Raw genomic sequence first — 113,435 nt, 5'->3', positions numbered from 1 at the left:
TGTACATATTTTATTATACAATTTTTTTAATGACACAGTTCACGGGACACCCTCATTTAAATCAAATTAGGATTAATTCTTTAATCCTAATCCTTTTATAACTTGCTTTATAATTGACGACTTCTTTTGCCTTTTAACTTTAGTGATTTCTTCATTCATATTGACCACTTTGTTTTCATCACAAGAATATTCTTCATCCCCTAGATCTTCGAATTCAAAAGTAGGTATAGAAGAGCTCGTAACAAATATTTCGTCTTCTACCTTATCTTCTTTTAACCCAAAACGCATACATCTTTCCTGAGGTTCTATATCCCACAAATATTCACCTATTATATCCTCTATTAGATGATATATTAGTTCTATTTTACTTTCTTCTACCTCTTCATATTCCAATGGTTCACCTAGACTTTCTACAACCTCTCCTTCTACTTCTAGCACTGTTCTAATCAAAAAACCATTCTCTGTATAATGAAGGTTAAACGACATCATCTCCTCATCTATAACGAAAGACATCACCTTCTGCTTAGAAGCTTTATACACTAGCGAAGCCATACCTATCGATACCAAAACTAAAGTAGCATCCTCTAAAAAACAAATATCTAATATATCTGATTCCTTATCACTAACAGTAGCCTTCTTAAAAGTAACTTCTTCTTCATGTACTAACTTACTTTTTAGTATTACTTCTAACCCTTCCAAATCAGATTGATAATTTTTATCTATTACTATACCTCCTATCTGTAGTCCCATATATTGTTTAACTCTCTATTTACAGCTTGAAAGATACTATTTTCTTATCTAAATACACTTGCCTAATTGTGAAACAGCTGTTAATTATAATAAGTTCCATTTTATTTAAAAACTATTTATTCTTTCATTTACTTATAATAGTATTTAAAGAATTAAAATCATATAATTGTCCTTCATAAATAATTTTTTGGAGATCAAAATCAACAGTCAAGGTGTAGGACACATTTCCTTCTGGATATATCCTAAAAATCAAAATCAACTGATTGTTTTCTTCTCTATAGTTTTCTAAATCCCAAGTATTTGATCCAGTATCTAATACAGCTTCATGAGTTATTGCATCTCTAATAACAAAAGTATTTACCCAATGTGACATTCTCATTTCTACTAAAGCAGTCCAAATTTGATACCGACCATGACAGACAGTCTGTACATCAATCAATCTATCCATTTATTATAAATTATCAAATCTTAAATTTACTACTAAAGTATGCCATACTACAAAATCCCCAAAGATATACGTCAATATTCTACCTTAATAGCTATGTATTTTATTATAAGTGATTCTAACAAATTTAGCATTTGAGTAGAATGGCTCTTTGTCATATTCATTTATACTTCTTTCCAATACTAATATTTCATCTGTCAACACACGAATATCATAATCCTGATAATCATCTGTATTCACCTCTTTTCCTACTCCTAAATACAATTTATCCTCTATCATAAACCACTGAAAAGGAGAGCGCTCATCACATATGATATCAGTGTCTTCACTTTCTTTGTAAAAATCAGTTTGAATCATAATTTCATGTCTATGAAACTCTAGTGTCTGTGGAGGACAACAAGTACTATCTACTTCTCCTGCAATGGCGCCTCCCCATCTATCATAATATTTTTTACTTTCTAATTTCCACTTACCTATTAATAGTGCTTTATTTTTACCTTGATGGCTAATCTGCACATCATCACTAGAACAAGAAATAAAATTAAAACACAATGTGATTGAAATAAATAATAAAAGTAATTTTTGTTGCATAATCGTTTGCTTTGTAAATTTTGGCAAATTTATAAGGTCAACACATTCAAAAAGCAAGACAAAAGTCCCTACAATAAATCGAATATATAATTAACAATGAATTGTAACAATTTATTAAGAAGAATAAAAAATAATAAACCAAAAAAAGTAAACCTTGAGAAGGTTTAGCCTCCTTTAGGCTAAAAAAATAACATAGATTTACGCAAAAAACAAAATATTTTACTAAATAAAGAAAAAATAAAAATAGTTATTACAAATTTCTATTTTAAAAAACACAGTATTTATTTACTTCTTAAATTAAGATAAAACAACATATTTAGTTTAGATATATCACATCTATCAACAGTAATAAATAAAATAGACATATACCTTTAAAGTATATATACAGTATTTAAAAATCACTTATTCTATAGCCTCAAAACGTTCTTTTTTTCTTTCTTCTTCTTGTATAACCTAAAAAACAAAAAAAAACAGCTATCTCCACTCTTGTTTTGACAACTGTTTTTTAAAGTTATATTACTTATTATTTACAGAATCTTTTTACTACCCACATTATAATAATTACGGTAAGGTGCTAATGCTTAAGAGTAATAAAAGACTAGTTTACTTTTTTATAGATAATTTTAATACTGCTTACATTAGAAGTATAACGATTACCATCTTTTACATCTATCTTTCGTTCAATAATTAATCGATCCTGACTTAATACTCGAATATCATAAATCTGTTCAGCATTTTGCTCTAATGATTTACTGATACCTAAGTACAATTTGTTTCCGCTTAACATCCATTGTCTAGGAGACCTTTCATTGTAATAATTCCCTTGACTATCTTTTTGATTTGAATAATCTGTTTGAATAGTAATGCCTCCTTTATAATAATCTACTGTCTGAGCAGGTACATTTAAATCACTTGCCAAAGTCTCCTTTACTATTCTACCATCTACATCTAACTCTGCTTTTTCTACAAGTTCCCATTTACCAAACATTTTAGAATTATTTTGTGCTTCTTCAGTAATTTGTATATCATCACTAGAAGAACAAGCAGTAAGGCTAACTGCAGACATTCCTAAAAATAGGAGACTAAATAGAGTTTGTTTTTTCATTTCGACTATTAATACATTTATATTTTTGACAAATATATATCGACATCTGTGAATTATCCAAAATAAAAACTCAAAATAAATTCACAATACGTGAATAAACAGGTTTTATAACTAACATTTAACAATTTCAATTTCGTGTATTTGTTAAAAAATCACACATTGTAATTTTTACACCAAATAAACTTACTTTAATAACGAATTATTAGAATATAAAAACAGTCAATCTACAATTCGTATAATAAAACAGACAATATAGAAATAAACACAACTTACCTCAACGCAAACAAAGTACTAGTAAGACATAAAAAAAGACTCTAGTACATACTAAAGTCTTTTATAATCGAATAGTAAGCTATCCACTTACCATTTTCTATTCATTCCTTTTTTCCAATCATAAGGCATAAGAGAACCTAAAGTTACATAGTGATCATCTTCTACTTCTACGATCGCGTTTTCATTTTCTTGTGCTAATTGAGTCATAAACTCTCTACATCTTCCGCAAGGAGGCACAGCTTCTCCCTTCTCAGTTATAGCTACTACCCGTCTTATTCTATTTTCTCCATGCTTTAGCATATCTGCTATAGCCCCATGCTCTGCACAGAACCCCATAGAACAAGCAGTATCAATACTAATACCTGTATATACATTTCCGTCTATAGTCTCAATAGCAGCGGCAACACTTCCATACGCAACAAAATCATTTAATTCAACTGATTTTGCATATTTATGGGCTATTTGCTTTAATTCCTTTGCTTCCATTTAATTCATTTTGTTAGGCATATCCATACCATATTATTTCCTCACTATACTCATTATATCTATTCAATTCCCAATCACCAAATACTTCTGCTATTCCTAGTCCAGCATCAGCTACTAATAGTCCTATCTCATTAAAACTAGGAAAAGCAATAGTAGATTGTGAACTAAAATTCTCTTGTGTATTATCAATACTATAATAAGTCGTATAAGTCAATGCTCTTGCATCTCCTTCATACGTATTCCACGCGGTGACTTGCCCATGCAAAGGATGTTTAAATTGACGTATAGACTCCTCTTTTGTCCACGTTAACCAATCTTTCACTAACGGATTCCGACTATCAAAGATATATCTACCTCCTTCATTTAAGTGTACTTTGATTGTTTCTAGAACAGCCAAACGATCCTCTTTCGTCAAGAAAACCTGAAATACATGACCTGATAAAATAATCAAATCAAACTTCTGCTCTAAGCGAATAGTTCTTGCATCTCCTTGAACCCATTTTACTTCTGAACTTCTTTTCTTTGCCTTTTCTAGCATCGCTTGAGCATACTCCACTCCTACTACATCTTTTCCTCTTTCTGATAAGACAGTAGCTAATCGCCCTGTTCCACATCCTAGATCTAAAACTGTTTTAGCTTTATCTGCTAGTTGTACATATCTCTCTTCATTCTCCCATAAGTTATCATAGTCGTAAAACTGAACCAAATCTACATTTTGATATAATTGATCTTCCATAATTATAGTTTAATCGTTAGTAAATCTCTATTTAAGAAAGGAACTAACTTATTAATTATATCTGTTGTATACAATTTCAAATAATGAGTAGTAGTTCCATCACTACAACCATAAAAAGGCTGATCCAAAACATCTTGATCAAATACTAATTGAATATCGCTAGCTGATTCTCTTAATAATCCAAATATAGATGCTGCTCCTACCTTGGTCTCCATCTTTTCGTATAGCATCTCTGCTGGTGCAAACGAAACCCTAGAGATGCTTAAAGCTTCACTAAACTCTTTACTACAAAAAGGTTTGTCTCCTAATGTAACGAATAGGTAAAACACTGTTCTCTGTCTATTGCACAAAAAAAGTGTTTTGACCATATTCATATCTAGCCTCTCATTAATCAACAAACAATCTTCCATTGTAATTGCCTCCTCTGTTTCAACTCTTTGCCAATCCATAGAAAGCTTAGACAATGTATCATAAGTCTGTTCTTGTAATTTAGAAAGATATCGCGATGGCCGTTCTAATGATACTTCACTGATATAAAACATATTTTATCTATCTATTACCGCACTCTCTAGAATAGAGAAACGCTTATTAATACTATCTATCTCTGCTACACATCCATATGGCAAAGTGAACGTTGGGCACGTATGACCAAAGTCCATCTGTGTTATCACAGGGAGAGTACTTAGACCTTCTTCATCAAGTATTTTAAGCAATATTTGCTCATATTCTTCAGCGTACATATTGTCATAAGGTCTTCCTAATATAATTCCATTTACTAAATGTAAAATACCCATTGCTGCATACCCTCTTAACCAACGCTCTATATAAAGAGGAGCTGTCTTTTCTTCAGAAGTTTCTAAAAACAATATACTTCCCTTCCACACATCTAATTCTGGCCAAAGCTCCGTTCCTTTTATTATTTCTAATACTTCCATGCATCCTCCAATTAAAGTACCCTGTACGCTTTTTTCTCCTCTCACATAGCGCCACCCTTCACATGGATTCAGCTTGCGTTTAGTGTTTTGTATGCTCACATCAAACCAATCTAAATACTCTGTAGTCCAACCTTCTGTATTTGGAGACACTGGTTCTACTGGTTCTATCTCAAACAATGTTCGTTTGATATCTTGTATCTGATAATCATGCATTTCCCCATTCTCTGCAAATCCCACTAATAACGAAGTACCATAGAAAGAGCTCAACCCTGCTTTTAGGCACATAAAATGCGTTACTGTACTATCTGAAAATCCTAGAAATATCTTTGGATTATTTCTAATTACATCATAGTCAATATACTTTAATAATCGAATACTCTCGTCTCCCCCTATATTGGTAATAATAGCTTTTACTTTCGGGTTTTTAAATGCATCCATTAGATCCTTAGCTCTTGCCTCTGGATGATTATAAATCCACTCTGCTGATTCTAAAGCATGTGACGTCTCTATAACTTTAAGTCCAAATATGTTTTCCAGTCGAGCTTTTCCTACTTGATAACGATGTGGTAACTCACCTGCCCCACCCCATGACAAAGAAATTGTCGCAACTGTATCTCCTTTTTTTAATCTCTTTGGCTTTATTAATCTTGTCCTCATATACTTATAATATTAACACCTATAGTTTCATGATCATCTCATGTTGAGTAATATAGTGCTCTAAGCCTATTCTCTTTAAAAACGAGATGAAATCCACTCCTTTATCATCCACATTAGTAATCAGAATAGGGGTTTCCAAAATATTAACCACATCATTCACGAGAATTTTTGCTATTCCTTTATTTCGGTAAGCTTTATCTACCGCTAGTTGATATATTTTACCACTGCTTTTATGATAGGCTACATATCCTACGATATTACCTCTCACTTTAGCTACTTTATACCGAATGTCTTCCTTAGCTTTTTCTAATACAGCTATTGAATTTTGCCAACTTGGTTGGATATCCCAAAAAGGAAGAACTGTTTTCCAACATACTTGCTCTACATCTTCTATTACAATATTAGCTGTCTTATAGTGCACCTCACGTGGTTGTCCTTTGAAGCACAATAAATCTCTACTTATATTATATCCTTGAGCTTTATAAGCACGAATAGCTTTATCGTTTCCTTTTATTACCTCAAGGGATAGATTTACACTACTACCCGTTTCTTTCCAAATAGGAATAGCATAACTATACATCTGAGCGACTAAACGCTGTCCCCTATATGTAGGTCTCACTCCTGTACCAGCATTATAATAATAGACTTGCTCAGCTTCTTTCTTCACTCCTGTTAGCATAAAAGCAACTAACTCCCCCTTATCAAATGCTCCGATAGAATAATCTAAGTCAACCAATTCACTATTTAGTTTAAATGCCAAGCTATCTTCTGTCAAATGAAAGGGAAGTATATAATCTGAAAATGAATCATTAAATACTTCTGTAAGCTCGCGTACACTTACTTCTCTAAGACTTCTAATTTTCATATCTCCTTTTTACTTTAATTTATTATATTCACCTCGTAACAAACTAAAAACAACAGAGTCTTCTATCTGTTCTCCTTTTACATAATGACTTCTCAATTGTCCTTCTCTAGTAAATCCAAACTTCTTCACTGTATTTAAGGAAGCCATATTATCTGGGCTAATGAAGGCCTCTACTCGTCTCAATTGCATAGTTTCAAATCCATAATGTAAGACCGTATTTAAGACTTCACTCATCACACCTCTTCCTTTCGAGTTATCATGATACAGTCCATATCCTACCTCAGCTCTATCGTGTTCTAAATACCAAGTATGATATCCACAGTACCCTAATATATCCTCTGTTTCTTTATCAATGATTAAAAACATCAAATATGATTTATTATAAGTACGGAAGCCATAGGCTGCTTTTACTTTTTCTTTTTCTACTTCCTCTTCAGGAATACCTATATAATGCAAAAGTTCTTCTGCAGTAGCTAATCTTAAAAAGTTTTGATAAGCTTCAGCTTCTAGTATTCGTAATTTAAAACGGGAAGTTTCAATATGGTCAAATATAAATTCTCTCATTCTGTGTCATTCTAAGTGAACTAAATATAATATTGAGTATATTTAGGTTCCTGCAAATTAAAAAAAAGTCAGCATATAAGATAAACAAACAAGTGTGAATCAACATTTTTATATACTGAAAAGACAAAAGAAGGGCTATCCTTTACTTTCATTCTGAGTAAATTTACCATCTTTCTCTATTATCTCTATTATGATAGTATAATGACTCCGTTATTTTCTATCAAATAACGGAGTGAGTACGGACTCATAACGGACTCACTACGGACTCATTCAAAACTAAAGCTATCTCAAACTACTATAAGTGTACACTTATCATAAACAGTCAACCTTACTTAACTAGATTATATAAATTAGTAAATATTTGAATATGTAAATAATTATCAAATAAAAATAAATACCTTTGTAGGAGAGTACACAATTAATTATCAACACCTTAACACATACGCTATGATAAACTATCACGTCATAATACCAAATGATAAAAAAGCAGTATTTCAAGAGTTTCTTGAGATAATTGGTGCTGATTATAGTGAACAGATTAATGACCTTAACCTAACTCTAGAACAACAAGGCATCTTAGAACAAAGGCTTGCAGAACCTAGCGAGAGTTATATTTCTCTTGATAAGGCACTTAATGAACTATACAAAAAATATGACTTATAATATAGTTATACTCCCAAGTGCTATACATGACTTAGATGCTATATTTGAGTATTATTTTTTGATATCTAAACGTATTCTAAATTCCTTTAAAAAAGAATTTGATAAAACATTGAAAGTATTAAAGAATAATCCTTTCTTTCAGATAAGATACAATGACATACGAGCTATTTCTATTAAGAAATTTCCGTATGTCATTTTTTTTAGAGTAGATCCTTATAAACAAATGATACATATAGTAGCTGTTTTTAATACTGCTCAGAACAGTGATAAATATCCTGTATAAAAAAAGGGTATCACGAATGACACCCCTTTCTCCTCTAATCAATAATAATCTTAACAGATTAATTCAACCTTTCCGCTTACTACATCATAATAAGCTCCTACTACACCTATTTTTTCTTCAGCAATCAATTTAGTCAATGAAGGACTCACTTCTTGCAACTGTGCTACTATCGTTCTTACGTTCTCCATCGTCACTAACTCTACTAACTCTGATGCTGACAAATCTTCATTACTGTGTTTTTGGCGAACTTTATCTACTACTGGATGGATGCGTTCTAATATAGTGTCTAGTTTACCTAAAGTCGTATGGTTACACGCTCCTGTCACAGCACCACATCTACTGTGTCCTAATACCATGATTAATTTACTACCAACCACATTACAGGCATATTCCATACTTCCGATTACTTCATCTGTCAATACATTACCTGCTATTCTTAAACTAAAGATATCTCCTATCCCTTGATCTAATACATGCTCTAGTGGAGCACGACTATCCATACAACTCAAAATAACGGCATGTGGATGTTGACCATCTTTAGTCTCTTGTAGTTGGTGTAAGAAGTTTCGGTTAAACTTCAAGTTATTTACAAAGCGGTTATTTCCTTCTAATAATAATTCTAAGCTTTGTGCTGGCGTTGTATTTGCTAATATTTCTTTTGTAAATGAATTCATAATTAAATGGTTTTTCTGTGTGATAAAATAATGTTTTGTTGGTCTCCTGATACTTTCACTTCTTTGTGAAAACCTGTTGTAGTAATCAGTATGTTTTTTTCTTTTGCCTTTTCATTTATAAACGTCTCTATAAGCTCTAAGACATCCACATGGATATACCCCATACGCTTTGCGTCTATAGCCAAGTGACAATTATCTGGCAATTGATAAAGCCTGTTTTTAATCGCTGTCTTGTTCAAGAACGATACTTCCTCTGCTAAAGTCAAGGTATATACTACTTGCTCTTGCTTTATCTGACGATGCATAGAGAATGCTTTTCTTACATTTCCGATTAGTAAGAATAATACACTCACTCCCATACCTACAAGGACACCAACGAGTAAATCTGTTACTACTACCATAATAAATGTGATGATAAAAGGAATAAACTGTGTGTATCCTTTATGCCAAAAGTGCATAAGAATAGCTGGACGAGCTAGGTTATACCCTACTAAGATTAATACTGCTGCTAAGGATGCTAAAGGAATCATATTTAATACTAAAGGCAAGGAGATAACTGCTATTAATAAGAAAATACCATGAATGACTGCAGATGCTTTATACAATCCTCCTGCATTCACATTAGCAGAAGAACGTACTACTACAGAAGTCATCGGAAGTCCTCCTATCAAAGAGCTTAGAATATTCCCTATTCCTTGTACTTTTAATTCTCTATTAGTATCTGTATGTCTCTTCAATGGATCTAAGCGATCTGTCGCCTCAATACACAATAAAGTTTCAATAGAAGCTACAATAGCAATAGTCCCTCCAATCATCCATACAGCAGGATTAGCAAATCCTGTCCAATCTGGAAATACAAATATGGAACTGATATCTGATAAACTATCAAACATAGGGATCGACACTAATCTCGATGGTTCGATAGCTAAAGAGCTACCTGTAGCAATCCAAAACTGGTTAATCAAAATACCGACTACCACTACAATTAAAGCTGCTGGTAAAAAAGAGACTTTCTTAGTCCACTTCATCTTATTCCACAGTAATAATATGGCTAATGAAATAACAGTAATAATCACCGTACCCAACTGGACAGATGCAAAAGAGGTGATATCACCTAAAGCATCTACTCCAAAAACCAATGGCAATTGCTTAATTAAAATCACTAATCCAATACCTGCTAACATTCCCTCTATTACACTTGATGGAAAGTAGTTGGCAATAGTACCTGATCTTAACAATCCTAATATCACTTGCAAAACTCCTGCAATAATACCTGCTGTAAGTAATAATTCAAATGATCCTAGCTCCGTTATAGCTCCTAATATAATAGCCGCTAAACCTGCTGCTGGACCACTTACACTAATATTTGAATTACTCAGTAATCCAACTATTACTCCTCCTACCACACCTGAAATAATACCTGCAATAGGGGGTGCACCAGAAGCTAACGCAATTCCTAAACACAGTGGAAGTGCGACTAAAAAGACCACAAGGCCTGGAGCAACACTCTTCTTAAGTGCTGCGATACTCATATTTTTTGTCATTGTTATTTTACGTTTAGTTTTTTCTTTTTTAGCCACAGATAAAGGCAATAGAAGATCTGTCGATTCATTGTTGTCCAAAAAATCAAGAAGGTAAATATTGACTTATTCAATACTTAAAAGCTAAAAAAGAAATGATTAACGAACTAAAGGCTTCTTCATTGCTGACAATTAACCATTTTGCAAAAGAAGACTTTCGTTACAACAAAAGACATCATAGGTAATTAAACCCACATTCCGCATTAGCCAAATACTGCAAAGCAATTCTACTTCATATCTCTTTCATTAGCTCTAAAACCATACTATAGTATGCTTGTATCACTAATTGAGAGTTATTTTGTATAATTACTTTTCGTTTATATGTCTATCGTGGAATATGGGTTAAATGAAACATAATACATGCTCTACAGTACATAAACCTAGAGACAGTATTAGCTAAATACTACAAAAAGATTCTAAGCCATAACTCTTTCTATAGCGCTATCATTATACTATCGTATGATTATAATACTAATTCCGATTTGCATTGCGTAATTACTGTTCATTGATCTATCTATTGCTAGTTCTAGAATGAACTATCTAATCATCCATCTCTATGAAAATAGATAGGCAAATAACCTATAAAATGTCTTTTGCTAAATCCTCTACTAGTGTTTACTAATAGAAGTCATATTAAACTAAACGTTCAGGAGGGGGTAATAAGATATCGAACTCTTGTGATTCATACACAAGTTTCAAATGAGAAAAGTTTAATTCCAATCCTTCTCCAGCATCTACTAGATTAAGATGATTAGAAGCAGATAAATCCCACAAATGTCCTTTGTGCTCTTCTTCTGCATTAGTGATTGGCTTTTTATTTTCTTCAGAAATGGTCACAGAAGGTATCTCTAATTCAATGCCAGCTAGCACCGCAATAGTCGGCGTAGCAATAAAGTTTACAAAGAATAATAATACAATTAGTGATACATATTTCATATCACAAAAATATTTTTTTTCTGAAATATGACAATATTAGACTTGTTAATTTTACTATAAAAAGTAGTTTTTATAGTAAACAACATCACATTTCAACAAGGTTTTAATGTAAAAACCACACTTAATGTAGCTTATTTCCTTCTATACTTTCTTTTGCTTTTCTTCCTATTCATCTGATATGCAAATACTAAACCCACTAACGCTCCTACTAAATGCCCTTGCCAAGAAACACCTTCTGCGACATAGCTAGGTAATACTCCATAAACTAACCCTCCATATAGTATCCCAATGATAATAGATACTAAGATTAAAACTAACTTGCGAATAAATATTCCACTAAAGAATAGAAAGAAAAAGAGCATATAAATTAATCCACTTGCTCCTATATGACAACTCATCATACTTGTCTGAAAGTAACCAAAATCAGGTAATAGCCACAAGGCTAAACCTGAGGTAATCCACCCCATAATAAGTACTGTATATGCTTGCTTTTTATAAAACAAAAACAATACTACACTAAGTATAAATAAAGGTAAAGTATTACTAATGATATGGTCTATCCCACCATGAAACAGAGGACTTAAGAAAATTCCTTTAATGCCTTCTATACGCCAAGGAATCACTCCATAACAATCGTGGAATATACCCAATTGTTGTAGACCAAATATAAACCACATCACTCCTACCAACAATAATGGTGGATAGAAATCTTCTTTCTTTAATCTAAGTTCCTCGTTTCTCACTGTACTCTATTTTATGTTAAAAGTACGATTATAATCAACATATCACCCATAATCAAACAACTTTCATAAAACTTCACACAACTAAATAATATTCATAACAAACAACATTAATATATACCTAAAAAAAATGGCTACTCCATTACAGAGTAGCCACTTCCTAATTATAATAGATGAGCTTTGATTTTATAATTGTACTTTACTCACAGTATCACCATTCGTATCTACTGCAGCCTCTTGCCCTTCTACTTTAGGCATTCTCTTTGTTTTATTTGTAACATAAGCTACTCCTGTATTTTTATTTACTGCTACAGTATTAGGGTGACTTCCCGTCTCTAATTCTGTAACTACCTCATAGGTTTTACCATCAACAATAACAGTTTTACCACTTTCTCTATTTGCTAAAACAATTTTATCTTGTTTTGGTAAATAGTTTACTCCTAATGACCCTCCTTTAAACTTTACTACTTTTAGTAACTCTCCACTGTCAGCATTTAATACTGTTAACCCAGTAGAAGAATTTGTCACAAACAATCTTCTTCTTGATTCATCAATAGAAACATTAATTGGGCTTTCTCCACCTGAAGCAAACTTCTTAATCACTTTTTTAGTCGTTGGATCAATAATAGCTACTTCATTTGTACCCATATTAGCAGCGTATAACTTCTTCGTTTTAGTATCAAAAGTAAGTCCTGCTGTAAAAATACCAGTATTGTCTATATATCCTTTTAATACATCTTTATCTCCATCAATGATCCACACTTTCCCATCTTGTTGTGTGTCTGATGCATAAATAGTATTTGTTTTCTCATCAATAGCAATCTCTCTATTGTGACCGCTTTCATTCGTTCCTGGAATTACTTTAGTAGCTCCTGTTTTTAGATCGATTACAGTCACTGCATTAGTAGTTGTATTCGTTCCATAAATCTTTTGAGTCTTTTCATTTACTGCAATACCAAATACAGGATTCCCGTTCACACTGTACTCTTTTTCAACAGATAAGTCATTGCCATTTAATTTATAAACAACTCCTTCTTTAGTTTTAAAATCGATTACAGAAGCAACATATACTCCATTGTCCACACTATTGTAAGCAACTTCATATAGTCCTTTTCCTACTTGTTTATTTTGATCTATTGATTGTGCTGTAGCAGTTGTTCCCATTGCTGCTAATACTGTAGCACTCAAAAACGTTAATGATTTAATGTATTTCATATTGTTATTATTAAAAATTAGTACTTTCTACTTTAGATAAGCTACCTATCATCCAATTAAAAGCTTGTTGCCAATACCACGCGCCATGCTTTCCTTTTGGATTAATATTCAACTCATAATTCAGGTTTAATACCTTGTTATTTGTTTCTAAAAAACGAAGAATATCTTCATCCATTCTAACCACATTCCCATCTCCTTTCTTGCGATTCTCACGTCCTCCTCCATAGATAAAATAAGTTTGTTGTCTTATTTTATCTATTTGACTAGTAGATAAGACATTGACATAAGTATCTAGGTTGTGATCATCTTGCCAAATAGAAGGAGAAAACACGCCAATCTTTCCAAATGTATCTGGATAAGTCAACCCTGCATATAAAGAAATCAATCCTCCTAAAGAACCTCCAGCGATACCAGTATGATGAACATCTGACAGGGTTCTATAAGTCGAGTCTATATAAGGCTTTAATGTTTTAACTATAAAAGAAATATAAGCTTGTCCTTCTACGACAGGGTTCTTCTGTGTAGGAAAAAAAGAATATTCTTTTTCTCTTAGATTCTTTTGATAATCATGATCTATCCCTACGATAATATATTGATCTCCATATTTGGCTATAGTCTCATCTACTTCCCATTCTACTGGGCCTAGTCTACCTTCTGAAGTAGCCTCGTCAAACAAATCTTGTCCATCGTGCATATACCACACAGGATACGATTCTTGACTATGGTCATAATCTTTAGGTAAATAAATTCTAATATCTCTTACTCTATTTAACTCAGGGATATAGAAGTTCTTCAGTATCACTAGATGATCTGGAGCTGTAGACGTTTCAAACTGGTCTCTCCATGCAGAAATAGTATTCTTTAATACCATATCTTCTTTAACTTCTACATCGTGTAAATTAATCAATCTACCTTTCTTAGATGACTCTAAAGTCTGCCAAGTACCTCGTGTGAATTTATATTCTAGAACTCCTACTGGGATGTCTGCCACCTCTACTAGATATTGATTAGATGTCCCTGAGACATTACGCATGAGGTAACGTTCATCTTTAGGATTCCATTGATTAAAATTACCTGTCAAATAAATAGGTTCTTCTGTGTGAGCAAAGTCTTCCACTGTGACTTCTACTCTAACTTTAAAACTGTTCTGTGCTTGCAAATTCATAACTACCATTAAAACAATAAACACATACTTTTTCATTAATTACTTTTATAACTTGTTTACTTTAAACAATCCTTGAGGCTTTCCTCCTTTTTGAATCTCAATAGAAGGCGTTGCTTTTAGCATATCTTCTGATAATTCATAGTATCCCGATTTTGTATCATTTACCACACGAATAAATTTCTTATTATCTATTTTAGATACTCCTAATGAAGCGGCTGGTGTTTCGACTAATGTTACTCCCTCTATCTGAATAGGTGTTACTGCCTTACTCTTAATATCAATCACTACATACTTCCAAATAGGAGTCAAATTAATTGTTTGTGGATTTGCTAATGGTACATCATTTACCAACGTTACTATTTTTCCTTTCTCTACATAGATTGTTGAGAATTTACCAGGTGTTACACTGTTAAACATCGTATTGAAATCTAATTCCCATGATTGGTCTACTTCATTTGATCCATTCTTAATACGTGCTATTTTAGATTGATCTCCTAAACCTCCTGTTTTAATACCTTGACACACGAAATACAAATCTTTATTCTCGTCAAAATAATACAACGGGTTCTCATCAACGAAAGCAATATTACCTGTATTCTTTACCTGAGTATCTCCTATCCATTTTCCATTAGTCAAATCAATAACAGCAAGATGTACATCAGTTGATACACCATCAAACATACCTCCCTGTGCCCCTTGGTTCTTTCCAAAAGTGATATCAGCATATAGTTTATTGCCATTAATTGCTAATAAATGTTGACCTATTGCTTTAAAGTTTACTCCTTGTAGATTTAACTTTTTCTCTAACGCATTAATCTGTTCGGCATAATCTCCTAACATTCCTTTTTTTGCCATTCCTACTGGATCAAACATCTGTATTTGTGTAGGTTGACCTCCTTCAAAATAATATCCTGTTGTATGATCATTCGTTAATGTAAAGTTCCCTGAACCTGCTATTTTTGGTTCTAAAGCAATACTTTTAGTAGTGTAAAAGCCTTTATCATCAAAAATGAATTGACCTAATGCACGAGAATTATTGTCATCAAACATTCTATACACTCTATTACCATATTGACGATAACCTCCCATTCCTCCTGTGGTTGTCGTATTACCTGTAGCATTGTCTATTGCTCCTTTTGGTAAAGAAGAATAGGCTTTTAAGAAACCGTTTTTAACAGGTCCTTTCCCCTCTGATAAAGTCATCAAAAAATATTGACTCTGTTTTACTTCTGGGTCTACTGGTGTTACAGGATTATTGTCATCTGAAGAAGAGCATGATGCTAGTGTTAATGCAAAAGCAAATGACATTGATAATAATGGTTTTATAAGTCTCATGTTAATTAAGTTTATAGTTAAGTTTTAAGTAGATACTCCTACCTGCTTTTTGTATTTTAAAATAATCGTATAAATCTTGATTTAGTAAATTGCGTATCTCAACTCCGATAGACACTCCTTTATCATTTAACTCATATAAAGTACCTAGAGTAAGAGAAGTCTGATCTGGAACAATGTTTTTCACATCTCCTTTACTCTTTCCAAACAATCCTAAGAATCCATTTGGTTCCATAGATTTATCAATAGGTTGAATGTAAAACTCACGAACGAAATTAAGATTAGCATAAGCTGTTAATCGATCTTGCTTCTTGAAAACATCAGTAAACTTAGCTTCTGCTCCAATGTTGGCAAAAAAGAATGGAATATTTGGTACTCTATTACCTTTTAACCATTTATCTGCGGCTTGTTTAAACTCTCCATAACGAATACTTTGCCAAGTAAAGTTCCCATAAAACTTATAGTTCTTTTTTACTTTCAGGCTTAGATCTCCTTCAAAACCGTATCCATTAGCCTTTTCTTTATTGACAAAAACAGAGAGAGGTGGATTACCTGACACAAGTACAATGATATCTTTTGTGTGTCTGTAAAAACTATTAAAACTATATTGGAAGTTACCCACCTCCTTCTCTATTCCTAAATTTAAATTGATACTCTGTTCTGGCTTTAAATTAAAGTTCGATGCTATAAAAATATAGTCACCAAATAACTCTGTATATCCTGGTAATCTTCTTGCATCTTCTACAGAAAAGCGAAGATTAGTTTGTTCTGTTAATCTATATTTAGCTCCTAAAGCCCAACCAACTGCATTATCTGATACATCATGAATATCTCTAGCGGATAAGTCTACATTACTAGCAGTATTAAGCCCTCTACTTGAATAATTATACAACTTCACAATTGCATTTGTTTCCAATTTCTTATCCCACCACTGACTCGTCAATCCTATAGCTAACACATTCTTTTTATAACGAGTAGGAAGTTCTATCACTGTTTGGTTCAAATCCTGAATTACTCTTCCATAAGGATCTTTACCCTCTCTTTTAGTATAATTGTAAGTATTGTTTAACCAGATTTGTTGTGAAGGATTAATCGCATAGCCTATCAATGTTCTTGAAGTAAAGAATGTCATATCTATATCAGCATCCATAGGCATATCTCCTTCCCCTCTATACCCACGTGGGGTGAACTCTCCTAGCCAGTTATACCTTCCTTTTAAAGTATCAATAGCTTGTGACTTCACTACATTATAAGATAGAAATTGATCTATAGATAATTTATCATTGAATACGGCTTTTTTATACCTTAATGTTGGAATAACACTGTGTTGCTTATCTTCAATTCCTCCATAAGGTACAACCATTGAAGTAGGACTATTTTGAAGTTGTTTATCGATATTATAATAACTTATACCTAGTTCAATTTTATCTGCCCAAGAAAGATTATGAGCTCCTAAATAAGCATTAGCAAAGAAGTGCTTATATCGATTGTGAAACAACTTTACCTTAGAATGAGTTTGAGCTAATTCAAGATCAGGAGTATTAATCTTATAATCATTATCAGAGTAATTATAAAACACCTCTCCTCCTGCATATAGATTGTCATTTAAGTTATAATGCCCTCTTACAGCAGAGCGAATTGTATTAAATGAACCATATTCTACAGAAGCTCTTAATTGATTACTTTGTATAGAAGAAGAAACTAAATTAACTGCTCCTCCTAAAGCATCACTTGCTAAGTGCACAGGGATAATTCCTTTATATACCTCCACTTTATCCAATACATCTAATGGCACATTAGAAATATTATACCCTTGTCCCAAATAGTTTAAAGGAATACCATCCTTAAAAAAACGTATTGCATTACCTTGAAAACCATTCAGATTAATATTAGCCTCTGAACCTAAGCCTCCTCCTTGTCGGATACGCACTCCAGTAGTCTTGTTCATTAAATCATTTAAAGAGGTAGGACGAAGAATCTCACTTTTAGTATCCATAGTGACTGCTCTAATAATATCTCGATTACTATTTTGCTGTTCATCTTTAGTTTGAACAATAATATCTGATAAGATGGTGTGGTCTTCTTCTAAAACAAATGAATTGCGAATCAAATCCACAGTATCGAATGTTTGATTCACACTTTGATAGTGTTCAGCAAATACTTGAATAACATAAGACGATGCAGGTTTTAGGTCAAACTGAACCTTACCCTCCCCATCTGTTATCAGTTGTTGATTATTTACTATTACGACAGCATTCTTTACCAACTGATTACTGTTATTGGTAATAACGATACTCTTCTTTATTTGCCCCAAAGCTAATGAGGTACTGGCTAGAGCCATCAATAAGGTTACTTTACTAAGCCTGCTCACTTGTTATTTATAATTATTTTAAATAATGACAAATGTAGACTTATTTACCTCACTAACAAGAATAATTCTAAATAATCATTTAAAATAAGCTTAAACTAAATATAAAAAACGCACAATAAAGAACAATTAAAAATAAAAACTATAGATTTATAAATTATATAATTCAAAACATCCTTTGATATACTAAATAAAAAATAGAATAGTTAAAGTTATAATACTCACTTTAGGTTACATAAAAAAACCTTCTAATCTTATTATGATCAGAAGGTTTTTTATAATTTATTCCTCTTTATTCCATTTAACAAAGTACTTAGCTATTCTACCAAAATTGGTTATCATTAAGAATCCTAACACTAAATTAGCAAAAGCTCTAAAAGCCCATATTCATCAAAGGTAGGCATATTTTCATTTCTGATAGCTACAGTAAATCGTTGTATAATCCATGTAATCATATAAGGGAGATTATTCACAATGAGTATTCCTCCAATAATAAATATCCCTACCTTAACAATATCAACAGCAGTCAGATTATCGACTACTATTTTATCAGTGTCATAACCATTACTTAAGCGGAAAAGGCTAACTATCTTATCTCCATATAACATTAACAGAGTAAATACTACCAACAAAAAGATATATTGACTTATATCTAACAGTAAATCACCAAAGGTATTTTCCTTTACAGTAATCAAATAGTACAAACTACTTAATAGAGACAAAAAATAGGTAAGAAATAAGTAAAACCCTAATAACTTCACTAATGCCGTAAACAAATCTCTTTTACTCATAGATACTCATATTAAAGATTGAGAGTATCTAATATACAACTAATTAGTGTGTCTTTTTTAGTTTATTCACAACAATACACTGCTTGTTCCATATCGTGATAGAACAGTACTGTCCAATGCTCTTCCTCAGCCTGTATCTTCCATTCTGTACGCCACTTCATCGCTAGTTTACCGTCATAATCACTTTTAAACGCCATATTAAATTCTAGATAGCTATGCTTTGGTAGATTATCTGCACCATAAAAGATGGTTTGTTCTTTGTCTTTAATCCAAAATACCTGCATATACGGCGTATGCCCTCCCACCACTTGATAAGTAATCTGATCATCTATACTACCTTGATCATCATTCATCCATATGATATTAGGTAATACCAAGGCCTCTTCCAATATATCGTAATCAAATGAAATATCATCCATAGACAACTCTGCAAAAGCAACTTCTCTGCGTTGAATGTATATTTGAGCATTAGGATAGCGTCCTATATATCCTTCTTCTGTTTCTTCAACCAAACCGTTGATATGATCTTTGTGCAAATGCGACATCAACACTCTATCTATATCCAAAGGAGTTAATCCTTCTTTCGCCAATAATTCATCTATTTTGTAAACACCATTCTCTTGATATCCTAAACCTACATCTAATAATGTTTTATGATTATCTGTTATGATCAAAAAAGGTTGTACTGCTAATTGTATTTCTGTGGTCAATACCTTATCTCCTATAGGTAAAAAATTCTTTACCTCATCTTCATAAAAATCACCTTCTTTTAAGGGTACTACTTTAATCATTGTTTTGTGAGTTTTGAATTACAAAGATAAATAGAAATAAAGAAAAAGGATTGTTCTAATCACAATCAGAACAATCCTTCCTATTATTTTAAAAGTTCTTCTTTCAAATCCTCATAAGAAGTGAGAACAGTACTTTTCTTTTCTCCTTTCATAATCTCTTCCAATCTATCAGGTATAGGAATCTCTATTTCTAATAATTGTTCTATACACTCTGGAAACTTAACTGGATGTGCTGTTCCTAAGAATACCCCTGTAAAATCATGATGTGCCTTAGCGTACTCCTTGATCCCTAGATATCCCACTGAAGCGTGAGGATCTAGTAGATAGCCACTCTTCTCATATTGTTCTTCTATTAATGCTAATGTAGCCTTATCTGTAAAAGAATAGGCTGACAGATCTTTGCTCAACTCCTTCGCATCTTTAGCAAACAATTCTAATATACGCACGAAATTGCTCGGGTCACTTACATCCATCGCATTAGAAATTGTCTCTACTGTTTGTTTCGGCGTATAGGCTTTAGAAGAAAAGAATCTTGGTATTGTATCATTTGCATTAGTAGCTGCAATAAAATGAGCAATAGGCAATCCCATCTTTTGAGCTAGCATCCCTGCACATATATTTCCAAAGTTTCCACTAGGTACAGATACAACCAATGGTTTGTTTAAATGTTGTAATTCTTTATACATCAAGAAATAATAGAACATCTGAGGTAACCAACGAGCTACATTAATTGAATTCGCTGATGTCAAACGACAAGATTTCAACTCTTCATCTAAAAAAGCCCTCTTTACCATCGCCTGACAATCATCAAAACTTCCTTCTACTTCTATTGCTCTAATATTCTTACCTAGCGCAGTTAATTGCTTCTCCTGGATGCTACTCACTTTCCCTTTGGGATATAAGATAACAACTTCTATTCCTTCCACATCATAGAATCCGTGAGCTACAGCACCTCCTGTATCTCCTGAAGTTGCCACTAGAATAGTAATTTTCTCTTTTTCCCCTTTGACAAAGCTTCTCAAACATCTAGACATAAATCCCGCTCCTACATCTTTAAAAGCTAATGTAGGTCCATGAAATAACTCTAATGTATAAACATCTTGATCAATCGACACTACAGGAAAATCAAATGCTAACGTTTCTCTTACAATCGTTCTTAGCTCTTCTTCTGCTATCTCTTTCCCTACAAAAGGAGCGATAACCTGGTATGCTATCTCTTCCTTACTCATCGCTTGAATACCTTCAAAAAACGAAAGAGCTAACTGAGGTATTTCTTGTGGAAAATACAATCCTTTATCCTCGGCAATACCTTGTATTGCAGCTTCTTTAAATGAGGCTACACGCTGAGGGTTATTTAAACTATAATACTTCATTACAATACTTTTATACCTTGTGAATTAATAGGCGATACATGAATATCAAACTCATACCCTGCATCCTTTACTACTTGACGCATTGCTTCTGCTACGCGCTCTGCATTCTCCTTGCCTTTGCTCAATGCAAACACAGAAGGTCCTGCTCCTGATATTCCTCCTCCTAATGCTCCATGCTCACAAGCTGCTTGTTTTAACTCTGCATAGTTTGGTATCAATAGTGAACGTTTAGGCTCTACAAATTCATCGTGTAATGAATTACCAATCAAATCGTAATCAGAAGTATAAAGTCCACATATCAATCCGCCAAGATTACCACATTGTTTAATCGCTTGTTTTAAAGTAACTGTTTGCTTTAAAACCGAACGAGCATCCTTTGTTTTCAATTCTATCTGAGGGTGAATAACAGTAGCGTATAGCTCTTTTGGAGAATCTATATGAACTATATTAAGCGGTTCATAACTATGAATAAATGCAAACCCTCCTAATAACGCTGGAGCTACATTATCCGCATGAGGTGCCCCACTCGCTAAAGCTTCTCCTTGCATAGCATAATAGATCAACTCTTTATTGGTCAGTGGGTATCCACATAACGCATTGATACCATAAACTACTCCTGCACTACTAGCAGCACTACTACCAATACCACTACCCGCCTTGATATTCTTGTGAATCACAATCTCGAAGCCAAAGTCAGGTTGTAGTTTTTCTATTAGAGCTAAAGCGGCAACACCTGCTACATTCTTCTCTACTTCAAGTGGTAAATCAGCACCAATAATCTCTTTGATACGCACTCCTTTTTCTGCTGTTTGAGTGATAATCATTTCATCACCTACATTATCTAAACACACACCCAAAACATCAAATCCACATGATAGATTAGCGATTGTAGCTGGGCAAAATATCTTTATTTCTTTCATCTTATAACAATTTACTTCCTATTCTTATTACATCTGCAAATATTCCTGATGCTGTCACTTCTGCTCCTGCACCCGCTCCTTTTATTAATAACGGTTGTTCTTGATAGCGATTTGTATAGAACATTACAATATTATCTTTCCCTTCTAAGTGATAGAATGGGTGATTAGACATTATCTCTTGCAGACCTACACTAGCCTTACCGTCATTAAGCGTTGCCACTACTTTTAGACAAGCTCCTTTAGCTTTTGCCCCTTCATATAGAGCTTTAAAATGAGCTTCTTCCTTAGCTAAAGCTGTAATAAACGCATCAGCATCCTCAGCCTCCATACAAGACATAGGTAAGAAACTATCCACCTGTACATCTTCCTCTTCTACCCAATAGTTACACTCTCTCATCAGAATCATCAGTTTTCTCTTCACATCTACACCACTCAAATCTATCAATGGATGAGGCTCTGTATACCCTTCTTTCTTAGCTAGAGCTACTATCTCTGCAAAAGGTTTAGAACCGTCATATTGATTAAAAATAAAGTTCAAACTACCACTTAATACTGCTTGTATCTCTTTTACTTGATCTCCTGAGGCAACAAGGTTCTTAATTGTATCAATAATAGGTAAACCTGCACCTACGTTTGTTTCGTATAAGAAAGGAGCATTGTACTTCTTAGATAGGCCTTTTAACTCTTTATAATATTCCATTGTAGAAGAACATGCTATCTTATTACAAGTCACCACAGCAATACTATTCTTTAAATATGATGCATAAGTCATGGCCACATCAGCAGTAGCGGTATTATCTACGAATATGCTATTGCGCAAATTCAGTTCTTTGATCTTATCTAAGAATCCCTTTTGAGTCATAGGAACTCCACAATTAGACAAATCTTTTACTTCAGCCAAATCAAAGCCTTCTACATTAAAACACATCAATTTAGAATTAGCTATTCCTACCACTCTAACATTTACTTTCAGATGTTCTCTTAAATAATTGTGTTGTTGCACGATTTGCTCTAAGAACTTCCCTCCTACATTTCCTATTCCCATAACAAATAAGTTCAACTGAACCACCACTTCTTCAAAGAAAGCTTCATGTAGCACATTCAATGCTTTCTTGACATCTTTCTCTAAAATTACAGCTGAGATATTTCGCTCTGATGCCCCCTGAGCGATAGCACAGATATTAATATTGTTACGACCTAAGGCACTAAACATTTTACCACTGACTCCTTGATGCCCTTTGATATAATCTCCTACAGCTGCAATAATAGACATCCCTAATTCTACACGAACCGGTTTTACTTTTTTGTTTTGTATTTCAAACTCAAAAGCTTTGTTAATCACTTGTTCTGCTCTTACGGCATCTGGAGCAATAATAGCAAAACAGATAGAGTGCTCTGAAGAAGCTTGAGTAATGAATATCACATTGATATCCTCTAAAGACAATACTTCAAACAGTCGTTTAGAAATACCTGCCACACCTACCATCCCAGGACCTTCTAGTGTCAGCAGTGCTAGATTGTCAATATTTGTAATTCCTCGTACAGGATTAGGGTCTGTACTTCCTACAGTACTGACTAAACTTCCCTCTGCTTCTGGTTCAAAAGTATTTTTAACAATCAATGAGATTCCTTTAGGTAAAATAGGCGCCAAAGCAGATGGATACAATACTTTCGCCCCGAAGTGAGAAAGCTCCATTGCTTCTTGGAAGTTGATGTGTTTCACTATTTTTGCCTGTTTTACTACTCTTGGGTTAGCCGTATATATACCACTTACATCTGTCCAAATCTCTAGTTCTTTTAAATTAAGAGCAGCTGCGATAATAGCTGCAGTATAGTCAGATCCACCACGTCCTAATGTTGTCACTTCATTTGCTTCTGACTCTGCTATAAATCCTGGTACAATAGTTACTGCACATTTATGTTTCTCAAAGTAATCAACGATTAACTGATCAGTTACTTCAAAGTTTACAGCTGCTTTACCAAACTTGTCATTTGTCTTGATAAAATTTCCACTATATCCGTGACGACAGTCTTGCCCCTGTGCCTTCATAACCTCAGCGATAACATAAGAAGAAAGGCGTTCACCATAAGACATAATCAAATCCTTAATGCGAGGAGATAACTCTCTTAGTAAGAAACACCCTTGTAACAATACTTCTAATTCATTCAGCTCTCTAATTACACTGCTCAATATTCCTGCTTGATCATTCACAGGGATTAATGCCCTAACAACTTCTAAATGACGATGACTAATATCTTTAAATTGGTCTATATATTCTTCATTATGTGCCGCCGCTTGTACTGCTGCAAGCTGTAGTAGATCAGTCACTCCACTCAGCGCAGATACCACTACGATAACAGGCTCTTCTATCTTATTGATGATATCTATACATCTCTTTATATTCACGGCATTAGCCACTGATGACCCGCCAAACTTTATTACTTTCATAAAATTTCATTGATTTGGTTTTCTCCCAAAGCAAGTAACTAATTGATATTAATCGCTTTGGACAATATAAAATACAGCCGTTAATAAATAAACGACCACAGACGATGGTTATATGTAATAAATTCCCCCTTTACAGGGTTGAGATAGATGACGATGACGAAGATGTCAACGTAATAGTAGTTACTGTAGAAGTAGTAACGTTAGAAACACGAGAAGTTGCACCACTTAAGATAGTAGTGTTTAAAACAGGGTTATATGTTCTAAAATTCGCGTTCATTGATATGGCTAAGATACCAAAACCATTTTGAAACAAACCAATAAAAAGTTAAAGAAATTCAAATATTTATTTCAAACGACTTCATTAAAGCACTCTTAATCCCAACAAATACAAGGGATAAACAACATTAAAAATATTTTAAAAAACACTCCTATTTACACAAAAAACAAAGAACTCCATCACTAAAAGTAATGGAGTTCTTTGTTTTTTAAACTCTGTAAACTTATTTTATACCGTCTTCATCAGCCAAATAAGCATATTTCTTTTGTCTATTTTGCCATCTTTCTTCTGCATATTGTCTCAAGTCCACGATCTTATCTTTCTCATCAATAATTTCAAAGCCAAGTAGAGTCTCGATAATGTCTTCCATAGTGACTAGACCATCTACTTCACCATACTCATTCACCACAATAGCGATATGCTCATGCTTCTCCTTCATCTTATTCCAAGTCGTAATCACATTCAGTTTTTCAGACACAAATAGAATATCTCTCTTTATCTCCTTTAACTGAATATCAAATCTATCTTCTGCTAAATACTCGAACGCAACTTCTCTTAGCACATAACCTGTAATATTGTCTTTCGTATCACTATACACAGGGATTCTAGAGAAATGTAGAAATTCTTTATTCTTCAGAAACTCTCTTAAAGTCATTTCTTCATCTGCACTAACCAACATAATACGTGGCGTGTGAATTTCGTCTATACGTACTTCATTTAACTTGAATACGTTTTGAATAATCTTGTTCTCTTTAACACCTAAGATACCTTCTTGCTCTCCAATGCTTGCTAAAGTTGCAATCTCTTCTCTACTAGTAGAAGACTCTGCATGCTTTTTACTCAACCTCTTTGTCAAGAAAGATGACATAATCACTAATGGATAACTTACAACTACCATAGCAGAAATAACACTTGCCATAGATCCATAGATATCCTTAGCATAATTTGCTCCTAAAGTCTTTGGTATAATCTCCGTTAAAACTAAGATTAACAAAGTCAACACAGCAGATACCACTCCGAAATAAGCTTCACCAAAAACTACCGTTGCTTGTGCCCCTACTCCTGCAGCTCCTACTGTATGCGCAACTGTATTAAGAGACAAAATAGCTGATAAAGGCCTGTCAATATCCTCTTTTAGGTTTATCATTTTTAAGGCTTTCTTATCTCCAGCTTCTGCCTTTGACTTTAAAAAAGAAGGGGATAAAGAAAGTAAGCTTGCTTCTGCGATAGAACAGATAAAAGATACAGCTAAAGCTAGAAACAAATAAACTAATAATAATGTCATGTATTTTTAAATATATACACAAGATTACCTATAAAAAACACTTAGTAAGAATAATAATTAATCAAAACATACAAATTAGCTTCTGAAACGTCAATATGAGTTACTGATATTTAGGTATGTTGCATAATGTATCCACTTACTCTAGTCTTATCACACCAGAAGATATAACACAGTCCTCCACTACCGTAATACACTTCACCTCCTTGTACATCTGGAACTTCTGAGTCTAACTGCATAATAAACTGCATCTTCTCTCCGCTAATAGGACACGTCAAAACCTCTCCACTCTGTATCCAAGAAGGTTCTCCTCCTATTCTAAACAAATTCTCTCTACTATTAGCGCTTGCCCATGACTGAAACGACCAACGAGAATCCGTAGGTACGATACTTACTTCTGTAGGAACCATCGCATGCTCTTCTACCCATTCTATTGTCATGGGCTCTCCTATCTTATGAGGAATTCCTTGTTCATCGTGTTGATAAAAGACAACACCATTTTCATTTAATTCACGTAAATGACATCCCAACACTAGTTGAGATAAACGTATTGGCAATCCTTCAGGAATAGGATTTAATGTAATGATATGCATAAAAGGGTTATTCTCGTCTTCTGTTAGATACCCACCTACTTTATACTTATCTGCTAATGGTACACCATTCCACGTTGGATGATCTGTACGGTTTAAATGTACTGCACTTGGCTTGTTTAAGTACTTTGGTTCAAATAAAATATGATACGTTTGATCTGAACAATATCTTTTTACCTTTCCATGTTCTCTACACAATCCCACACCTTCTAAATACCCATCAATATAATCTGCTGAACTCACATAAGTGCTCAATTCTAATTCTAACGCATGTGGAATAAGGCTTTCTATAGTAGTGATATCTCTAGATTCGACTAAACAATTAAACAACTTAATCTTAGTTTCTAAATCGGTACTTGATGCTAAGAATTGAGCTAAATAAGGTTGTAATTGAGCAGAAGTACAATTTCTCCAATGATAGTCTGCAAAATAGCTATCCCCATTAGGATTTAAGACTAATAAATCATCGAGATAAGGATGTAATATATGAGGTAACTGAATACCTGCATACTCTATAACACTCTCTGCTACGGCACTCTCTTTTTCTTTTAAAATATCAATTGCTATTTTAACTAATTGGCTAAAGTCTTTCTCATTAACATAACTTAGTGCACTGTGAAAAAGCGTTGAATCCTTCTCTATATTCATCAGAAACTCTAGGCAGAAAGCATATATTTCTACTTCATCCTTCATTAATCCTCTTAATTGATTATAAACATCAGGTGTCTTCCATTCTGTCTGTTTATAATCTATTGCTAATTGTTGTCCTTTACTACTCATTCTTTTCTATCTCTATCCTATTTATTCTAGTTTGCCTTATTGAGAGGTACTTTATACCTTTTGTACAAAGTCTAATCGCTGTATTCCTTGCACTTTGGCGCACATTGCTTGCACTTTCCTAGGACTTTCCTTGCCCAGAGCACCTTTTTGTCGAAGAATAGTGCAAGAATACCTCAAGGAATCTGCTAGCATCATACAGCAAAACTAATCTTGAATTATGGCATACTTAAATCCCAACTCTATTTTACTAAAGCCTCAATTCTCTTCAAAGCTTCCTCTGTCGAAATTCCATCATAAAAGTCTTTTATAAATACTGAATCTCCTTTTTTATGAGGTAAAATAGTTGGAATCCCTTTACTATTATCAACCTCAACATTGGTAGGTAAAGCAAAAGAAGTATTAGGAGGATAATTAGGTAAATTAGTCACTAGCCAACCAAAATAAGTAGTCTTGTACTCTTTATCCTCATAGTGCTCATAATAGTCTTTCATACTCGCCTCACTAAGACTAACCCAAACCCCGTAATCCAAGTATTGGCAGGCATCATAGACATACTGAGTCAACACTCCTCTCAGATACCAATGTGTCTCATCTCCTTCATCTATACTACATATTTCGCTCGTTAAGTCTGCGTGTTCTCTTTCTTCCTCAGACAGTGCTAAGTAAGGATCAGGAGCTCTAAATACTAATGCAGGCCAATCCTCGTGTTCTTGCCCACAATCTGCACATATATATATCATTAGAATGTTCCGTTATCTATTATAAATTGTTGATGTTCTGTTATTGCTCCTTCTAAAGATTCTATTTCTCTATAAATCAACTCCTCTAGGCAGAAAGCAATTACTGTTCTACTCCAAGACTCATTTTGTAATTCTATAATTTGTCCATACGTTCCTGTATCACTTGGATCAGTATCTATCAGTAGATAATCTCCATTCTTCCCTTCTGCAAAAGGAATCCACTTAGGGTTAGCATATCCTGTACACTTAAGTCGGGTATCATAATCAGTTATTGTATCTTCATCTACCTCATCATCATCGAACAACTCATTGATACCTTCCCACTCATCTGCTATCTTCTCAAAAGGCAATAAGTCATAATCCCATCCGTTGGCATGCAAACTTAGTGCTGAAGTAACAGCATTCCACTTCACATTCGCTATCTTATAAAAATTAACTAAAATGGCAGGTAATTCTACTTCGTCTAATTGCTCTACAACAATATCTAATTGTTCTTGAGTAATACCATGTGTCGGATTATAGTACTTATTATCAGCACCAACTCTATGTTCTATTGTTTTTTTCCATTCATACCATACCGCCTCTAAATATTCAAAGTTTTCATCAATAGGTAATAATGCTACTTCTTCTTCTTCAACCTCTTCATAAGCTTGTAAAGAAAGAGAATACAACTCTTCCCTTCTGATATTATACCACACCGTCACATCATTAAATCTAAAAGCACCAGTATCATCTGTATCCCAAAGTTTTATACGCTCTTGCTTATGTTCGTTATAATACTTCATTACATCTGATTCCCCATTTAGTTTTAATTGACCTATAAATGCAGATTTCACAGCTGTAGCGTAATCTTCTACTCTATAAGTTACTTCTATGGTATTAATATTTATCCTATCCTTAGCGAAAGCTCGTAATCCTACTGTATGCCAAATATAAACATCATTATGCTCTCCTGAGAATACCTCTGGCTCTCCAAATAGTGTAAACAGTTCTTCTTTTGCTATCGGAAAGCTATACAGTTGCCCATTTATCTCAAATCCTTTTGATGTAAAATCAAAGTCTATCATCTTTTTTATTTTGGGCTAAAATACTATTAATTTCAAACAATAAATTCACTGAATACATGGAAGTATTTACTATTTTTATAAAAACAACTCTTATGAAAACAATAGAATTAACCACAGAACGCCTTCTTCTAAATCAACCTAATCTACAGGATATTCCTCGCCTATTAGAGATTATGAAAAACCCTGTATACAGTCAGAACACAACCAATATCCCTTATCCTTATACAGAGGCAAGTGCTACTTTTTGGGTAAACTTAGCTTTAGAAGGATTAGAGATTGGAGATAAATACATCTTTGCTATTCGATTAAAAAGTAGCTCTACGATCATCGGTGGAGTCGGCTTAGGAATAGACAAGGCAAACAATAAAGCTGAGATGGGCTATTGGTTAGATGATCAGTACTGGAATAAAGGATATATTACTGAAGCAGCACAAGCTCTAGTTCATTTTGGCTTTGAGACATTGCATCTAAAAAGAATATTTGCTTCTCACTTTACGCATAATGAAGCATCAGGAAAAATCATGCAAAAGATAGGAATGCAACAAGAAGGGGTATTGAAAGCCTATACATTAAAGGATGGTGAATACCTTGACCATGTGTTGTATGCGATAGTAAATAAATAAGGGTTAGAAGTTTTAGCTTCTAACCCTTATTTATGTATCGTATCAATTATGATTACTTTTTCTTCACTTTTACATTTTGAGAAGTTGTATTAACCATCGTGATATTAACTCCTTCATCTGATTCTATATTAACCGTAACATCTAACTTACCATCTATAGATTCAAAGTATTTCTTCTCCATATCATAAATAACTTCTTTAGTACCTCCTCCTTTCATCTCTGCAAACTTAGTAGAAGTACTCTTAGAGGTGATCGTTGTCTCAATAACTAAATAGGCTTTATTATTAGCTATTTTGGCTATTTTATTTACTTCTTTGGTTGTTACCTCCACTTCACTTTCATCAGATAATCTCATCTTTTGAGTATTAGTAGACTCAAATTCTTGATTCACTTTTATAGGATCACTACTAAGTCCATTTCCATTAAATAAGTCATCTAACATCACAAGCAAATCTCCTTCTAAAGTCTTGTGTTTTTCACCTAATGATTTAGACAATTTTAACCCTTTTTTGGCATCTACACTACCTCTACTATATCCTTTTATAGGCCCTTCAGTCTCAGTATTTACAACTGATTTTCCTTCAAAAACTCTAGCAACTCTCTTCTCTAGGTCCAAATCAAAGTTCAGAGAATTCTTCTTTTTAGTTGTCCAATGTAGTGTATAACTTGCATTAGATTCTTCGGTCTCATAAGTAGGATAAGAATTCTGCCCCTCTTTATTAATCATCTCAATGATTTCTTTATTTCCTACAAGGTTAGTAATCGTACTAAACTTATCATTCGAAATTATCTCATAAGAGCTACCCGGTTGTAAGTCAAGTGATAAAACAACAGATTCTTGTGCTTGTACCTGAGCAGAAAGTGCTACACAAGAAATAAAAAACAGTATCTTTTTCATCTTTTTTAATTAAAATCACCACAAGGTAATTACTTTTTAACAATTAAACTATTCAAATATTAAAAGCTTTTAACTGTTAGATTTCTTATTTCAATAAACTCACATTGTAAATTAAGCTTCTAAGATCTTGTTGGATTGTTTTTACTGTTGCTTGAAGCTCATTATTCATATCTGACATTAAATGAATTCCCTCTGATTTAAAAAATCCACCTTTGCCAAAATAGAGTTCCTCATCCTTTTTACTAATCTCCTCATTAAAAGCAAAAAACAGCCATCTATTCTTTAATGTCTGTATTAGAGATAATTTACCTTCATTACTAAAAGATTTTTCATTCATCACTCTCCATACTGCAGGAGGAAATGCAAGATTATCATTCTGTTCAAACCAAATATTACTAAGTAAACTTCGATTCGTTTTTAGTTCTACTTTTTTGCCTTTCGGATTTAATAACAAAAATCCTAGTCCTGTACCTACTACCCCACCAGCAATATTTAAACCTTTATTCGTATTATCATTTGTAATCAATGCTGTCGATAATGTAACTGCTGCACCGATCGCGATAGAAGCAACTGTTAGTTGAGTATTGGTAGTTCCGTTTTTAGCATCCAATACCCTTGCTAGTTGATCATATCGCTCCCCATTACAATCTAGTTCTGCTGCCAAAGCATCTATCTCTGTCTGAAACAATTGAACTCTAATAATAATCTGTTGCTTCGCTTCTAATCTCTCTATAGGATCTGTACTATTTATAAACTTAGCCAACTGAGACACTAATCCTAGATGAGACGCTAGTCTATAATCATGAGGAGACAACTTCTGTTTAACACCTAAATCTTCAAACGCCCTTTGCTCTTCAGTAGTATCATCTGTATACACAATGGTAGGCGCACAATAGTTCTCTTGCAAAACAGTCACTCGTGAACTTTTGATAACTGATGAACAAGATGCTAAGAAAGTACAACCTATAAGAGCTGTCATTAGTTTAATCCATTTCATTTTACTTATTTTTAATTCAAAAATAGTTAATAAGAGTTAAAACAATTATCTTTAATTAATATTTTTACATTAAAAACAAAAGAGGCAAGCATTATACTTACCTCTTATTCTTTTACTTAAATAATCTTCTCAACCAATTCTCCTTCCTTTTTGTATAAGGAGGATATTTCATATTAGACTCAAACCAGAATGGCTTGTGTAGTATACTTTTAAAATGAGTAAACGCTTCGAAACCATATCGTCCATGATAACTCCCCATTCCGCTAGCACCCACACCTCCAAAAGGCAAGGTACTTGTAGTCAAATGCATTAAACTATCATTGACTGCACCTCCCCCAAAAGAGACTTCTCTTAAAATCTTCTTTATAAGGCTCTGATCCTTGGAATAAATATAACATGAAAGAGGTTTAGGTTTTTCTTTTACTTTCTCAATTATCTCATCTAATGACTCAAAAGCTATAATAGGCAATATAGGGCCAAATATCTCTTCTTGCATAACACTATCTTCCCAAACCACATTATCAAGGATTGTAGGGCTTATAAATCGTTTTTCTCTATCTATATAGCCACCAAAACATACCTTCTCAAGATTAATTAAACTAACCAATCGATCAAAGTGGTGTGTATTAATAATCTGTAAATAGTGAGAAGGTAATTCTTTACTATCCAATGGGTAATTACTCATTTCTTTCTGAAGTTGCTTAATCAACTTCTCTTTGATTTCTCTTTCTACTAATAGATAATCAGGAGCTACACAAGTCTGTCCCGCATTCAATAACTTCGCCCAAACAAGACGTTTAGCCGTTATCTCTAAGTCACAATCTTTTAAAATAAACACAGGACTCTTTCCTCCCAATTCTAGTGTAACAGGAACTAAATTCTTCGCTGCTGCCTGATATACTATCTTTCCAACAACAGTACTTCCTGTGAAAAATATCTTGTCAAACTGTAGGCTTAATAACTGTGTAGTTTCTTCTACTCCCCCCTCTACCACATATAAAAGCTCTTTAGGAAAAATACTATTGAGCAACTCTGCTAATACATTGGATGTATTCATTGGTAATTCACTAGGCTTAATCATTACTGTATTTCCTGCTGCTATAGCTGTCAAAGCAGGCAAAAGAGATAATTGATAAGGATAATTCCACGCACCAATGACTAAACACAATCCTAATGGTTCTGGCATTATATACCCCCTCCCAGGAAAATTGATAACACCTGTAGAAACTCGTTTAGGCTTACTAAGTTTCTTAATATTCTTGATAAAGTAATCAATCTCTAGATAAACAATAGACAACTCTGTCATATAGGTCTCAAAAGAAGACTTCCCAAAATCTAGATATATCGCTTCAGCCAATCTGTCTTCATTGGCTTTAAGCAATTGTTTTAGTTTCTTTAATTGTGTAATACGAAAGCTAATATCCTTCGTTTGATTGCTATTAAAGAAGTCCTTTTGAGCATTGAATATTGAGAGTATAGTGTCCATAGCGTAATAGTTATCCTATCAAAGATATTCATTTTACAGATATGATAAAGTAATACAAAAAGCGAGACTATAAGTCTCGTTGGTTATTACGGTATTTTATGAATAACTCCATAGTTATAATAAGTCAAAGTTCCTTTCTCTGTTAGGTAAATCACTTTATTCTTCGCTAATACTTTTAGACGTATTACCATCTCATTTTCTTGTTTAGAAGATTTAGGTAATAGTACTTGCCAATTCTCTATTTTACTAAGATCAACACTTAATTGTCCTTTTAAGAGATTTTTACCAGCGAAAAGATAGATAACCTCCTCTGCACCACAATAATCTCCTGCACCTAATAATTCAATATCATCTCCATTGTCCTCGAAAACAGACTTACTATATACTTCTAAGATTTCTTTTGCAGTATAATCTTTAAACTGAATAAGGCTTCCACTGTACATCAGATGCTCTAGTCCTGAAGTGAAATATACCTGTTCTCTATCTTCAAAGAAATTCACTACTGGTAATAGCTCCACTTTAACCTCATTCATATTTAAATCAATAAAACTCTTATTTTCTGTATCAAAAGCAATAATATCTCCACCCCATTCTCCATAATTAAAACCTCCCCAAATAACATTACTCCTATCTATAAAATAAGTTGAAGGAACAGACATTCCTTCTTTAATTCTTATTTGAGTATTCATAGTTTTTTGTTGATTGTATATCTTAGATGTAGACACATCTTCTATTCCTTTATCAGTGAATAAATAGCCATCACCTTTACTAGTATACTGTACTCCATTCACCTTATTAAGACTACTGTAGATAATCTTCCACTCCTTATTTTGGTAAAAGAGAAGATTCTTATTATTAGCAACTACAATTAACTCATCCCCTTTCAGACTAATATTATTTAATTGTGTATCTCCTTCTGTCTGAATTTCCTCTACTAATTTTAAAGTAACTTTATTATACACTGATATTTTATTCTGTCCCTTTAAAACATAGACAAGTGAATCAGAAACAACAAAGTCTCTGATTTTCTGACCAAAAACAGTACTCATAAAAACAAGATTTACTAAACTTAAAATGATAAACTTTTTCATATTCTTTCTCTCAAAGACTTTAAAACGACTCTTTATAACCTTCTCTATCAATAAGGCTCTTAGGAATGACAAGAACGCTTACTAATATACATTATCTCCTCTTAGTACAACTATTTATTAAACAAAAAAAGGGACTCATCTCTGAGCCCCTTCCTTATTAAAATCTTATATTTTAGTCGATTACCAAACGAACATTGGTCTTTCTTCCATCATTTCATTTACTTCGTCTGCTACTTCTTCTAGAACAGCCTCATCAGTATGATTCATCAATACTCTATCAATAAGTTCTACGATAGTTTCCATATCAGCTTCTACTAAACCTCTTGTAGTAATAGCTGGAGTACCAATACGGATACCTGAAGTTACAAATGGAGATTTGTCATCAAATGGAACCATATTTTTGTTCACAGTGATTTCAGCTTTCACTAATGCTTGTTCAGCTTCTTTACCAGAGATATTCTTATTTTTAAGATCGATAAGCATCATGTGGTTATCAGTTCCTCCAGAGATAATGTTATAACCTCTCTTCACGAAAGCAGCAGCCATAGCTTTAGCATTCTTCTGCACTTGCATCATATATTGGAAGTACTCATCAGTTAATGCTTCACCAAAAGCAACAGCTTTAGCAGCGATAATGTGCATTAAAGGTCCTCCTTGGTTTCCAGGGAATACAGCACTGTCTAATAAAGCAGACATCATACGTACTTCACCTTTAGGAGTAGTTAATCCGAATGGATTAGGGAAGTCTTTACCCATCATAATCATACCTCCACGTGGTCCTCTCAATGTCTTGTGAGTAGTCGTAGTGATAATATGACAATGAGGTACAGGGTCATTCATTAATCCTTTAGCGATTAAACCTGCAGGGTGTGAAATATCAGCCATTAAAATAGCCCCAACGCTATCTGCAATCTCTCTGAAACGTTTAAAGTCCATATCACGAGAATAAGCAGATGCTCCAGCGATGATTAATTTAGGTTGCTCTTTAGTAGCTACCTCTTGTATTTTATCATAATTTAATAATCCTGTCTCTTGATCTACTCCGTAGAATACAGGATTGTATAACTTTCCTGAGAAGTTAACTGGTGATCCATGAGTTAAGTGTCCTCCATGAGATAAGTCAAAACCTAAGATTTTGTCACCTGGTTTAAGACATGCAAAGAATACAGCTGTATTAGCTTGTGATCCAGAGTGAGGCTGTACGTTAACATACTCAGCACCGAATAAAGCTTTAGCACGGTCTATCGCGATTTGCTCTACTACGTCTACTACTTCACATCCGCCGTAGTAACGTTTATTAGGGTATCCCTCAGCATACTTGTTAGTCAAACAAGAACCTGCTGCTTCCATAGTTTCTTCACTTACAAAGTTTTCAGAAGCAATTAATTCAATACCATGAATTTGTCTATCTTGCTCTTCTACGATCAGGTCGAAAATTTCTGAATCTCTTCTCATTTAGTTTGTGTGTTTCGTTAATTTGCTTCCAAATGTACAAAAAACGTTTGTTATATTCAGTCTTAATTATATATTTGAATATACTATTAACTTAAACAAAAAAACAATTATGATGATTAGTGCAAATGATCCGATGAGGAAAACATGGTTACCAGTAGAGAGTGATTCTGACTTTCCAATTCAGAATATTCCTTTCGGTGTTTTTATCACCAAAGATGATATTATAACTATAGGAACTCGTATCGGAAATTATGCCATTGATTTGAGTGCCTTACAAATGCTTGGGTATTTTAAAGGTATAGAGCTGACAGATGATGTTTTTTTACAAGACACACTTAATGACTTTATCTCTAACGGCAAAAAAACATGGCGAGCGGTAAGAAATAGAATCGCTGAGATATTTGACCAAAACAACGATGAATTAAAAAACAATACTAAACATAGAGATGTTGTCATCTTCAAAATAGAAGATGTAGAAATGCAATTACCTGTGTATATAGGAGACTATACTGACTTCTACTCAAGTAAAGAGCACGCTACCAATGTTGGGACCATGTTTAGAGATCCTGATAATGCTTTATTCCCTAACTGGCTTCATATCCCGATAGGGTACCATGGTAGAAGTTCTACTATTGTTCCTTCAGGAGTAAATGTAAAACGTCCTGTAGGACAGACTCTTCCTAAAGGGGCTACCACGCCTATCTTTGGAGCATCACAACGTGTAGACTTTGAACTAGAAACTGCTTTTATTACTACAGATGCTAATCTAATGGGAGATAGTGTACCTGTAGATGATGCTGAAGAGCACATCTTCGGTATGGTTCTTCTAAATGACTGGAGTGCACGAGACGTTCAGACTTGGGAATATGTACCGCTAGGACCATTCTTAGCTAAGAACTTTGCTTCTTCTATTTCTCCTTGGATCATCACTTTAGATGCTCTTGAGCCTTTTAGAGTAGCAAGCCCAAAACAAGACCCTACTCCTCTTCCTTATCTACAACAAACTGGAGATAAAGCTTTTGATATCAAATTAGAAGTTTATATACAACCAGAGAATAGTGAAGATAAACTAGTCGCTGAATCTAACTTTAAATATATGTACTGGACAATGAGTCAGCAATTAGCTCATCACACTGTAAATGGATGTAAAGTAAACTCAGGAGACTTAATGGGCTCTGGTACTATATCTGGTCCTACACCTGACAGTTATGGTTCTATGTTAGAGTTAACTTGGGCTGGTACTAAACCTATCACCATGCCTGATGGTAGTACTAGAACATTCTTACACGACTATGATACTGTAACCATGAAAGGATACTGTAAAAATGATGAAGTAAGAATTGGTTTTGGAGAAGTAAGAAGTACTTTACTTCCTGCTACAATCAAGTTTTAAAAACACTATACTGATCAAGTATAAATGACATACAAAAGCGTGAAGTAACTCTGTTATTTCACGCTTTCTTTTTGAGTAAACCCATACTCTTTTCTAATTATTAAGTACATTTGAACCTTCAATACTATGACTATGTACACAGAACAAATCAAACGCATCAAAGAAAAAATAAGTCAACTTGACAAATTAGACCAAGACTTGGAAGTATTCGGTGCTGATACACATGAATATATATTAAACCCTGTATTAAGCGAGAAAGAAGTAACACAATTTGAAAAAGAGCATCAAATCAGTTTACCAAAAGACTACGTAGCTTTTATTACACAAGTAGGAAATGGTGGTGTAGGTCCATTTTATGGATTACAAACACTAGCGGAAGCTAGTGTAAACGAAGAAGTAATGATGATCACAGGAGAAGACACTTCTTCTCTTTTACAAAAAGCTTTCCCGCATACTCAACCTTGGAACCCTATTGAGGCACTGGGTGAAATAGATAATAAGATAGAAAAAGCTGCTGAAGAAGGAAACGAAGAATTAGAAGAAGAACTATACGAAGAGAGATTAGAAATAATCGGTGGCGAAGAGCACGATTATGGAAGACTTAACTTATGTGACTATGGATGTGGTATCACATTATTCTTAGTAATTACGGGAGAACAAAAAGGAATTATGTGGACTGATGATAGAGTTAATGACGGCGGATTATACCCAAGTATTGAGCTAGAGAACGAAGCTAGTCTGTCTTTTTTAGACTGGTATGAGCTTTGGTTAGATAATACTATTGCTGAATTTGAATAAAACTCAGTATAGATAATTGAAATAAAGAAGCGTGAAACGCCCCGTGCGTATCACGCTTTTTTTAATAGGCTAATAGTCTTTTTAGCCATAGTCTGTACATGGTAAGTTAACGTCTTATTCCTTTTTCTTTTTCAACGATTTGATTAAAGTGTACAGCATACTTCTAATCTCTGTAATAGTAGAATCGTATTGAGCTATATTCTCTAAATAATTCAGATCATGTGCTATCACTAATTGAGTTTCTAACTCTGCTAAATTTCCTAGAGCTATGTATAGAAACTGTTTATACTCCTTATTCCCTTTTCTAGCACTCCCCTCAGCTATATTAGAAGGAATAGCTACAGCACTCTGTCTTAGCTGACTGCTCAGTCCATATATTTCCTCTTTTGGGAAGTCTTTTGTAATATCATAAACAGTAGAAACAAACTCTACACTGTACTTCCAAACCTCTAAATCGCGATGTGTATTCATAATTAAATTTTAGTCGAAACTACTTATAATAATGTTGGTATAGGCTATCATAAATATTACGAAATAATTAAGTTATCGTAAAGTAGAGATTATACACTCGTCTATCTTTCCCTTCCTAACCTGAGTTCGATTACTATTAGTTCTTTACAATTACATAAAACGTAAAAACAAAACAACACTATAAGCAACTACACAACAACGCATTTTATCACCATACTTAAAGATAAGTGCGTGGAATCTATTTTATATAATAAGTTTTATACTTTTTTATTTCATACTAAGCCTAAAAAGGCTGTCAAAACAAAGAGACTTATTTTATCTTTTAATCTTTTTTAAGGTTTTCTAAGAAATGCAATAGCTTAATGTAGTTAAAGCCCGTAAGGACTATCAAAACTCTTGCGTATATTGCAAAACTACCTGTACAAAAGAAACTGATTAGCACTAACATTAAACAAGGTTTTCTTCGGGCGTTGATTAGAGAGTCTTTTGGAGTTCTTCGGAAAACTAGTCTTCCTTCCGAAGAAACACTGAATTATTCCGAAGAGGTTCCGAAGAAACGCATAGTGATAATATTATTTATATCTGTAAATCAGCTAATTATAATATCTATATAGGAATAAAGTGGAACTTTTGGGAAATAAAGAGAAGTTTTTGGAAGAGAATGGAAGAAAGTGGAAGCTATTCTAAAAACTTGTTTTTTCGATTGTAGTTTTGCCATGTAATCAGGAAGAGAAATATAATCTAATTGGTATCCTATGATTTTCCGTGATAAACCTGCAAGCTAACTTCTTTTTAAATATTTTTATCGAACAACCATGATTTTATCTCAGTCTTTATTTACAAGTTAAGGATAGTTTTATTTTGACCTACTAGGAGATTGCTTGAGGTTTTCTTGCACCTTTCTTGCACCTTTCTTCGACAAAACTACCTTCTAGGCTAGAAAACCCCTAGAAATCTCCTAGCAATCCCCTAAGAAGTGCAAGCCAAGTGTTCTTGTTCTAATCCTAAATATGAGTGTCATTCTATATTAATACCATTACACACTAATGGATAAAACCTCTTTAGTCCAATTGAGGTTCCTACATAAAAAGCCCCTTAGTATAATCACTAAGAGGCTTTTAAAAAAAGTACATTATTTACTCTAAAAGTAAATCGTAATTAACATCCTATACTTTCGTGCGCCGCTACGGGCTGTATAGAAACATTATTATTGGTTGTATCTGACAGATACAATGTCGGTCTAGAGATATTGTACTCCGTAGAAGTATTAATCAATATATCTATTATATTATCACCATTAAGATCTCCACTAAAAATCACTTTAGGCACCTGTCCTTCTTCAAAGTACTTCTGAGATAATAGCATCATTTCGCTGACTTGTTCTCCGTCTTTTATCTCCATACGCAAAGTATAATTCTTCACATAATACTTAGGCATTTCATAGCCTTGCTCTACAGAGTTTAAGAAGTCTTCTTCGCTTACTCCATTAAGTTTTCTTGTACCCGTAGCATATAAAGTATACTCCCTACCTTTAAATGAAATTTGTACTTTCTCGCCAGGATAGATATATGAAGGAATATTTGCCGTCTCTACAACAGCCTCTTTCAGACTACTATTTTTCTTCTCTATAAACATTAGACAAGCTTGTTTTCCACTATTAGAAATAGCTACTCCACTCACTTCGTCTTCCTCTTCACTAGTATTTGCAAGAATCTTAGATACCAGAGGCGCCATAGCCACTAACTTATACGTATTAGTACTATCAGATATTAATCCTAACCATTCTTTTGACTCTATTCTTTCAGGAACTTCATCTGCATGAAATGCCCCAGGTGTAAGAAGCGTATTGTCAAATGAAAAATGTTTTGGATAATCCTTAATATTTTCGGTTCCAGACACTATACTATAGTGTTCAAAACCATCGTCATCTGTTCCTATGTTGCTGATGACTATTTCTTCAGGTTTTAGGTTAGCGTAACCAATATTCCGCTCACCCTCAGTAGATACTTCTTCTACTTCTTTGTTTTTACAACTGTTCATAGCTAGCCCAATTGTCAAAACTATCACTGCAATTAGTGATTTTCTTTTCATCGTTATTTCGTATTTTTAAGGTGGTGCAAAAGTATATGTTCTTCTGATATCCCAACTATAAAAACCCTATTTTAACACTATACATAATCAGCTAAATAACAATCACTTACGCACTAAAACAACAATACCTCATTGCTATTTAATGTCAAAACACTTAAAAAGCTTCCCAATGAGTTTACTATACCTCTTCTTTTTGTAAATTGCTGATTCTTAAAAACAAGATGAACAGTAAAAATAATCTTCATCTTTTACACCACATAAATGCAATACATCATGAATGCAAAAACATACTTAATATTTGGAGTAAGCAAAGGCTTAGGAAAAGCCATCACGCAATATATTCCTAATGAACAAGATATCGTCTACGGTATCTCTCGTACTAAACCTGATTATTTAGATAAACACGATCAGAACAAGCATTGGATAACAGGAGATTTATCTCATCCAAGTCAAGCTACTAATGACTTAAAACAAGCAATAGGTAACCAAAAAATAGATTATTTAATCTATAATGTAGGGATATGGGAACACAATGCTTTCTCAGATACTTATAGCTTCCATGATAATACGCAAGAAGAAATCATCAATATGATTAACACCAACATCTCTTCTTGTATTCTAATGATTCAAGCCTTTATAGAAAACCTAAAGTTATCAGAGAATGCTAAGATTATCTTAATAGGATCTACTTGGGGATTAGATAATCACAATGGAAAAGAAGTTGCCTTCTCAGCAACCAAGTTTGCATTAAGAGGAGTTATTCACTCTTTAAGAGAAAACCTAAGAGAAGATAATATAGGAGTATCTATTCTTAACTTAGGATATCTAGCTACAGAATATGGATGTGAAGAAACTGTAAAGTCTATTATCGAGAAATCTAATGGGGAACTTATCCCATTACAAGATGTATTACAAGCCATCCGTTTTATCATCTCAACATCTAATGCAACGTGTGTAAAAGAAATCAATATGCCTGCGATGAAGGATTTAAATATGTAGTAAAAACAAATATCAACAAAGCCATAACACACTGAATATCTTAAAAATATAAAATAAAAAAATCTAAAACCTGTATTTTATTTATACCTTTGTAAAAGATATTAAAATCACAATACTTATGAAAACTCAACACAAAGAAAATCAAAACAAAAACAGATCTTGTGTTACTCTCTGCAATAACAATATTAGCACAGAAATCATAAGTAATACTATATCACAAGAACATAAAAATTTTATAGATTCTAGATTAGAACACTATCATAACAATCCAGATGACTTAATGGACTTTGAAGAATTATTAAATAAATTTGAAAAAGAGCTATAGTGTATATATTGGTAAACAATTCTTTAGTTGAACAAGATATTAGATTTGCCTTTGATTACTACAAAAGTATATCACACAAACTTGCAAAAGAATTTATACAACAATTACAAAAAGCAAAAGAGAACATAATATTATACCCTTTCAGTAATTATATAGTCTATAATAATGTACGTTTACATAAGTTAAAACAATTCCCTTATCACATACATTATATTGTAGAGGAAGATAAAATGAAAATTATCATTCTCGCTATTGTACATACTAAAAGAGAATATTCTAAATACAAATAAGAGAGGCTGTCCATGGACAGCCTCTCTTATTTGTATTGGTTGTTTACTAACATCCTAAATTCACTAAAGCCGCAACAGGTTTTACTGTTACTGCTCCCGATTTACCTTCTGATAGATACAAGGTATATCTACTCATATTATAATTATAAGTAGTATTGATTAGAAAGTCAATATTTCCATCTCCATTTAAATCTCCTACAAAGTCGATTGTTGGAGTAGCTTCTTCTAAACTTGATAAATCTAATAAAGTGATTACCTTATCTTGCCCCTTAACTTTTAAGAATAAACTGTATTTTTTAATCTCATACCCTTGTACCTCTTCTCCTTCTTCATTTTGGTAAGTATAGGCTGCTCCTTTTTCTCCTTTAGCAAAGAGAGTATAGGTTTTTCCCTTAAATATAAAATCTTTGCTCTCGCCTGGATAAATAGTCTTAGGCAAATTGACTGTTTCTAGGTTACTACCTTGAGTTAATACCCCTTCATTCGTCATGAACACCACTTCACCCACACTCTTAGCAGAGACTTTTACCCCTGTCATTTCTCCTGCCTCATCTAATACTACATCATGTATTAATTTGGTAGTAGGATTTACTTTATGTACGCTATATGTACCATCTGTTTCCTTTACTAATCCTACCCAAGACTTACTACTTACGTTATCTACTATTTCTCCTTCATGATACTCACCTGTCATAATTAAATCATGTTTAAACTTAAAAGAAGCTGGGTAAACTGTAGGGTCATAATAATCTTCCTCTCCTTCTACTACAGCCTCATCTACTATAGCTGCAGGTTCCTCTTCTCCTTCATTAACAGAAGTTGTTGTTTCCTCTATAGGAGTTTCTGTTGTAGAAGATTCTTCTTGTTTGTCTTTACAAGCTGTAGTTAAACTAACTATAGCCGTAAATACGAATATAGACATCAGTCTTTTCTTCATAATTTGCGAGTTTTAAAACCTTGCTAAAATAAAAATATTCTTGCTTCCTACAACTCCTAACTCACAGACAATAAATAATTACAAATCAAAAAGTTATATCTAAAATCACATTTATCTCCAAGTACAAGAGTCATTTTTACATCCAAAATTAAAGAAAGCTTGTAAAAACAAATACAAAACTGGAATCATCAAAATCCACAATTCTGCATCTAAAGCTTGAAATAAAAGTAATACTCCTAGACCTAGACGAATCCACCTCATCACTGTCCATTTCTTAAAATATGCAATAATCATCTTATATCATTTAGTACTTCAAAGATAGGTAACGATAATCTTACCTATTGTTACATAAGTTACAGACTCTCTATTTTAAGATGACGACACTAACTTCTTCAGGAATTTGTGTCCAATATATGGGGAGCTCTTACTGGAAAGCCTCATTAATATGAATACTACATGAATTGACAAAGAAGAAAGAATAACTTTTTCATTATTTAATCGTTGTGTAACAATTGTTACTTCATCTGTCTACACTATCTGCTACTTTCGCTGATATATAAACCATAATATAGTAAACAATGAGAAAATTAGTTTTAGCCATCGCTTTATGTTCTATCGTAAGTGCTCAAGCAGTAGCCTACAATACAGTAAACAATGAAACATCTATTGTTGCTTATGAACAAGATACTAAAGGAGATAAATATGCTATTCTAGTACAATCTATAAAAAACCTACGCTCTTCTATAATGACAGGAAGTGAAATCAAACAAGCTAATCCTAAAGCTGATTTCCAAATCGTAATCATGGGGCAAATGGTACAAGAGTTAAACAATAAAGAACTACGTGCTGAGTTAGATGCTGCAAATAAAGCAGGTATTAAATTAGTAGTATGTGAATTTGCATTAAACGTTTACGGTGTAACATTGAAAGACTTGCCTTTGTACTTTATCGGAACACCTAATGCGCATAAATACATGTTTCAGTTAAATGAAAACAACTACAATACACTTTCTATTTAATTAAGAAAGTCCCCCCTGTATTTATGACAAAAGAGGCCGAAAGCCTCTTTTTTATTTTACCTCATCTGTATTCCATTGATCCCAATATTCAGGTCCATATATAATATCTATATACTCTCCATCTTTACTGTCCATATCTCCCAAATACATCTGCATATGTTCAGGGATACGTTCATAAGCTATTTTTAATGCTTCTTTTAATTCATCTGTAGGATTCTCTTGATAAGCTTCTAAAGCCTCTCTACACAACTGAAGTAAAGATTTCTCTCCATTTAACTGTCTATAGTCATCTTCTAATTCTACGAATATCTCTTCAATCTCATTACTATAAAACTCCTCTACTATTGTAAATTCTCCAAGGTTTTCTATTATCACTTTAGCCCCATTAGGAATGGTACTACAGACAATACCTTCATCTATCAAAGCCCTTAAACGTTCAAAGTCTAAAACTTTTTCTTCTCCACAACCGTGAATTAAGATCGTTTTATCTTTAAAAAGTAATAATTGCACTAAATAATACTTCCCTTCTGAAACATAAAATAGACTGCGATTCTCTCCTTTTATTTTAGTTGGAAAGAAGTGATCCACATTTACCGTATCTATTTTATACAATGTCCCTGTTCCTGACTCCCCTACTGTGACGCCATTGACTTTTCGCTCTTGATAAGTATATATATTCGTCCAATTAGGATTAAGTTCTAATACCAAACTTTTTATAAACTCAAGATACGTCTCAGGTGTATAATACCAATGTCCTTTATCTATTTTCCAAGATCCTAGATTAAAACAGGAGATTTCCTCTCCGTCAGGTATATTAGTGACAACCCATCCTTTCTGTACATCTTTAATAAAATGTTCGAAATCTTCAAAGTTCCAATCCGCTATCCTTCCATCTTCATAAACATCAAAATGTGTAAAGTGGTATCCTCCATTCTGGATAATACCTGGTGTCTTTACCCCTTGTAGAGTAGCAGTTCTATAAACTAATGTTCTACTCATCCTATAGTCTCAGCAGTAATTTCTCTGTATCAACACCATCTATACTCTCATGTGAAGTATTAAAGACCGCTTTTCCCTTAGAAACAATGATTAGTTGTGGAGACTCGTGATGTACTTCTAGCTCTTCTTTTACCTCCATAGACTGAAGTCTATTATTAACTACATCTACTAGATAACAATCTGCATCTGTAGGATTAGTAAAGCTTGCTTCAAAATTTCTTAATGCAAATTTACTAATATGGCATCGAGGGCTGTGTTTAAATATAATTACTGCTTTATCATTTGAATTAGCAATCAGGTCTTTTACTTGACTACTTTCTGTTATATTGATCCATTTCATAAGACAAAATGTTAGTGTGTTTTACATTACTTAAGCGAATTTATGACTTTTTGACATCTTTTACTAATACGAATAATTCAAATATTGCCAAAAAGTCTTAATTTTAATATTGGAACACCTTTTGTCTATTACGATATATCCAAACAAATAAACGATTTAGTATATGAACTTAAATAATTTTACAATAAAATCTCAAGAAGCCTTACAACAAGCACAGGTAATCGTGCAAGGCTTAGGGCAACAACAAATAGAAAATGAGCACATCTTTAAAGCTATTATGGAAGTAGATGAAAATGTGACACCATTTATCTTAAAGAAACTAAACATCAATGTAGATACTTTTAAATCTGTATTAGATGCTACGATAGCTAACTTTCCGAAAGTAGCTGGAGGACAATTAGGCTTATCTAGAGAGGCAGGTACTGCTATCACTGAAGCTCAAGCTATCGCTACAAAGATGAAAGATGAGTATGTATCTATTGAGCATTTAATCTTAGCAATCTTTAAATCAAAAAGCAAAGTAGCTCAGATCTTAAAAGATCAAGGTGTTACAGAAAAACAACTTGAAGCTGCAATTAACGAAATCAGAAATGGAGCAAGAGTAACTTCTGCCTCTGCAGAAGAAACTTACAACTCTTTAAATAAATATGCGAATAACTTAACGCAATTAGCTAACGAAGGTAAGCTGGATCCTGTAATTGGTCGTGACGAAGAAATCAGACGTGTGTTACAAATCTTGAGCCGTCGTACTAAAAACAACCCAATGCTTATCGGAGAGCCAGGGGTTGGTAAAACAGCTATTGCTGAAGGATTAGCGCACCGTATCGTACAACAAGACGTACCTGAAAATCTAAAAGACAAGCAAATCTTCTCATTAGATATGGGAGCATTAATTGCAGGTGCGAAGTACAAAGGTGAATTTGAAGAGCGTCTAAAATCAGTAGTAAAAGAAGTAACTTCTGCTGAAGGAAACATCATCTTATTCATTGATGAGATTCACACACTTGTAGGTGCAGGTGGTGGTGATGGAGCTATGGATGCAGCTAATATCTTAAAACCTGCGTTAGCACGTGGAGAATTGCGTTCTATTGGGGCAACAACACTAGATGAATACCAAAAATACTTTGAGAAAGACAAAGCTTTAGAGCGTCGTTTTCAAAAAGTAATGGTAGATGAACCTGATACTGAAAGTGCTATCTCTATCTTACGTGGTATTAAAGAGAAGTATGAAGCTCACCACAAAGTACGTATAAAAGACGAGGCTATTATAGCTGCTGTTAATCTATCTGAGCGTTATATCACTAACCGTTTCTTACCAGACAAGGCAATTGACCTTATGGATGAAGCTGCGGCTAAACTGAGAATGGAGATCAACTCTAAACCAGAAGAACTAGACGTATTAGATCGTAAGATTATGCAGTTAGAAATTGAGATTGAAGCAATTAAACGTGAGAATGATGAAGATAAACTTAAATCTCTTGGTTTAGAAGTTGCTAACTTAAAAGAAGAAAGAAACGATATCTATACTAAATGGCAATCTGAAAAAGAGGTTGTAGATAAGGTACAAGCTATCAAACAAGAAATAGAAACTTATAAGCTGGAAGCAGAAAAAGCAGAACGCGATGGTGACTATGGAAAAGTAGCTGAGCTTAGATATGGTAAGATAAAAGATGCTCAAGAAGAACTTGAGAAAGCACAAAAACAATTAGACGAAAACCAAAATGGTCAATCGCTAATTAAAGAAGAAGTTACAAGTGATGATATCGCTGAAGTAGTAGCGAAATGGACTGGTGTACCTGTTACTAAAATGCTTCAAAGTGAAAGAGAAAAACTACTTCACTTAGAAGATGAGTTACACAAACGTGTAGTAGGTCAAGAAGAAGCAATTGAAGCGATTAGTGATGCAGTACGCAGAAGTCGCGCTGGATTACAAGACCCTAAAAAACCAATTGGTTCATTCCTATTCTTAGGTACTACTGGGGTTGGTAAAACAGAGTTGGCAAAAGCATTAGCTGAATATCTATTTGACGATGAAAATGCTATGACTCGTATTGATATGAGTGAATATGGTGAAAGACACAGTGTAAGTAGATTAGTAGGAGCGCCTCCAGGATACGTAGGATATGATGAAGGTGGTCAATTAACAGAAGCTGTACGTAGAAAACCTTACTCAGTAGTGTTATTAGATGAGATTGAGAAAGCACACCCTGATACATTTAATATCTTACTTCAAGTTTTAGATGAAGGACGTCTAACAGACAATAAAGGACGTTTAGCTGACTTTAAAAACACAATCATCATCATGACTTCTAATATGGGTAGTCATATCATCCAAGAGAAGTTTGAGAATGCTACGAATATGGAGCAGGCTTCTGAAGATGCTAAAGTGGAAGTACTAAACGAATTGAAACAACAAGTGCGTCCTGAGTTCTTAAACCGTATAGATGAAGTAGTGATGTTTACTCCATTGAGCAAAAACAATATCTTACAGATTGTAGATATACAACTACAAAGTGTATTCAAAATGCTTGCTCAACAAAACATACATATGGAAGCTACTGCGGAAGCTAAAGAATTCTTAGCAACTAAAGGTTTTGACCCAGAGTTCGGTGCACGTCCTGTAAAACGCGTTGTACAAAAAGAAGTATTGAACCGCTTGTCTAAAGAAATCTTATCTGGTAATGTGAAAGCAGATAGTATGATCTTGTTAGACTCGTTTAACAACGAGTTGGTCTTCAGAAACCAACAATAACATTTCGGATTAGTTAGTGAATAGTTATAAAATGAAAACACCCTAAGTCTAGATGACTTAGGGTGTTTTTTATTGCGTATACTTTTAATTAGTATTCCCAAAGCATTAATCCTGCTTCATAACCAGCACCTAGTGTCCAAAACAAAATCTGCTCTCCTTGTTTAATCTTCCTTACTCTTCGCTGATATTGATCTAATGCTAAAAAAGGACTTGACGAACCAGTATATCCTAATTCATGAGAATAAAAAGGCACTTTATCATCACCTAAATTAAAATACTCTTTGATTAATTGTACATTTTTATAATAAACTGAGAAAACATAAACAAATCTATATCTTCTACACTCATTTTATTTCTCTCTAAAAATAATAATAGTTCTTTCTTTATGAAGTCCACACTTCCCATTCCGTCAAAGGAGCGATCCCATACTAATACATCTTCATTCTTAAACTGAGAAAAGCCAGCTGGCGGATAAGACACTGTATCAGCAATATCACTATCTGTATGATACATTACATCCTTAAGTCCTATACTTTCTCCATCCTTATCAAGAATAAAAGCAAAAGCAGAATCAGAAAAACAAAATGCTGTAATCGGATTATTATTATCTACTATACGACATAGATTCTCTGCACATACAATTAATGCTCTCTGCATGTTAGGAGTACATTGCAAATATTTAGTCAACTGATCTAACGCTATAAATGCTCCAATGCAATTGGCATTTAAATCAAAACACATAGTTTTCTTCTTTGCATTCAACATTTGGTGCAACTTGATAGAAGCTGATGGTACTAAAAGCTCTGGTGTAGCAGAAACTAAAGCAATAACATCAATATCTTCAATATGCAAACCACATTCTTTTAATGCTCCTTTTGCAGCTTTGGTAGCCATAGTAAGTGTTGTTTCTGTAGAATTTCGATCTAGAATAAATCTTTTTTTCCTTCCAAGACTCTGTTGAATTCTTTGCATTGGAATATTTCTTTGTTCAAAAGAAGCTATTACACACTCATTTGTTTCATAACTAGTTGGGTGATAAAAATAGGTCTGTTTTATTGTCATAATTATAAATTTTGATTGTAATTTAATTACATAAATTTATAAACCTTACTAGTTAAAAAACTAAAACCGTTGAATTTTAACACGAAAAACAATACTTTATAACATCTACTAATACCAACAAAAACAACAACTTATATAAAAAAACATTCTAAACACCTTTATTGAGTACCTTTTGTTTAAAAATAAAAGGTAGTAAATAGGGTTTTAAGTACCAATTAAAAACTTGTACTATCTATAACCTTTCCATTTTTAAATCTAATCTTACTTTTCCCATAATACCATGTCTCGATATCACCTTGTTCTTTTATATCTGTAGGATCTCCTTGTACAGCCCATACATCATTCTTACTCGCTCCTATTTTAAACGCTTTCTTTGTTTGAAACTCATCATTCAGATTATCTGTTTTAGAACTTGGTTTAGTAAGCTTTTCTTCTTTACTTACTTTAGTTGCCTCTACCTTCTTTTCTACAGAGATTTCCTTTTTTACTTCTTTTGCCTTATCAGTTACAGGTATTTCTTTCACACTTTCTGTATGTTGATGCTCCTTTTCTTTTTTTTCGGCAGTACAAACCTCTCTTCTTACCTCTACAGGCTTCACTTCTACTTTCTTTATAGTCGCTTTAGGTTTTGGCAATTCTTGCTCAACAATCACTGTTTCTTTAATCTCTGTATCTTCACTCTCATTAAATGTATAGTAAACTAAATACCCTCCTAAAACAACGATAATACCAATAACCACAAATAAGAAAATATAGGCATTATTACTTCCTGTATCTACCATCTTTTCTTTCTTTTTAGAGATTTCTTGTTTATCCTCAGGTCTAGAATAGACAGGTACCTCATAGCCATTCGCTATATTATACTTTTCTCTCTTTTCTCTATCTCCTAATGTAGCATAAGCTTCATTCAGTTGTTCGAACATCGTCTTATAGAATAAACTACTCGGATTCTTATCTGGACTATAACGCTCATATAAAGACTGAAAAGCACGCTTAAGCTCTTCCTCTGATACGGTAGGATTAACTCCTAACACTCTATAATAATTAACCTTATTCATTTAAACAAATCAATTTATTAACAAAATTAACAATAACAAGTCGATATAAGTTTAAATAAACAAATACTTTTATTACAAAATCAAGTGATTATAAAAAATTTTACTTCTTTATAAATTGTGGATTTTTAGGTTGAAAGATATTTTGTAACTTTCTAGATAGACGCTTTAAAGTATTAGAGTGTTTAAGGTAGTAAGGTATTTGATCCAGAGGAATACTTCTAACATTAGCGATCACTTCATCTACTGTATAATTATGCATAAATGCTTTTTTTAACCAATCAGATATAAAATCATCCCATTGTTCTTTATTTCCCCAATAATGACCAATAATATGATCTGCAGGTGTCATATCTCCAGTAGAATTAAAAGCTAAAGAAAAAGCAAGTTGCTCTTTTGTAAATGCTTTAATACCTGCTTGACACATCTGATCTGTTATATCTAAAGCTAGTGAAATACTTGAAAAGTTACTTTTTGACACTCCTAGAACACCAGCATTCCACATACAGGTATCTTCTGTAATAAGAATTCCTCCATAAGTATTACCTTTCAATTCTTTCCAAAATCTCTTTCCTGTTTTCGTAGTAAATTTATTGAGCTGCCCTTCATCTATATGCATAATACTTGTTCCTTGTTCTAGTTTATCTCTTAGAGGTGTTAATGAATTATAAACAAAAGTATCTACATCTAGGTACAATAAATCTTTCTCTGGATACTGCCGAACGATATACTCTAATGCCTTTATTTTTACTCTAAACATATATTGGTACTTCCCTAACCAATCTTTAACAAGATCCTTATCTAAAGATTCTACCGTTATTCTTCCCTTTAATTGATTAAACAGAGAAGGTTCTTCAGTCAATACAATAATATTATCACTTGCTCCTTTATAAGCCAATACGGTATATATAGAGAAAAAAACTTGTTGATAATAACTCATCTTATTACCAAAAACCAAATAAACAATATTCATACTCTATTTTAAATTTGAAATAAAATTACAATTATATTTCGAAGTTATTATTGTTGTATAAATGAAAAAAGATCTTCATCCTGATAGGATAAGATCTTTTCTACTTCATCTATTCTATTATTTATACAGCCAGTTCCTTTACTATCTGATGCCACATAATAGGTAGGTCTGTAATACTACTCCATTTTTCGAAACCTATATTCTTCACAATCATCACAGCATCTGAAATCTGTTTTTTGGAAGTACTCTTGTTGACAATTGATTGCGCTATACTACTCAATTGACTAAATGCCTTTGTCTCCTCTATTTTCATAATCATTCAGTTTAATGAAACCTCTTCTCTTTTACTTATAATTTATCATTTATAAGATATTTTTTGTTTTATAATTCTTTTATTAAGATACTCCTTTTTAGAGTAATAAAAAAACTTATAGGCTAATTCATTTTGATTTTAACTTATCTTTTTTACTCTCTTAATTAAAAAAGTCATAATTTAGAAAAGAACAAATACAGAAGGTTATGAGTCACAAAAAATTATTTGCTGGCAGTGAGATTATCGTTCTCGCAGTAAGAAATCTCTTAGATGAAAATAATATTCCCTACATAATTAGAGATGATATACAATCAGCTATCGGAATAGGAGCAGGAACACTTGACAGAGCAGTACATATCTTAGTCGATGAAGAAGACTTAGATAAGGCTAAAGAATTATTAATCGAAAACGACTTTACAGAGTAAAATAAAAAAGGTTCACAGATTTAACTGTGAACCTTTACTCTTTAGAGAAAACACCTCTATATATCAGATAACTTTCTATTGATAATATGATCAAAATAATCTTGGACGAAAGCCTTACACTTCATTTCTGCCTCTTCCATTTCTTTATTCTTCTCCTTAATCAAGTTTTTAGTAAGCCCTTTATCTTTTATATCATAAAAGCCCGTTACTTTAATTCCATTAAATCGGACAATATAATTACCTGTTTGATAAGTTATTTCGTTAGCTCCATAACTTACTGTAAAACGATCGCTTGTAGTATCGTTAAGTAAACTACTCCCCCAACTTCTAAAAGGTTGATCATAACCGATTAAGTCTAAAATAGTAGGATATATATCCATTTGTTGTGCCAATCGATTATCTACCCCTTTTAACCTCTCATCAGGCGTATAAATCATAATAGGAATAGCAGTTCTATTTACTAATTCCTTATACTTATCATAATAAATCTGATTAGTATGGTCCGCTGTGATAATAAAAATAGTATTCTTAAACCATGGTTCTTTACTACTCTCTTCAAAAAAACGCTTAAACGCATAATCAGTATAACCTATAGGTCCATGTATCTCAAGATTACCTTTGGGAAATTTCCCTATATGCTGTTCTGGTATTCTAAAAGGCTCATGTGAAGATACTGAAAACAATGTTGCGAAAAAAGGTTCTTTCTTCTCGTTTAATGTTTTACTCATAAACTGAAAGAAAGGTTCGTCCCAGATCCCCCATGTACCATCAAAATCATCATCATTATCATACTCAGTCATTCCGTAGTAATGATCATACCCTAATATATTTCCAAATCCTAAAAATCCCATTGAACCATTCACCGCACCATGAAAGAAAGAAGTATCATACCCCTGACTATTCAATATAGACACTACAGATTCTATCTTCTGGTTAGGGAATGGAGAAGAAGTAAAAGCATCCTTAAAAGAAGGAATACCTGCTAGAATAGAAGGAATAGCATGAATCGATTTATACCCATTAGCAAAGGCATTAGGATATATCAAACTATGCTTAGCCAAAGAATCTATAAAAGGAGTGTAGCTCTTATAGTTTGGAATATCTGTCCCTTCATTAAAGGCTCCAATATACTCACGTCCAAAACTCTCCGTTATGAATAATACGATATTAGGAGTACTTGGTTCATTGACATTATATTGTTTTACATCATTAATGTATTTTTCTAATGTCTTTTTATCCATATAGTTCACTTCCTTATAACTACTCTTCCCTATCGTTCTTAAGATTGTGAACGGAGTATTTAAGACTACATCCCCATGCTCTGGCTTAGTAGTATGTCGATTGGCATCTACTATATTTATTGGTCTAGTTTTCTTAGTCACACCTCCTCTTATACCAGAGACTACACCAACTACTGAAATTACTACTATAAAAGCAGTAGATATATAATAGCGACTAGTAGATTCTTCTCTTTTGACAGGTTTTATTTTAACTCTAGTATATAAATAAATCCACAAAGCAGAACATATAAGAAACAAAACTAAAGCATGCCAATAACTAAATAGAAAGTTAAACAATAACGTTGCTTTATTAGACTCATGTTCTAAACTATCCATCACAGCTACGGTGGTTCTAGACTGGATAAATCTATAGTAAATAAGGTCTACAAAGTTAGTAGCATAAGCTAGTAAATTAGGAATGAAATAAGCAAAGAAAACAACTTTCTGATAATTAGGTTTGGTATTTATAAAAACAGGAGCTATTGATAATAAGATGAACAAAATACTCATATAGAATATAGATGCACTATCAAATGATAAGGCGTAAAAAGATAGTGATAAAAATTGTCCAACGGAATCAATGCTTAATAAATCTGCGTTATAAAAATAAAATAACAATCGAGCAATAAAGTAAAAAACAAAAGCAAGAAATAATCTATACAACATCACTTTTACTTCATAGGCTCTAAATTTATTAGAAGTCATAGAATTGTAAGGTTTATATTTAAAAAAAGTTGGGCAAATTTAACCAAAACTCAGCGCTAAAAAGTTAATCTAAAGCAAGTTTAAGATTTACATTTTTTTTTAATACAATTTTCACATAAACACACAATACCAATAACTTACACTTTTAATTTAAATTAATAAATTTATTCATCATCCTGTACAAAAACACCTAATTAAACACTATCATTTCACCCAAATAAACACATATAGACTAACAGCATTATTTTTTAATAATACTAGCTACAATAACGTTTTGTATTAAACTCAACATTAATATTACTAACACAAGATTAATACTTCTTTTAATTTCAAAATTTTTAGATAAAACAATCAAATAACTTCATAAACAAAGAATTACTCCTAAAAACTTTTAATAAAAAAAGTTTCTTAAAAAGAAAATAGCACCTTGATTAAGGTGCTATTTATAATACTTATCTATCTAATCGCTTATCTATAATACGTTCGAAATAGTCTTGAATAAAGGCTTTACACTTTATTTCGAGTCTTTCCATTTCCTTATTCTTTTGACCGATTAAATTTTTCTTTAATCCCTTATCTTTAATATCAAAGAACCCTGTCACCTCTTTCCCATTAAACCTTACGATATAATTTCCTTCTTGGTAAGTGTATTCATTACCTCCATAATTAATCGTATATGGAGTCGTTATTGTATCATTAACTAGACTTCTTCCCCAGCTTCTAAAAGGTTTATCATACCCTATTAGATCTAGTACAGTAGGATAAATATCTATCTGCTGAGCTAATCTCTTATCTACTCCTTTTAATCTCTCATCTGGTGTATAGATAAGTATAGGCACTGCAGTACGATTAACAAGCTCTTTATATTCATCATAGGCGATCTGATTAGTATGATCCGCAGTGATGATAAAAATTGTATTCTTAAACCATGGTTCTTTACTGCTCTCTTCAAAGAATTTCTTAAAAGCATAATCCGTATATCCCACTGTCTTATGGATAGGCACATCTCCTATAGGGAATTTCCCTTCATACTGAGCAGGAATATTAAATGGCTCATGAGAAGACACGGTAAAAATAGTAGCAAAGAAAGGTCCTTTCTTTTCATTTAATGTAGTGCGCATATATTGGAAGAAAGGTTCGTCCCAAATCCCCCAAGTACCATCGAAGTCATCATCATTATTATACTCTGTCTTTCCATAGTAGTGATCATACCCTAAGATATTACCGAATCCTAAGAATCCCATAGACCCGTTAGGAGCACCATGGAAGAAAGATGTATCATATCCTTTAGACTTCAGTGTAGACACTAGTGATTCGATCTTCTGCTTCGGATAAGGCGATGATGTAAATGCATCTTTAAACGAAGGAATACCCGCGATGACAGATGACACACCGTGAATAGACTTATAGCCATTAGCGAATGCATTAGGGAATATTAAACTATGCTGAGAAAGCGAATCTATAAAAGGAGTATAACTCTTATAGTTTTTAATATTCATATCTTTATTAAAAGCTCCTATATACTCACGTCCATAACTTTCTGTGATAAACAATACTATATTAGGAGTGCTAGGTTCATTAGTATGATACTGCTTCACCCCACTTATATTTTGGTTAAGTGTAGCTTCATCCATATATTCTACTTTCTTAAAACTAGTCTTACCGATTGTTCTCAAGATAGCGAATGGAGTATTTAATACAATATCTGCATGTTCTGGTTTCTCTACATGTCGATTTGCATCTATAATATTCAATGGTCTAGTTGCTTTCTTCAGATCCCCTCTTACTCCTGCCACAAAGCCCACTCCTGTCACAATAATAATCAAGACAGTAGATAACCAATAAGACTTCTTATCCTCAACTTTCAAAAATCGAGTAAACTTCACCTTGGTATACAAGTACACCCATAGCACACATAGTACAATACAAATAAGAAAAACATGCCAATAATTAACCAAGAAGTTAAAAAACAATTGTCCCTTATTTGACTCGTGTTCTAAACTGTCGAAAACAGCTATAGTAGTACGAGCATAAATAAATCTATAGTAAATAAAATCAATAAAATTAGTAGAATACGCTATCAAGTTAGGAATGATATAGGCGTAAAACACGACCTTCTGATACCCTTTTTTTGTATTGATAAATAAAGGCAGAATAGATAATAATATAAATAATATATTTACATAAAAAATAGCCATCCTATCAAACGTGATACCGTGATACGCTAATTCTAAAAACTGACCAAAAGAGTCTACATTTAATAAATCACTATTATAAAAGTAAAATAGTGTACGAGCAATAAAGTAAAAGAAGAAAGCTAAGAATAACCTATACCCCAGTACTAATACTTCATTCAATCGATATCGATTAGAAATCATATTGTTATTTTTTTAAAAACACAAACTTAATCATTTCTATTCGGACTTCTATTAGCATTTAGAAGCATTTTATATCCAAACTAAAGAAAATTTAAGAAAAATTATACCTTTCGTACTAACAACAATCCTCTATAATCTTTATCTAAAGATAGAACATTCTTTTACAAAACATTCTGTCTTCCTACATACATCTCCCTACTAACAACGCGATTAGTAAGATATCACTCCGATATATCTCAATAAATAACGGACTCACTACGGACTCATAACGGACTCACTACGGACTTACCTACTATAATTATATAGTGATAATAGGGCGATACAGCATACCCAATCTCTTAAGGACACTAATATTCAATAATAGTTTTCAGTGATTATATCAAAATATAATGAAGTGTCTACTTATTTTTTTACTATATTTATAAAAGTTGATTTACAATGACTTAAGCTCTAAGTACAATCATCATCAAGCACAATATAGAAAATGAATAATGTAGTTTAGTAGAAAATCAACTACGAGAATTGCAAATAAACCAGATAAAAATTGCTAAGTACATACTAAATACGAGAAATCTTATATTTTTTTTGTACTTTGCGTTAGCTAATTAATGATAATATGGTAAATCCTACAAGACTTTTTGATATTCCTTATTTGCAGAATGAACACTTTCCTCTGGCTGCAGCTTTAGTTACTAAGGTGAACGGAGTATGGGAAAAAACATCCTCACAGGAGTATATAGATAAGGCTAATATGGTTTCGCGTGCCTTACTACGTCTAGGCATAGAAGCAAATGATAAAATAGCTGTCATCTCTACTAATAACCAAACTAAATGGAATCTTTTAGATATTGGTATTTTACAAATTGGCGCTCAGAATGTGCCTATCTATCCTACCATTGCAGCTGAAGACTATCAGTACATTCTTAGTCATGCAGAAGCAAAATACTGTGTAGTATCAGATCAAGAAATTTATAACAAATTAATAAGTGTTAAAGATCAACTACCACTTCTACAAGGTATTTGTTCTTTTGAACATATAGAAGGATGCAAAACTTTTGATGAGATTCTTGAATTAGGAAGAGATACTTCTAATCAAGAAGAAGTGGATCGCATTAAAGATTCTATCACACCAGATCACTTAGCTACGCTAATCTACACCTCTGGTACTACGGGTAGACCTAAAGGTGTGATGCTGTCTCATAATAACATCTTATCTAATGTAATAGGTAGCTGGGATAGAGTTCCTTTTGGACGTGAAGATCACTATAAAGCACTTAGTTTCTTACCACTGTGCCACGTATTCGAAAGAATGCTGATTTATCTTTACCAATTCTCAGGTACTTCTATTTACTATGCGGAATCTATTGATAAAATGGGAGATAACTTAAAAGAAGTTAGTCCTAATGTCATGACAGTAGTACCGCGTTTATTAGAAAAAGTATATGATAAAATCTTTGCTAAAGGATCTTCTCTTACTGGTATTAAAAAACGTATTTTCTTCTGGGCTCTTGAACTAGGATTCCAATATAAACCATATAATAGAAGCGCCTTCTATAACTTCCAACTAAAAATAGCTAGAAAACTAGTATTTAGTAAATGGCAAGAAGGACTAGGAGGTCAAATGAAAATCATTGTTTCTGGTAGTGCTCCACTTCAGGCTCGCCTATCTAAAGTATTCAATGCTGCTGGTATTCCTGTAATGGAAGGATATGGTCTTACTGAGACTTCTCCTGTTATATCAGTAAACGATGCTCGTAATGGAGGATTGAGATTTGGTACAGTAGGTCGCCCTTTAAGTAATGTGGAGGTAAAAATAGCAGAAGACGGAGAGATCTTATGTAAAGCTCCTAACGTGATGATGGGATACTTTAAAGACGAAGAGAAAACAAATAGCGTTATTAAAGATGGGTATTTCCATACAGAGGACATTGGTAGAATAGACGAAGATGGTTTCTTACACATCACTGACCGTAAAAAAGAAATGTTCAAAACATCTGGAGGTAAATATGTAGCTCCTCAGATGATTGAAAATATGATGAAACAGTCTCGCTTTATCGAACAAATCATGGTTATCGGTGAAGGAGAAAAGATGCCTGCTGCTTTTATTCAGATAGATTTTGACTTCGTTAAAGAATGGGCACGTCGAAAAAGATATGATATCGGTACTACTAACGAAGAAATAGCAACGAATCAAAAAGTTATCGACCGCGTTGCAGAAGAAGTAGAAGCTGTAAATAAAAAATTCGGTAAATGGGAACAAGTGAAGAAGTTCGAACTTACTCCTGATGTGTGGAGCATTGACAGTGAGCACTTAACCCCTACTCTAAAACTTCGTAGACGTATTATTCTTGAGAAACATAAAGACTTATACGACAAGATTTACAGAAGTTAATGACACAAAAAATCACTTAATCAAGAAATATTTTAAAAATAGTATGCACGCATACTATTTTTTTTTATATTTGAATTATTCTAAATGGTATGAAGAACACAACAATCGATTATATACTTAGAGCAACATGGCAAGCTGTAGCAAGAATGTACAATGAAGAAGCGGCTAAATATGATGCCACCATGTCACTTGCTTTTGCACTACTAAGTATAGATAAAGAAGGTACTCCTTCTACTCTACTAGGACCAAATATGGGTATGGAAGCTACGAGTCTTACTCGTACTCTAAAAAAATTAGAAGAAAACAAATTAATCACACGTGAAAAGAACCCTAATGATGGCCGTGGTGTGATTATAAAATTAACTCCTCTAGGCTTAGAGAAAAGAGAATTATCTAAAGCAAAAGTGAAACGCTTTAACGAAAAAATTCGAACTCAAATATCAGAGGAGAAAATTCAGCACTTTATGGAAGTAACTGAAGTTATCAATCAGTTAATCAACGACAAAAGTATATTTGAAGACAAATAATTTTTGTACCTTAAGAGAGTTAAATAATAGTATTAAAAACCAAAGAACAATAAATATGAAAAGAATAATTAAAAAGGTAGCCGTAGTAGGATCTGGTGTAATGGGATCAGCTATTGCTTGTCATTTTGCAAATATCGGATTAGAAGTATTGCTTCTTGACATTGTACCTAGAGAATTAACTCCTGAAGAGGAAAAGAAAGGTCTTACCCTAGAAAGTAAGATTGTTAGAAATAAAATAGCAAGTACTCACTTAGCTAATGCACTAAAATCTAAACCTGCTCCTATTTATTCTCAAGCTTTTGCTTCACGCATCGCTACAGGAAATATAGAAGATGATTTAGTAAAAATAAAAGATTGCGACTGGGTAATCGAAGTGGTAATCGAAAGATTAGACATTAAGAAATCTGTATTCGAGCAAATCGAGAAATACAGAAAACCAGGTTCATTAATTACATCTAATACATCTGGTATTCCAATGAAATTAATGGTAGAAGGTCGTTCAGAAGATTTCCAAAAACACTTCTGTGGAACACACTTCTTTAACCCACCTAGATATTTACAATTATTCGAAATTATTCCTGGTCCAAATACAGCTCCAGAAGTTATCGAATTCTTCCAAAAATATAGTAGCTTATACTTAGGTAAAACTCCTGTATTATGTAAAGATACTCCTGGCTTTATCGGTAACCGTATCGGTGTATACTCTATGGCGATGGTAATGCAGTTGGCACAAGAGATTGGGTTGACTATTGAAGAAGCCGATACATTAACAGGTTCTATCTTAGGTCGTCCTAAGACTGGTACATTTAAACTAGGTGATTTAGTAGGTCTTGATACTGCTATTAACGTAACAAATGGCTTAAAACAAAACTGTCCTCATGACGCTATGATCCAAGAGGTAAAAGACAGTAAGCCTTTAAACTTCCTATTAGAAAACAAATTCTTAGGTGATAAATCTAGAAAAGGATTCTATTATAAAGAAGTAGACAAAGAGGGAAAAACAAATCGATTCGCTCTTGACTTAGAAAAATTAGAATACCGTCCATTAGAACGTGCTAAGATTGCTGTACTAGAAACAGCAAAACAAGCTGGTGGTACTAAAGCTAAATTAGCTTTATTATTAGCAGACCAAACAAAAGCAGGTGAATTAATCAGAAAACACTTTGCTTCATTATTCGCTTACGTTTCTCAACGTGTTCCAGAAATTACAGATACCCTATTCCCTATTGATGACGCTATGCGTACAGGATATGCATGGAAATATGGTCCATTCCAAACTTGGGATTTAGTAGGACTTGAAAAAGGTATTGCTATCGTCGAAAAAGAAGGATATGTAGTAGCTGATTGGGTTAAAGAATTAGCTGCATCTGGAGCAAAGAGTTTCTATAAAGTAGAGAATGGTAAAAAGTTATTCTACAATCAAAACACTAAAACATTTGAACCAATCCCTGGACAAGATGCATTCATTATCTTAGATAATATTAGAACAACTAATAAGGTTTGGGGTAATAGTGAAGCATCACTTATTGACTTAGGTGATGGTATCGTGAACTTAGAGTTTCACTCAAAAATGAATACCATCGGTGGTGGTGTTTTAGCCGGATTAAACAAAGCTGTTGAAATTGCAGAAAAAGACTTCCAAGGACTAGTAGTAGGAAACCAAGGTAGTAACTTCTCAGTAGGTGCTAACTTAATGATGATTTTCATGATGGCTGCAGAGCAAGATTGGGATGAATTAAATATCGCTATCAAAACGTTCCAAGATACGATGATGAAAATGCGTTACTCTGGTATTCCAGTAGTTGCTGCTCCTCATGGGATGACATTCGGTGGTGGATGTGAGTTAAGCTTGCACGCTGATAAGGTAGTCGCTGCTGCTGAAACATATATCGGACTGGTTGAATTCGGTGTAGGACTTATCCCTGGTGGAGGTGGTTCTAAAGAGATGACAGTAAGAGCGTCTGATCTATACCGCAAAAACGATGTGGAATTAAACACACTACAAGAGCACTTCTTAACAATCGGTATGGCGAAAGTAGCTACCTCTGCTCAAGAAGCTTTTGATTTAAATATATTACAAAAAGGTAAAGATGTAGTAGTTGTAAATAAAGACTTACAATTAGCACAAGCGAAACGTGAGGCTTTAGTATTAGCTCAAGCTGGGTACACTCAGCCTGCTAAACGCAAAGATATTAAAGTACTAGGTCGTCAGGCTTTAGGTATGTTCTTAGTAGGAACTGACAGTATGATGGCTGGTAAATACATCTCTGAACACGATCGTAAAATAGCTAACAAATTAGCATATGTTATGGCTGGAGGAGATTTATCAGAAGCTACTTTAGTGACTGAACAATACTTACTAGATCTAGAAAGAGAAGCATTCTTATCACTATGTGGAGAGCGCAAAACTCTAGAAAGAATCCAGTATATGTTGAAAAATGGTAAACCATTAAGAAACTAATCTTTAACCAATTTAAAACGACAAAGAAATATGAAAACTGCATATATAGTACAAGGATATAGAACAGCTGTAGGTAAAGCGCCTAAAGGAGTATTCAGATTTAAAAGACCTGATGAACTTGCTGCTGAAACTATTGAATATTTAATGAGTAAACTACCTGAATTTGACAAATCACGTATTGATGATGTTATGGTAGGTAACGCTATGCCTGAGGCTGAACAAGGATTAAACATGGGACGTTTAATCTCTCTTATGGGATTAAAAATAGATGATGTACCTGGAGTTACAGTAAATAGATACTGTGCATCTGGTATAGAAACTATTGGAATGGCTGTTGCTAAAATCCAAGCGGGCATGGCTGATTGTATTATCGCTGGTGGAGCAGAAAGTATGAGTTATATCCCTATGGGAGGATATAAACCAACTCCTGATTATGGTGTAGCAAAAGAAGGACACGAAGATTACTATTGGGGAATGGGATTAACAGCTGAAGCGGTAGCTCATCAATTTAAAGTTTCTCGTGAAGATCAAGATGAGTTTGCTTTTAACTCTCATATGAAAGCTTTAAAAGCACAAGCAGATGGAAAATTTGATGATCAAATTGTTCCAATCAACATTAATGAAGTATTCATTAACGAAAAAGGTAAAAAAGATAGCAAATCATATACAATCACTAAAGATGAAGGCCCTAGAGCAGGAACTTCTATTGAGGCTTTAGCAAAACTAAGACCTGTATTTGCTGCTGATGGATCTGTAACAGCAGGTAACTCTTCTCAAATGAGTGATGGTGCTGCATTCGTTATGGTGATGTCAGAAGAAATGGTTAAAGAATTAAACATTGAGCCTATCGCTCGTATGGTTAATTATGCTGCAGCTGGTGTAGAACCACGTATCATGGGTATTGGTCCAGTAAAAGCAATTCCAAAAGCTTTAAAACAAGCTGGGTTACAACTAAAAGATATCGACCTATTTGAATTAAATGAAGCTTTTGCCTCTCAGTCATTAGCTGTAATTAGAGAACTAGGTATCAACCCTGATATCGTCAATGTAAACGGTGGTGCTATTGCATTAGGACATCCTCTAGGATGTACAGGTGCAAAACTATCAGTACAACTATTTGATGAGATGAAACGTCGTGGATCTAAATACGGAATGGTAACAATGTGTGTCGGTACAGGACAAGGTGCTGCAGGAATCTATGAACTATTATAAAAGCTATTAACCCAATAAACGAAATATATTATGAGTAAAGATATCACAAGAGGAGGACAATTTTTAATTAAAGAAACTAAATACCAAGACGTATTTACTCCAGAAGACTTCACAGAAGAGCAAATCATGATGCGTGATTCTGTAAAAGAATTCATTGATAAAGAAATATGGCCAAACAAAGAAAAGTTTGAGAAAAAAGACTACGCTTTCACAGAAGCTTCTATGCGTAAAGCTGGAGAATTAGGATTATTAGGTGTTGCTGTACCAGAAGCTTATGGAGGATTAGAAATGGGGTTCATTTCTACAATGCTGGTATGTGATTATATTTCAGGAGCAACAGGTTCTTTCTCAACTGCCTTTGGTGCTCATACAGGAATTGGTACAATGCCAATTACATTATATGGTAACGAAGAACAAAAGAAAAAATACGTTCCAAAATTAGCTTCAGGAGAATGGTTTGGTGCTTACTGTTTAACAGAACCAGATGCTGGATCTGATGCTAACTCAGGTAAAACAAAAGCTGTCTTATCAGCTGATGGGAAACACTACTCTATCACAGGACAAAAAATGTGGATCTCTAATGCTGGTTTCTGTAATGTATTTATCGTATTTGCACGTATAGAAGATGATAAAAATATCACAGGATTTATCGTAGAAAACGATCCTAGCAATGGAATTACTTTAGGAGAAGAAGAACACAAATTAGGTATTAGAGCATCTTCTACTCGTCAGGTATTCTTCAGTGAAACAAAAGTTCCTGTGGAGAATATGCTTTCAGAAAGAGGAAACGGTTTCAAGATTGCAATGAATGCATTAAACGTAGGACGTATTAAATTAGCTGCTGCTTGTTTAGATTCTCAACGCCGTTTAATCACGCAATCAGTAAAATATGCTAATGAGCGTATCCAATTTAAAACACCAATTTCTACTTTTGGTGCTATTCGCACTAAACTAGCAGAGATGGCTACAAATGCTTATGTAGGTGAAGCTGCTTCATATAGAGCTGCTGCTTCTATTGAAGAAAGAATTAACCAACGTGTTGCTGAAGGAAATTCACATCAAGAGGCTGAATTAAAAGGAGTAGAAGAATTCGCTATTGAGTGTTCTATCCTTAAAGTAGCAGTGTCAGAAGATGTTCAATCATGTGCTGATGAAGGAATCCAAATCTTCGGAGGAATGGGATTCTCAGAAGACACACCTATGGAAAGTGCATGGAGAGATGCTCGTATATCTCGTATCTATGAAGGAACAAACGAGATTAACCGTATGCTAGCAGTTGGAATGTTAATCAAAAAAGCAATGAAAGGACATGTAGATTTATTAGGTCCTGCTATGAAAGTAGCTGATGAATTAATGAGTATACCAAGCTTTGATGTACCTGATTATTCTGAATTATTTGCAGAAGAGAAAGAAATGATCAGCAAACTGAAACAAGCTTTCTTAATGGTAGCTGGTAGTGCTGTTCAAAAATATGGTCCAGACCTAGATAAACACCAAGCATTATTAATGGCTGCTTCTGATATGATGATTGAAATTTATATGGCAGAAAGTGCTATCCTTAGAACTGAGAAATTAGCGAAGTTAAAAGGAGAAGAGAATATCAAAGAACAAATCGCTATGGCTCAATTATACTTATACCACGCTGTAGATATCATCGGAGCAAAAGGAAAAGAAGGTATCGCTTCTTTTGCTGAAGGTGATGAACAACGTGTAATGCTAATGGGACTACGCAGATTTACAAAATATGTAAACTTACCAAATGTAAATGCACTTAGAGAAACTATTGCAACGAAATTGGTAGAGTCAAACGAATATGTATTCTAGTACGAATACAAATGATTTGGTTTAGTTTGTTTGAAAAAAACCGCTACTTTTCTTATGAAAAGGGCGGTTTTTTATTTTATAACACAAATAAGAAACCTTTCTATCATCTTAAAAAAGAAACAATTCATAAATAAAAAACGAAAAATCAGCACTTTGCAAAAATTTGTTCAAAATATTTCATCTTTTGTTTCACTATAATCATCTAAAAAGTTTACTTTTGCACCATAATTTTTTTATACTTAAAAGATATTTACTGTGGAAAACGCAAATGCTTTAAAATTGATTAAAAAGATTCAATCAGATTTAATTTCTGATGGTCTTGTTGTAGAAAACATTGTAGCAGATTTACAAAAACTTAGAGAGTTTGCTCTACTTGAAGAAAAACCAGTGTTAGTTAAATCTATTCGTTTAGCTTATGAGCACATTCAAAACAACAAAGCTTTTTTAATTGCAATACCATCTGATGAGCCGATCGAAGAAGAAGGAGAAGAAGGGGCAACTGCAGTTGAGAAAGAATCTAAGAATGACTTAGAAAGTTTACAGTACTTATTATCTTTATACAAAGACATTAATAACAAACATAACTTAGAAGACTTAAAAGATTACAACAATCGTTTATTAGCTTTCTAATTAAAATGTTAATCTAAATATAAAAGCCTATCAGAACTCCTGTTAGGCTTTTTTTGTTTCTATTTTAAAACTATATTAGCATACTTAAAACTTCTAATTTAATTAAGATGCTAAAGACATTTAAAATTGTTGCGCTGCTTGAAGGTTTATCTCTACTAGCACTTTTGTTTATCGCTATGCCCTTAAAATACTTTCTACACAAACCAGAAATGGTAAGTAAAGTCGGAATGGCACATGGAGTATTGTTTATACTATATATAGTAATGGCTACAGTACTTAAAAGTGATGAAAAATGGAGTATGAAAAAGTATGGCCTTATCTGTCTAGCTTCAATTGTTCCATTCGGTACTTTTATCATGGAGAAAAAACTTCTTGAAAGTAAAGCATAAAAAAATAAGTCTGTACAGACTTATTTTTTTATGTATATATCTACCGCATCAGTTATAATATCAAAATGATCAAAAGCTAACTGTGGTAAATCATCTATATTAAACCATTTCAATTCTTTAGCGTCATCAGCAGCTTCACCAATAACCTCCTCTCCTACTTCTGCCCAAAAAGCTACAGTCACCATGTGCGATCTTGGATCTCTAAAAGGTTTCCCATATGCTTTAATTTGAGTAAGTTGATTCAGGTCAATTGACGTTTCTTCACGTAATTCACGCTTTGCTGCAATCTCTAAATCTTCATTTTCGTCTACAAAACCACCAGGTAAAGCCCAATAATCACGAAACGGTTCATTTTTGCGCTTTATTAATAATATCTGTGAAATATTTAAATATTTTTTAAACAATACTACATCTACAGTAACGAATATCTTCGAAACATATCCCATATTATACAATTTTTATGAAACAAAAGTACTAAAACTATCCTTTTTTACAAAAAAACAACATTTTATCTTTCTATTACAAATCTTTGCCTTATATTTGCTCCATAAGCGATTAGTAAAAAAACTGATTATTTTAATCATGTTTAATGGAAATTAAAAAGACAACTATGAAAAAATTAACATTACCGTTATTGGCTTCTGTATTAGCTTTTGGTGCTGTTCATGCTCAAAGTCCTTACAACAAATGGTCTATTGACTTAAATGGAGGATTTGCTAAACCAGCTAGAGCAGGTCAATCTGCTGAAACATTCAAAAACTTACACTTAGATGGAGGTGTACGTTATAGCTTAAACAACAAATTTGGTATTAAAGCTTCTTTTGGCTATGATAAATTAGACAACTGGACTAATGATGCTGATTTAAACACTAACCACTACAGAACAAGCTTAGAAGGGGTTGTTAACGTTGGAAGACTTTTAAACTTCGAAACTTGGACTAAAGTATTAAACGTACAAGCTCACGCTGGGGGAGGTTACTCTTGGATGAACGGAGATGCATTCTCTGGAACAGACAATATGGGACACTTAATGGCTGGATTAACTGGTCAAATTAAAGTTCACCCACGTGTTGCATTAAACGCAGACTTTACAGTTATTCAAAACTTAGAGCAAAACAAAAACTGGAATGGTGTAGGTACAACTAACCGTTCTATCGCTCAAGGAACTATGTTTAACGCTTCTGTTGGAGTTTCTATCTATTTAGGTAAAAATGCTCAACACGCTGATTGGTATACTGAAGCAGAACAAGAAAATGCTTTATTAGCTGAATTAGACGGAAGAGTATCTAAAGTAGAAAGCATGTTAGTTGACTCTGATGGAGACGGTGTGCCAGATTACTTAGATCTAGAGCCTAATACACCAGCTGGTGCTTTAGTTGATTCTAGAGGTAGAAATATCGATAAAAACAACAACGGTATCGCTGATAACATCGAAGCTTTCATCGCTGAGAAATATGGTAACCAACCAGAGCAAGCTGTTGCAGGTAACGATTCTAACATGATTAAAGAATTAATCAACAAAGGATATGTTGCTGCTTATTTTGACTTTGATAAAACTCAACCAACAAACGTTGACGGAATCAATTTCATCGTTAACTACTTAAAAGCTAATCCAAATGCTTCTGTTGAAGTTATGGGTTATGCTGATGCAGTAGGAAACAAATCTTACAACAATAAGTTATCTGAAAGACGTGCTAACGCAGTTAAAGATATCTTAGTTAAATCTGGAGTTAGTGCTTCTAAAGTTTCTGCTAAAGGAAACGGAATCGATGACGCAGTGTCTAAAGATTCAGCTGCAGCTCGTAGAATTGCAAGAAAAGTTGTATTCAAAATTAACTAAATTTAGAATTCAATCTAATCATATTAAAGCGCAAGATTATTCTTGCGCTTTTTTTATTTTTAATAAGTAACTTTGTATACTTATTAAATCAACTATGAAATTCAAATTAAATTCAGAGTATAAACCAACAGGGGATCAACCTGAAGCAATAAAAAAACTTGCTCAGGGAATCAATGCAGATGAAAAATACCAAACATTAGTTGGAGTTACTGGTTCTGGAAAAACATTTACTGTTGCAAATGTTATTAACGAAGTAAACAGACCTACACTAATACTTGCTCACAACAAAACATTAGCAGCACAACTATACACAGAATTCAAAAGTTTTTTCCCTAATAACTCAGTAGAGTATTTTGTCTCATACTATGACTACTACCAACCTGAAGCATTCTTACCTGTTACAGGTACCTATATAGAAAAAGATCTATCTATCAATGAAGAACTAGAAAAAATGCGATTAAGCACTACTTCTGCCCTACTTTCAGGAAGAAGAGATATTATTGTAGTAGCATCTGTTTCTTGTTTATACGGTATAGGTAACCCTATTGAGTTCCAAAAAAACGTAATCACTCTTGAATTAGATCAACAAATAAGCAGAACAAAACTATTGCATAGATTAGTACAAAGTTTATATGCTAGAACTGAAGCCGAATTCACCCCAGGAACTTTTAGAATAAAAGGAGATACAGTAGAAGTATTCCCTAGTTATGCAGACAATCCATTTAGAATACATTTTTTTGGAGATGAAATTGAAGATATTGAAGTATTCAATCCCTCAACTTCTGCTGTAATAGAGAAATACACCAACCTTAATATTTATCCAGCTAATATGTTTGTAACATCGCCAGATGTACTACAAAAAGCTATATGGGAAATACAACAAGACCTTGTTAAACAAGTTGATTACTTCAAAGAAATAGGAAAACACTTAGAAGCTAAACGTCTAGAAGAACGTACTAACTTTGATTTAGAAATGATCAGAGAGCTCGGCTATTGTTCTGGTATTGAAAACTATTCAAGATACCTAGATGGCAGAGAACAAGGAACACGCCCATTCTGTTTACTAGATTATTTCCCAGATGATTATCTAATGGTTATCGATGAGAGTCACGTTACTGTATCACAAGTACATGCCATGTATGGAGGTGATAGATCTCGTAAAGAAAATCTAGTAGAATATGGATTCAGACTACCTGCCGCACTAGACAACAGACCTCTTAAATTCGAGGAATTTGAAGCAATGCAAAATCAAGTAGTATATGTTTCTGCAACCCCAGCTGATTATGAATTACAAAAATCAGAAGGTATTTATGTAGAGCAATTAATCCGTCCTACTGGATTACTTGACCCCATAATCGAAATTAGACCGACAGAAAATCAAATAGATAATTTAATCGAAGAAATCCATTCAAGAGTTGAAAAAGATGAAAGAGTATTAGTCACTACTCTAACCAAAAGAATGGCTGAAGAACTAGCTAAATATTTCACTCGTGTAGGAATAAGATGTAGATATATTCATTCAGATGTTGACACGTTAGAGCGTGTTGAAATTATGCAAGATTTACGAAAAGGATTATTTGATGTATTAATTGGAGTAAACTTATTAAGAGAAGGACTAGACTTACCCGAAGTTTCTCTAGTAGCTATTTTAGACGCTGATAAAGAAGGTTTTCTTAGAAGTCATAGATCACTTACACAAACTGTTGGAAGAGCCGCTAGAAACGTAAATGGAAAAGCAATTATGTATGCAGATAAAATTACAGATAGCATGCAAAAAACTATAGATGAAACAAACTATAGACGAGAAAAGCAGATGAATTTCAACAAGAAGCACAACATCACTCCTACTGCTATTAACAAAAAAATATCTAGTGAATTAGTCAAAGCTTCTTATGAAGACATCCAAAAAGAAACTATTCTTCAAGCAGCAGAAGAAACTCTTAAATACAAATCCAAAGCTGATATAGAAAAAATAATAAGAGAGAAGAGAAAAGAAATGGAAAAAGCTGCTAAAGACTTAGATTTTATCAATGCAGCTCGTTTAAGAGACGAAATAAAAGCTTTAAAAGATAAACTGTAGATAATTTAATTACCTTTGCAAAAATAGATAGAATGAATAATAACGACATATTAAAGAAACTGAGAGTTGCTTTACAATTACGCGACGATCAAATAGTAGAAATTTTAGAATTAGTTGATTTTAGAATTTCAAAAGGTGAAATTGGTAACTTTTTTAGAAATGCTGACCATCCTAAATACATAGAATGTGGAGATCAAATTCTAAGAAACTTTCTAAATGGTTTAGTAATTCACTTAAGAGGAACAAAAGAAGCCCCTAAGAATCCATTAGAAGTATTAGCTTCCAATAAGTCTGAAATAAAACCATTTAAACAACAGACAACGGACAAGAAAACTAAACCAGCGCCTAAAAAAGAAGGAAACTCAGGTAAAAACGTAGATTTCAAAAAGAAGACTACTTCTAATAAAAAGACTACTCCTAAATCACCATTAGCAGGAATCAAATTCAAAAATGGAAAAAAATAAAAATAAAGCTATTCTTTAAAAGAATAGCTTTATTTTTTTATCTCTCCTATAAAAACACATAATAAAAAAGGCCAGCTCAAATGAGCTAGCCTTTTTTATATTCTTTTATCTAAATTATGATAAAGCCACTTTTACTTGGTCTGCAGCTTCCTGGAAAGCAATAGCAGATAAAATAGGCATACCTGATTGATCGATAATTTCTTTTGCTAATTCAGCATTAGTTCCTTGTAAACGAACGATGATTGGCACTTTAATATCGTCACCCATGTTCTTGTATGCATCAACAACACCTTGAGCAACACGGTCACAACGAACGATACCTCCAAAGATGTTAATTAAAATAGCTTTTACGTTAGGATCTTTTAAGATAATACGGAAAGCGATTTCAACACGTTTAGCATCAGCAGTTCCTCCTACGTCTAAGAAGTTAGCAGGTTCGAAACCAGCATACTTAATTAAGTCCATAGTAGCCATTGCTAATCCAGCACCGTTAACCATACATCCTACAGTACCATCTAAATCCACATAGTTTAATCCTGCTTCTTTAGCTTCTACTTCGATAGGTCTTTCTTCAGTAACGTCTCTGTACTCAGCATAAGTTTTTTGTCTGTATAATGCATTATCATCTAAAGTCACTTTAGCATCAACAGCTAAAATTTTATCATCAGAAGTTTTTAATACAGGGTTAATCTCGAACATTGAAGAATCACTTCCAATGTATGCTCTATATAAAGCATCTACGAACTTAACCATTTCTTTGAAAGCATTTCCAGATAATCCTAAGTTAAAAGCAATTCTTCTAGCTTGGAATCCTTGTAATCCAACTGCTGGATCGATTTCTTCTTTGAAGATTAAGTGTGGAGTTTTCTCAGCAACTTCTTCGATATCCATACCTCCTTCAGTAGAATACATAATCATGTTACGTCCTTTAGCTCTATCAAGTAATACAGACATGTAAAACTCATTAGTTTCGCTTTCTCCAGGATAGTAAACATCCTCTGCTACTAAAACACGGTTAACTCTTTTTCCTTCTGGTGGAGTTTGTGGAGTAATTAAATCCATACCGATAATCTTACCAGCGATTTCTTTTACTTCGTCTAAGTTTTTAGCCAACTTAACTCCTCCTCCTTTACCTCTTCCTCCTGCATGGATCTGAGCTTTAATTACATACCAACTTGTACCAGTTTCTTCTGTAAGTTGTTTTGCTTTTTCAACTGCTTCTTCTGCGTTGTTAGCTACTAATCCACGTTGTACTCTTACACCGTAGCTAGCTAATATTTCTTTACCTTGAAATTCATGTAAATTCATAGTGTGATACGTTTAGCTTTTAATATAAACAGTTACAAAAATAACAATTCAGTTTGAAAAACCCTAATTTAATTAAGCTTATATAGCTTGTAACTGTAAATTAACCTTGTTTATTAATTCGTTTTTATACTTATTTGATTCTTTTAGAAGATATCAGTATCTCCCTTACCTGCTCTTATAATTTCAGGTTCTTCTCCTGACAAGTCAATTACTGTTGATGCTTCATTATTTCCATACCCTCCATCAATAACAATATCAACTATATTTTGCCATTTTTCAAATATCAATTCTGGATCAGTAGTATACTCTAATATCTCATCTTCATCATAAATAGAAGTAGATACTATTGGGTTACCAAGTTTTCTAACAATTTCTCTTGCAATATTATTATCAGGCACACGAATCCCTACTGTTTTTTTCTTCTTAAACTCTTTAGGAAGTTCATTATTTCCAGGAAGAATAAAAGTATAAGGACCAGGTAATGCTTTCTTTAATATTTTAAATGTAGAAGTATCTATCTGCTTCACATAGTTAGAAATATTACTTAGATCATAACAAACAAAAGAAAAGTTAGCCTTATCTAGTTTTATTCCTTTAATCTTAGCAATTCTTTCTAATGCCTTAGAATTTGATATATCACATCCTAACCCATACACAGTATCAGTAGGGTAGATAACTAGACCTCCCTCTCTTAATACCTTAACCACTTTATCAATTTCCTTTTCATTAGGATTCTCTGGATAAATCTTTATAAACTGTGACATACTTATATTTTTTATACTCTATACAATTTACTATAAAACTTGAAGCTTAGCAAATCTTAACAGCAGTTTTTTTATTCCTCCAACATCAAATCGAATCTCTGCTTTCTTATCTGCACCAACACCTTCAAGATTAATAATAACCCCTTTACCAAAACGTTCATGCATAACTACCTGGCCTACTTCTAACAGTTGATTACCATTTGTAAGACTAGTAGTCTTAGTTGGTGAAGCATCTACAGGCTTTAATTTCCTTATATTCCTATTCTCTTTTGGTTCTTCATTATCGGTTACATAAGCAGGAGGAGTACCCGCAACAGGTTTTTTCAATCTCAACTTACTCTTATCTACATCACCAAAAATATCAGCATTAATTGTTGGCTTATATCTATAGTTCGTTTCTATTGGAGTCAAATACTCTAAATATTCATCCTTAATCTCCTCTATAAATCGAGAAGGATCACTATCTACTAATTTACCCCATCTATATCTTGATTGAGCATAAGTTAAATAAGCCTGATGCTCTGCACGTGTTAAAGCAACATAGAACAATCTTCTTTCCTCCTCTAACTCACTTCTAGTATTCATACTCATTGCACTTGGAAACAGATCTTCTTCCATTCCTACACAGAACACAGTAGGAAATTCCAGTCCTTTTGCTAAGTGGATTGTCATCAAGGCCACCCTATCATCATCACCCGTATCTTTATCTAAATCTGTAGCTAAAGCTACATCTTCCATAAACTCACTTAAAGCTCCTCTTGCTCCATCTACCTCTCGTTGCCCATCAATAAAATCTTTAATACCATTCAGTAGTTCCTCAATATTCTCCATACGTGTAATACCCTCTGGAGTAGTATCCTTACGCATCTCTTGAACAAGCCCAGTTTTTTTAACAATATGTTCCGTCAATTGATAAGCATCCATTGTTTCTTCCAACGCTTGAAAAGCCTTAATCATATTGCTAAAATCACTCAATTTATTACGTGTACCAGCAGTAATTTTTAAGTCAATTTTATCAATATGCTCAACTACTTCAAATATAGAACGCTTATAGTGATTAGCAGCAATTGTTAATTTGTCCAAAGTAGTATTTCCTATACCTCTTGCTGGATAGTTAATTACACGTACTAATGCTTCCTCATCTTTAGGATTAATTACCAGTCTTAGGTAACTCAATACATCCTTAATCTCTTTCCTTTGATAAAACGATAAACCACCATAAATACGATAAGGTATATCTTTTTTACGCAAAGCATCCTCCATAGCACGAGACTGTGCATTCGTTCGATATAAAATAGCAAAATCACTGTTGTTCTTTTGATTTTGCATCTTTTCTTCAAAAATAGTAGAAGCTACAAAACGTCCTTCTTCTCCATCTGTTAATGATCTATGTACTTTTATCTTTGGTCCAAAGTCATTCGCGGTCCATACTACCTTTTCTAGCTTAACTTTATTATTATCAATAACTGAGTTAGCTGCTTCTACAATATTTCTTGACGAACGATAATTCTGCTCTAATCGATAAGTTTCTACCCCTTCATAATCTTTTTGGAAATTCAAAATATTATTAATATTCGCTCCTCTAAAGGCGTATATACTCTGAGCATCATCCCCAACTACACAAATATTCTGAAAACGATCTGATAATGCACGAACTATCAAATATTGTGAATGGTTAGTATCCTGATACTCATCCACTAATATATATTTGAATCTATTTTGATATTTAGAAAGTACATCAGGAAAACGAGTTAATAACTCATTTGTCTTTAACAATAAATCATCAAAATCCATTGCTCCTGACTTAAAACATCGTTCTACGTAATTATTATAAATCTCTCCTATACGAGGCCTTTTACTCATCGCATCAGCCTCTTGTAGTTCAGGATTATTAAAATATGCTTTTACAGTTACTAAACTATTTTTATAAGATGAAATTCTACTTAGTATTTCTTTTGGCTTATAAATATCTTTATCTAATTGCATCTCTTTTATAATCTGCCCTATAAGGCGTTGACTATCTTGAGAATCATAAATAGTAAAGTTACTAGGATACCCCAACTTATCTGCCTCTGCTCTAAGTATCTTAGCGAATACAGAGTGGAATGTTCCCATCCATAGATTCTTAGCCTCTGAATTCCCAACGATTTGAGCAATCCTTACTTTCATTTCACGAGCTGCCTTATTGGTAAACGTCAACGCTAGAATATTAAAAGCATCAACTCCTTGATGCATTAAATAAGCAATACGTAAAGTCAACACTCTCGTCTTCCCTGACCCTGCTCCAGCGATTACTATCATTGGTCCATCTTTCTGGAGTACAGGTGCTCTTTGAGCCTCATTTAACTGATCTATATAATTTTGCATATCTAATTTACTCGAAAAGGTCAAAATTACAATTACTATACCTTTATAACAAGTTTTTTGCGACCATAAAAATTATCACAGCAAACATAATATTCCCTATTTTTGCTTAAAAAGATCGCAATGAGCACAGAATTTGTTTTACAGCTATTAGCCTATACTCTACCTGCCTTAATTTCAGCAGCTTTAGCATATACATTCTTTAACCGTATTTTGAGAAATCAAACAAAAAAAGATTTAGTCCTATTAGAAAAACTCAAAACCCAAAATACAATAGACTTACAAGCTTTAAAACTACAAGCTTTTGAACGTTTTATTATACTAATTGAGCGTATAGATCTAAAAAAATTAGTTTTAAGAATTACACCTACTACAGAAGATAAAGTGCTATATCAAATCAATTTAATAAATCATATAGAACAAGAGTTTGACTATAACGTAGCTCAGCAAATCTATATTAGCGAAGAGCTTTGGCAAATTATAGTTCAATCAAAAAACAGTATTATAGAATTAATACACCAAATAGGCAATAATCCTAACATCATCGATGCTAGTCAACTTAGACAGACATTAATTGCAAAGAATATCATAATAGAAGAAAAGTTAGAAATTGCTAGAAAAGCAATAAAACTAGAAGTAAATACAATAACAGATAAATAAAACACTATGAAAAAGACAATGATTGCTGCTGTACTAACCATGAGTACACTAGCCTATTCCCCAATCATCAATGCTCAAACCACTAAAAAAAATAACCTAATCAATTCTCTTACACAAGACAAAGTGGCTAAGGGATTAAAAGAAGCTCTTGATAAAGGAATTGCTGATCAAGTAAGTAAACTATCACAACCTGATGGTTTCTTAAAAAATGAATTGGTTAAAATTGTAATGCCTGAAGATTTTCAAAAAGTAGATAGAGCTTTAAGAAGAATAGGTATGGACAAATTAGCGGATCAAGGATTAACACTAATAAACAGAGCTGCAGAAAGTGCTGTGAAAGAAGCTACACCAATCTTTGTAGACGCAGTTAAGAATATGACATTCACAGACGCTAAAGATATTCTTGTTGGAGGCAAATCAGCGGCAACTGATTACTTAAAAAAAAGCACATCTAAAAGTTTATATACTAAATTCAGTCCAGTGATTAATTCTTCCATAGCATCAGTAGGAGCCGATGTAATCTGGGAAAAAATGACTACTACTTACAATGCACTTCCTCTAGTATCTCCTGTTACAACAGACTTAACAGATTATATTACCAACCAAACAATGGATGGTGTATTCAAAATGATCGCAGTTGAAGAAGGGAATATTAGAGAAAATATCACAGGATCTAGAGATTCTAAACTATTAAAAGAAGTATTCGCAATTCAAGATAATCTAACAAACTCAACTAAAAAAAACACATCAAGTAATTCTATCGAGAAACTTTTTAAAAATAAAAAGTAACTAGTCAATTATATTGAATTATATTTATATTTTTAAACAAAAAAATAAATATAACATTATTATAACATTCGATTAACTGACCTTTCTAAATATTTTTTTGATATTTGTATAATCAATAATGATTGATTTCATAATAGTTAGGGTTAGTTAAAAAAAGCCGAGTAATTTCTTACTCGGCTTTTTCTTTTTATATTCTTACCTTAATCCTCTAGACTACTTTTTCTCTAAAAATCAAAGCATTATTCAATTCGTTTATGAATTTGCTTAAAGTATTCAAAAGCATTAAACAAATGTGTTCCATGCCAAGAGAACATTTCCCCATCCACAAAGACAGTTTTCCCATGATGTGTATGTCTTCCTAATTCGAAAGCATGCTCTTCCTTAAATGGATATGGCTCTGATGATAAGAATACTAATTCAGGATCTCCTTGAATTCTAATCTTTCTTATCTCTACTTCAGGATAACGCTCTTCGCGATTAGCATACACATTTGTAAATTTATTCAAAGTCAAAAGGGTATTGATAAACGTATTATTACCTGCTGCCATATAAGGTTCTCTCCAGATAAAATAAGCCGCTTTTTGTGCTTCTCTAGTACTTACAAAAGACATAAAATCCTTGATAGCAAAATCAATCTTATCATTCCATTTCTTTGCTTCTGTACGTTTGTTAAACAACACACCGAAATCTTCTATCATTTGTTTATTATCGTCTAATGTAACAACATCAGTAACCCAAACAGGACAAATATCTTTTAGACTTTCTACAATCTCTAAAGTATTTTCTTCTTTATTGGCAATAATAATATCAGGATTAAGCGCTTTAATCTTTTCTACGTGTACCTTTTTAGTTCCACCTACTTTTATTTTGACAACACCTAAATGATAAGGATGTACACAGAATTTAGTTATTCCTTTAATCTCGTCTTCAAGTCCCAAATCACATAACGTTTCTGTTTGAGATGGAACTAAAGAAATAATTCTCTTTGGTGCTTGTTCAAAGCGATGCTCTTGCCCTATTTGATCTTTTAATACAATCATACCATTTTTTTTAATATCTCCTCCATTTCTTGTTGAATGGCTTTAGCTTCTAATCCCGCTTTCTCTGCGAAATCTTCTTCCTTAGATGCAAAGATAATACCTCTTGACGAATTGATTAGCAATCCTACATTTTTACTTAATCCATATTTACATACATCCTGTAAATTACCACCTTGAGCTCCTACTCCTGGAACTAATAAAAAACTTTCTGGAACTATTTTTCTAATCTCTTCAAAATACTCTGCCTTAGTAGCTCCCACTACATACATTAAATTTGCTGCATTTTTATACGTTTGAGAAGTTTCTAATACTTCTTGATACAATGGCTTTCCATTCACTTCTTTTGTTTGGAAATCAAATGCTCCTTGATTTGAAGTCAATGCTAAAAGAATAGTATGTTTATTTTCAAAAGCTAAAAAAGGTTCTACAGAATCTTTACCCATATAAGGCGCAACAGTAACACTATCAAATGACATATCTTCAAAGAAAGCTTTAGCATACATAGATGCTGTATTACCTATATCTCCACGTTTAGCATCTGCTATGGTATATACCTCAGGATAGTTAGTATTTAAGTATTCTATTGTCTTCTTCAGAGACATCCATCCTTTTATACCATAAGCTTCATAAAAGGCAATATTCGGTTTATAAGCTACTGCATATTGGTGAGTTGCATCAATAATTGCTTTATTAAAACTAAAAATAGGATCTTCTTCTTTTAATAAAAAAGTTGGAATCTTATCTAAATCAACATCTAAGCCAACACATAGAAATGATTTCTTTTGCTTGATTTGTTCAATTAATTGTTGTGTAGTCATGTCTCGTAGTTATAGTTTAAAAAAAACCACACTATACAAAAGCAAGTGTGGTTTATTATATTTATAAAAGACGATTAAAAAACGTCTCCTTCTTTTAATTTCTCAGTATTACTTACCAATTGTAATTCATCAATAATCTTCTGAATATTACCATTCATAACACCGTCCAGATCATACAGAGTAAGTCCAATACGGTGATCCGTAACACGTCCTTGTGGATAGTTATAAGTTCTAATCTTTGCAGATCTATCTCCACTACTTACTTGAGATGAACGTTTAGTAGCATCTTCTGCCTGTTTCTTCGCTAACTCCATTTCATACAAACGAGAACGCAATACAGATAAAGCTTTATCTTTATTCTTGTGTTGAGATTTCTCGTCCTGACATTGAGCCACAAGCCCTGTAGGAATGTGAGTCATACGTACGGCTGATTTAGTTGTATTTACAGACTGCCCTCCAGGTCCTGACGAACAGAATAAGTCAATACGTACATCATTCATATCGATATGCACATCGAACTCTTCTGCTTCAGGCAATACCATTACAGTAGCAGCTGATGTATGTACACGTCCTTGAGTTTCCGTTTGAGGAACACGTTGTACACGGTGTACTCCAGCTTCAAATTTCAATGTACCATATACATCTTCTCCTGTTACTTCAAAGATTACCTCTTTATATCCTCCAGAAGTTCCTTCATTCACATCTACTACAGATGTTCTCCATCCTTTAGATTCACAGTATTTAGTATACATTCTAAATAAATCCCCAGCAAAGATACTCGCCTCATCACCTCCTGTACCAGCACGTACCTCTACCATTACGTTCTTAGCATCCTCAGGATCCTTAGGTATTAATAAGAATTTGATTTCTTCCTCTAATTCTGGTAAACGACCTTTTGCCTCATCTAATTGCATCTTAGCCATTTCTACCATTTCAGCATCACTTCCATCAGCTAATATTTCATTAGCTTCTTCCATATTACCTTTAAGATTTATATACTCAGCTCGTTTTTCGACTAACTGTTTTAAATCTTTATACTCTTTATTTAATTGTACGTAACGTTTTTGATCAGCGATTACATCTGGCTGAATAATTAAGTCAGAAACTTCGTCAAAACGTTGCTTAATAATTTGTAGTCTATCTAACATATCCTAAAATAGATAATTTATTTGGTTTGCAAAGGTACAAAAAAAGAGGAATATTTTAGCATACTCCTCTTCAATTACGTTACAAAAGTAACTAATTATTTTTTAATCTCAGCAGAAATCTCTACGTCAGACCAAGTTTTCCCTTCGTGTAAATCTTTACAAGCTGCATGTAAGCTATCAAATGCAGACTGAGCCGTAAAATCAGCGATGATATCTATTGAACCATTTAGTTTAAGAGCATCCCCTTCTACTGTATAAGTAAACTCTTTCTCTTTAGAAATTCCATTCATTGTTAAGTTTACGATTACTTTACCATCTTTAAACTCTCCAAAGAATCCATTGATATTCCCTACCATTTTAGCAAAGAACTCACCTTTTAATTTCTCATCTCTACCAGCATCATTTGTGCTTACAGAAGAAGTTACTACTACGAAGTTAGCACCTTTTAATGCTTCTTCTAATGTAGCAGCATCTGCTTTTACTTCATTTAATTTAATATCAGAAAATGTTCCTTTTACTCCTACTTTCTCAGGCGTTTTAAAAGCAGTCCACTCCATAGAATAAGATAATTCCTTCTGCGCTGGTGCCTCTACTTGTTCAGTTGTTGTCTCAGTAGTTTCTTCTACTGCATTTGTATCTTTTTTCTCTCCACAAGAGATTGCTAGTGCTCCAATTAAAGCTAAAGCTAAAACGGATTTTTTCATAAATATTGAGTTTTAATTATATTGAAACCAAATTACTAATTTTAGTACACTTTATTCTTAAATAAACATTAATATTTTTTAGATACTCTAGTCTTTATACATAACTGTTTATTTAAGAAATAATAATTAAATTAAATTATGAACCTTAAAGCGCTTTGTAATACCGAACGTTTTCTTATTAAAAAGAAAGGCAGAATAGATTTCTATAATAACCTTACTAAATTAATTTCTACAGTCTTAATATCTCCTGCCTTATTCATATATTCTATGATGACTTTTTTATTTTCTTCTTTCAGTATCCTTTCATATTTATCTATATCATTAGTACTAATACCATTGACAGATATAATCCTTTGCCCCTTTTTCAACCCTTTAACCGCAGCTTCTGTATTATGGATAACACTTGAGATTAAAATCTGGTCTCTTTTATCATTATACATTAGAGACAATGGTTTTACAAATGGACGAAATTCCTTTGCAAACAAATCATTAGGTTTAATATATACAGACTGATCTTTATAATCAAATATCAAGTCAAAACGATGTATGATCTCACTCCCTAAAATTCCCATCAACCCTTTTACAGCACTTACTCCTTCTCTATCTGAAGAAAACGAAACTGATAATTCACTACTCTGAATCTCATAACTACCTAACCTCAAACTCTTAATTAATCCTTTTTCATAACTTGTACTATTACTCAAATTATCACTTGAATAAGATATCTTTTTATCTGTTTTACTTAACAAATCATGCTTTTCTTTATAAGGTTTATTTATTATCAAAGTAGTACTAGCACCACTATCAAACAAGATATCTCCTGAGAATTGCTCATTATTATTCAATGTCATCGTAATAGGAAATTGAATTAAAGCACCATTATAGAATTTAAAAGGAATCTTCTCATAACCACTATAATCTACCTTTGTTCCAAAATTATATAGACTCATCATTTGCGTATTAAAGTCTAGCTTTGTTATATAGTTTTTTAAAATAGTAGCTCCTATAATACCGTCAAACTTCTTTTCAGTCATAGCATACAACCTAGACATATCTTCTAACACTACTGAAGTACTATCTACATAATTATTTTTATCTAAATAAACCTTGTAATTCCTGATTGACTCATAGGTTTTTTTACCTCCTGCACCAGTTATATCTTTTTTGTAATCTGCTTTTAGACCAAGCTCTTTTGCTTTCTGTGTATCTAAAAGTAGAGCTCCTGCTCCTGTATCAAAGAAGAAGAGCAAACTATCTTTTTGATTCTCCATTGGCAACCTTAAAAAATAGTACTATGGTCTTTTGACAATTCAAATGGCAACTTAATTTTTTGTGCAAAAAAACAATTTGCACTTAACAATACTAATAACAATAGCTCTTTTCTAAACATAAAACATAATTAAGTTAATTTGAAAGTAAAAATAATACATTTTAACATTAAATAGAAAAGTAAAATCAAAAATACCGCATTAAAAACAAAAAACATTTCCAAACAAAGTTATAATAACTAAAAAAGGGTACCCTATACAGGATACCCTTTTCATTATTTCTAATCTACATAGATTACTTTTTCTCAGGAATCTGAGTTAAAATCTCTAATAAGAACTTCCAGAATTTTTGTACAGAAGCAATATTAGCGCGCTCTACAGGAGAGTGAGCTCCGCGAATAGTTGGTCCAAAAGAAATCATATCCATATCAGGATAGTTTGTTCCTAAGATACCACACTCTAATCCTGCGTGACATGCTACTACATTTGGCTTCTCACCTACTTGTTTTTCATAGATATCTACTAATACGTCTAATATTTCAGACTCTGAATTAGGTGTCCATCCCGGGTAAGATCCAGAGAATTCTACTTCACATCCCATTAATTCAAATGCAGAACGAAGACTATTTGCTACATCAAATTTAGATGATTCTACAGAAGAACGAGTTAAACACTTAACTACTAATTTACCTTCTCCTAAATCTACTTTAGCGATATTATTAGAAGCTTCTACTAAGTCATCGAAATCTGGACTCATACGGAATACACCATTATGAGCAGTATACATAGATCTTACGAAGAAATATTGCGCCATAGAAGGCATTACTTTCTTAGGAGTATCAGCTGCTTCTAATTTCTCAAATACTACTTCAAAGTTAGGATCTACAGTATGTAACTCTGCTTTAATCTCATCTACAATAGAAGTCATATCAAATACGAATGCCTCATCAAAAGTATTTGCAATAATTACCTCAGCCACACTTTCTCTAGGAATAGCATTTCTTAAACTTCCTCCTTTGATTTTAGATATCTGTAATCCAAAGTTATCAAAAGCATCAAATAACAATCTATTCATGATTTTATTTGCGTTTCCTAATCCTTTGTGGATATCCATACCAGAGTGTCCTCCGTTTAATCCTTTTACAGTAATTCTGTATCCGATAGATCCTTCAGGTGTATCTTCTTCATCATACTCAGCAGATGCAGTTACATCTACACCACCAGCACATCCGATATCGATTTCGTCATCCTCTTCTGTATCTAAGTTTAAAAGAATCTCTCCTTCTAACATTCCTCCCTGAAGACCTTTAGCACCAGTCATTCCAGTTTCTTCGTCTATTGTAAATAAAGCCTCAATAGCAGGGTGTGGAATTTCATTGCTTTCTAATATAGCCATAATAGCTGCTACTCCTAAACCATTATCAGCCCCTAAAGTAGTACCTCTTGCTCTTACCCATCCATCCTCTACATACATATCGATTCCTTGAGTATCGAAGTCAAATACAGTATCGTTATTCTTTTGGTGAACCATATCTAAGTGAGATTGCATTACAACCACTTTTCTGTTCTCCAATCCTTTAGTAGCAGGTTTTTTAATAATAACATTACCTACCTCATCTTTTATAGTTTCTAGCCCCAAAGACTTACCAAAGTTCATCATGAACTCAATCACACGCTCTTCCTTCTTAGACGGACGAGGCACTGCATTTAGATCTGCGAACTTGTTCCATAAGTTCTTAGGTTCTAAACCTCTAACTTCTTGACTCATATCTTAATCTCTTTAATTATTCAAAATATTGCTTCAAATTTAGGACATTCTAAATAAATAAACAGTTATTCCCTAATAAAATTCGGTTAAACCCGAATTATGCAATAGACATATAAACGAAAAGTAATTATACAAAATAGGTCTGAATTAGTGATTAAAGCATACTATAGTATGGTTTTAGAGCTAATGAAAGAACTATGAAGTAGAATTGCTTTGTAGTATTTGGCTAATGCGTAATTTGGGTTAAACCCAATTTATCCTCTTCCTTAATCGACATCCCCTAAACACTTAGTTTTCCTTTTTGTGACTTGCTAAGTATAACAATTTCAATCCTTCATCAAATAAGAACAACATCATGTTCATTATTTTCAAAAATCAAGATTAACTTATTCCTGTTTTAAACTAGAGTCGATCCCTAAAAGCAATGTTTAAAGACCATAAAAAAACGGGCTTTCACAAATGCAAAAACCCGCTTTTATAACTAAATATAAAAATTATGAAAGATTCTTAATATTTCCTAGAAATGCCCCTCTTACACAAAATACTTCTCTAATATCTTGAGGTCTAACTACAATGTTCTCATATGTTTCATTATCACATATAAATGCTAACTCACCATTTTCAGTATATCTTTTAAATCGATAACACAGTACACCTTTTCCTTCTATAACCACCACATAAATACCCCATGGTTTTATTTCTTCTACATCTATTTTCTTAGTTAAGACATAAGACGATACTTTTACAGTAGGATACATATTATCTGCTGAAATCTGAAATGCTGTATCTACCTCTTCTTCTGTAGGAAATACAAAACTAGGTGAAGTAGCCCATGTTCTTTCTGGGTTTAAAAAATACTCGAAATGATGATCTACCGATATCATTTTCACTTTTCTTTTTTGTAAATCTGTATTAAAAACTTTATGTGTATTTGAAAAGAATAACTCATTCAAATCAATTTTGTGTTCTTTACACAAATTCATGATTTTTTCATACTGCAAAGTCTCTCTCGACTTCCATGATGATACTGTATTAGGTTTTACTTCTAAAATATTTGCTAATTCTAGATCGGTTTTTATTCCTAATAACTGTTTCAACTTTTTAATTACGCTTTCACTACTTTTCATACTTTTCACAATTTATTATTTCACTTTACTAACTACTGCTTTATTCGCATATATCGACAATAAAACAATTATCTTGCCAATATTTAAAAACAGAAAAAAAATTGTTTAAAAAAAGAATACCAAACCAACAAAAACAAAATTAAAACACTTATAAACAACACATTATATAAAAATAAAAATACTAAATAATTTTATATTAATGTAAATATTCAAATATTTACTATTCAAAGTATTTAAAATCAAGTGATCTAAACCTATTTATTAAATCACAAAAAAAGAATAAATAACGTATAGTTTAAATGAATATTTCACTGTAACTATTTTCTAGAAAACAATTAGTTAAAACAACTTTTCCAGTTTATTAAGTCAATTAGATTGACGACTACTCCATTGATACAAAAGAAACAACACACTTGTTTTTCATATTATCAATGGTAAGTTATACATATCTAAATCGTAATTTCAACTTCTGTAGGATGGTTATTTTTTTATTTAAACAACTCAATACAAACATATAATATTCAACGATACACCAAACACACATATTATTATTCACTAAAATCAACAAATAAAAGAATTATAACTACTTTTATATCAATATTTAACTAATATTCAACATATAAAAACAAAAAACACTTATCGCATAAAACACATATAAACAAGTTACACTTCTTATTTCATCACATATAGTGATTATCATAATATTAGATTTTTCTCCTACAAGACTCTGTCACATTTAGTGATTAAATCACATATTGCTAATTTCTTATTCTTTTTTCAACATCATAAAACTAATACATTGAAAGATTCATGTCTAAAACAGTCAAATAGTAAATAAAGTCACTTTAATCATTATAAAATATCACAAAAAAAGAGGAGCATCTCTCGACGTCCTCTTTTACAAGTACAAATAAAAAAATACTATGCACTCTCACCTGCATAGCACATCAAACTAAGTAATTATCTTATCAATATAATTTCTATTAAATTTCTGTTCTTTCTTATACTGAGATGGAGACACTCCCACCACACTTTTAAACTGTTTACTCAAATGACTTAAATCATTATAATACATTTTACTAGCTATTTCTAATAGTGTCATTTCACCATACGAAATATATTCCTTCACACGTTCAATGCGCTGATGGATATAAAACTTCTCTATTGTAACTGATTCTCGCTCTGAAAACAACTTACTTGCATAACTATAGTCTATTGCTAAATTATCTGATATCAAATATGATAGGTTAGTAGATAAACGGCTATCTGTTTGTACTAAGTCTATTATTAGCTGTTTAATACTTTCTATCAATATATCTTGCTTTTCTACTAATAATTCGAAACCAAGTATATATAATCTCTCCTTAAACACCTTAAAAGTATGTTCACTTAAATTATATAAAAGTGATACTTTGCCCAATTCAACTTTAGCTTCTAATACACCTATTTTTTTTAATTCTTGTTCTATCATTAAAACACAACGGTGACAAACCATATTCTTAATATGTAAAACTACCGAATACTCCATATCTCATTTTTTTTATCCTAATAAACAATAGACTGATCATATCTCGTTTTAAACTTTCACTATATAGTATAGTAACTCAATACAATCTTTGTTTTTAAAAAGGAGTACTGACTATATCAGTACTCCTGATTCCCTTTTATTAACTCTGTTTGTGTTCTGCAACGAATTTTTGGTAATTCCCTTCATTCTCAAAATAAGCTACCTCACCATTATTCCCTACTATCACGATATAAGCTTCTGCTTTATCTACTGATTTTAAAGAATATGGATCTATAGCTGCACGCACAGTTGCATCTTGAGGGATTCTTGTTTTACACATTTCACAACATCCGTAATACATTTTACCTTCATGCTCTACTTCTAACTGTTTATTCCCCATATAAGCATCATTTACCATACATACTAGGTCACTTGGTACAGCATCTCCTCTTTTGTACTGTCCTCTAGCTGCTACAGGCTCACTTTCTTTATGCATAGAATGCATATCGTGATTAGCATGGTTTTCATTTGTTGGAGCTGTTGCTACAGGCTCTTTTTTCGTTTCTCCACAAGCGATAGTAAGTAAACTAACTCCTACTACTGCTAAACTTCTAATTGCAAATGTTCTCATAATCATCATTTTTATTACATTAATTTTTGTTCATTCATTATTTCTTCTGTTGCCATTTTTAAGATCTTCATACCTGGTCTTAGCTCTCCAAAAACCTCAACCATCATAGGCATAGCACGTCCTTTAGCTACCTTAATATGATACGCTGTACCATTTCTAACTTCAATGACATACAGCCCAAGATTACTCTCTACTAAAGCTGACTTAGGTATAAAGAATGTTGGCTCTGTACTTTTTAAGCTTACAGTAGCATCTGCTATCATATTAGGCTTTAACAACTGTTCTTTATTAGTAATATCTGCTTGAATCTGCTCTGAACGCAACTTTAAATCTAGACTACCCGCCTTTCTAGTGACTACACCTGTAAACTCTTTTTGGGGAAGTGTACGCACTTTAAACTTCACTGTATCTCCCTCTTGTACATAAGGCGTATTTGCTTCTGAGATAGATAGGTTTAAACGTAGTGTAGAAGTGTCCTCTACGATTAGTAAAGGCATTTTACTCATCGGCCCTACATACGCCCCTTTATCTACCTGTCTATCTGTAATCACTCCATCAAAAGGCGCTCTAATCACTAGATATTGATCTATATTCTTCATTTCTTCATACGAAGACTTTGAAGAAGCTAATTGTGCTTTATCTGCTAACATCTTAGCAGTCACTTGCTCTAAGTAATCAGGGGCAATAGCTCCCTCTGTCTCATTCGCTTTTATCGTTCTATCATAAGTAGCTTTAGTTGAGATGTAGATTGCCTCTTGTGCTTTCCATTTAGCCTGCGCACTTGATACTTGCGCCTGAATCTCAGGCGCATCTAATACCATTAACACTTGTCCTTTCTTTACGTGATCACCTATATCTACACGTAAATCAGTTACATAACTATTCACTTTAGCAAACAGTTCAGTACGTTGATCAGCTCTTAACTCTCCTGGTAATTGTAAAGGAACGATAGGATTCGTTGGCTCTATGCCAATAGTCTCCATCTTATTCATTGCCATACTCATCCCTCCTTTTTCATCTTTCACTTCTTTTACTTCAGGAGTTTTTTTATCTGCACATGCAGTTAATACTACTAGACTAACTAATGCTATATATATTCTTTTCATCTTTCTTATTTATTATCTATAGGTAAATAGTGGATACTTTCTTCGTCTTCTGGGTCTAATGATGGAGAATCTCTCGTTACTTTATTCATTACCCAAGCAAATACCATCGGTAAAATAATCAATACAGACACTGTCGATGCTAATAATCCTCCAATTACTGCTCTTCCTAAAGGAGCTACTTGCTCACTTCCTTCTCCATGTCCTATCGCCATTGGTAACATCCCCGCAATCATCGCTATCGTAGTCATCGCAATCGGTCTGATACGTAACTTCGTAGCTTCTATTGCCGCTGCAGTAGACGTCCATCCTGTTTTTCTCAACGTCTCCGCATTATTAATTAATAATACAGCATTGGCTATGGATACTCCGACCGACATAATGATTCCCATATAAGACTGTAAGTTAACTGTAGAGCCTGTTGCTTTTAATAATAACAGTGATCCAAGCATTACGAACGGTACTGTAGTCAGGATCACAAACGACACTTTAAACGACTGAAAATTGGCTGTTAGCATTAAGAATATAACCACAATAGCAATTAATAAACCGTTAGCTAAACTCTGCATGGTATCATCTAATACAGGAGCCATTCCTTTTAACTCCACATTTACCCCTTTTGGTAATTCTCCTAATTCTGCAATCGCTTGTTGTACATCTTCTTTTGCTTTATTCAAATCTGTTTTGTGTACGTTAGCTACTACAGATACATATCCCATCGTCCCTTCATTATAACTCTCAGCTAATGCCTTTGACTCTGTTACAGTAGCTACATCGCTTAGCACTGGTCTGTCTGAGTTCTTACTCAGTGGGATATTCTCTAATTCTTCCTTACTTCCCAGTTGATTTTGTGGCATCTGTACTTGTACATCATAAGCTATTCCCATCATACCTCCTACCCACATATTTCTATTGGTGTAACGAGAAGAAGCTGTTGTCGCCACTAATGATTTTGCAATATCCATTGCATCTAATCCTAATTGAGCAGCGCGTACGCGATCTATATTAATTTCATAAGATGGATAATTCATCGAGATAGGCATTTTCTGATCACGCATATAGTCGATTTCTTTCAACTTTGCCAACAATTTATTTGCAGTCATCATATTCATCTTACGCATCATACCTGATACGCGAATCTCTATAGGTGTATTGGTTCCCTGACTTAAAATCTTTTCAGTCAATTCGATTGGCTCAAAAGTCAATTTTAACTCTGGTAGCTTCTCTGCAATACGCCCTCGTATCTGGTCTTTTAATTCATCTGTATTACCATCAAAATCTTTAAAAGCTACTTGCATAGACGCTTCATGTGGTCCTGCATTATATAAGTAGATCGGACTTACTGCAAATGATGAAGGGTGTTGTCCCACAAACGCTGATGAAATCGCAATCTTCTCTTTACCAAATAAATCTTCTAATTCACCCAGTACCTTCTTCACTTTCATTTCAGTATGCTCTATACGTGTCCCTTCAGGAGCAGTTATACGCATTTGCACTTGACTTGAATTTACAGTTGGCAATACATCCTTTCCTATATTTTGATACATTACTGCTACAGCTAAGAAAGCAGCTAGAATAGAACCTATAACAATTATCTTCTTCATAGGCATCACTTTCTCAATCCCTGCCACTACTCTATTCTTAAACTTATCGAAACCTTTAGCTTCTTCAGGAATAGTATGTTTCTCAGGATTGTACTTCATCAGCCAGTTAGCCATAATCGGTACAAACGTTTGAGAAAGTAAGAATGAAACCGTCATCGCAAAACCAATTGCCATCGCTAGAGGCATAAATAGTGCTCCAGGAATACCTGTCATCATAAAGGCTGGTGCGAATACTGCCAAGATGCTAAACAAGATTAATAACTTAGGGAAAGCGATCTCCTTACACGCGTCCCAAATAGCTTGTACCTTATTCTTACCGAGGGCAAAGTGCTGGTGTATATTCTCTATCGTCACCGTACTCTCGTCTACCAAAATACCTATCGCTAAGGCTAATCCTGATAGTGTCATAATATTGATCGTCTGACCAAACATCTTTAAGAATAATACTGCTGAAATAATCGCTATCGGAATAGTCATAATCACAATCAAAGCTCCTCTAGGATCTCTTAAGAATAACATTACCATAAGTCCTGTCAATAAGGCTCCTAATACTCCCTCTACGATTAAACTCTTTACTGCATTAATAACATTCACAGATTGGTCAAACTCGTACGAAATCTTTACATCATCAGGTAAGTTATTCTGTATATGAGGAATAGATTTTTTCAATTGTTCTACCACATCATAAGTAGAAGCCTTACCAGATTTAGCAATATTGATATACACAGAACGTTTACCGTCTACTAATGCATAACCAGTCGTAATATCAGCACCATCTTTTACAGTAGCCACATCGCGTAAGTACACATTATCTACCTGCCCTTTAAACAAAGGAATATCTCCAAACTCCTCTACCGTTTTTAAAGTGTTATTAGTCGGTGTCAGATAGTTCTTATCTCCTACATATACGTTCCCTGAAGGCATTGTTACGTTTTGTCTACTAATTGCTTCTACCACTTGCTCTGGGCTCATATGATGCGTACGCAATTTATTTGGATCTATATTGATCTCTATCGTACGTGGTGACCCTCCAAATGGTGGAGCTGTAGTCAATCCAGGAATCTTAATCAAGAAAGGGCGCGCAGCAAAGTTCGCGATATCTTGAAGCTCATTATTCGTCTTCGTTTCTGAGCGGAACACTAATTGTCCTACTGGTTGAGAAGAAGCATCAAAGCGGATAATGAATGGTGGTGGAGCTCCTGGCGGTAAGAAAATTACCGAACGATTAGACAGCGCTGAGATAGACGCGATCGCCTCTCCCATATCTGTCCCTTCATAAAACTCTATTTTCATCAAGGTCAACCCTTGTGTATTTTTAGTGTCAATACTTTTTATCCCATTGGCAAAAAGCATCATATTTACATACATCTTCGTGAAGTAACCTTCCATTTGTTGTGGAGTATACCCATTAAAAGAATGGGCGATATAAACAACTGGTAAGTTCATCTCTGGAAGAATATCTACTGGAATCTCTTTAGATGACTTTATTCCAAAGAATAATAGTCCTATTACCAATACCATAATAGATATTGGCTTGCGCAAGGCAAATCGAATTAAATTCATACTATCTTATTTTAGGGGAATAGCGTTTAACAAATATTGAATATCACCGAAAGCAGAAGCCTGTAACAATAAAGATTGCCATACATTGTTTTGAGCTATTTCATAGTCTATCTCTGCACGTTGTAAAGTATACAGCGCTTGAGTGAAATCAACTAAGTTGCTCAACCCATTATCGTATAAAGCTTTTTGCTGTTTAAAGGCTACATCAGCCGCCTCTAACTGTATTTTTGACTGTGTCCACACAGCCTGAGCATTGACATACTTCTCTTTGGTCAAAGTAACTTGGTTAGCCAAATCTTTGTCCATCTGAGCGAATTCATGTTCATAGCTCTTTGTGATATACGCTTGTTGTTTACGCTTATAAGTCGTTCTAAAAAAGTTAGATATATTCCATGTCAATTGAAGCCCTACTAAATAATTACTTCTATCAATACCCACTCCATCACCATAAGACGAAGAGTAAGCACTATTGTCTTGTACATAATTCCAGCTAAAGCCTGATCCTCTACCTTGCAACACCCCAAAAGCGTTTAAACTAGGCAGACTACCTTTAGTTACTAAACGTTCCATAGACTCACTCTGTGCTATTTTGCTCTCTTGCCATAATAGCATAGGATGCTGATCTCTATTGACTAAAGTCTCGTCTAATACTTCTGGTTTAGCATTTACAAATACCTCATCTAGTGCATACGCTTTAGTCTCTTCATCTAATAATACAGCTAAGTGCTTATTAAACTCTATTTCCTTGTCGTACGCTTTAATATGCAATGCTTCTGCATTCGCTACCTCAGCCATAGCTAATCGCTCATCTACTTGAGGTAACAAGCCACTCTTTGCCTTGGCAGCTGTAACTTCATGAAATACTCTCGCGCGTTCTAAATTCTTTTGTTGCACATATTTTATACGCTGAGAAGCCAAAAGATTTAAATAGGTAGCACTTACTTTTATTTGTTGTTGGAAAATCTCTTGTTCTAAGTCCTTAAGCGTTACTTCTTGTTGAGCTTTTCCCATACCGATTCCTTCCTTTGTCTTTCCAAAAGAAAAGATATTCCAATTGACATTAGCAAAATACAATGAACCAAAGGCTGCATTCCAATTTTGTTCTGCTAAAGGCATAGAGGTAGCTGCAGATCCCAGTCCTCCATAAGCATACAGAGGCCCGTTCTGTGCATTGATAGTCCCATAACTTTGTTGGGCACCGAATGTTAAGTCTGGGAAGTAATTCCCTTTTTGATTAGTTATGTTTTCTTGAGAAGCAGCAAGTTTTGCTTCTTTAACCTTGATAAGGTCATATCGTTCTATAGCCTGTTTTAACGCAGCATCTAAGGTAAGTTTTTGTCCATAAGACATAGATGCCACACCCAATAGGACAAACAGTGCTATCCTATTAATTTTCATGTAAAAGTATGCATTTAATTATACAATATTGTTGATGTATCTATTCCTACTACAAGAATAGATAAGCTCAATGATATCGTATGAATCAAAGTCTATAGACGCAATGCTTAATATACAGAGGTACTTCTTTGACTCTGTATAAATAATAAGTATAAGTAGTGAAATTATCTCTTACTGTATGCACATACTCGTATACTGCTCCGAAATAACGGTGCAATATCGCATCTGTAAAGAAAGAAATCTTTAAAACTTTAAATGAACTATTCTGAACCTCTGATTTTACTTTAACTACCTCTACTTTATCTTGGCAGCAGTTCTTCTTAGGTTCTTCTACGGTTCTACCTGTTAAAGCACAGAAACCGCAGTTCTTTTCATTTGCTTGAGATTTAGGTATACTCGCCTCTTGCACTAATCCTTGGCAGATGTGCTGATATGTACTAAAGCCTGAAGCCAAGCCAGTGTACAAAAATGCGAATAATATGACGAATAGTTTTTTCATAATCTCTACGCCAAAAGTACTACACTAGAGATTCTCATTTGTTATACCATTCCGAGTACTTGTTGTATAATTTTTGGATTTTGTACTTTTCGAAAACATTCTTAAACGATGATGGTTACTAAGATTTCTCTTTTTAAGAAATATTTTAGATTTCTCCTTCTTGAATAAAAAAACTAGCTCCGTAGTAACGATATTCATACCCTTTAATATTACCATGTTTACAATCTTTAATACTGTTTGAAATAATACTATAAATTTCTTGATAAATATCTTTTTCTATAAGATGAAATTTACCTCTCAGTACTTGTTAAATACAATATCATTAATACAAATAAATCACTTTTCTTTCAAATACATATATTATATCCCCTGTAATAGCTAAGTTATACAAAACAGTATTATATAAGTTTTTTATACTCTTTAAAAATATCCTTGTATTGAATATCCTCTATAAATCAACCTCTTGTTTCAAAATATTTATGCATCATAAAAGTTAGTAAAATAAACTGGCGAAGTTTGCTTCATATTATTAATTTCATCCTGATCATATTCAGTTACTAAATAACAACCTACTTCACCTATATACGTCTTATTACAAATATCTAGTCTATAAAAAAACTCAACTAGTATTAACAATAACTCTACAGTTTGGCTATTCTTTTTTAAAACTGAAAACATATGAGAATCGCTAAACATCAAGTCTATTATTTTTGCTTTAACAAGATTATCTCCATTTATAAAAATATCCCTAATGTATAAAGCAAGATCAAAATAGTTCTTATACTCCTTTCCTTTAAAATAAAAAGGAATAGAATAGTACTTAATATTTGACTCCGAATAAACTAAGTTAAAGGAACTATCTTCTTCACTAAATACATTAAACAAAGGATTTTCAATTTGCCTAAACTCTCTTTTTAGCCATTCTATTTTGTCATTTTCTTGGTCATAAACTACACTTAAACTTGAACACAATCTATTCGTTAAATTATTGTATTCTATTATTGATTCATAGTGATTAAATAATTGTCCATGATCATTTTCTCTTCCACTGTATCTACTCCATTGAGTTAACATTTCTCTAATTTCTTGCATAACTTACATATACTTCTACGGCATCTTTGTGTTGAGCATAGTTACCTATACTTGAAAGTATTATTAAACAAATTACAATTAGTCTTTTCATACTTCTAATTCTGTTATTCTTACTAGCATAACCTATTAAGTAAATTTAATCATTATACCCTTAACATAATAACACTATTCAAAGGCACTTATTTCTTCCCCACAGGACTACTAAACTATTTTAAAACTGGTCTATAATCTCCTTCCTTTTTTACGAGACATTTGCCTCGAAATTTTAAACCAATAAGTATTTATGACTACAACGAACACTGGGGTAACAAGACAACAAGTAACTCTAAAAAACACAACTGCGACTTTAGTAAAAGCGACTTTAGAACACCTAGAAGATGCCTCTATGCTATTCGATATGTATAGAGTATTCTACAGACAAGAATCAAATTATGAAAAAGGAAAACAGTTCTTACTTGATCGGCTGTCTAATGACCAGTCTCATATCTTCTTAGCGTATGTAGATGGGCAAGCAGTTGGATTCGTTCAACTTTATGAATTATTCCATTACATCAAATTAGAAAAACAGTGGTTATTAAGTGACTTATTCGTACATCCAGACTACAGAGGGATAGGATTATCTGTAGCAATCATCGACCGTTCAAAACAATGGTGTGAAGAAACCAATGCATGTGGACTAATGCTAGAAACAGAAAAGACAAATGACATAGGGAATGTATTATACCCTAGATGCGGGTTCGTATACGATGGAGGACACAACTACTACCATTGGTGGAAATAATGATCATATAATACTTAGCTTATAAACTGAATAGGGAGATGTCTTTTTTGAATCTCCCTATATTATTACATATATCCATTGTTTCTAAACAATTCCTTTGCCTTCTCATAAAACTCCTCTTTACCAGCTCCTTGATTAGCTAATAAAAATCTTCTCACTTTTCTGTTGCCCTTACTATCTTTAAAACGGATATCAAAACCTGTAGCAGAGAGATAGGATCTTTTGACCAAATTAACTTCTATAACATCCTGCTTATCTATAACATGAACAGTAGTCATATCCCAACTACTATAAATAACATACAACAAATAAGCTGTAATAATACTTGGAATCAGTGCATAATAAAGACCCACATAATAATAAGTCAATAGACTAAGTATAAACATGATAATCACTACAAACTGCATCCATGAAAAAAAGCCATTCTCCTTGCCTAAAATAGTAGTCTGATGAGAACTTATTTTTCCATCTATAGTAAACACAATCTTAGGTTTGGGTTCTAAGATGAGATGACAGTATTCTGTTTTGCCTTTAATCACAGCCTGTCTTATGGTCGATTTACCCTCTTGTGATGTCATATCCTATCTTTATAAGTATTGATACAATGCTTTATCTATCTGTACGATTACTTATTAAATTTACGCTCTTTTTAGATACAAAATACAAGGAGTATAAAATAAATATTCAGTCTATTTCCCCTCATTAAAGACTGTTTGGCGGTACTTCTGTCCCCAAATCATAATCTCCTCGATCACTCTTTCTAGTGTTTTTCCATACTCTGTCAATTCATATTCTACAGAAATAGGCTTGGTATTTAACACTGTTCTTTTTATCAAATGATTTGCTTCTAAATCATGTAATTCTTTTGACAACATTTTTGTGCCTATCCCTTCTACTTCTCGCATTAGATCCATAAACCTCATTTTGCCTCCATGTAATAATGTTCCGATAATATATACCTTCCATTTACCAGATAATAAACTCATCGTATCTTTAATAGCTACTATACGTACTTGACATTGTTCTGTATTATTCAACACTGGTTTTTTCTTCATCTGCTCTATTTTTAATTCACCCTAAAATTACTTTATTCTACAGTAGTGTGCAAAAGGAAACCACTTCCCAAAAGGAAACTAATAGAGAAGACCACCTTAAAGTCAGTTATGTTTGCACCCACAAAAGAACCTATCTATTTAGATAGGCCATAAAAACACTTAAAAATGAAGAATTCTAAAATTACATTCTGGGTATCTACAAGTCTATTTTCTTTATTTATGTTATTTAGTGCCTATAACTATGTAGCAACAGAAGAGATGAAAGAGGCCTTTGTTTACCTAGGTTTTCCTGATTATTTCAGAGTAGAACTCGCTATAGCTAAGGCTTTAGGAGCTATAGTGATATTGCTCCCTTTCTTATCTTCTACGATAAGAGGTTTTGCTTACACAGGGTTTACCATTAATATTATCTCTGCCGCTATCGCACACTTAGGGATGGGAGAGCCTATCACATCACTAGGTTTTATATTCATAGCAGGTGTGCTATTAGCCCTGTCATACTGGAGTTCATTAACCCTAAATCAACGTTAATCAAACCTAACCCTAATACATTGAGGCGAGCTTACACAGTTTCGCCTCAATACATTTATATACATATCGCTTAGAACCTCTATGATTATTCCTCTCCCTCACTATCCTATATGCGCATTTTAACCCAAACTATGCGATAAGAATATAAACGAAAAGGTATTATACAAAATAGGTCTGAATTAAAGATATAAGCCTACGATAGTATGGTTTTAGAACTAATGAAGGAACCATAAGATAGAATTGCATTGCAGTATTTGACTACCACAAATTCTAGATTTATCCTTCAAGTCACATCCTAAAAGAATACTAGATCAATAAAAGGACTATCCTTGGACAAAAGCCCGCTATACCCAAGTATCGTCCTACTATACTCCTATAATTGTCCAAGGATCTGCTATGAAGCCCCTTATTTACTGGGGTTATAAGCAATATAGAATAACTTCAATTCTTATTAAAATTCAAACAAATCACTATATATCAATACATTACACTATTTATTAATTAAAAAAATGATTCTAAAAATTCACTTAGTAGGATTAAAAGGCTAAAAAAGAGGACAAATAGCTAAAAAAAGAGAGTAAAAAGAAGTCTATTTTGATTTTTTTAGAGAAAAACAAGAGACAAAATCAAAAAAACAATCTACTTTTTTGGGGTTATTTTTCAAAAAATAAATTATTCTATCAGTTTTAATATGGGACTACCATAAAACAAAAAGAGCATCCACTATGGACACTCTTCTATACAGTATATATTTTAACTGTGAATGTAGTTTATTCATGTGTTTTACTTAATTCCCACCCCACAATTAACTGTTTCTTCTCTGCTCCCCACATATATCCCCCTAACAAACCTGTCTGCTGTATCACGCGGTGACAAGGTATTAATACTGCTACAGGATTCCGACCAATAGCGGTGCCTACAGCTCTACTCGCTCCTGCATTATTTAATCTGTCTGCTAGACCACCATAAGTTGTTAATTGTCCTTCAGGAATTTGTAATAAAGCTTCCCATACCTTAAGCTGAAAAGGAGTCCCTTTAAGGTGTAATTTAACTTGTGTCAGATCTCCTTCTCTGTTTAATATATCGATCACAGCCTGGTGTATACCCTTCCTTTCTTCTACTAATACAGCATTAGAAAAATCTGCATGAATACGCTCTAATCCATCACTATGCTCAGAAGTAAAAGCGATATGACAAATCCCTTTAGGTGTAGAAGCTACTACTACTTGTCCAAATAAGGTATCCCAATAACTGTAAGCAATCTCTAAAGACGCTCCTTTATTTGCGTACTCATTAGGAGTCATGCCTTCTATAGAGACAAACATATCATGTAAACGACTACTGCTGCTCAACCCTACCTCATCTGCAACGTCAAACAAGGTCTGCTCTAACCGCTCTTTGATAACATACTTAGCATAGTTTAAGGTTATATATCTCAAAAACTGCTTAGGACTACTTCCCACCCATTCTGTAAATAATCTTTGAAAATGATATTCGCTTAACCCAACTGCTGTTGCTATCTCTGATAAATTAGGTTGTGCGTAATGGTTAGCTACGATATACGCTATAGCTTGTCTTGCCTTTTCATATTGTTTACTTACTTCCATGACTAACTTCTTTAATACAAGTATACAAAGAAATAGATTCTGCTTTTTTCTCACAATCCATTTCTTGCTATTCTTTTAAAAATAGAAGTATCCCCTAATTTCTAATTAGGAATTAATAATTAGGAATTAGGAATGGGCGCCCTTCGGGCATGAGGTAATATATATTGCGGATACTGGATGATGGGCGTAATGTATTATCGCCCCTACTGTTGTGGATGTAGATTGCGATTAGATTGGACGGGATGTATACTGTGGTTACTAGGTGTCGGCTGTATGTAATACAGCCCTACCGTTATGGAATTACTGTGTGGATATAGATTGCGTAGTGTACATACCGAATGCCGTAGGCAATGATTCTTAATTTCTAATTCTTAATTAGAGCGTAGCGATTATCTGCCGTAGGCAACTCTGTTAACCGTCCACTGTTAACTATCAACCAATATACCTTAAACTTCTAATTTACAGTAAATCAAAAAGTTATAAAATGAATTAAAACTAATCAATTACTTAAATAAGTACATTAAAATTATTTTAACACAAAATAATTAAGAAAAATGTAATTACCAATTAAACGTTTGTTTAATTTTACATTCTGAAAAAATACAACTCATGGCATTAAGTGATAAACAGAAAGAAATATTAATCGTAGCAGAGGAGCTATTCTCTCAAAAAGGTATAGATGGAACGAGTATACGAGATATTTCTAAAGCTGCTGGTATTAATGTTGCTATGATCAACTATTACTTTGGTTCTAAGCAAGCAATGGTTATTGCATTATTCGAAATACGATTAACTCGAACAAGAGAAAAACTAGCTCTTCTTACCACAGATACTCACTTAGACCCTATGCAGAAATTATTAGCTTTCGTAGAGCATATGATGACTGTACAGTTACAAAACGCTGATTTCCACATTATCTTAATGGGGCAACTGTCTAAAAAAGAGGACATCCCTGAGATATCAGATGGTATAACCATCCTACAGCGCGAAATATTAAATATTATCAATAGTTTTATAGAAGAGGGGTATGAAAAAGGTCTTTTTAAAGCGAAACCAGACCCTGTTACATTCGTTATCTTTTCATTGGGAATATTAAGTTACCTAATACACCACGAACGCACTTTATCTAGCTATTGGAATATACCCGATCACGAAGAATATAGTTTGTACATCAAACAGCATATATATCCTTATTTAATACAATCCTTTCAATCAATTTTAATCTACAATGAACAAAAGTAATTACGTCTTACTTGCTTCATTATTTATTTGCCAAGCGTTTGCTCAAACTTCAACTCAAACACCTATTACCCTAGAGCAAGCCATTACATTAAGTTTAAGAAATGGCAAAGAGATAAAAAAAGTAAAAGCAAGTACAGAGGCTAGTAAACTTCAGATTCATAGCGCCCAAAATATGCGCTACCCCGATCTAGAAGTTTCAGGATCCTATAATCGCCTCTTTAATGGTACTGATGTTAATCTAAAAGTACCTTTACCTCCATCGTCTGGAGAAAACCAAATGCCACAGGTGACACCTCAGCATTTAATGATGGCACAAGCCAAAGCTAATGTTCCTCTATTTAGCGGTTTTAAAATTAGTAACGCTGTAAACCAAAGTAAACAATACTACGCATTAGCTGAACTAACAGAGCAATCTACTACTGAGAATGTAGTTTACCAAACCATCAATTTATACTTTGCACTATATAAGACGCAGCAGTCTATAGCGCTGCTAACTGAAAATCTAAAGCGTGCACACCAACGCACAATTGACTTTGAACAATTCTTAAACAATGGTCTAATCGCTAGAAATGACTATTTAAGAACACAATTGCAAGAAGCGAATGTAGAATTGTCTTTAGAAGAAACGAAAAACACCTTGAAGAATATTAGTACAAGATTAAGTACTCTTCTAGATTTTCCGTCTAATGAAACAATCGTTGCAGAGAAAGCTAATCCTGTAGATATCTTACCTACTAAAACAGATGACCTCTCTACACGTAAAGATGTTCAGAGTGTGATAAAAATGGACGAAATAGCTCAAACGACTATCAAAATAGCTAGAGGTAATTACTTCCCTTCTATCGGATTAACAGCTGGATACTCAGCTATTCAATTAGATAAAGTAATTGATATCACTAATGCTACTATGGTAGGAGTCGGTCTAAAATTTGACTTAGCTTCTATCTTTAAAAACAGAACAGAAGTCAATAAAGCTAAAGCAAAGAAAACAGAAGCTGAATATCAAGTCTTGTTAGTAGAAGATATGGCTAAAGTAGAAATAGAAGAAGCATATAATGCTTATGAGTTAGCTTTAAAAAAGAATACTGTTTTATCGAAAGCTCTTATTCAGGCTAATGAGAATTACCGCATTGTAAAAGATAAGTATGACAATGGTCTGACAGACACTGATCATCTATTAGAAGCTGATGTACAACAGTTACAAGCTCAAATAGACAATATGCTAGGAGAAGCTGATCAAACATTGACATTGTATCAATATGCATACAAAACAGGAAAATTATTAGACAACTTACAATCGGGAAACTAAAATGGAAACAAATAATAATGAATATAAAAAACCTCTAAATAAGAAATTTATTATTGCGTTAGGAGCTATAATACTATTTGGAGGAGGATATGGTGTGTATAAATACATCCATTCTATGGCTCATGAGACTACTGATGATGCTCAAGTAGAAACAAAGATCTCTCCTATCGTATCTAAAATACCAGGGTACATCAAAAGTATCCATGTACAAGATAACCAAATGGTCAAAAAAGGGGATGTATTAATCACACTAGATGATACAGAATATGTAATCAAAGTAGATCAAGCTAAAGCAAACTATCAAGCGGCATTAAGCCAATTAAAAGTAGCTGAAGCTGGGCATAATACTAGTGAATCTACAGTAATATCTTCTCAGGCTGGAGCTTCTACTGCTGTGGCTAATGTAGCGACTGCCAAGGCAAATATAGATGCTGCAAAAACTCAGCTATGGAGAGCAAATAATGACTATGAGAGATACAACAAACTTTATGAAAGTCAATCTATTACTAAACAACAATATGAGCAAGCGCTAGCTGCTAAAGAGACTGCTGAAAAACAAGTAGTCGTACTACAAGAACAATTAAAAGCAGTAGAAAAACAAGCAAATGCTGTAGCTCAACAAGTAAATATTAGTAGATCTCAAGCTGTAGCTTCTACTTCTCAGATAGATGCTGCTAAAGCAATGGTAGATCAAGCTAAAGCTAACTTAGACAATGCGGAGTTATACTTGTCTTACACCGTGATCACAGCTAAAGAAGATGGTCAAGTATCTAAAATTAACCTACAAGTAGGGCAATTAATACAACCTGGACAAGGACTATTCAATACTGTACAAAAAGGCAATATCTGGGTAGTGGCAAACTTTAAAGAGACACAAATGCAATATATGCGTGAAGGACAACCTGTCAAAATAAAAGTAGACGCATTCCCTAAGCATGAGTTCGAAGGAGTGATTAACTCTATGTCTCCAGCTACTGGGGCTAAGTTCGCTCTACTACCTCCTGATAATGCATCTGGTAACTTCGTAAAAACAGTACAACGTATCCCTGTGAAGATTACTTTCACTAATCCGAAGGATGAAATGTTAGTCTATGTAAAGGCAGGTATGAATGTAGATATCGATGTAAACATTAAAAGTGGACGATAAGCGATGAGTGAAGAAAGCTTAGTAGAACACGGTTATCGCAGAATAATCATTACCATCACAGCCATTCTATGTGCACTGTTAGAGATAGTTGATACGACTATTGTCAATGTAGCCATGAATGATATGAAAGGGAGTATCGGTGTTTCTCTTACTGATATCGCCTGGGTGGTAACGGCTTATGCTATTGCCAATGTAATAGTAGTGCCGATGACTAGCTGGCTCTCACAACAGTTTGGAAGACGTAATTACTTTGCTGCTTCCATTATCATCTTTACTGTAGCTTCTTTTTTATGTGGGTATTCTACTACCCTATGGGAGATTATACTATTCCGTTTTATACAAGGTCTAGGAGGAGGTGCTTTATTAGTAACTTCACAGACCATTATCACAGAGAGTTATCCCGTAGAAAAAAGAGGTGTTGCACAAGCAATATACGGTATGGGTGTTATTGTAGGGCCTACACTTGGACCTCCATTAGGAGGGTACATTATAGACAATTACTCTTGGCCATTTATCTTTTATATCAATGTGCCTTTAGGGATTATAGCCACCACATTGGCCATATTATATGTTAGAAGTCCTAAATACGCTGAAAAGAGCAAACTGAATGAGATAGACTTCTTAGGGATTATACTACTTGCTATCGCAGTAGGTTCCTTACAGTACGTATTAGAACACGGTCAACAAGATGACTGGTTTGAGAACAGTACTATTCTGACTCTATCTATATCATCTGTATTGGGGTTCTTCTTCTTCGTATGGAGAGAGCTTACATGTGACAAGCCTATTGTTAATTTAAGAGTACTGAAAGATTCTAATTTAGCCATTGGTACTGTACTATCCTTTATCTTAGGGTTTGGGTTATACGGGTCTACTTTTATCATTCCCATCTATACTCAGTCGATTTTAGGATGGACTGCGACAGATGCAGGGATGTTATTAGTACCGAGTTCACTAATGACTGCTTTAATGATGCCATTTATCGCTAGAATGCTACAAAGAGGAGTTCCTCCTAAGTATCTAGTATCTGCAGGATTCTTAGTATTCTTCTTATACAGTTTCTGGGCTCGTAATATACTTACTCCAGATACAGGTAGTGAACATTTCTTCTGGCCATTAGTTATACGTGGAGTGGGGTTAGGATTACTATTCGTACCGATTACAACACTATCACTCTCTAACTTAAGAAATAGAGAGATAGGTGAAGGAGCAGCCTTTACTGGGATGATGCGTCAATTAGGAGGTTCGTTTGGTATCGCACTAATCACAACCTTTATCTCTAGATGGTCTGTAAACCACAGACTAGGATTAGTAAGTCATTTAGATACTGCTTCTCTAGAAGTGCAGAATCGTGTAACTGCCTTACAACAAAGCTTTATAGCGAAAGGATTCCCTACAGATGAAGCACTTCAGAAGGCATACACCCTACTAGACCTAGGAGTGACTAAACAAGCAACAGTATTAACCTATATGGATGTATTTATGTTCTTAGGGGTACTATTTCTTATTTGTATTCCTTTTATACTCTTATTGATAAAAAAAGGAGCTGGTAAGATCATTGCTGGTGCTGGACATTAATAAGAATCAATTATGTATAAAAATAGAGACCTTAGGGTCTCTATTTTGGTTTTATATAGGTAAGTTTTTAATGCTGTTTGTGCTGCTTTCTATATTGAAGAGGAGTTAAATCAGTTTTCTTTTTAAAGAAACGACCAAAATAAGATTCCTCTGTAAAATTTAAATCTATAGCTATCTGAGCAACTGTATCATTCGTCTGTATCAGTCTTGATTTAGCTTCTTCTATAAGATACTTATGAATAAAATAACTAGCAGGCTGATTGGTGATTTCTTTAACTATATCATTAAGGTAATGAGGATGTACATGTAACAACTCTGCATACTGATTTACTTGCTTTAACTCAATAGCATTTTGGGTCACCAATAGTTGGTACTTTGCTACTAACTGCTCTTTTCTAGATAATACAAAAGGAGTTGATGTAGTCTGTTGATTGTATATTCGCTCTGCCTCTATTAAGATAATATTCAAGAACATACGCACTAATAAATCATCATTAAAAGTTTCTTTTTGACATTGCTCTTGATTTAACTTCCAAAACAGATGACTCATCATCTCTACCTCACGTTCTGTAAGCTCAACATAAGGAGCTTTGTCCAATTGAAAAAAAGGAAAGCTATTCAATTTGATTTGATGCTTGATACAAAGTAAAAAATAATCTGAATCAAATAGACACATAAAACCTTCTAGGTCATTCGTCCATTCTTTTATTTGGTGTAATTGGTTATCAGAAATAAAGTACATCATCTGCTCACCTAATCGGTATTCTTTATGTCCTATGACTTCGGTAACTGCACCTTTAGTGACTAACACCATACTATAAAATCGCTTGCGCGTACGACTGCCTAAAAACAAATCATTGTGCTGCCTCAAATCAGCTAAAGACAAGACCTCCATATAACCTGCCCCTTCTTTATAACGCAGTTTATTGCACTCACCACAAGTGCCTCCTTCAGAAACCAAAAAATGATTCTTAAAATCTTCTATTGATTCTATTTCCTTTATATCTTTATTACTTTGACTCATTTATATCCTTACTTTTTATCTAATAATTAGAGATAATACCCATCCTGCTACATATAACCCTATCCCGTAAATAGTGTGCGCTTGAAGACTGCGTAGCCTTACTATATTTGGTTTAGGTGTTTTGGAAGCTGCTATTCCAAACCCAAAGGCTGGTTGCATCATAAAGAATGGAAACACTGTCGTAGCCACTCCTATCACTAATGCAGGTAAAAATGTAGGTACTAAAAGCCACTCTACACCACAAATTAACAATAGTACAAAAGCAAAACTTATACCAATGAGGTAATGTGCTATCCATCCTAATGCTCTCTCATTCTTCACTGGCGTAGCCTGCATAATATTAGGGTGACTAAACACTCCTTTCGTAAAAGATCCTATCCATCTACCCACCATCGCATAGTCCAATGATGGAATATTAAACAGTTTCTTAATAACTACCGCATAAAGATCCATAAATATAGTAGCTCCTATGCCTAATAATAAAGCATACTCAATTAATAATACAACGTTACTCATTATTTCAATTCTTTAAATTATTCTTTATCCACTTGCCACACGTGCTTCATAATCTCTTGTGGAGCAACAACACCTGTCTGACGCCAATAGATATCTCCCTGCTTATTTAATAAAATCATCGTGGGTACAGAGCGAACAAAGAACTCTTCTTTTAAGTCCTTACACTGATCTATATTTGCTCTTATCAAATCTACTTTGGCTTCTATATCCTCCTCTATATGATCTATTATACCTGATAGTGTTCTACATGGAGTACACCAGTCAGCATAAAATTGAACTAAAACAGGACGTTTTAAATTGTCAAAGTCTATAAACTCTTCCATTTTTGTTGTCTTTTTTAAAATTGAATAATAACGTTGATATTTACATAGAATAAAAAAACGCTATTATTTTGACATTACAAAACTAATAGCGTTCTTATTCTTTATTCTTACCCTTATAGGAGATTTAATAGGACAAAGTACAGATTTATCTCTTCTCATCTTTCTAGTTCTTATACTATCTATAAAAACAAAAATCAAGATTACTCTTACTTCAATTGTTTCCCTAGCTGCTCTGCTTTGGCAATCCACTTCACTCTCTGCTCTTCTTTAGAGTTTCTAACAATCCCAATATAAGTCACTTTTACGGGAGATACACCACAGAACTGCAGTGTTGACTTCTTTAATTGATTAACACTAGGTCTTCCATACATCAAGCGATAATACCATCCTGGCTGATCTAAGGTAGTGATAATATGAGCTGTTTTACCTTTCAGTAATTTGTCCCATAACATACTATTCTCTCTATACTGATACATAATACCTGGTAGAAATATTCTATCGATAAATCCTTTTAATAAAGCGGGAAGTCCACCCCACCATACAGGATGTACCCATACAAGATGGTCAGCCCATTTAATATCGTATATCGCCTTTACTAAATCTGGTTCTAGTTCCATGCGTTTCTGATAACCATACTGTAAGTTCGCATTAAAGTTTATCTTCGCTACTGTGATTTCTCTCACATCTGCTCCACTATCTTTAGCTCCTTTAATATAAGCCTCTACCAAACCAAAATTTAAAGAATCCTTATTAGGATGTCCATTGATAACTGTTATTTTCTTCATTATATCTCTTTTATTGTTATAGAGTCATATTGTTGTAGGTCTGTGAAAAGTGCTTTTTCTCCGTGAAGTTGATGTGCAAAATACTGCCCAGGTAGAACTTCATTACTAAATAATACCTCTGTATGTAATACGGCTGATAAAGCAGTCAATTCTGCCTGTCCTCTATCACTCTTTAATAAAATTCTCCTTACTTGCTGAGAGCCTTTAATAATGATTTCGAATACTGAGATATCTCCTGCTCCACTACCTCCAAATGTCTTTCTCCTTGCCTTTAAAGACATTCTTTTAAATACACCGAACTGCTGCATCCAACCTAATACACGAGTTAAAAACTTAGAATTGTAAGTCATCTTCACACTTACGGTAGGTACAGCTTCTACTTGATTCAAAATATATAAATCAGGAGTATCAAAGTTGTAAACTTGTCTATTTCTCAACCCGAAAGAGAAACAATAAGATTCACTATCTAAAAAGTGTAAAACCTCCTTAGGCTGATTCTTTTGATACTGAACAAAAGGGGTTGCTACATGTTCTGCCATAAAATGAGCTGAACTTTCGCCTGCTTTATCTTTTATAGAGTAATACACCATCAGCTGTACACTCTCTATTTTTTCTGTAGCAGGTACAGCAGATTTGACTAATCCAGGAACAATACCTCCCATCCAACCTGAGCCAAATACAATACGGCTATTATACTTAGTATATTCTGTAGTAATCTGTAATGCCTTATGTAGAGCGGGTGTTGGCTTAGTGATATCCAAATAATCTATTCCATGCTCTATCGCAAAACGAAGTACATAATCCTTCTGGTCATTAACAGATAAAATAATTAAATTGATACTTCTAGATAGAATAACTTCTAATGAAGATGGGCTATTGACATCTATCTGTACTTCTTTCTGTAGATCTTTAGGAGCTCTAGTTCCTAAGATTATATTACATTGAGGGTTTCGCTCTTTTAAGATACGAGCTATAGTACTCCCTACTAACCCCTTACCTCCTATGATTAAAACATTGTTCTGCATAATTGATTTGATTTACAGACAAAACTAATAACCTATAGAGGTCTAAATACTGGACAAATGTCTAAAAAGTAATCTCTTTTCTAATACGACTCAAATGTCTTTGGGTAATTCCTAAATAAGAAGCCAAATACTGTAACGGAATATACTGTACAAAATTAGGGTGATGAATCAGTAGATTCTTATAGCGTTCAGAGGCACTCTCTCGCTGAAACTGTATCACTCTGCGTTCTAATTCTAAATACTGTTGCTCAGCTATAATCTTTAAAAAAGTAGTCCACTGAGGTAATCTATCTGCTAAGGCATCGAGATCTTTCTTCTGAATAGACCAAACTACCGCATTAACAATTGCCTGAATACTCTCTATACTCTTACCTCCAGTGATAAATGCAGAATAAGCTCCTATTAAATCATCTGGAAAACGAAAGCAGTAAGTCAATTCATCTCCTTTTTCGTTTGTATAAAAGGAGCGAAATACGCCTGATTCAATAAAGGCTATTTCTTCACAATAGTCATTTTCCTTTACGAGATAGTCATTCTTAGCGATATTGCGTTGTACAAATAAAGCAACAATATCACCTATCTCTTCTTCTGAGAATAGATTAAAACGTTGAAAAAATATATTGAGCATAACAGATACCATATTCATGGTAAATGTAATCCTATATATGCAATATCTTATTAATTTTTATTACATTTCGCAGAATTTCATTTAGAAACAACAATACATAAACCTAACAAATATGAAAAAATTAGTTTTATCATCTCTAGTACTAGCTACAGTACTAACATTAGTAAGCTGTAAACAAGAGGTTAAAACAGAACAAGTAGCAACAGAAATAGAAGCAACTACCTCTGATAATACACCTACTACTGTAATAGATACAGCTGCTGCTAAACAGGCTATTGCCAAAGAAAAAGAGGCATTAGCAAAACCATATAATGAGGAAGAAGATGGTGATGCTAAAATAACAGAACTAATCGCAAAGGCTAAAGCTGAAGGCAAAAACGTTTTTGTACAAGCTGGTGGTAACTGGTGTATCTGGTGTCTTCGTTTTAATGATTTTGTACAAAAAAATCAAGATATAAAAACTGTAGTTGATGCGAACTATGTTTATTATCATTTAAATTATACAGCTAAACACAAAAATGCTAAAGCATTTGAAAAATATGCTCCTGAAGGACAAAAATTAGGTTATCCATTCTTCATCGTAATCAATGGAGAAGGAAAAACAACTAATGTAATTTCCTCTGGTGAATTAGAAGCAGATAAAAGCTATGACGTAGCTAAAGTAAAGCAGATGTTCGTAGACAATGCTCCGAAGAAATAAAAGCAAAAGGCTGTCCAATGGACAGCCTTTATCATTTAATCTGTATAGTCTTTAGATTCGCAGATATAGGTATGGCTTTTACTTCTTGATTTACATATAAAAACAACATATCACTGGTCTTCCCTATAAGGATTCCTTCTATCACATCTCCTCCTATATACTCTATTTTAGTCGTTTCTTGTTGTAGTGTTTCAACATAAGTTCGCTTGCCATAATACTGTGCCATCAGTATAAGATACCAGATAAAAATAAAGATAAACACACCTCCTTTTATCTTTCTATACCAAGAATATTGTTCAAGATTAAATATTGATTTACTATAATTAGCAGGAAATTTCTCTTTCCAATATGCATCACCTTTAAACAATAGATAAGTAATAATCATTGTCACAATAGCAAAAGCTACTATTCTAAAGTCTGCAAAAGGAGCTATCAAAAAATCAAAAATAGAAGAGTAATCAAAAATATTAATACCAAAAGCATTGTACTTCTGATTATTAAACAACATCCCTATCCCTATAGCCAATAAATAAGCAAAAGTCAGTATAAGCTGTGCTGACTTCATTAATTTATTAACAAGCGTTTTTACTATATTTTCATCCATAAAAAGAGTTATAAGAATAACACAAAACAACTTCTCTGTTCCTATCAAATATATACTTTTTTGGCCTAGAATAAATGATAAAAAAACTTCTATTTAAATTCTTATTTATATCAAAATAATAGAAGTAATATATAGATGATATAGAAGCTAACTATAAAAGCTTACCTTTGGATAAATAGTTCATTCTATGCAAAGGTTTTAGTGTTTATAACCTATTGTTTCACTACATTTTCTATCCATGTTTGTTATTCGATCTCTTTTTATCTCTTTTCTAATGATCTTACTCTTGAATGGCTGTACAGACAAGTTAAGCAATCAAGATTACACTGATTCTTCTATCCGATGGAAAGCCTATTTTACTATAAAAGGAATCAATGTTCCTGTTATTTTCACACTAGATAGCATTCCACTTAATATTCATGGTTACCGTACTGTTTTTACAGATGGTCCAATTACAAATCAAAAAGAATATACCAAAATAGCTCGTGATAGTTTTATCAACCCTTTAGATTACAGCGGTCATATCCATCTAAAAGGAATTATACAAAGCGATACGATTAAAGGAATATTTGAAGATAAGAAAGGTAAAAATACTTTAGTTACCATCCCTTTTATAGCCTATAAGACAGAAGAACCTCGCTTCTCTATTCCAACAACATATACAACTATTAATGTATCTGGTCAGTGGGAGTTTACCTTCTCAGAACAAGATTCTCCAATTAAATTTACAGAATACTATAAAATAGAGAACTTCCATTTATTCCAAAATGAAGGTACTCTAATCGCACGTACAACAAGAAATGAAGGTTTTGAAGGTGTAATGACTCAAGATGGCTTTATCTGTTCTTCTATGTCTAAAGATAGACCTACTCTTCTTCAAACTTCCCTAATCGATACTAATTACTTAGAAGGAACTATCCTTACACCCAATGAATCATTCACCTTCACTGCTAAGCGAAAAAGTAAACTCGAAAGCACCAAAGAAAACAGTACGACTCTGTTCAAGATGCTCCGAAACTTATTCAAAGCTTATGAAGAATATCCTAAATAAAAAAGCCACTCCCAAGGAAGTGGCTTCAAACCTAACCAAACTAATAGAAAGATATTCCTTCCTATAAAAAATCAAACTTATTATTCTAATTTATTAGTCATAGAATTTATCGAAACGTGCAAATCCTGATATCTTATCAGGAAGTGTCATTCCCTTAGTAACCTTGTCTGTTTTTAGATCATAAATCCAAACATAGTTTCCTTCTTCTGCACTATTAATCGCTAAGTATACTTTCTTATCTTGAACAAAGAAACCTAGTTCATACGGTTCATCTAAAGGTAATTCTGTCAGCTGTCTTACAACTGATCTAGTCTCCAAATCTATAATAGCGTATTTTCCATTATAACTTCCTCCTTTAGCAGGGTCTCTATACCCAATAATCATTTTATTGTCTCCGATATAATTCATCGCTGTTTCAGGCTTTAATCCACCTAATACTTGCGTCAAATTAATTTCGTAAGATCTATCTATCACTCCCTCTGCTGTCTTAATTCTAAACAAATAAATATCATTACTTTCTGAATTCGTACGTGTAAAACAACTATAGTAGAAGCTGTCATTATCCTTTACAAAAGAAGTTTTAAAATAAGGAGAACCATTACTAGCTCCACTACTACGAGTGTCTGCTTCTGATTTGATTACTTTAAAGTCTGGATATGAAATAGAGGCTAAATTATAGAAATTAGGTGTCAACCATTTTGCATTTCTAAAACCGTACTGTAAATACAGCACTCCATCTATATAAGCTGCAGAACCTATTGAATAATGGTCATATCCTTGAGGGAAAGGCTCTAGACCAGACACTTCTCCTTGTTTTACTATTTTAAGATTTGTTGTATTAAAAACTGTATATCGGATGCGCTCTATATCACTTGTATCTCCAAAAAGAATCAAAGTGTTATCATCAGCCCATGTATAAGCACTCACGTCATTAATATAAGAGAAAGGCACTTCTATCTCTGTAACTAGCTTATCATTTGTATATTTAAACTTTTTAAATACTCCTTGATCTGTTTTATAGTTATAGATATACCCATTCTTAACGATATAAGAATACGTTCCTTTAGAGTTAATTTCATCACCTTCTCTATTCAGATCCATAACTCCTTGTGTCACATCATTGGTAGCTGTAATATAATGAACCGTATTAGGCCAACTTCCCAATGCTGATAATAAGAAATACTTATAATCTTTTTCTCCTTCAAAACCACCACTCTGAGATGGTTCTTTACTACATCCTATCACTGTAAAAAGCAATAAGATCATAGATAAGATTGTATATGATTTATTTTTCATCTGTAATGTCTATTTTAAAGAATATCTGAATTTGAAATAAAATGCTCTACCTTGTTTTTGAAGCTTAAAGTTGTCATAAGCAAGAGCATTTCCAATATTAGTACAATTCAAAGCAAAGTTATACTTCCCTTTTGCTATCGAATAATTGATTCCTACATCGTGTAATGTCTGGCGAGGAATCGTTGGAATATTCTTTTTATTTCCATAAGACTGCCAGTTTTTATAGAACCATTCTGTCATAGATACCCCATAAGTTAACTCAATACGAGAATCTTTTTGGAACCAATCATCTTGCCCTATACTCACATCTATATTACCATATAACCAAGGCTGATTTGGTACTTCTTTTTTATAGGTAGCAGACTCTACATTATCACTATTATTAGCGTATTTCGTATTGTCATAAGCATAGTTATAAGTAATATTCGCCATAATATTAAGGATATTCTTATACTGATAGTTAAATTCTCCTTCAACTCCTCTAGTGAAGATATTAGATAAGTTCTCGTATTTAAAAGTACTATTGAATAAATTAGGAACTGTATAAATATAATCCTTCGTATCTCTAATATAGCCAGCTGCATCAAAACGTACGAAGTGATCGTCAAAACGTTGGCTATAATACACCCCTAAGTTAAAGTTATTACTACTCTCAGGGCGTAGAGCTAAGTTACTAGTAATAGACACACCATCACCAAATATTTCTTCTGGTTCTAATAAACGGAATGACTTTTCAAAAGAAGCTTTTAAACCTAGTTCATTGGTAATTTTAAAAGTACTCGCTACACCATATCCCCAATCTCCTGATTGATTTTTAACAGGTACATCCTTACGTGTAGAAGAGTCAAAGACAGTCTTATCTAAATCAACTAAGTAATACTTTCCAAAAAACACATTAGTCCATCTCTTATCAAACCAATCTTGTTGATAGTTAATAGAGAAAATCTGTTTTGTCATTTTCGTAGGATAAGCATCTTCTCTCTTATCGTATAATAAATTATAAGATTGATTCTTCACATAATCTAACATATAATTAAAGTTAAACTTGTGAGAATCACTTAATCTATACTCTGTAGTTAATTGAGAGAATACACGATCTCTGTGTTGTCTACTTAAAGAAGGGTTAGAAAGTTCACTTCCTGCAGCAGGAACATAACTTCCGTCCCAACTGTATTTTCTCATTAAAGTATCCGTTCCTTTTTCTAGACTCTTAGAATACCCTAAATAATAATTGATATCAAAGCGATCGTTCAATAGATCTTTCTTCTTATATTTTAAAAAGTAATTATTCGCATCTCCTTCTCTCTTCACTCCTCCATACACAATCTCTTGATTAGATCCTGTCTGAATTTGTTTATCAAATAAAGAATGTGACACTCCTACGAATAACATATCTGCCCATGACTTATCCTCTATTCCCAACTCTGCCATTACAAATAAAGATTTGTAGCGATCATTGAAACGTTTTACATCTCTATACTCATACTTCTCAGCTTGGGGATTATAGATCTTCATATCACGCATCTTATAATCATTATCTGAGTAATTATAAGCACTATTCAGTCTCATGATAATTCCAGTACCCTTATCTTTTAATTGTCCATTTAAATTAACTTTATGGGTATTAAAAGATCCTGTCATATAACTTGCATCTAAATAATCTTTAGAACTACCATTCGTAATAATATCCACTGCACCTCCCATGGCATCAGTGCTCAAATGAACAGGAACAACTCCTTTATATATCTCTACACGTTGAGCCATATTAATAGGAAGTGTATTCATATCCACTCCTTTACCTAACATCTCTAACGGAACTCCATCTACAAAAAACTTAACTGCTTTTCCGGACATCCCGTTTACAGAAAAATTATAATCAGACCCTACACCACCTTGTTGTCTAACTTTGATACCGCTACTTTTATTCAGTATTTGATTTAAATCATAAGTACTATTAGCTATCTTTTGCATATCCACAGCACTTATTGTAAAAGCTTGCTCTTTTAAAGCATCTACTTTACCTTTTACACTAACCACAACATCATCTAATACAGAAGGCTCATCTTGCATAGTAATACTCAATGATTTTGGGCTTGTATTAAATTGAACAGTTCTGCTCTCTTCAACCATACCTACGTAATTAAACAGTATTGTATGTTGTCCTGTTGTGTGCTGTAATTCAAACTTCCCATCTAGATCTGTCTGAACACCAATTGTACTTCCTTTAATAGAAACAGATACTCCTATAATGGGAGTTTTCTGTGAATCATAAACGATTCCTTTTACTTTACCTACAGTTCCTTGAGCATTTACTAAACAAGGTAACAGAAGTAGTAAAAAACAAAAAAATACTTCCTTAAACGGTCTCATTATTTAAATTAATTTTAAATAACAAAAGTATTGGTCATGTTAATAAAAACCAAAGAAATACAACTTTATTTTTAACGAGTCTAATTAGATTATTTGTTTTAAATCATAATAATCACAATATCAACAAATTACCAAATAAAGACACCATCATTTCTATCTTAAGAACATAATGACATAATTATTCAACTTTCTCATAACAAACTAGATAACAACTAAGCACTAAATACAGTTCATAAAAAAAGCGTAGCCATCGCTACGCTTTTACGTCATATCTAAGTTTATTTTACTATCGACTCATAAATTACCTTCTG

The 113,435-nt window shown here is 33.3% G+C and carries 106 protein-coding genes and 1 pseudogene (1 of these 107 only partly in view); 31 read left to right on the top strand and 76 right to left on the bottom strand.

The annotated features are described in order from the left end of the window. Window positions 1–72 precede the first annotated feature (72 nt). From RT228_RS05015 to RT228_RS04970, 10 genes are all read right to left on the bottom strand, one after another. Complete coding sequence (locus tag RT228_RS05015; RefSeq protein WP_006265167.1) at window positions 73–750, bottom strand: hypothetical protein; 678 nt, start codon at window positions 748–750, stop codon at window positions 73–75. 124 nt (window positions 751–874) lie between these two features. Next, entirely contained in the window at window positions 875–1,198 is a 324-nt protein-coding gene (locus tag RT228_RS05010; RefSeq protein ID WP_006261041.1) for a hypothetical protein, read from the bottom strand. Window positions 1,199–1,282: 84 nt separating this feature from the next. Then, on the bottom strand, window positions 1,283–1,786 hold the full coding sequence (locus RT228_RS05005; protein ID WP_006261040.1) for a hypothetical protein: 504 nt from the start codon (window positions 1,784–1,786) through the stop codon (window positions 1,283–1,285). Window positions 1,787–2,384: 598 nt separating this feature from the next. Beyond that, window positions 2,385–2,891, bottom strand: a complete 507-nt coding sequence (locus tag RT228_RS05000; protein WP_006261039.1) for a hypothetical protein — start codon at window positions 2,889–2,891, stop codon at window positions 2,385–2,387. A 360-nt stretch (window positions 2,892–3,251) separates the two neighbouring features. Continuing rightward, window positions 3,252–3,650, bottom strand: coding sequence for a cytidine deaminase family protein (locus RT228_RS04995; protein WP_006259096.1), 399 nt, complete (start codon window positions 3,648–3,650; stop codon window positions 3,252–3,254). Window positions 3,651–3,663: 13 nt separating this feature from the next. After that, window positions 3,664–4,386: a class I SAM-dependent methyltransferase gene (locus RT228_RS04990; protein WP_016649526.1), complete on the bottom strand. Its 723-nt coding sequence runs from the start codon at window positions 4,384–4,386 to the stop codon at window positions 3,664–3,666. Window positions 4,387–4,388: 2 nt separating this feature from the next. After that, window positions 4,389–4,928 carry a YbaK/EbsC family protein gene (locus RT228_RS04985; protein ID WP_016649527.1) on the bottom strand — a complete coding sequence of 180 codons (540 nt, stop codon included), beginning with the start codon at window positions 4,926–4,928 and terminating at the stop codon, window positions 4,389–4,391. Between the two features lie 3 nt (window positions 4,929–4,931). Then, window positions 4,932–5,978: a S66 peptidase family protein gene (locus tag RT228_RS04980; protein WP_131540813.1), complete on the bottom strand. Its 1,047-nt coding sequence runs from the start codon at window positions 5,976–5,978 to the stop codon at window positions 4,932–4,934. Window positions 5,979–5,997: 19 nt separating this feature from the next. Then, window positions 5,998–6,843: a GNAT family N-acetyltransferase gene (locus RT228_RS04975; protein WP_131540812.1), complete on the bottom strand. Its 846-nt coding sequence runs from the start codon at window positions 6,841–6,843 to the stop codon at window positions 5,998–6,000. A 9-nt stretch (window positions 6,844–6,852) separates the two neighbouring features. After that, complete coding sequence (locus tag RT228_RS04970; RefSeq protein ID WP_016649530.1) at window positions 6,853–7,407, bottom strand: GNAT family N-acetyltransferase; 555 nt, start codon at window positions 7,405–7,407, stop codon at window positions 6,853–6,855. A 447-nt stretch (window positions 7,408–7,854) separates the two neighbouring features. On the opposite strand from RT228_RS04970, the gene RT228_RS04965 reads away from it, so the two are divergent. Both RT228_RS04965 and RT228_RS04960 read left to right on the top strand, forming a co-directional pair. Next, window positions 7,855–8,070 (top strand): hypothetical protein, encoded by a 216-nt coding sequence (locus RT228_RS04965; protein ID WP_006259102.1) that lies wholly within the window; start codon window positions 7,855–7,857, stop codon window positions 8,068–8,070. Beyond that, window positions 8,060–8,353 (top strand): type II toxin-antitoxin system RelE/ParE family toxin, encoded by a 294-nt coding sequence (locus RT228_RS04960; RefSeq protein WP_230486151.1) that lies wholly within the window; start codon window positions 8,060–8,062, stop codon window positions 8,351–8,353. The genes RT228_RS04965 and RT228_RS04960 overlap by 11 nt, the downstream gene beginning before the upstream one ends. 50 nt (window positions 8,354–8,403) lie before the next feature. Here RT228_RS04960 and RT228_RS04955 read toward each other — a convergent pair whose 3' ends face one another. From RT228_RS04955 to RT228_RS04870, 18 genes are all read right to left on the bottom strand, one after another. After that, entirely contained in the window at window positions 8,404–9,027 is a 624-nt protein-coding gene (locus RT228_RS04955) for a carbonic anhydrase (RefSeq protein WP_006259105.1), read from the bottom strand. 2 nt (window positions 9,028–9,029) lie between these two features. Further along, on the bottom strand, window positions 9,030–10,571 hold the full coding sequence (locus tag RT228_RS04950; protein WP_131540811.1) for a SulP family inorganic anion transporter: 1,542 nt from the start codon (window positions 10,569–10,571) through the stop codon (window positions 9,030–9,032). A 669-nt stretch (window positions 10,572–11,240) separates the two neighbouring features. After that, window positions 11,241–11,543 carry a hypothetical protein gene (locus RT228_RS04945; RefSeq protein ID WP_006259107.1) on the bottom strand — a complete coding sequence of 101 codons (303 nt, stop codon included), beginning with the start codon at window positions 11,541–11,543 and terminating at the stop codon, window positions 11,241–11,243. Between the two features lie 131 nt (window positions 11,544–11,674). Then, the gene (locus RT228_RS04940) at window positions 11,675–12,286 is read right to left on the bottom strand and encodes a rhomboid family intramembrane serine protease (protein ID WP_006259108.1); all 612 of its coding nucleotides are present in this window, start codon (window positions 12,284–12,286) and stop codon (window positions 11,675–11,677) included. 183 nt (window positions 12,287–12,469) lie between these two features. Further along, window positions 12,470–13,498 (bottom strand): YncE family protein, encoded by a 1,029-nt coding sequence (locus RT228_RS04935; RefSeq protein ID WP_131540810.1) that lies wholly within the window; start codon window positions 13,496–13,498, stop codon window positions 12,470–12,472. Window positions 13,499–13,508: 10 nt separating this feature from the next. After that, window positions 13,509–14,699, bottom strand: a complete 1,191-nt coding sequence (locus RT228_RS04930; protein ID WP_131540809.1) for an alpha/beta hydrolase — start codon at window positions 14,697–14,699, stop codon at window positions 13,509–13,511. Window positions 14,700–14,708: 9 nt separating this feature from the next. Beyond that, window positions 14,709–15,998 (bottom strand): hypothetical protein, encoded by a 1,290-nt coding sequence (locus RT228_RS04925; RefSeq protein WP_131540808.1) that lies wholly within the window; start codon window positions 15,996–15,998, stop codon window positions 14,709–14,711. Window position 15,999: 1 nt separating this feature from the next. Beyond that, window positions 16,000–18,336 (bottom strand): TonB-dependent receptor domain-containing protein, encoded by a 2,337-nt coding sequence (locus RT228_RS04920; RefSeq protein WP_131540807.1) that lies wholly within the window; start codon window positions 18,334–18,336, stop codon window positions 16,000–16,002. Window positions 18,337–18,719: 383 nt separating this feature from the next. Beyond that, on the bottom strand, window positions 18,720–19,154 hold the full coding sequence (locus tag RT228_RS04915; protein WP_233445971.1) for a hypothetical protein: 435 nt from the start codon (window positions 19,152–19,154) through the stop codon (window positions 18,720–18,722). A gap of 62 nt (window positions 19,155–19,216) precedes the next feature. Then, window positions 19,217–19,945, bottom strand: a complete 729-nt coding sequence (locus tag RT228_RS04910; protein WP_131540806.1) for an MBL fold metallo-hydrolase — start codon at window positions 19,943–19,945, stop codon at window positions 19,217–19,219. Window positions 19,946–20,028: 83 nt separating this feature from the next. Continuing rightward, entirely contained in the window at window positions 20,029–21,318 is a 1,290-nt protein-coding gene (thrC, locus tag RT228_RS04905; protein WP_039329326.1) for a threonine synthase, read from the bottom strand. Next, window positions 21,318–22,238 carry a homoserine kinase gene (locus tag RT228_RS04900; protein ID WP_006265155.1) on the bottom strand — a complete coding sequence of 307 codons (921 nt, stop codon included), beginning with the start codon at window positions 22,236–22,238 and terminating at the stop codon, window positions 21,318–21,320. Before RT228_RS04900 ends, thrC begins: the two co-directional genes overlap by 1 nt. A 1-nt stretch (window position 22,239) precedes the next feature. Further along, on the bottom strand, window positions 22,240–24,687 hold the full coding sequence (gene thrA, locus RT228_RS04895; protein WP_006265154.1) for a bifunctional aspartate kinase/homoserine dehydrogenase I: 2,448 nt from the start codon (window positions 24,685–24,687) through the stop codon (window positions 22,240–22,242). Between the two features lie 130 nt (window positions 24,688–24,817). After that, the gene (locus RT228_RS04890; protein WP_172461559.1) at window positions 24,818–24,964 is read right to left on the bottom strand and encodes a hypothetical protein; all 147 of its coding nucleotides are present in this window, start codon (window positions 24,962–24,964) and stop codon (window positions 24,818–24,820) included. A 223-nt stretch (window positions 24,965–25,187) separates the two neighbouring features. Beyond that, complete coding sequence (locus RT228_RS04885; protein WP_073144349.1) at window positions 25,188–26,249, bottom strand: CNNM domain-containing protein; 1,062 nt, start codon at window positions 26,247–26,249, stop codon at window positions 25,188–25,190. 110 nt (window positions 26,250–26,359) lie between these two features. Further along, window positions 26,360–27,616 carry a hypothetical protein gene (locus RT228_RS04880; protein WP_073144350.1) on the bottom strand — a complete coding sequence of 419 codons (1,257 nt, stop codon included), beginning with the start codon at window positions 27,614–27,616 and terminating at the stop codon, window positions 26,360–26,362. Window positions 27,617–27,855: 239 nt separating this feature from the next. Further along, complete coding sequence (locus RT228_RS04875; RefSeq protein ID WP_073144352.1) at window positions 27,856–28,356, bottom strand: DUF2199 domain-containing protein; 501 nt, start codon at window positions 28,354–28,356, stop codon at window positions 27,856–27,858. Beyond that, on the bottom strand, window positions 28,356–29,423 hold the full coding sequence (locus RT228_RS04870; protein WP_073144354.1) for an SMI1/KNR4 family protein: 1,068 nt from the start codon (window positions 29,421–29,423) through the stop codon (window positions 28,356–28,358). Before RT228_RS04870 ends, RT228_RS04875 begins: the two co-directional genes overlap by 1 nt. 56 nt (window positions 29,424–29,479) lie before the next feature. Here RT228_RS04870 and RT228_RS04865 point away from each other — a divergent pair, with 56 nt between their 5' ends. Beyond that, entirely contained in the window at window positions 29,480–30,046 is a 567-nt protein-coding gene (locus RT228_RS04865; RefSeq protein ID WP_006259124.1) for a GNAT family N-acetyltransferase, read from the top strand. 52 nt (window positions 30,047–30,098) lie between these two features. Here RT228_RS04865 and RT228_RS04860 read toward each other — a convergent pair whose 3' ends face one another. From RT228_RS04860 to glyA, 5 genes are all read right to left on the bottom strand, one after another. After that, a complete protein-coding gene (locus tag RT228_RS04860; protein WP_039329316.1) occupies window positions 30,099–30,944 on the bottom strand; it encodes a hypothetical protein in 846 nt (281 codons plus the stop codon). Window positions 30,945–31,029: 85 nt separating this feature from the next. After that, window positions 31,030–31,941 carry a hypothetical protein gene (locus RT228_RS04855; RefSeq protein WP_131540804.1) on the bottom strand — a complete coding sequence of 304 codons (912 nt, stop codon included), beginning with the start codon at window positions 31,939–31,941 and terminating at the stop codon, window positions 31,030–31,032. A gap of 112 nt (window positions 31,942–32,053) precedes the next feature. Further along, window positions 32,054–33,427 carry an aldehyde dehydrogenase gene (locus RT228_RS04850; RefSeq protein WP_131540803.1) on the bottom strand — a complete coding sequence of 458 codons (1,374 nt, stop codon included), beginning with the start codon at window positions 33,425–33,427 and terminating at the stop codon, window positions 32,054–32,056. A gap of 86 nt (window positions 33,428–33,513) precedes the next feature. Continuing rightward, the gene (locus RT228_RS04845; protein WP_006261021.1) at window positions 33,514–34,476 is read right to left on the bottom strand and encodes a hypothetical protein; all 963 of its coding nucleotides are present in this window, start codon (window positions 34,474–34,476) and stop codon (window positions 33,514–33,516) included. Window positions 34,477–34,698: 222 nt separating this feature from the next. Further along, entirely contained in the window at window positions 34,699–35,973 is a 1,275-nt protein-coding gene (gene glyA, locus RT228_RS04840) for a serine hydroxymethyltransferase (protein WP_131540802.1), read from the bottom strand. Window positions 35,974–36,082: 109 nt separating this feature from the next. On the opposite strand from glyA, the gene fahA reads away from it, so the two are divergent. Further along, a complete protein-coding gene (gene fahA, locus RT228_RS04835) occupies window positions 36,083–37,366 on the top strand; it encodes a fumarylacetoacetase (protein ID WP_006259130.1) in 1,284 nt (427 codons plus the stop codon). Window positions 37,367–37,498: 132 nt separating this feature from the next. Beyond that, the gene (locus RT228_RS04830; protein ID WP_225600483.1) at window positions 37,499–38,164 is read left to right on the top strand and encodes an SMI1/KNR4 family protein; all 666 of its coding nucleotides are present in this window, start codon (window positions 37,499–37,501) and stop codon (window positions 38,162–38,164) included. A 114-nt stretch (window positions 38,165–38,278) separates the two neighbouring features. Here RT228_RS04830 and RT228_RS04825 read toward each other — a convergent pair whose 3' ends face one another. Further along, complete coding sequence (locus tag RT228_RS04825; protein ID WP_006259132.1) at window positions 38,279–38,635, bottom strand: four helix bundle protein; 357 nt, start codon at window positions 38,633–38,635, stop codon at window positions 38,279–38,281. 1,158 nt (window positions 38,636–39,793) lie between these two features. After that, window positions 39,794–40,726 carry a hypothetical protein gene (locus tag RT228_RS04820; protein WP_006259133.1) on the bottom strand — a complete coding sequence of 311 codons (933 nt, stop codon included), beginning with the start codon at window positions 40,724–40,726 and terminating at the stop codon, window positions 39,794–39,796. Between the two features lie 273 nt (window positions 40,727–40,999). On the opposite strand from RT228_RS04820, the gene RT228_RS04815 reads away from it, so the two are divergent. From RT228_RS04815 to RT228_RS04805, 3 genes are all read left to right on the top strand, one after another. Next, window positions 41,000–41,725 carry an SDR family NAD(P)-dependent oxidoreductase gene (locus RT228_RS04815; RefSeq protein WP_006259134.1) on the top strand — a complete coding sequence of 242 codons (726 nt, stop codon included), beginning with the start codon at window positions 41,000–41,002 and terminating at the stop codon, window positions 41,723–41,725. Window positions 41,726–41,843: 118 nt separating this feature from the next. Then, complete coding sequence (locus tag RT228_RS04810; protein ID WP_006259135.1) at window positions 41,844–42,050, top strand: hypothetical protein; 207 nt, start codon at window positions 41,844–41,846, stop codon at window positions 42,048–42,050. Next, window positions 42,050–42,340, top strand: a complete 291-nt coding sequence (locus RT228_RS04805) for a type II toxin-antitoxin system RelE/ParE family toxin (RefSeq protein WP_006259136.1) — start codon at window positions 42,050–42,052, stop codon at window positions 42,338–42,340. The genes RT228_RS04810 and RT228_RS04805 overlap by 1 nt, the downstream gene beginning before the upstream one ends. A gap of 46 nt (window positions 42,341–42,386) precedes the next feature. Here RT228_RS04805 and RT228_RS04800 read toward each other — a convergent pair whose 3' ends face one another. Both RT228_RS04800 and RT228_RS04795 read right to left on the bottom strand, forming a co-directional pair. After that, window positions 42,387–43,277: a hypothetical protein gene (locus tag RT228_RS04800; RefSeq protein WP_006259137.1), complete on the bottom strand. Its 891-nt coding sequence runs from the start codon at window positions 43,275–43,277 to the stop codon at window positions 42,387–42,389. A 111-nt stretch (window positions 43,278–43,388) separates the two neighbouring features. Continuing rightward, window positions 43,389–43,571, bottom strand: coding sequence for a hypothetical protein (locus RT228_RS04795; protein WP_006259138.1), 183 nt, complete (start codon window positions 43,569–43,571; stop codon window positions 43,389–43,391). Between the two features lie 284 nt (window positions 43,572–43,855). On the opposite strand from RT228_RS04795, the gene RT228_RS04790 reads away from it, so the two are divergent. Next, window positions 43,856–44,296: a hypothetical protein gene (locus RT228_RS04790; RefSeq protein WP_006259139.1), complete on the top strand. Its 441-nt coding sequence runs from the start codon at window positions 43,856–43,858 to the stop codon at window positions 44,294–44,296. 51 nt (window positions 44,297–44,347) lie between these two features. On the opposite strand, the gene RT228_RS04785 is transcribed toward RT228_RS04790, so the two are convergent. Beyond that, complete coding sequence (locus RT228_RS04785) at window positions 44,348–45,295, bottom strand: hypothetical protein (RefSeq protein ID WP_006259140.1); 948 nt, start codon at window positions 45,293–45,295, stop codon at window positions 44,348–44,350. A gap of 1 nt (window position 45,296) precedes the next feature. After that, window positions 45,297–45,635 carry a bacillithiol system redox-active protein YtxJ gene (gene ytxJ, locus RT228_RS04780; RefSeq protein WP_006263417.1) on the bottom strand — a complete coding sequence of 113 codons (339 nt, stop codon included), beginning with the start codon at window positions 45,633–45,635 and terminating at the stop codon, window positions 45,297–45,299. A 163-nt stretch (window positions 45,636–45,798) separates the two neighbouring features. Between ytxJ and clpB the strand changes: the two genes are divergently transcribed. Then, window positions 45,799–48,387 (top strand): ATP-dependent chaperone ClpB, encoded by a 2,589-nt coding sequence (clpB, locus tag RT228_RS04775; RefSeq protein ID WP_006265138.1) that lies wholly within the window; start codon window positions 45,799–45,801, stop codon window positions 48,385–48,387. Window positions 48,388–48,475: 88 nt separating this feature from the next. Here clpB and RT228_RS04770 read toward each other — a convergent pair. From RT228_RS04770 to RT228_RS04755, 4 genes and pseudogenes are all read right to left on the bottom strand, one after another. Beyond that, window positions 48,476–49,449 (bottom strand): annotated as a pseudogene (locus RT228_RS04770) (3-oxoacyl-ACP synthase III family protein). 215 nt (window positions 49,450–49,664) lie between these two features. Next, window positions 49,665–50,507 (bottom strand): J domain-containing protein, encoded by an 843-nt coding sequence (locus RT228_RS04765; protein ID WP_006259144.1) that lies wholly within the window; start codon window positions 50,505–50,507, stop codon window positions 49,665–49,667. Window positions 50,508–50,607: 100 nt separating this feature from the next. Then, window positions 50,608–51,477 (bottom strand): hypothetical protein, encoded by an 870-nt coding sequence (locus tag RT228_RS04760; RefSeq protein ID WP_006265137.1) that lies wholly within the window; start codon window positions 51,475–51,477, stop codon window positions 50,608–50,610. Between the two features lie 121 nt (window positions 51,478–51,598). After that, window positions 51,599–51,790 carry a hypothetical protein gene (locus RT228_RS04755; RefSeq protein ID WP_006259146.1) on the bottom strand — a complete coding sequence of 64 codons (192 nt, stop codon included), beginning with the start codon at window positions 51,788–51,790 and terminating at the stop codon, window positions 51,599–51,601. 206 nt (window positions 51,791–51,996) lie between these two features. Here RT228_RS04755 and RT228_RS04750 point away from each other — a divergent pair, with 206 nt between their 5' ends. Next, on the top strand, window positions 51,997–52,215 hold the full coding sequence (locus RT228_RS04750) for a DUF2007 domain-containing protein (protein ID WP_006259147.1): 219 nt from the start codon (window positions 51,997–51,999) through the stop codon (window positions 52,213–52,215). Between the two features lie 56 nt (window positions 52,216–52,271). On the opposite strand, the gene RT228_RS04745 is transcribed toward RT228_RS04750, so the two are convergent. Both RT228_RS04745 and RT228_RS04740 read right to left on the bottom strand, forming a co-directional pair. Continuing rightward, the gene (locus RT228_RS04745) at window positions 52,272–54,200 is read right to left on the bottom strand and encodes an LTA synthase family protein (RefSeq protein ID WP_006261009.1); all 1,929 of its coding nucleotides are present in this window, start codon (window positions 54,198–54,200) and stop codon (window positions 52,272–52,274) included. 452 nt (window positions 54,201–54,652) lie between these two features. Continuing rightward, entirely contained in the window at window positions 54,653–56,578 is a 1,926-nt protein-coding gene (locus tag RT228_RS04740; RefSeq protein WP_006259149.1) for an LTA synthase family protein, read from the bottom strand. Window positions 56,579–57,194: 616 nt separating this feature from the next. Here RT228_RS04740 and RT228_RS04735 point away from each other — a divergent pair. The 7 genes from RT228_RS04735 (at window position 57,195) to RT228_RS04705 (ending at window position 66,013) form a co-directional block, all read left to right on the top strand. Further along, window positions 57,195–58,970 (top strand): AMP-dependent synthetase/ligase, encoded by a 1,776-nt coding sequence (locus RT228_RS04735; RefSeq protein WP_006259150.1) that lies wholly within the window; start codon window positions 57,195–57,197, stop codon window positions 58,968–58,970. 89 nt (window positions 58,971–59,059) lie between these two features. Continuing rightward, window positions 59,060–59,497: a MarR family winged helix-turn-helix transcriptional regulator gene (locus tag RT228_RS04730; RefSeq protein WP_006259151.1), complete on the top strand. Its 438-nt coding sequence runs from the start codon at window positions 59,060–59,062 to the stop codon at window positions 59,495–59,497. A gap of 55 nt (window positions 59,498–59,552) precedes the next feature. After that, entirely contained in the window at window positions 59,553–61,958 is a 2,406-nt protein-coding gene (locus RT228_RS04725) for a 3-hydroxyacyl-CoA dehydrogenase/enoyl-CoA hydratase family protein (RefSeq protein WP_006259152.1), read from the top strand. A gap of 30 nt (window positions 61,959–61,988) precedes the next feature. After that, window positions 61,989–63,170 (top strand): acetyl-CoA C-acyltransferase, encoded by a 1,182-nt coding sequence (locus RT228_RS04720; protein WP_006259153.1) that lies wholly within the window; start codon window positions 61,989–61,991, stop codon window positions 63,168–63,170. 30 nt (window positions 63,171–63,200) lie between these two features. Further along, entirely contained in the window at window positions 63,201–64,994 is a 1,794-nt protein-coding gene (locus RT228_RS04715; protein ID WP_006259154.1) for an acyl-CoA dehydrogenase family protein, read from the top strand. A 255-nt stretch (window positions 64,995–65,249) separates the two neighbouring features. Beyond that, window positions 65,250–65,624 carry a hypothetical protein gene (locus RT228_RS04710; RefSeq protein WP_006263410.1) on the top strand — a complete coding sequence of 125 codons (375 nt, stop codon included), beginning with the start codon at window positions 65,250–65,252 and terminating at the stop codon, window positions 65,622–65,624. Between the two features lie 107 nt (window positions 65,625–65,731). Next, window positions 65,732–66,013: a DUF3817 domain-containing protein gene (locus tag RT228_RS04705; RefSeq protein ID WP_006259156.1), complete on the top strand. Its 282-nt coding sequence runs from the start codon at window positions 65,732–65,734 to the stop codon at window positions 66,011–66,013. Between the two features lie 20 nt (window positions 66,014–66,033). Here RT228_RS04705 and RT228_RS04700 read toward each other — a convergent pair whose 3' ends face one another. Beyond that, window positions 66,034–66,459: an NUDIX domain-containing protein gene (locus RT228_RS04700; RefSeq protein WP_006263409.1), complete on the bottom strand. Its 426-nt coding sequence runs from the start codon at window positions 66,457–66,459 to the stop codon at window positions 66,034–66,036. Window positions 66,460–66,623: 164 nt separating this feature from the next. Here RT228_RS04700 and RT228_RS04695 point away from each other — a divergent pair, with 164 nt between their 5' ends. The 3 genes from RT228_RS04695 to RT228_RS04685 all read left to right on the top strand — a co-directional run bounded on the left by RT228_RS04695 (window position 66,624) and on the right by RT228_RS04685 (window position 70,397). Then, window positions 66,624–67,853, top strand: coding sequence for an OmpA family protein (locus RT228_RS04695; protein ID WP_006259158.1), 1,230 nt, complete (start codon window positions 66,624–66,626; stop codon window positions 67,851–67,853). A 94-nt stretch (window positions 67,854–67,947) separates the two neighbouring features. Beyond that, window positions 67,948–69,933 (top strand): excinuclease ABC subunit UvrB, encoded by a 1,986-nt coding sequence (uvrB, locus tag RT228_RS04690; protein WP_006259159.1) that lies wholly within the window; start codon window positions 67,948–67,950, stop codon window positions 69,931–69,933. A gap of 32 nt (window positions 69,934–69,965) precedes the next feature. Further along, on the top strand, window positions 69,966–70,397 hold the full coding sequence (locus RT228_RS04685; RefSeq protein WP_006259160.1) for a DUF1456 family protein: 432 nt from the start codon (window positions 69,966–69,968) through the stop codon (window positions 70,395–70,397). A gap of 114 nt (window positions 70,398–70,511) precedes the next feature. Here RT228_RS04685 and sucC read toward each other — a convergent pair whose 3' ends face one another. From sucC to RT228_RS04670, 3 genes are all read right to left on the bottom strand, one after another. Then, window positions 70,512–71,705 carry an ADP-forming succinate--CoA ligase subunit beta gene (sucC, locus tag RT228_RS04680; RefSeq protein ID WP_006259161.1) on the bottom strand — a complete coding sequence of 398 codons (1,194 nt, stop codon included), beginning with the start codon at window positions 71,703–71,705 and terminating at the stop codon, window positions 70,512–70,514. A gap of 143 nt (window positions 71,706–71,848) precedes the next feature. After that, on the bottom strand, window positions 71,849–72,469 hold the full coding sequence (locus RT228_RS04675; RefSeq protein WP_006263406.1) for an L-threonylcarbamoyladenylate synthase: 621 nt from the start codon (window positions 72,467–72,469) through the stop codon (window positions 71,849–71,851). Window positions 72,470–72,499: 30 nt separating this feature from the next. Then, on the bottom strand, window positions 72,500–74,836 hold the full coding sequence (locus tag RT228_RS04670; protein ID WP_058699537.1) for an ATP-dependent helicase: 2,337 nt from the start codon (window positions 74,834–74,836) through the stop codon (window positions 72,500–72,502). Between the two features lie 120 nt (window positions 74,837–74,956). Here RT228_RS04670 and RT228_RS04665 point away from each other — a divergent pair, with 120 nt between their 5' ends. Together RT228_RS04665 and RT228_RS04660 are read left to right on the top strand one after the other, a co-directional pair. Beyond that, the gene (locus RT228_RS04665) at window positions 74,957–75,493 is read left to right on the top strand and encodes a hypothetical protein (protein WP_006259164.1); all 537 of its coding nucleotides are present in this window, start codon (window positions 74,957–74,959) and stop codon (window positions 75,491–75,493) included. 6 nt (window positions 75,494–75,499) lie between these two features. Next, entirely contained in the window at window positions 75,500–76,282 is a 783-nt protein-coding gene (locus RT228_RS04660) for a DUF4197 domain-containing protein (RefSeq protein WP_207893704.1), read from the top strand. 239 nt (window positions 76,283–76,521) lie between these two features. Here RT228_RS04660 and RT228_RS04655 read toward each other — a convergent pair whose 3' ends face one another. The 14 genes from RT228_RS04655 to RT228_RS04590 all read right to left on the bottom strand — a co-directional run bounded on the left by RT228_RS04655 (window position 76,522) and on the right by RT228_RS04590 (window position 93,552). Next, the gene (locus tag RT228_RS04655) at window positions 76,522–77,322 is read right to left on the bottom strand and encodes an ABC transporter substrate-binding protein (RefSeq protein WP_006265129.1); all 801 of its coding nucleotides are present in this window, start codon (window positions 77,320–77,322) and stop codon (window positions 76,522–76,524) included. Further along, window positions 77,319–78,140, bottom strand: coding sequence for an orotidine-5'-phosphate decarboxylase (gene pyrF, locus RT228_RS04650; protein WP_006259167.1), 822 nt, complete (start codon window positions 78,138–78,140; stop codon window positions 77,319–77,321). Before pyrF ends, RT228_RS04655 begins: the two co-directional genes overlap by 4 nt. Window positions 78,141–78,214: 74 nt before the next feature. Next, on the bottom strand, window positions 78,215–79,288 hold the full coding sequence (gene prfA, locus RT228_RS04645; RefSeq protein WP_006259168.1) for a peptide chain release factor 1: 1,074 nt from the start codon (window positions 79,286–79,288) through the stop codon (window positions 78,215–78,217). Between the two features lie 95 nt (window positions 79,289–79,383). Further along, window positions 79,384–79,992 carry a YceI family protein gene (locus tag RT228_RS04640; protein ID WP_006259169.1) on the bottom strand — a complete coding sequence of 203 codons (609 nt, stop codon included), beginning with the start codon at window positions 79,990–79,992 and terminating at the stop codon, window positions 79,384–79,386. Window positions 79,993–80,195: 203 nt separating this feature from the next. Further along, window positions 80,196–81,263 (bottom strand): aspartyl protease family protein, encoded by a 1,068-nt coding sequence (locus RT228_RS04635; protein ID WP_233445968.1) that lies wholly within the window; start codon window positions 81,261–81,263, stop codon window positions 80,196–80,198. 292 nt (window positions 81,264–81,555) lie between these two features. Next, on the bottom strand, window positions 81,556–83,028 hold the full coding sequence (locus RT228_RS04630) for an aminoacyl-histidine dipeptidase (RefSeq protein ID WP_006259171.1): 1,473 nt from the start codon (window positions 83,026–83,028) through the stop codon (window positions 81,556–81,558). Between the two features lie 494 nt (window positions 83,029–83,522). Then, window positions 83,523–84,155, bottom strand: coding sequence for a helix-turn-helix domain-containing protein (locus RT228_RS04625; protein ID WP_006259172.1), 633 nt, complete (start codon window positions 84,153–84,155; stop codon window positions 83,523–83,525). A 952-nt stretch (window positions 84,156–85,107) separates the two neighbouring features. Beyond that, window positions 85,108–85,683: an AraC family transcriptional regulator gene (locus RT228_RS04620; protein WP_006259173.1), complete on the bottom strand. Its 576-nt coding sequence runs from the start codon at window positions 85,681–85,683 to the stop codon at window positions 85,108–85,110. 139 nt (window positions 85,684–85,822) lie between these two features. Beyond that, entirely contained in the window at window positions 85,823–86,293 is a 471-nt protein-coding gene (locus RT228_RS04615) for a hypothetical protein (RefSeq protein WP_006259174.1), read from the bottom strand. Window positions 86,294–86,307: 14 nt separating this feature from the next. After that, the gene (locus RT228_RS04610) at window positions 86,308–87,399 is read right to left on the bottom strand and encodes an efflux RND transporter periplasmic adaptor subunit (protein WP_131540799.1); all 1,092 of its coding nucleotides are present in this window, start codon (window positions 87,397–87,399) and stop codon (window positions 86,308–86,310) included. Window positions 87,400–87,404: 5 nt separating this feature from the next. Further along, on the bottom strand, window positions 87,405–90,563 hold the full coding sequence (locus RT228_RS04605; RefSeq protein WP_006259176.1) for an efflux RND transporter permease subunit: 3,159 nt from the start codon (window positions 90,561–90,563) through the stop codon (window positions 87,405–87,407). 6 nt (window positions 90,564–90,569) lie between these two features. After that, a complete protein-coding gene (locus RT228_RS04600) occupies window positions 90,570–91,961 on the bottom strand; it encodes a TolC family protein (protein WP_131540798.1) in 1,392 nt (463 codons plus the stop codon). An 85-nt stretch (window positions 91,962–92,046) separates the two neighbouring features. Next, window positions 92,047–92,460, bottom strand: a complete 414-nt coding sequence (locus RT228_RS04595) for an HYC_CC_PP family protein (RefSeq protein WP_006263398.1) — start codon at window positions 92,458–92,460, stop codon at window positions 92,047–92,049. 477 nt (window positions 92,461–92,937) lie between these two features. Further along, window positions 92,938–93,552, bottom strand: a complete 615-nt coding sequence (locus RT228_RS04590) for a hypothetical protein (protein ID WP_131540796.1) — start codon at window positions 93,550–93,552, stop codon at window positions 92,938–92,940. A gap of 283 nt (window positions 93,553–93,835) precedes the next feature. Here RT228_RS04590 and RT228_RS04585 point away from each other — a divergent pair, with 283 nt between their 5' ends. Further along, entirely contained in the window at window positions 93,836–94,333 is a 498-nt protein-coding gene (locus RT228_RS04585; protein ID WP_006259180.1) for a GNAT family N-acetyltransferase, read from the top strand. Window positions 94,334–94,398: 65 nt separating this feature from the next. Here RT228_RS04585 and RT228_RS04580 read toward each other — a convergent pair whose 3' ends face one another. Continuing rightward, complete coding sequence (locus tag RT228_RS04580) at window positions 94,399–94,911, bottom strand: hypothetical protein (protein ID WP_131540795.1); 513 nt, start codon at window positions 94,909–94,911, stop codon at window positions 94,399–94,401. Window positions 94,912–95,022: 111 nt separating this feature from the next. Continuing rightward, on the bottom strand, window positions 95,023–95,388 hold the full coding sequence (locus tag RT228_RS04575; protein WP_006259182.1) for a winged helix-turn-helix transcriptional regulator: 366 nt from the start codon (window positions 95,386–95,388) through the stop codon (window positions 95,023–95,025). 165 nt (window positions 95,389–95,553) lie between these two features. Between RT228_RS04575 and RT228_RS04570 the strand changes: the two genes are divergently transcribed. Further along, window positions 95,554–95,919, top strand: coding sequence for a DoxX family protein (locus RT228_RS04570; protein WP_131540794.1), 366 nt, complete (start codon window positions 95,554–95,556; stop codon window positions 95,917–95,919). 770 nt (window positions 95,920–96,689) lie between these two features. Here RT228_RS04570 and RT228_RS04565 read toward each other — a convergent pair. Then, on the bottom strand, window positions 96,690–97,526 hold the full coding sequence (locus RT228_RS04565) for a methylated-DNA--[protein]-cysteine S-methyltransferase (protein ID WP_016649558.1): 837 nt from the start codon (window positions 97,524–97,526) through the stop codon (window positions 96,690–96,692). A 609-nt stretch (window positions 97,527–98,135) separates the two neighbouring features. Between RT228_RS04565 and RT228_RS04560 the strand changes: the two genes are divergently transcribed. The 4 genes from RT228_RS04560 to RT228_RS04545 are packed head-to-tail and all read left to right on the top strand — an operon-like array spanning window position 98,136 to window position 102,802. Further along, on the top strand, window positions 98,136–98,768 hold the full coding sequence (locus RT228_RS04560; RefSeq protein ID WP_025125601.1) for a TetR/AcrR family transcriptional regulator: 633 nt from the start codon (window positions 98,136–98,138) through the stop codon (window positions 98,766–98,768). After that, window positions 98,755–100,077: a TolC family protein gene (locus RT228_RS04555; RefSeq protein ID WP_073145479.1), complete on the top strand. Its 1,323-nt coding sequence runs from the start codon at window positions 98,755–98,757 to the stop codon at window positions 100,075–100,077. Before RT228_RS04560 ends, RT228_RS04555 begins: the two co-directional genes overlap by 14 nt. 1 nt (window position 100,078) lies before the next feature. Beyond that, window positions 100,079–101,224 (top strand): HlyD family secretion protein, encoded by a 1,146-nt coding sequence (locus tag RT228_RS04550; protein WP_025125603.1) that lies wholly within the window; start codon window positions 100,079–100,081, stop codon window positions 101,222–101,224. Window positions 101,225–101,227: 3 nt separating this feature from the next. Next, on the top strand, window positions 101,228–102,802 hold the full coding sequence (locus RT228_RS04545; RefSeq protein WP_025125604.1) for a DHA2 family efflux MFS transporter permease subunit: 1,575 nt from the start codon (window positions 101,228–101,230) through the stop codon (window positions 102,800–102,802). Between the two features lie 67 nt (window positions 102,803–102,869). Here the strand turns inward: RT228_RS04545 and RT228_RS04540 are convergent, their stop codons facing one another. The 6 genes from RT228_RS04540 to RT228_RS04515 form a co-directional block, all read right to left on the bottom strand. Continuing rightward, the gene (locus RT228_RS04540; protein WP_006259186.1) at window positions 102,870–103,826 is read right to left on the bottom strand and encodes an AraC family transcriptional regulator; all 957 of its coding nucleotides are present in this window, start codon (window positions 103,824–103,826) and stop codon (window positions 102,870–102,872) included. 15 nt (window positions 103,827–103,841) lie between these two features. Continuing rightward, window positions 103,842–104,342: a DUF2938 domain-containing protein gene (locus RT228_RS04535; protein ID WP_006259187.1), complete on the bottom strand. Its 501-nt coding sequence runs from the start codon at window positions 104,340–104,342 to the stop codon at window positions 103,842–103,844. Between the two features lie 17 nt (window positions 104,343–104,359). Further along, window positions 104,360–104,665, bottom strand: coding sequence for a thioredoxin family protein (locus RT228_RS04530; RefSeq protein ID WP_058699528.1), 306 nt, complete (start codon window positions 104,663–104,665; stop codon window positions 104,360–104,362). Window positions 104,666–104,871: 206 nt separating this feature from the next. Then, a complete protein-coding gene (locus tag RT228_RS04525) occupies window positions 104,872–105,450 on the bottom strand; it encodes an NAD(P)H-dependent oxidoreductase (RefSeq protein ID WP_058699527.1) in 579 nt (192 codons plus the stop codon). After that, complete coding sequence (locus RT228_RS04520) at window positions 105,450–106,475, bottom strand: saccharopine dehydrogenase NADP-binding domain-containing protein (protein ID WP_058699526.1); 1,026 nt, start codon at window positions 106,473–106,475, stop codon at window positions 105,450–105,452. Before RT228_RS04520 ends, RT228_RS04525 begins: the two co-directional genes overlap by 1 nt. A gap of 61 nt (window positions 106,476–106,536) precedes the next feature. Beyond that, entirely contained in the window at window positions 106,537–107,121 is a 585-nt protein-coding gene (locus RT228_RS04515) for a Crp/Fnr family transcriptional regulator (protein ID WP_081048728.1), read from the bottom strand. A gap of 94 nt (window positions 107,122–107,215) precedes the next feature. On the opposite strand from RT228_RS04515, the gene RT228_RS04510 reads away from it, so the two are divergent. Then, window positions 107,216–107,803 carry a thioredoxin family protein gene (locus RT228_RS04510; protein ID WP_016649562.1) on the top strand — a complete coding sequence of 196 codons (588 nt, stop codon included), beginning with the start codon at window positions 107,216–107,218 and terminating at the stop codon, window positions 107,801–107,803. 31 nt (window positions 107,804–107,834) lie between these two features. Here RT228_RS04510 and RT228_RS04505 read toward each other — a convergent pair whose 3' ends face one another. After that, on the bottom strand, window positions 107,835–108,455 hold the full coding sequence (locus tag RT228_RS04505; protein WP_006259193.1) for a hypothetical protein: 621 nt from the start codon (window positions 108,453–108,455) through the stop codon (window positions 107,835–107,837). 190 nt (window positions 108,456–108,645) lie between these two features. On the opposite strand from RT228_RS04505, the gene RT228_RS04500 reads away from it, so the two are divergent. Continuing rightward, entirely contained in the window at window positions 108,646–109,458 is an 813-nt protein-coding gene (locus RT228_RS04500; RefSeq protein WP_286395818.1) for a hypothetical protein, read from the top strand. A gap of 93 nt (window positions 109,459–109,551) precedes the next feature. Here RT228_RS04500 and RT228_RS04495 read toward each other — a convergent pair whose 3' ends face one another. From RT228_RS04495 to RT228_RS04485, 3 genes are all read right to left on the bottom strand, one after another. Beyond that, complete coding sequence (locus RT228_RS04495) at window positions 109,552–110,754, bottom strand: hypothetical protein (RefSeq protein ID WP_006265116.1); 1,203 nt, start codon at window positions 110,752–110,754, stop codon at window positions 109,552–109,554. 9 nt (window positions 110,755–110,763) lie between these two features. Further along, window positions 110,764–113,124 carry a TonB-dependent receptor gene (locus tag RT228_RS04490; RefSeq protein WP_286393442.1) on the bottom strand — a complete coding sequence of 787 codons (2,361 nt, stop codon included), beginning with the start codon at window positions 113,122–113,124 and terminating at the stop codon, window positions 110,764–110,766. A gap of 278 nt (window positions 113,125–113,402) precedes the next feature. Then, on the bottom strand, window positions 113,403–113,435 hold the 3' end of the coding sequence (locus RT228_RS04485) for a glycoside hydrolase family 3 N-terminal domain-containing protein (RefSeq protein WP_286393440.1). The gene runs 2,838 nt beyond the window's last position; 33 of the gene's 2,871 nt are visible here — the last part of the coding sequence; its start codon lies beyond the right edge, outside the window; it ends in the stop codon at window positions 113,403–113,405.

This window comes from Myroides sp., from assembly GCF_032073645.1.
Classification (GTDB): Bacteria; Bacteroidota; Bacteroidia; order Flavobacteriales; family Flavobacteriaceae; genus Flavobacterium; species Flavobacterium odoratimimum.
The sequence above is the reverse complement of the archived record's forward strand: the minus strand, read 5'-3'. Positions and strand labels throughout refer to the sequence as shown.

Coding starts and splice junctions, on each gene's coding strand:
- RT228_RS05015 (WP_006265167.1), bottom strand. CDS start 750: ATGGGACTACAGATAGGAGGTATAGTAATAGATAAAAATTATCAATCT.
- RT228_RS05010 (WP_006261041.1), bottom strand. CDS start 1,198: ATGGATAGATTGATTGATGTACAGACTGTCTGTCATGGTCGGTATCAA.
- RT228_RS05005 (WP_006261040.1), bottom strand. CDS start 1,786: ATGCAACAAAAATTACTTTTATTATTTATTTCAATCACATTGTGTTTT.
- RT228_RS05000 (WP_006261039.1), bottom strand. CDS start 2,891: ATGAAAAAACAAACTCTATTTAGTCTCCTATTTTTAGGAATGTCTGCA.
- RT228_RS04995 (WP_006259096.1), bottom strand. CDS start 3,650: ATGGAAGCAAAGGAATTAAAGCAAATAGCCCATAAATATGCAAAATCA.
- RT228_RS04990 (WP_016649526.1), bottom strand. CDS start 4,386: ATGGAAGATCAATTATATCAAAATGTAGATTTGGTTCAGTTTTACGAC.
- RT228_RS04985 (WP_016649527.1), bottom strand. CDS start 4,928: ATGTTTTATATCAGTGAAGTATCATTAGAACGGCCATCGCGATATCTT.
- RT228_RS04980 (WP_131540813.1), bottom strand. CDS start 5,978: ATGAGGACAAGATTAATAAAGCCAAAGAGATTAAAAAAAGGAGATACA.
- RT228_RS04975 (WP_131540812.1), bottom strand. CDS start 6,843: ATGAAAATTAGAAGTCTTAGAGAAGTAAGTGTACGCGAGCTTACAGAA.
- RT228_RS04970 (WP_016649530.1), bottom strand. CDS start 7,407: ATGAGAGAATTTATATTTGACCATATTGAAACTTCCCGTTTTAAATTA.
- RT228_RS04965 (WP_006259102.1), top strand. CDS start 7,855: ATGATAAACTATCACGTCATAATACCAAATGATAAAAAAGCAGTATTT.
- RT228_RS04960 (WP_230486151.1), top strand. CDS start 8,060: ATGACTTATAATATAGTTATACTCCCAAGTGCTATACATGACTTAGAT.
- RT228_RS04955 (WP_006259105.1), bottom strand. CDS start 9,027: ATGAATTCATTTACAAAAGAAATATTAGCAAATACAACGCCAGCACAA.
- RT228_RS04950 (WP_131540811.1), bottom strand. CDS start 10,571: ATGACAAAAAATATGAGTATCGCAGCACTTAAGAAGAGTGTTGCTCCA.
- RT228_RS04945 (WP_006259107.1), bottom strand. CDS start 11,543: ATGAAATATGTATCACTAATTGTATTATTATTCTTTGTAAACTTTATT.
- RT228_RS04935 (WP_131540810.1), bottom strand. CDS start 13,498: ATGAAATACATTAAATCATTAACGTTTTTGAGTGCTACAGTATTAGCA.
- RT228_RS04930 (WP_131540809.1), bottom strand. CDS start 14,699: ATGAAAAAGTATGTGTTTATTGTTTTAATGGTAGTTATGAATTTGCAA.
- RT228_RS04925 (WP_131540808.1), bottom strand. CDS start 15,998: ATGAGACTTATAAAACCATTATTATCAATGTCATTTGCTTTTGCATTA.
- RT228_RS04920 (WP_131540807.1), bottom strand. CDS start 18,336: ATGGCTCTAGCCAGTACCTCATTAGCTTTGGGGCAAATAAAGAAGAGT.
- RT228_RS04915 (WP_233445971.1), bottom strand. CDS start 19,154: ATGAGTAAAAGAGATTTGTTTACGGCATTAGTGAAGTTATTAGGGTTT.
- RT228_RS04910 (WP_131540806.1), bottom strand. CDS start 19,945: ATGATTAAAGTAGTACCCTTAAAAGAAGGTGATTTTTATGAAGATGAG.
- thrC (WP_039329326.1), bottom strand. CDS start 21,318: ATGAAGTATTATAGTTTAAATAACCCTCAGCGTGTAGCCTCATTTAAA.
- RT228_RS04900 (WP_006265155.1), bottom strand. CDS start 22,238: ATGAAAGAAATAAAGATATTTTGCCCAGCTACAATCGCTAATCTATCA.
- thrA (WP_006265154.1), bottom strand. CDS start 24,687: ATGAAAGTAATAAAGTTTGGCGGGTCATCAGTGGCTAATGCCGTGAAT.
- RT228_RS04890 (WP_172461559.1), bottom strand. CDS start 24,964: ATGAACGCGAATTTTAGAACATATAACCCTGTTTTAAACACTACTATC.
- RT228_RS04885 (WP_073144349.1), bottom strand. CDS start 26,249: ATGACATTATTATTAGTTTATTTGTTTCTAGCTTTAGCTGTATCTTTT.
- RT228_RS04880 (WP_073144350.1), bottom strand. CDS start 27,616: ATGAGTAGTAAAGGACAACAATTAGCAATAGATTATAAACAGACAGAA.
- RT228_RS04875 (WP_073144352.1), bottom strand. CDS start 28,356: ATGATATATATATGTGCAGATTGTGGGCAAGAACACGAGGATTGGCCT.
- RT228_RS04870 (WP_073144354.1), bottom strand. CDS start 29,423: ATGATAGACTTTGATTTTACATCAAAAGGATTTGAGATAAATGGGCAA.
- RT228_RS04865 (WP_006259124.1), top strand. CDS start 29,480: ATGGAAGTATTTACTATTTTTATAAAAACAACTCTTATGAAAACAATA.
- RT228_RS04860 (WP_039329316.1), bottom strand. CDS start 30,944: ATGAAAAAGATACTGTTTTTTATTTCTTGTGTAGCACTTTCTGCTCAG.
- RT228_RS04855 (WP_131540804.1), bottom strand. CDS start 31,941: ATGAAATGGATTAAACTAATGACAGCTCTTATAGGTTGTACTTTCTTA.
- RT228_RS04850 (WP_131540803.1), bottom strand. CDS start 33,427: ATGGACACTATACTCTCAATATTCAATGCTCAAAAGGACTTCTTTAAT.
- RT228_RS04845 (WP_006261021.1), bottom strand. CDS start 34,476: ATGAGTACTGTTTTTGGTCAGAAAATCAGAGACTTTGTTGTTTCTGAT.
- glyA (WP_131540802.1), bottom strand. CDS start 35,973: ATGAGAAGAGATTCAGAAATTTTCGACCTGATCGTAGAAGAGCAAGAT.
- fahA (WP_006259130.1), top strand. CDS start 36,083: ATGATGATTAGTGCAAATGATCCGATGAGGAAAACATGGTTACCAGTA.
- RT228_RS04830 (WP_225600483.1), top strand. CDS start 37,499: ATGTACACAGAACAAATCAAACGCATCAAAGAAAAAATAAGTCAACTT.
- RT228_RS04825 (WP_006259132.1), bottom strand. CDS start 38,635: ATGAATACACATCGCGATTTAGAGGTTTGGAAGTACAGTGTAGAGTTT.
- RT228_RS04820 (WP_006259133.1), bottom strand. CDS start 40,726: ATGAAAAGAAAATCACTAATTGCAGTGATAGTTTTGACAATTGGGCTA.
- RT228_RS04815 (WP_006259134.1), top strand. CDS start 41,000: ATGAATGCAAAAACATACTTAATATTTGGAGTAAGCAAAGGCTTAGGA.
- RT228_RS04810 (WP_006259135.1), top strand. CDS start 41,844: ATGAAAACTCAACACAAAGAAAATCAAAACAAAAACAGATCTTGTGTT.
- RT228_RS04800 (WP_006259137.1), bottom strand. CDS start 43,277: ATGAAGAAAAGACTGATGTCTATATTCGTATTTACGGCTATAGTTAGT.
- RT228_RS04795 (WP_006259138.1), bottom strand. CDS start 43,571: ATGATTATTGCATATTTTAAGAAATGGACAGTGATGAGGTGGATTCGT.
- RT228_RS04790 (WP_006259139.1), top strand. CDS start 43,856: ATGAGAAAATTAGTTTTAGCCATCGCTTTATGTTCTATCGTAAGTGCT.
- RT228_RS04785 (WP_006259140.1), bottom strand. CDS start 45,295: ATGAGTAGAACATTAGTTTATAGAACTGCTACTCTACAAGGGGTAAAG.
- ytxJ (WP_006263417.1), bottom strand. CDS start 45,635: ATGAAATGGATCAATATAACAGAAAGTAGTCAAGTAAAAGACCTGATT.
- clpB (WP_006265138.1), top strand. CDS start 45,799: ATGAACTTAAATAATTTTACAATAAAATCTCAAGAAGCCTTACAACAA.
- RT228_RS04765 (WP_006259144.1), bottom strand. CDS start 50,507: ATGAATAAGGTTAATTATTATAGAGTGTTAGGAGTTAATCCTACCGTA.
- RT228_RS04760 (WP_006265137.1), bottom strand. CDS start 51,477: ATGAATATTGTTTATTTGGTTTTTGGTAATAAGATGAGTTATTATCAA.
- RT228_RS04755 (WP_006259146.1), bottom strand. CDS start 51,790: ATGAAAATAGAGGAGACAAAGGCATTTAGTCAATTGAGTAGTATAGCG.
- RT228_RS04750 (WP_006259147.1), top strand. CDS start 51,997: ATGAGTCACAAAAAATTATTTGCTGGCAGTGAGATTATCGTTCTCGCA.
- RT228_RS04745 (WP_006261009.1), bottom strand. CDS start 54,200: ATGACTTCTAATAAATTTAGAGCCTATGAAGTAAAAGTGATGTTGTAT.
- RT228_RS04740 (WP_006259149.1), bottom strand. CDS start 56,578: ATGATTTCTAATCGATATCGATTGAATGAAGTATTAGTACTGGGGTAT.
- RT228_RS04735 (WP_006259150.1), top strand. CDS start 57,195: ATGGTAAATCCTACAAGACTTTTTGATATTCCTTATTTGCAGAATGAA.
- RT228_RS04730 (WP_006259151.1), top strand. CDS start 59,060: ATGAAGAACACAACAATCGATTATATACTTAGAGCAACATGGCAAGCT.
- RT228_RS04725 (WP_006259152.1), top strand. CDS start 59,553: ATGAAAAGAATAATTAAAAAGGTAGCCGTAGTAGGATCTGGTGTAATG.
- RT228_RS04720 (WP_006259153.1), top strand. CDS start 61,989: ATGAAAACTGCATATATAGTACAAGGATATAGAACAGCTGTAGGTAAA.
- RT228_RS04715 (WP_006259154.1), top strand. CDS start 63,201: ATGAGTAAAGATATCACAAGAGGAGGACAATTTTTAATTAAAGAAACT.
- RT228_RS04705 (WP_006259156.1), top strand. CDS start 65,732: ATGCTAAAGACATTTAAAATTGTTGCGCTGCTTGAAGGTTTATCTCTA.
- RT228_RS04700 (WP_006263409.1), bottom strand. CDS start 66,459: ATGGGATATGTTTCGAAGATATTCGTTACTGTAGATGTAGTATTGTTT.
- RT228_RS04695 (WP_006259158.1), top strand. CDS start 66,624: ATGAAAAAATTAACATTACCGTTATTGGCTTCTGTATTAGCTTTTGGT.
- uvrB (WP_006259159.1), top strand. CDS start 67,948: ATGAAATTCAAATTAAATTCAGAGTATAAACCAACAGGGGATCAACCT.
- RT228_RS04685 (WP_006259160.1), top strand. CDS start 69,966: ATGAATAATAACGACATATTAAAGAAACTGAGAGTTGCTTTACAATTA.
- sucC (WP_006259161.1), bottom strand. CDS start 71,705: ATGAATTTACATGAATTTCAAGGTAAAGAAATATTAGCTAGCTACGGT.
- RT228_RS04675 (WP_006263406.1), bottom strand. CDS start 72,469: ATGTCACAGTTTATAAAGATTTATCCAGAGAATCCTAATGAAAAGGAA.
- RT228_RS04670 (WP_058699537.1), bottom strand. CDS start 74,836: ATGCAAAATTATATAGATCAGTTAAATGAGGCTCAAAGAGCACCTGTA.
- RT228_RS04665 (WP_006259164.1), top strand. CDS start 74,957: ATGAGCACAGAATTTGTTTTACAGCTATTAGCCTATACTCTACCTGCC.
- RT228_RS04660 (WP_207893704.1), top strand. CDS start 75,500: ATGAAAAAGACAATGATTGCTGCTGTACTAACCATGAGTACACTAGCC.
- RT228_RS04655 (WP_006265129.1), bottom strand. CDS start 77,322: ATGATTGTATTAAAAGATCAAATAGGGCAAGAGCATCGCTTTGAACAA.
- pyrF (WP_006259167.1), bottom strand. CDS start 78,140: ATGACTACACAACAATTAATTGAACAAATCAAGCAAAAGAAATCATTT.
- prfA (WP_006259168.1), bottom strand. CDS start 79,288: ATGTTAGATAGACTACAAATTATTAAGCAACGTTTTGACGAAGTTTCT.
- RT228_RS04640 (WP_006259169.1), bottom strand. CDS start 79,992: ATGAAAAAATCCGTTTTAGCTTTAGCTTTAATTGGAGCACTAGCAATC.
- RT228_RS04635 (WP_233445968.1), bottom strand. CDS start 81,263: ATGGAGAATCAAAAAGATAGTTTGCTCTTCTTCTTTGATACAGGAGCA.
- RT228_RS04630 (WP_006259171.1), bottom strand. CDS start 83,028: ATGAGTCAAGAAGTTAGAGGTTTAGAACCTAAGAACTTATGGAACAAG.
- RT228_RS04625 (WP_006259172.1), bottom strand. CDS start 84,155: ATGAAAAGTAGTGAAAGCGTAATTAAAAAGTTGAAACAGTTATTAGGA.
- RT228_RS04620 (WP_006259173.1), bottom strand. CDS start 85,683: ATGGAGTATTCGGTAGTTTTACATATTAAGAATATGGTTTGTCACCGT.
- RT228_RS04615 (WP_006259174.1), bottom strand. CDS start 86,293: ATGAGAACATTTGCAATTAGAAGTTTAGCAGTAGTAGGAGTTAGTTTA.
- RT228_RS04610 (WP_131540799.1), bottom strand. CDS start 87,399: ATGAAAAGAATATATATAGCATTAGTTAGTCTAGTAGTATTAACTGCA.
- RT228_RS04605 (WP_006259176.1), bottom strand. CDS start 90,563: ATGAATTTAATTCGATTTGCCTTGCGCAAGCCAATATCTATTATGGTA.
- RT228_RS04600 (WP_131540798.1), bottom strand. CDS start 91,961: ATGAAAATTAATAGGATAGCACTGTTTGTCCTATTGGGTGTGGCATCT.
- RT228_RS04595 (WP_006263398.1), bottom strand. CDS start 92,460: ATGAAAAAACTATTCGTCATATTATTCGCATTTTTGTACACTGGCTTG.
- RT228_RS04590 (WP_131540796.1), bottom strand. CDS start 93,552: ATGCAAGAAATTAGAGAAATGTTAACTCAATGGAGTAGATACAGTGGA.
- RT228_RS04585 (WP_006259180.1), top strand. CDS start 93,836: ATGACTACAACGAACACTGGGGTAACAAGACAACAAGTAACTCTAAAA.
- RT228_RS04580 (WP_131540795.1), bottom strand. CDS start 94,911: ATGACATCACAAGAGGGTAAATCGACCATAAGACAGGCTGTGATTAAA.
- RT228_RS04575 (WP_006259182.1), bottom strand. CDS start 95,388: ATGAAGAAAAAACCAGTGTTGAATAATACAGAACAATGTCAAGTACGT.
- RT228_RS04570 (WP_131540794.1), top strand. CDS start 95,554: ATGAAGAATTCTAAAATTACATTCTGGGTATCTACAAGTCTATTTTCT.
- RT228_RS04565 (WP_016649558.1), bottom strand. CDS start 97,526: ATGGAAGTAAGTAAACAATATGAAAAGGCAAGACAAGCTATAGCGTAT.
- RT228_RS04560 (WP_025125601.1), top strand. CDS start 98,136: ATGGCATTAAGTGATAAACAGAAAGAAATATTAATCGTAGCAGAGGAG.
- RT228_RS04555 (WP_073145479.1), top strand. CDS start 98,755: ATGAACAAAAGTAATTACGTCTTACTTGCTTCATTATTTATTTGCCAA.
- RT228_RS04550 (WP_025125603.1), top strand. CDS start 100,079: ATGGAAACAAATAATAATGAATATAAAAAACCTCTAAATAAGAAATTT.
- RT228_RS04545 (WP_025125604.1), top strand. CDS start 101,228: ATGAGTGAAGAAAGCTTAGTAGAACACGGTTATCGCAGAATAATCATT.
- RT228_RS04540 (WP_006259186.1), bottom strand. CDS start 103,826: ATGAGTCAAAGTAATAAAGATATAAAGGAAATAGAATCAATAGAAGAT.
- RT228_RS04535 (WP_006259187.1), bottom strand. CDS start 104,342: ATGAGTAACGTTGTATTATTAATTGAGTATGCTTTATTATTAGGCATA.
- RT228_RS04530 (WP_058699528.1), bottom strand. CDS start 104,665: ATGGAAGAGTTTATAGACTTTGACAATTTAAAACGTCCTGTTTTAGTT.
- RT228_RS04525 (WP_058699527.1), bottom strand. CDS start 105,450: ATGAAGAAAATAACAGTTATCAATGGACATCCTAATAAGGATTCTTTA.
- RT228_RS04520 (WP_058699526.1), bottom strand. CDS start 106,475: ATGCAGAACAATGTTTTAATCATAGGAGGTAAGGGGTTAGTAGGGAGT.
- RT228_RS04515 (WP_081048728.1), bottom strand. CDS start 107,121: ATGAATATGGTATCTGTTATGCTCAATATATTTTTTCAACGTTTTAAT.
- RT228_RS04510 (WP_016649562.1), top strand. CDS start 107,216: ATGAAAAAATTAGTTTTATCATCTCTAGTACTAGCTACAGTACTAACA.
- RT228_RS04500 (WP_286395818.1), top strand. CDS start 108,646: ATGTTTGTTATTCGATCTCTTTTTATCTCTTTTCTAATGATCTTACTC.
- RT228_RS04495 (WP_006265116.1), bottom strand. CDS start 110,754: ATGAAAAATAAATCATATACAATCTTATCTATGATCTTATTGCTTTTT.
- RT228_RS04490 (WP_286393442.1), bottom strand. CDS start 113,124: ATGAGACCGTTTAAGGAAGTATTTTTTTGTTTTTTACTACTTCTGTTA.